Origin of the sequence: Enterobacter cloacae complex sp. IR5412 (assembly GCF_049237385.1) — a bacterium.
GTDB lineage: Bacteria > Pseudomonadota > Gammaproteobacteria > Enterobacterales > Enterobacteriaceae > Enterobacter > Enterobacter intestinihominis.
Window position 1 is genome coordinate 8,534 of sequence record NZ_JBMKHQ010000015.1, and the last position, 106,506, is coordinate 115,039.

General features: G+C 53.6%; 100 protein-coding genes, 2 tRNA genes and 2 pseudogenes. 70 read left to right on the plus strand and 34 right to left on the minus strand.

Going from position 1 to position 106,506, the window contains the following annotated elements; all coding sequences use genetic code 11:
• Positions 1 to 7: 7 nt before the first annotated feature.
• The 9 genes from dnaQ to ACOTX2_RS20610 all read left to right on the plus strand — a co-directional run bounded on the left by dnaQ (position 8) and on the right by ACOTX2_RS20610 (position 9,109).
• Positions 8 to 739, plus strand: coding sequence for a DNA polymerase III subunit epsilon (dnaQ, locus tag ACOTX2_RS20570; protein ID WP_072201000.1), 732 nt, complete (start codon positions 8 to 10; stop codon positions 737 to 739).
• A 132-nt stretch (positions 740 to 871) separates the two neighbouring features.
• Positions 872 to 948 (plus strand) — tRNA-Asp (locus ACOTX2_RS20575).
• Positions 949 to 1,334: 386 nt separating this feature from the next.
• A complete protein-coding gene (locus ACOTX2_RS20580; RefSeq protein ID WP_022647132.1) occupies positions 1,335 to 2,054 on the plus strand; it encodes a FadR/GntR family transcriptional regulator in 720 nt (239 codons plus the stop codon).
• Positions 2,051 to 3,064: an ABC transporter ATP-binding protein gene (locus ACOTX2_RS20585; protein WP_063148305.1), complete on the plus strand. Its 1,014-nt coding sequence runs from the start codon at positions 2,051 to 2,053 to the stop codon at positions 3,062 to 3,064. Before ACOTX2_RS20580 ends, ACOTX2_RS20585 begins: the two co-directional genes overlap by 4 nt.
• Positions 3,061 to 4,143: an ABC transporter ATP-binding protein gene (locus ACOTX2_RS20590; protein WP_048966292.1), complete on the plus strand. Its 1,083-nt coding sequence runs from the start codon at positions 3,061 to 3,063 to the stop codon at positions 4,141 to 4,143. The genes ACOTX2_RS20585 and ACOTX2_RS20590 overlap by 4 nt, the downstream gene beginning before the upstream one ends.
• Positions 4,144 to 4,145: 2 nt before the next feature.
• The gene (locus tag ACOTX2_RS20595) at positions 4,146 to 5,660 is read left to right on the plus strand and encodes an ABC transporter substrate-binding protein (protein WP_074136392.1); all 1,515 of its coding nucleotides are present in this window, start codon (positions 4,146 to 4,148) and stop codon (positions 5,658 to 5,660) included.
• Positions 5,661 to 5,678: 18 nt separating this feature from the next.
• Entirely contained in the window at positions 5,679 to 6,620 is a 942-nt protein-coding gene (locus ACOTX2_RS20600; protein ID WP_022647136.1) for an ABC transporter permease, read from the plus strand.
• Positions 6,621 to 6,622: 2 nt separating this feature from the next.
• Positions 6,623 to 7,498: an ABC transporter permease gene (locus ACOTX2_RS20605; RefSeq protein ID WP_048965741.1), complete on the plus strand. Its 876-nt coding sequence runs from the start codon at positions 6,623 to 6,625 to the stop codon at positions 7,496 to 7,498.
• A gap of 9 nt (positions 7,499 to 7,507) precedes the next feature.
• A complete protein-coding gene (locus ACOTX2_RS20610) occupies positions 7,508 to 9,109 on the plus strand; it encodes a gamma-glutamyltransferase family protein (RefSeq protein ID WP_063148306.1) in 1,602 nt (533 codons plus the stop codon).
• Between the two features lie 41 nt (positions 9,110 to 9,150).
• Here ACOTX2_RS20610 and ACOTX2_RS20615 read toward each other — a convergent pair whose 3' ends face one another.
• Both ACOTX2_RS20615 and fadE read right to left on the minus strand, forming a co-directional pair.
• Entirely contained in the window at positions 9,151 to 9,921 is a 771-nt protein-coding gene (locus ACOTX2_RS20615; RefSeq protein ID WP_023305484.1) for an amidohydrolase, read from the minus strand.
• A gap of 107 nt (positions 9,922 to 10,028) precedes the next feature.
• On the minus strand, positions 10,029 to 12,473 hold the full coding sequence (gene fadE / locus ACOTX2_RS20620) for an acyl-CoA dehydrogenase FadE (RefSeq protein WP_038415395.1): 2,445 nt from the start codon (positions 12,471 to 12,473) through the stop codon (positions 10,029 to 10,031).
• Positions 12,474 to 12,712: 239 nt separating this feature from the next.
• Between fadE and lpcA the strand changes: the two genes are divergently transcribed.
• Entirely contained in the window at positions 12,713 to 13,291 is a 579-nt protein-coding gene (lpcA, locus tag ACOTX2_RS20625; protein ID WP_003863232.1) for a D-sedoheptulose 7-phosphate isomerase, read from the plus strand.
• A 48-nt stretch (positions 13,292 to 13,339) separates the two neighbouring features.
• Entirely contained in the window at positions 13,340 to 14,107 is a 768-nt protein-coding gene (locus tag ACOTX2_RS20630; RefSeq protein ID WP_017383120.1) for a class II glutamine amidotransferase, read from the plus strand.
• Here the strand turns inward: ACOTX2_RS20630 and dpaA are convergent.
• Entirely contained in the window at positions 14,078 to 14,818 is a 741-nt protein-coding gene (gene dpaA / locus ACOTX2_RS20635) for a peptidoglycan meso-diaminopimelic acid protein amidase (protein ID WP_063148307.1), read from the minus strand. The genes ACOTX2_RS20630 and dpaA overlap by 30 nt on opposite strands.
• 300 nt (positions 14,819 to 15,118) lie before the next feature.
• On the opposite strand from dpaA, the gene ACOTX2_RS20640 reads away from it, so the two are divergent.
• From ACOTX2_RS20640 to dinB, 8 genes are all read left to right on the plus strand, one after another.
• Complete coding sequence (locus ACOTX2_RS20640; RefSeq protein WP_023295963.1) at positions 15,119 to 16,462, plus strand: Na(+)-translocating NADH-quinone reductase subunit A; 1,344 nt, start codon at positions 15,119 to 15,121, stop codon at positions 16,460 to 16,462.
• A 2-nt stretch (positions 16,463 to 16,464) separates the two neighbouring features.
• Entirely contained in the window at positions 16,465 to 17,700 is a 1,236-nt protein-coding gene (locus ACOTX2_RS20645; RefSeq protein ID WP_023299389.1) for an NADH:ubiquinone reductase (Na(+)-transporting) subunit B, read from the plus strand.
• Positions 17,693 to 18,487 (plus strand): Na(+)-translocating NADH-quinone reductase subunit C, encoded by a 795-nt coding sequence (locus ACOTX2_RS20650; protein ID WP_022647144.1) that lies wholly within the window; start codon positions 17,693 to 17,695, stop codon positions 18,485 to 18,487. The genes ACOTX2_RS20645 and ACOTX2_RS20650 overlap by 8 nt, the downstream gene beginning before the upstream one ends.
• Entirely contained in the window at positions 18,480 to 19,118 is a 639-nt protein-coding gene (locus ACOTX2_RS20655; protein ID WP_003863219.1) for an NADH:ubiquinone reductase (Na(+)-transporting) subunit D, read from the plus strand. The genes ACOTX2_RS20650 and ACOTX2_RS20655 overlap by 8 nt, the downstream gene beginning before the upstream one ends.
• A 6-nt stretch (positions 19,119 to 19,124) precedes the next feature.
• On the plus strand, positions 19,125 to 19,721 hold the full coding sequence (nqrE, locus tag ACOTX2_RS20660; RefSeq protein WP_003863217.1) for an NADH:ubiquinone reductase (Na(+)-transporting) subunit E: 597 nt from the start codon (positions 19,125 to 19,127) through the stop codon (positions 19,719 to 19,721).
• 10 nt (positions 19,722 to 19,731) lie between these two features.
• A complete protein-coding gene (gene nqrF / locus ACOTX2_RS20665; protein ID WP_015571374.1) occupies positions 19,732 to 20,955 on the plus strand; it encodes an NADH:ubiquinone reductase (Na(+)-transporting) subunit F in 1,224 nt (407 codons plus the stop codon).
• 2 nt (positions 20,956 to 20,957) lie between these two features.
• Positions 20,958 to 21,158 carry a (Na+)-NQR maturation NqrM gene (gene nqrM / locus ACOTX2_RS20670; RefSeq protein ID WP_003863212.1) on the plus strand — a complete coding sequence of 67 codons (201 nt, stop codon included), beginning with the start codon at positions 20,958 to 20,960 and terminating at the stop codon, positions 21,156 to 21,158.
• A 107-nt stretch (positions 21,159 to 21,265) separates the two neighbouring features.
• Positions 21,266 to 22,324, plus strand: coding sequence for a DNA polymerase IV (dinB, locus tag ACOTX2_RS20675; RefSeq protein ID WP_063148308.1), 1,059 nt, complete (start codon positions 21,266 to 21,268; stop codon positions 22,322 to 22,324).
• A gap of 55 nt (positions 22,325 to 22,379) precedes the next feature.
• Here the strand turns inward: dinB and pepD are convergent, their stop codons facing one another.
• Positions 22,380 to 23,837 (minus strand): cytosol nonspecific dipeptidase, encoded by a 1,458-nt coding sequence (gene pepD, locus ACOTX2_RS20680; protein WP_032624795.1) that lies wholly within the window; start codon positions 23,835 to 23,837, stop codon positions 22,380 to 22,382.
• A gap of 258 nt (positions 23,838 to 24,095) precedes the next feature.
• Here pepD and gpt point away from each other — a divergent pair, with 258 nt between their 5' ends.
• The 3 genes from gpt (at position 24,096) to crl (ending at position 26,361) form a co-directional block, all read left to right on the plus strand.
• Positions 24,096 to 24,554, plus strand: coding sequence for a xanthine phosphoribosyltransferase (gene gpt, locus ACOTX2_RS20685; protein ID WP_003863205.1), 459 nt, complete (start codon positions 24,096 to 24,098; stop codon positions 24,552 to 24,554).
• 104 nt (positions 24,555 to 24,658) lie between these two features.
• On the plus strand, positions 24,659 to 25,903 hold the full coding sequence (gene frsA, locus ACOTX2_RS20690; RefSeq protein ID WP_023305490.1) for an esterase FrsA: 1,245 nt from the start codon (positions 24,659 to 24,661) through the stop codon (positions 25,901 to 25,903).
• Positions 25,904 to 25,959: 56 nt separating this feature from the next.
• A complete protein-coding gene (gene crl, locus ACOTX2_RS20695) occupies positions 25,960 to 26,361 on the plus strand; it encodes a sigma factor-binding protein Crl (RefSeq protein ID WP_022647149.1) in 402 nt (133 codons plus the stop codon).
• A gap of 131 nt (positions 26,362 to 26,492) precedes the next feature.
• Here crl and phoE read toward each other — a convergent pair whose 3' ends face one another.
• Complete coding sequence (phoE, locus tag ACOTX2_RS20700) at positions 26,493 to 27,545, minus strand: phosphoporin PhoE (protein ID WP_022647150.1); 1,053 nt, start codon at positions 27,543 to 27,545, stop codon at positions 26,493 to 26,495.
• A gap of 305 nt (positions 27,546 to 27,850) precedes the next feature.
• On the opposite strand from phoE, the gene proB reads away from it, so the two are divergent.
• The 4 genes from proB (at position 27,851) to ACOTX2_RS20720 (ending at position 31,732) form a co-directional block, all read left to right on the plus strand.
• Positions 27,851 to 28,954: a glutamate 5-kinase gene (gene proB, locus ACOTX2_RS20705; RefSeq protein WP_015571369.1), complete on the plus strand. Its 1,104-nt coding sequence runs from the start codon at positions 27,851 to 27,853 to the stop codon at positions 28,952 to 28,954.
• 11 nt (positions 28,955 to 28,965) lie between these two features.
• Entirely contained in the window at positions 28,966 to 30,219 is a 1,254-nt protein-coding gene (proA, locus tag ACOTX2_RS20710) for a glutamate-5-semialdehyde dehydrogenase (protein ID WP_421625964.1), read from the plus strand.
• A gap of 111 nt (positions 30,220 to 30,330) precedes the next feature.
• A tRNA-Thr gene (locus tag ACOTX2_RS20715) sits at positions 30,331 to 30,406 on the plus strand.
• Positions 30,407 to 30,559: 153 nt separating this feature from the next.
• Positions 30,560 to 31,732, plus strand: coding sequence for a tyrosine-type recombinase/integrase (locus ACOTX2_RS20720; RefSeq protein ID WP_063148310.1), 1,173 nt, complete (start codon positions 30,560 to 30,562; stop codon positions 31,730 to 31,732).
• On the opposite strand, the gene ACOTX2_RS20725 is transcribed toward ACOTX2_RS20720, so the two are convergent.
• Both ACOTX2_RS20725 and ACOTX2_RS20730 read right to left on the minus strand, forming a co-directional pair.
• The gene (locus tag ACOTX2_RS20725) at positions 31,729 to 31,917 is read right to left on the minus strand and encodes a helix-turn-helix transcriptional regulator (protein ID WP_000189281.1); all 189 of its coding nucleotides are present in this window, start codon (positions 31,915 to 31,917) and stop codon (positions 31,729 to 31,731) included. The genes ACOTX2_RS20720 and ACOTX2_RS20725 overlap by 4 nt on opposite strands.
• On the minus strand, positions 31,914 to 33,314 hold the full coding sequence (locus ACOTX2_RS20730) for a DEAD/DEAH box helicase (protein WP_232944554.1): 1,401 nt from the start codon (positions 33,312 to 33,314) through the stop codon (positions 31,914 to 31,916). Before ACOTX2_RS20730 ends, ACOTX2_RS20725 begins: the two co-directional genes overlap by 4 nt.
• A 58-nt stretch (positions 33,315 to 33,372) precedes the next feature.
• Between ACOTX2_RS20730 and ACOTX2_RS20735 the strand changes: the two genes are divergently transcribed.
• Positions 33,373 to 34,086: a hypothetical protein gene (locus ACOTX2_RS20735; protein ID WP_063148312.1), complete on the plus strand. Its 714-nt coding sequence runs from the start codon at positions 33,373 to 33,375 to the stop codon at positions 34,084 to 34,086.
• Here ACOTX2_RS20735 and ACOTX2_RS20740 read toward each other — a convergent pair.
• The 4 genes from ACOTX2_RS20740 to ACOTX2_RS20755 are packed head-to-tail and all read right to left on the minus strand — an operon-like array spanning position 34,079 to position 36,821.
• A complete protein-coding gene (locus tag ACOTX2_RS20740; RefSeq protein ID WP_063148313.1) occupies positions 34,079 to 34,348 on the minus strand; it encodes a VRR-NUC domain-containing protein in 270 nt (89 codons plus the stop codon). The genes ACOTX2_RS20735 and ACOTX2_RS20740 overlap by 8 nt on opposite strands.
• Positions 34,348 to 34,542, minus strand: coding sequence for a hypothetical protein (locus ACOTX2_RS20745; protein WP_057781064.1), 195 nt, complete (start codon positions 34,540 to 34,542; stop codon positions 34,348 to 34,350). The genes ACOTX2_RS20740 and ACOTX2_RS20745 overlap by 1 nt, the downstream gene beginning before the upstream one ends.
• Positions 34,535 to 34,753, minus strand: a complete 219-nt coding sequence (locus ACOTX2_RS20750; protein WP_058685317.1) for an ANR family transcriptional regulator — start codon at positions 34,751 to 34,753, stop codon at positions 34,535 to 34,537. Before ACOTX2_RS20750 ends, ACOTX2_RS20745 begins: the two co-directional genes overlap by 8 nt.
• A 4-nt stretch (positions 34,754 to 34,757) precedes the next feature.
• On the minus strand, positions 34,758 to 36,821 hold the full coding sequence (locus tag ACOTX2_RS20755) for a DNA polymerase (RefSeq protein WP_063148314.1): 2,064 nt from the start codon (positions 36,819 to 36,821) through the stop codon (positions 34,758 to 34,760).
• A 22-nt stretch (positions 36,822 to 36,843) separates the two neighbouring features.
• Here ACOTX2_RS20755 and ACOTX2_RS20760 point away from each other — a divergent pair, with 22 nt between their 5' ends.
• Complete coding sequence (locus ACOTX2_RS20760; protein WP_063148315.1) at positions 36,844 to 37,368, plus strand: hypothetical protein; 525 nt, start codon at positions 36,844 to 36,846, stop codon at positions 37,366 to 37,368.
• A 44-nt stretch (positions 37,369 to 37,412) separates the two neighbouring features.
• On the opposite strand, the gene ACOTX2_RS20765 is transcribed toward ACOTX2_RS20760, so the two are convergent.
• Together ACOTX2_RS20765 and ACOTX2_RS20770 are read right to left on the minus strand one after the other, a co-directional pair.
• Positions 37,413 to 37,955 (minus strand): DUF2815 family protein, encoded by a 543-nt coding sequence (locus ACOTX2_RS20765; RefSeq protein ID WP_063148316.1) that lies wholly within the window; start codon positions 37,953 to 37,955, stop codon positions 37,413 to 37,415.
• A gap of 14 nt (positions 37,956 to 37,969) precedes the next feature.
• Positions 37,970 to 38,422, minus strand: a pseudogene (locus tag ACOTX2_RS20770) (DUF2800 domain-containing protein); the annotation flags it as partial.
• Between the two features lie 13 nt (positions 38,423 to 38,435).
• On the opposite strand from ACOTX2_RS20770, the pseudogene ACOTX2_RS20775 reads away from it, so the two are divergent.
• The 4 genes and pseudogenes from ACOTX2_RS20775 (at position 38,436) to ACOTX2_RS20790 (ending at position 45,621) form a co-directional block, all read left to right on the plus strand.
• Positions 38,436 to 41,299 (plus strand): annotated as a pseudogene (locus ACOTX2_RS20775) (hypothetical protein).
• A 64-nt stretch (positions 41,300 to 41,363) separates the two neighbouring features.
• Entirely contained in the window at positions 41,364 to 41,705 is a 342-nt protein-coding gene (locus tag ACOTX2_RS20780) for a hypothetical protein (RefSeq protein ID WP_063148317.1), read from the plus strand.
• The gene (terL, locus tag ACOTX2_RS20785; protein WP_063148318.1) at positions 41,702 to 43,312 is read left to right on the plus strand and encodes a phage terminase large subunit; all 1,611 of its coding nucleotides are present in this window, start codon (positions 41,702 to 41,704) and stop codon (positions 43,310 to 43,312) included. Before ACOTX2_RS20780 ends, terL begins: the two co-directional genes overlap by 4 nt.
• Before the next feature lie 20 nt (positions 43,313 to 43,332).
• Entirely contained in the window at positions 43,333 to 45,621 is a 2,289-nt protein-coding gene (locus ACOTX2_RS20790) for a phage tail fiber protein (RefSeq protein WP_421625965.1), read from the plus strand.
• Between the two features lie 29 nt (positions 45,622 to 45,650).
• Here the strand turns inward: ACOTX2_RS20790 and ACOTX2_RS20795 are convergent, their stop codons facing one another.
• From ACOTX2_RS20795 to ACOTX2_RS20805, 3 genes are read right to left on the minus strand one after another with little or no spacing between them, the layout of a single operon-like run.
• Positions 45,651 to 47,132 carry a hypothetical protein gene (locus tag ACOTX2_RS20795; RefSeq protein ID WP_063148320.1) on the minus strand — a complete coding sequence of 494 codons (1,482 nt, stop codon included), beginning with the start codon at positions 47,130 to 47,132 and terminating at the stop codon, positions 45,651 to 45,653.
• Entirely contained in the window at positions 47,129 to 48,070 is a 942-nt protein-coding gene (locus ACOTX2_RS20800) for a glycosyltransferase family 2 protein (RefSeq protein WP_023295989.1), read from the minus strand. The genes ACOTX2_RS20795 and ACOTX2_RS20800 overlap by 4 nt, the downstream gene beginning before the upstream one ends.
• On the minus strand, positions 48,067 to 48,429 hold the full coding sequence (locus ACOTX2_RS20805; protein WP_063148321.1) for a GtrA family protein: 363 nt from the start codon (positions 48,427 to 48,429) through the stop codon (positions 48,067 to 48,069). Before ACOTX2_RS20805 ends, ACOTX2_RS20800 begins: the two co-directional genes overlap by 4 nt.
• A gap of 149 nt (positions 48,430 to 48,578) precedes the next feature.
• On the opposite strand from ACOTX2_RS20805, the gene ACOTX2_RS20810 reads away from it, so the two are divergent.
• The 3 genes from ACOTX2_RS20810 to ACOTX2_RS20820 are packed head-to-tail and all read left to right on the plus strand — an operon-like array spanning position 48,579 to position 49,655.
• The gene (locus tag ACOTX2_RS20810) at positions 48,579 to 48,803 is read left to right on the plus strand and encodes a class II holin family protein (protein ID WP_038415426.1); all 225 of its coding nucleotides are present in this window, start codon (positions 48,579 to 48,581) and stop codon (positions 48,801 to 48,803) included.
• Positions 48,790 to 49,329 (plus strand): lysozyme, encoded by a 540-nt coding sequence (locus ACOTX2_RS20815; RefSeq protein WP_063148322.1) that lies wholly within the window; start codon positions 48,790 to 48,792, stop codon positions 49,327 to 49,329. The genes ACOTX2_RS20810 and ACOTX2_RS20815 overlap by 14 nt, the downstream gene beginning before the upstream one ends.
• On the plus strand, positions 49,326 to 49,655 hold the full coding sequence (locus ACOTX2_RS20820; RefSeq protein ID WP_063148323.1) for a hypothetical protein: 330 nt from the start codon (positions 49,326 to 49,328) through the stop codon (positions 49,653 to 49,655). Before ACOTX2_RS20815 ends, ACOTX2_RS20820 begins: the two co-directional genes overlap by 4 nt.
• Positions 49,656 to 50,252: 597 nt before the next feature.
• Here ACOTX2_RS20820 and ACOTX2_RS20825 read toward each other — a convergent pair.
• On the minus strand, positions 50,253 to 50,741 hold the full coding sequence (locus ACOTX2_RS20825; protein ID WP_038418009.1) for a hypothetical protein: 489 nt from the start codon (positions 50,739 to 50,741) through the stop codon (positions 50,253 to 50,255).
• Complete coding sequence (locus ACOTX2_RS20830) at positions 50,734 to 51,591, minus strand: winged helix-turn-helix domain-containing protein (RefSeq protein ID WP_022647175.1); 858 nt, start codon at positions 51,589 to 51,591, stop codon at positions 50,734 to 50,736. The genes ACOTX2_RS20825 and ACOTX2_RS20830 overlap by 8 nt, the downstream gene beginning before the upstream one ends.
• A gap of 421 nt (positions 51,592 to 52,012) precedes the next feature.
• Here ACOTX2_RS20830 and ACOTX2_RS20835 point away from each other — a divergent pair, with 421 nt between their 5' ends.
• The 7 genes from ACOTX2_RS20835 to hha all read left to right on the plus strand — a co-directional run bounded on the left by ACOTX2_RS20835 (position 52,013) and on the right by hha (position 58,919).
• A complete protein-coding gene (locus ACOTX2_RS20835; protein WP_022647176.1) occupies positions 52,013 to 52,792 on the plus strand; it encodes an EAL domain-containing protein in 780 nt (259 codons plus the stop codon).
• Between the two features lie 13 nt (positions 52,793 to 52,805).
• Entirely contained in the window at positions 52,806 to 53,393 is a 588-nt protein-coding gene (locus ACOTX2_RS20840) for a hypothetical protein (protein WP_022647177.1), read from the plus strand.
• A 216-nt stretch (positions 53,394 to 53,609) separates the two neighbouring features.
• Positions 53,610 to 54,158, plus strand: a complete 549-nt coding sequence (locus ACOTX2_RS20845; protein ID WP_022647178.1) for a fimbrial protein — start codon at positions 53,610 to 53,612, stop codon at positions 54,156 to 54,158.
• A gap of 63 nt (positions 54,159 to 54,221) precedes the next feature.
• Positions 54,222 to 54,935, plus strand: coding sequence for a fimbrial biogenesis chaperone (locus tag ACOTX2_RS20850; protein ID WP_063148324.1), 714 nt, complete (start codon positions 54,222 to 54,224; stop codon positions 54,933 to 54,935).
• A gap of 24 nt (positions 54,936 to 54,959) precedes the next feature.
• The gene (locus ACOTX2_RS20855; RefSeq protein WP_022647180.1) at positions 54,960 to 57,545 is read left to right on the plus strand and encodes a fimbria/pilus outer membrane usher protein; all 2,586 of its coding nucleotides are present in this window, start codon (positions 54,960 to 54,962) and stop codon (positions 57,543 to 57,545) included.
• Positions 57,546 to 57,580: 35 nt separating this feature from the next.
• Positions 57,581 to 58,666, plus strand: coding sequence for a fimbrial protein (locus ACOTX2_RS20860; RefSeq protein WP_157843486.1), 1,086 nt, complete (start codon positions 57,581 to 57,583; stop codon positions 58,664 to 58,666).
• 49 nt (positions 58,667 to 58,715) lie between these two features.
• Positions 58,716 to 58,919, plus strand: a complete 204-nt coding sequence (hha, locus tag ACOTX2_RS20865; RefSeq protein ID WP_022647182.1) for a hemolysin expression modulator Hha — start codon at positions 58,716 to 58,718, stop codon at positions 58,917 to 58,919.
• 366 nt (positions 58,920 to 59,285) lie between these two features.
• Here hha and ACOTX2_RS20870 read toward each other — a convergent pair whose 3' ends face one another.
• From ACOTX2_RS20870 to ACOTX2_RS20890, 5 genes are all read right to left on the minus strand, one after another.
• Positions 59,286 to 59,780: a DUF523 domain-containing protein gene (locus ACOTX2_RS20870; RefSeq protein WP_022647183.1), complete on the minus strand. Its 495-nt coding sequence runs from the start codon at positions 59,778 to 59,780 to the stop codon at positions 59,286 to 59,288.
• A 169-nt stretch (positions 59,781 to 59,949) separates the two neighbouring features.
• Positions 59,950 to 60,696, minus strand: coding sequence for an SAM-dependent methyltransferase (locus ACOTX2_RS20875; protein ID WP_063148325.1), 747 nt, complete (start codon positions 60,694 to 60,696; stop codon positions 59,950 to 59,952).
• Between the two features lie 10 nt (positions 60,697 to 60,706).
• Entirely contained in the window at positions 60,707 to 60,964 is a 258-nt protein-coding gene (locus tag ACOTX2_RS20880) for a YjhX family toxin (protein WP_048966038.1), read from the minus strand.
• A gap of 259 nt (positions 60,965 to 61,223) precedes the next feature.
• Positions 61,224 to 63,161 carry a putative bifunctional diguanylate cyclase/phosphodiesterase gene (locus ACOTX2_RS20885; RefSeq protein ID WP_022647186.1) on the minus strand — a complete coding sequence of 646 codons (1,938 nt, stop codon included), beginning with the start codon at positions 63,159 to 63,161 and terminating at the stop codon, positions 61,224 to 61,226.
• Between the two features lie 17 nt (positions 63,162 to 63,178).
• Positions 63,179 to 63,673: a molybdopterin-dependent oxidoreductase gene (locus ACOTX2_RS20890; protein ID WP_022647187.1), complete on the minus strand. Its 495-nt coding sequence runs from the start codon at positions 63,671 to 63,673 to the stop codon at positions 63,179 to 63,181.
• Positions 63,674 to 63,854: 181 nt separating this feature from the next.
• Between ACOTX2_RS20890 and ACOTX2_RS20895 the strand changes: the two genes are divergently transcribed.
• Complete coding sequence (locus tag ACOTX2_RS20895) at positions 63,855 to 64,364, plus strand: hypothetical protein (protein ID WP_063148326.1); 510 nt, start codon at positions 63,855 to 63,857, stop codon at positions 64,362 to 64,364.
• Between the two features lie 22 nt (positions 64,365 to 64,386).
• On the opposite strand, the gene ACOTX2_RS20900 is transcribed toward ACOTX2_RS20895, so the two are convergent.
• Together ACOTX2_RS20900 and ACOTX2_RS20905 are read right to left on the minus strand one after the other, a co-directional pair.
• The gene (locus tag ACOTX2_RS20900; RefSeq protein WP_048966040.1) at positions 64,387 to 66,171 is read right to left on the minus strand and encodes a diguanylate cyclase; all 1,785 of its coding nucleotides are present in this window, start codon (positions 66,169 to 66,171) and stop codon (positions 64,387 to 64,389) included.
• A gap of 114 nt (positions 66,172 to 66,285) precedes the next feature.
• Positions 66,286 to 67,395 carry an AI-2E family transporter gene (locus ACOTX2_RS20905; RefSeq protein WP_100148674.1) on the minus strand — a complete coding sequence of 370 codons (1,110 nt, stop codon included), beginning with the start codon at positions 67,393 to 67,395 and terminating at the stop codon, positions 66,286 to 66,288.
• A gap of 158 nt (positions 67,396 to 67,553) precedes the next feature.
• Between ACOTX2_RS20905 and mmuP the strand changes: the two genes are divergently transcribed.
• From mmuP to tauD, 6 genes are all read left to right on the plus strand, one after another.
• Positions 67,554 to 68,954, plus strand: coding sequence for an S-methylmethionine permease (mmuP, locus tag ACOTX2_RS20910; protein WP_023305550.1), 1,401 nt, complete (start codon positions 67,554 to 67,556; stop codon positions 68,952 to 68,954).
• A complete protein-coding gene (gene mmuM / locus ACOTX2_RS20915) occupies positions 68,941 to 69,873 on the plus strand; it encodes a homocysteine S-methyltransferase (protein ID WP_063148328.1) in 933 nt (310 codons plus the stop codon). Before mmuP ends, mmuM begins: the two co-directional genes overlap by 14 nt.
• Before the next feature lie 222 nt (positions 69,874 to 70,095).
• Entirely contained in the window at positions 70,096 to 71,058 is a 963-nt protein-coding gene (gene tauA, locus ACOTX2_RS20920) for a taurine ABC transporter substrate-binding protein (protein ID WP_032624781.1), read from the plus strand.
• A 10-nt stretch (positions 71,059 to 71,068) separates the two neighbouring features.
• Complete coding sequence (gene tauB, locus ACOTX2_RS20925) at positions 71,069 to 71,836, plus strand: taurine ABC transporter ATP-binding subunit (RefSeq protein WP_022647194.1); 768 nt, start codon at positions 71,069 to 71,071, stop codon at positions 71,834 to 71,836.
• Positions 71,833 to 72,660, plus strand: coding sequence for a taurine ABC transporter permease TauC (tauC, locus tag ACOTX2_RS20930; RefSeq protein ID WP_046620593.1), 828 nt, complete (start codon positions 71,833 to 71,835; stop codon positions 72,658 to 72,660). The genes tauB and tauC overlap by 4 nt, the downstream gene beginning before the upstream one ends.
• Positions 72,657 to 73,508, plus strand: a complete 852-nt coding sequence (gene tauD, locus ACOTX2_RS20935) for a taurine dioxygenase (protein ID WP_022647196.1) — start codon at positions 72,657 to 72,659, stop codon at positions 73,506 to 73,508. Before tauC ends, tauD begins: the two co-directional genes overlap by 4 nt.
• A gap of 70 nt (positions 73,509 to 73,578) precedes the next feature.
• Here the strand turns inward: tauD and ACOTX2_RS20940 are convergent, their stop codons facing one another.
• Together ACOTX2_RS20940 and hemB are read right to left on the minus strand one after the other, a co-directional pair.
• Positions 73,579 to 75,303 (minus strand): lysophospholipid acyltransferase family protein, encoded by a 1,725-nt coding sequence (locus tag ACOTX2_RS20940; protein ID WP_032624780.1) that lies wholly within the window; start codon positions 75,301 to 75,303, stop codon positions 73,579 to 73,581.
• 125 nt (positions 75,304 to 75,428) lie between these two features.
• The gene (hemB, locus tag ACOTX2_RS20945) at positions 75,429 to 76,403 is read right to left on the minus strand and encodes a porphobilinogen synthase (RefSeq protein ID WP_003859169.1); all 975 of its coding nucleotides are present in this window, start codon (positions 76,401 to 76,403) and stop codon (positions 75,429 to 75,431) included.
• A 452-nt stretch (positions 76,404 to 76,855) separates the two neighbouring features.
• Here hemB and ACOTX2_RS20950 point away from each other — a divergent pair, with 452 nt between their 5' ends.
• Both ACOTX2_RS20950 and ACOTX2_RS20955 read left to right on the plus strand, forming a co-directional pair.
• Positions 76,856 to 79,630 (plus strand): autotransporter outer membrane beta-barrel domain-containing protein, encoded by a 2,775-nt coding sequence (locus tag ACOTX2_RS20950; RefSeq protein ID WP_063148329.1) that lies wholly within the window; start codon positions 76,856 to 76,858, stop codon positions 79,628 to 79,630.
• A gap of 87 nt (positions 79,631 to 79,717) precedes the next feature.
• Positions 79,718 to 80,344: a helix-turn-helix domain-containing protein gene (locus tag ACOTX2_RS20955; RefSeq protein WP_022647199.1), complete on the plus strand. Its 627-nt coding sequence runs from the start codon at positions 79,718 to 79,720 to the stop codon at positions 80,342 to 80,344.
• A gap of 2 nt (positions 80,345 to 80,346) precedes the next feature.
• Here the strand turns inward: ACOTX2_RS20955 and ampH are convergent, their stop codons facing one another.
• Positions 80,347 to 81,507, minus strand: coding sequence for a D-alanyl-D-alanine-carboxypeptidase/endopeptidase AmpH (gene ampH / locus ACOTX2_RS20960; protein WP_063148330.1), 1,161 nt, complete (start codon positions 81,505 to 81,507; stop codon positions 80,347 to 80,349).
• Between the two features lie 204 nt (positions 81,508 to 81,711).
• Between ampH and ACOTX2_RS20965 the strand changes: the two genes are divergently transcribed.
• From ACOTX2_RS20965 to ACOTX2_RS20975, 3 genes are all read left to right on the plus strand, one after another.
• Complete coding sequence (locus ACOTX2_RS20965) at positions 81,712 to 82,245, plus strand: isochorismatase family protein (RefSeq protein ID WP_023299419.1); 534 nt, start codon at positions 81,712 to 81,714, stop codon at positions 82,243 to 82,245.
• A gap of 114 nt (positions 82,246 to 82,359) precedes the next feature.
• Positions 82,360 to 83,580 (plus strand): peptide antibiotic transporter SbmA, encoded by a 1,221-nt coding sequence (gene sbmA, locus ACOTX2_RS20970; RefSeq protein WP_063148331.1) that lies wholly within the window; start codon positions 82,360 to 82,362, stop codon positions 83,578 to 83,580.
• A 12-nt stretch (positions 83,581 to 83,592) separates the two neighbouring features.
• Positions 83,593 to 84,690 carry a DUF1615 domain-containing protein gene (locus ACOTX2_RS20975; protein ID WP_063148332.1) on the plus strand — a complete coding sequence of 366 codons (1,098 nt, stop codon included), beginning with the start codon at positions 83,593 to 83,595 and terminating at the stop codon, positions 84,688 to 84,690.
• Here ACOTX2_RS20975 and ACOTX2_RS20980 read toward each other — a convergent pair whose 3' ends face one another.
• Positions 84,691 to 84,993, minus strand: coding sequence for a DUF2755 family protein (locus tag ACOTX2_RS20980; RefSeq protein ID WP_063148333.1), 303 nt, complete (start codon positions 84,991 to 84,993; stop codon positions 84,691 to 84,693).
• A gap of 248 nt (positions 84,994 to 85,241) precedes the next feature.
• Here ACOTX2_RS20980 and ACOTX2_RS20985 point away from each other — a divergent pair, with 248 nt between their 5' ends.
• Positions 85,242 to 85,460, plus strand: a complete 219-nt coding sequence (locus ACOTX2_RS20985; RefSeq protein WP_022647204.1) for a DUF2754 domain-containing protein — start codon at positions 85,242 to 85,244, stop codon at positions 85,458 to 85,460.
• Positions 85,461 to 85,463: 3 nt separating this feature from the next.
• On the opposite strand, the gene ddlA is transcribed toward ACOTX2_RS20985, so the two are convergent.
• The gene (gene ddlA / locus ACOTX2_RS20990; RefSeq protein ID WP_063150959.1) at positions 85,464 to 86,561 is read right to left on the minus strand and encodes a D-alanine--D-alanine ligase; all 1,098 of its coding nucleotides are present in this window, start codon (positions 86,559 to 86,561) and stop codon (positions 85,464 to 85,466) included.
• Between the two features lie 104 nt (positions 86,562 to 86,665).
• Between ddlA and ACOTX2_RS20995 the strand changes: the two genes are divergently transcribed.
• The 5 genes from ACOTX2_RS20995 (at position 86,666) to adrA (ending at position 91,022) form a co-directional block, all read left to right on the plus strand.
• Positions 86,666 to 87,349 (plus strand): extensin family protein, encoded by a 684-nt coding sequence (locus tag ACOTX2_RS20995; RefSeq protein ID WP_063843898.1) that lies wholly within the window; start codon positions 86,666 to 86,668, stop codon positions 87,347 to 87,349.
• A 169-nt stretch (positions 87,350 to 87,518) separates the two neighbouring features.
• Positions 87,519 to 88,742 carry a multidrug efflux MFS transporter gene (locus ACOTX2_RS21000; protein WP_023299423.1) on the plus strand — a complete coding sequence of 408 codons (1,224 nt, stop codon included), beginning with the start codon at positions 87,519 to 87,521 and terminating at the stop codon, positions 88,740 to 88,742.
• Between the two features lie 199 nt (positions 88,743 to 88,941).
• Positions 88,942 to 89,202, plus strand: a complete 261-nt coding sequence (gene iraP / locus ACOTX2_RS21005; RefSeq protein WP_003859148.1) for an anti-adapter protein IraP — start codon at positions 88,942 to 88,944, stop codon at positions 89,200 to 89,202.
• A gap of 293 nt (positions 89,203 to 89,495) precedes the next feature.
• Complete coding sequence (psiF, locus tag ACOTX2_RS21010; RefSeq protein WP_022647208.1) at positions 89,496 to 89,816, plus strand: phosphate starvation-inducible protein PsiF; 321 nt, start codon at positions 89,496 to 89,498, stop codon at positions 89,814 to 89,816.
• A gap of 102 nt (positions 89,817 to 89,918) precedes the next feature.
• Positions 89,919 to 91,022 carry a diguanylate cyclase AdrA gene (gene adrA, locus ACOTX2_RS21015; protein WP_023305562.1) on the plus strand — a complete coding sequence of 368 codons (1,104 nt, stop codon included), beginning with the start codon at positions 89,919 to 89,921 and terminating at the stop codon, positions 91,020 to 91,022.
• Between the two features lie 16 nt (positions 91,023 to 91,038).
• Here the strand turns inward: adrA and proC are convergent, their stop codons facing one another.
• A complete protein-coding gene (gene proC, locus ACOTX2_RS21020) occupies positions 91,039 to 91,848 on the minus strand; it encodes a pyrroline-5-carboxylate reductase (RefSeq protein WP_038415461.1) in 810 nt (269 codons plus the stop codon).
• Positions 91,849 to 91,945: 97 nt separating this feature from the next.
• Here proC and ACOTX2_RS21025 point away from each other — a divergent pair, with 97 nt between their 5' ends.
• The 5 genes from ACOTX2_RS21025 (at position 91,946) to ppnP (ending at position 94,582) form a co-directional block, all read left to right on the plus strand.
• On the plus strand, positions 91,946 to 92,404 hold the full coding sequence (locus ACOTX2_RS21025; RefSeq protein ID WP_022647211.1) for a YaiI/YqxD family protein: 459 nt from the start codon (positions 91,946 to 91,948) through the stop codon (positions 92,402 to 92,404).
• 144 nt (positions 92,405 to 92,548) lie between these two features.
• Positions 92,549 to 93,073 carry a shikimate kinase AroL gene (gene aroL / locus ACOTX2_RS21030; RefSeq protein WP_022647212.1) on the plus strand — a complete coding sequence of 175 codons (525 nt, stop codon included), beginning with the start codon at positions 92,549 to 92,551 and terminating at the stop codon, positions 93,071 to 93,073.
• Between the two features lie 44 nt (positions 93,074 to 93,117).
• Positions 93,118 to 93,309 carry a protein YaiA gene (yaiA, locus tag ACOTX2_RS21035; protein WP_023305565.1) on the plus strand — a complete coding sequence of 64 codons (192 nt, stop codon included), beginning with the start codon at positions 93,118 to 93,120 and terminating at the stop codon, positions 93,307 to 93,309.
• A gap of 236 nt (positions 93,310 to 93,545) precedes the next feature.
• Positions 93,546 to 94,223, plus strand: a complete 678-nt coding sequence (locus ACOTX2_RS21040; protein WP_003859133.1) for an AroM family protein — start codon at positions 93,546 to 93,548, stop codon at positions 94,221 to 94,223.
• Positions 94,224 to 94,294: 71 nt separating this feature from the next.
• The gene (ppnP, locus tag ACOTX2_RS21045; RefSeq protein WP_003859131.1) at positions 94,295 to 94,582 is read left to right on the plus strand and encodes a pyrimidine/purine nucleoside phosphorylase; all 288 of its coding nucleotides are present in this window, start codon (positions 94,295 to 94,297) and stop codon (positions 94,580 to 94,582) included.
• Positions 94,583 to 94,629: 47 nt separating this feature from the next.
• On the opposite strand, the gene rdgC is transcribed toward ppnP, so the two are convergent.
• The gene (gene rdgC, locus ACOTX2_RS21050) at positions 94,630 to 95,544 is read right to left on the minus strand and encodes a recombination-associated protein RdgC (protein ID WP_006809928.1); all 915 of its coding nucleotides are present in this window, start codon (positions 95,542 to 95,544) and stop codon (positions 94,630 to 94,632) included.
• A 123-nt stretch (positions 95,545 to 95,667) separates the two neighbouring features.
• On the opposite strand from rdgC, the gene mak reads away from it, so the two are divergent.
• Positions 95,668 to 96,573 carry a fructokinase gene (mak, locus tag ACOTX2_RS21055; RefSeq protein WP_063148335.1) on the plus strand — a complete coding sequence of 302 codons (906 nt, stop codon included), beginning with the start codon at positions 95,668 to 95,670 and terminating at the stop codon, positions 96,571 to 96,573.
• A gap of 88 nt (positions 96,574 to 96,661) precedes the next feature.
• Here the strand turns inward: mak and sbcC are convergent, their stop codons facing one another.
• Both sbcC and sbcD read right to left on the minus strand, forming a co-directional pair.
• Positions 96,662 to 99,793, minus strand: a complete 3,132-nt coding sequence (gene sbcC / locus ACOTX2_RS21060; protein WP_063148336.1) for an exonuclease subunit SbcC — start codon at positions 99,791 to 99,793, stop codon at positions 96,662 to 96,664.
• Positions 99,790 to 100,995 carry an exonuclease subunit SbcD gene (sbcD, locus tag ACOTX2_RS21065; protein WP_032624766.1) on the minus strand — a complete coding sequence of 402 codons (1,206 nt, stop codon included), beginning with the start codon at positions 100,993 to 100,995 and terminating at the stop codon, positions 99,790 to 99,792. Before sbcD ends, sbcC begins: the two co-directional genes overlap by 4 nt.
• A gap of 187 nt (positions 100,996 to 101,182) precedes the next feature.
• Between sbcD and phoB the strand changes: the two genes are divergently transcribed.
• The 4 genes from phoB (at position 101,183) to proY (ending at position 106,373) form a co-directional block, all read left to right on the plus strand.
• Entirely contained in the window at positions 101,183 to 101,872 is a 690-nt protein-coding gene (gene phoB, locus ACOTX2_RS21070) for a phosphate response regulator transcription factor PhoB (RefSeq protein ID WP_003859122.1), read from the plus strand.
• A 21-nt stretch (positions 101,873 to 101,893) separates the two neighbouring features.
• Positions 101,894 to 103,189, plus strand: a complete 1,296-nt coding sequence (gene phoR / locus ACOTX2_RS21075) for a phosphate regulon sensor histidine kinase PhoR (protein WP_023299433.1) — start codon at positions 101,894 to 101,896, stop codon at positions 103,187 to 103,189.
• 409 nt (positions 103,190 to 103,598) lie between these two features.
• On the plus strand, positions 103,599 to 104,918 hold the full coding sequence (brnQ, locus tag ACOTX2_RS21080) for a branched-chain amino acid transporter carrier protein BrnQ (protein ID WP_003859118.1): 1,320 nt from the start codon (positions 103,599 to 103,601) through the stop codon (positions 104,916 to 104,918).
• An 81-nt stretch (positions 104,919 to 104,999) separates the two neighbouring features.
• Positions 105,000 to 106,373 carry a proline-specific permease ProY gene (proY, locus tag ACOTX2_RS21085; protein ID WP_017383160.1) on the plus strand — a complete coding sequence of 458 codons (1,374 nt, stop codon included), beginning with the start codon at positions 105,000 to 105,002 and terminating at the stop codon, positions 106,371 to 106,373.
• Positions 106,374 to 106,506: the final 133 nt, after the last annotated feature.

Here is a 106,506-nt window from a genome sequence, read left to right on the forward strand (position 1 = left end):
GACCGCTATGAGCACTGCAATTACTCGCCAGATTGTTCTTGATACCGAAACCACCGGTATGAACCAGATTGGCGCCCACTACGAAGGGCACAAAATCATTGAGATTGGTGCCGTTGAAGTGGTGAACCGTCGTCTTACGGGCAACAACTTCCACGTTTACCTCAAACCCGATCGGCTGGTGGATCCGGAAGCGTTCGGCGTTCACGGGATTGCCGATGAGTTTTTGCTGGATAAGCCCACCTTCGCCGATGTCGCGGATGAATTTCTCGACTACATCAGAGGTGCAGAACTTGTCATTCATAACGCGTCGTTCGATATCGGCTTCATGGACTATGAGTTCAGCAAGCTCAACCGCGATATTCCAAAGACCAATACGTTCTGTAAAGTCACGGATAGCCTGGCGCTGGCAAGGAAGATGTTCCCCGGCAAGCGTAACAGCCTTGATGCCCTGTGCTCTCGCTATGAGATAGACAACACCAAGCGAACCCTGCACGGCGCATTGCTCGATGCCCAGATCCTGGCCGATGTTTACCTGACCATGACCGGCGGGCAAACGTCGATAAAATTCAGTATGGAAAATGAATCCCAGCAGACGCGGGACGAAGGCGGTATTCAGCGGGTCGTGCGTCAGGCTAATCGCCTGCGGGTTGTTTTAGCCAGTGATGAAGAGCTGATGAACCACGAATCTCGCCTCGATTTAGTTCAGAAGAAGGGCGGAAGCTGTCTGTGGCGTGGGTGAAAAAAGGCGGAAACGTTTGTTAAATCACCGTTTGGGTGATTTTTGCAGCAAACGATTCAAAACCTGAGAAAAAGCGTTGACGAGATACGAGGCAGACCGTAATATTCGCCTCGTTCCCCAAGCGGGAACAGTGGAGCGGTAGTTCAGTCGGTTAGAATACCTGCCTGTCACGCAGGGGGTCGCGGGTTCGAGTCCCGTCCGTTCCGCCACTATTCAGAAAGCCTGAATCAGAAATGATTCAGGCTTTCGTCGTTTTATACTCCCTACACTCGCTTATCTCTCTTCTTATTTTCGTTAACAAAAAGTTAATATAATCAGTGCAATTAATTAACATTTGCACGGTTTTAGTGCGTTATTTGCACTGCTTTTGTGCATTGTTTGCCCATCCCCTCTCCGAACCTCACTTAGTTATGTAATAATTATGTAAAAATAATTCATAAGAAATCATTCGGTTACCGATCATTTTTCAGAAAAGATCTGAACCAATACGCTATTGGTTCGCTTATTGCTTAATCATTAGCACGATAAGTAGTCCGTCATATCAATAACTTATCGTTAATAAAAATAAAGTCATGATGAAAGCGAGCGAACCAATATGGAAAAACCTTCACGGGTTTTAGCAAATTCCAGCACCGCGCTTGACCAGTTGCGTGGGCTTATCAACCAGCACGAGTCAACACCAGGCACTCCGCTGCCCACTGAACGTGAGCTATCGGAAACACTCGGCGTAGGACGACGCGAAGTGCGTCGCGCGCTGGACGTGCTGGAAGAAGAAGGGCGGATCTGGCGCAAGCAGGGCAAAGGTACCTTCATTGGTCCGGCTGCCCCTGTTGAGCCGTTGGCGCTTCAGGGATTGGTTCAGCAAACCAACCTGCTGGAAGTCATGGAAGCTCGACTACAGCTCGAACCCGGCTTAGCCCGACTTGCGGCACTGCGTGCCACCAGGGAAAACCTCGCGCTCATGCAGCGCATGCTGGAACGCATTGACAAGGTCAGCCCGGATGACCGCGATCTTAACGAACTGTGGGATAGCGCCTTTCACCGCGCCATTGCGGAAGCAGCCGGCAACCGCCTGATGCTAGGGCTTTTCGATGCGATAGATGCCGTCCGCCGGGAGCCCGGCTGGCAGTATTTACGCGAGCTTGCCCGCACCCCCGAACGTGTCGACAACTATAACGACCACCATCACAAAATCATGTCAGCGATTATTCATCGCCAGCCTAATGAAGCTGCGGCCGCCATGCGCGAACACCTGCTCAGCCTGCAAACCGCCCTGATTCAGGCCATCCACCTTGAGGACGATTCCACGCTATGACGACGATACCCTTTAAGGACTCCATGCCCGTACTGCGGCTGCAAAACCTCAACGTTAAATTCGCGGGCTCGCCGGTAAGCGTGCTCGAAGACATCTCGCTGACGGTAAGGGCGGGCGAAACGCTGGCGCTGGTGGGCGAGTCCGGCTGCGGTAAAAGCATCACTTCCCTGGCGCTGATGGGGTTATTGCCTGCCAGCGCCAGGATCGTCAGCGGGGAGATGCACTTCCGCCGCCACGATCTGCGCAAGCTCTCGCCGCGCGAGTATGCCAATCTGCGCGGCAGCGAGCTGGCGATGATATTCCAGGAGCCCATGACCTCGCTCAACCCGGCTTTCACGCTTGGCGATCAGCTCAGTGAAGCGGTGATGCGCCATCAAACGATCTCCCGGGCTGAGGCGATGACGGTTGCGCTACAGATCCTGGAGAAGGTGCAGATCCCGGCCGCAGAGATGCGCCTCAAGGCTTACCCGCATCAGCTTTCCGGCGGTATGCGCCAGCGCGTGATGATTGCGATGGCGCTGATAAACCATCCCAAATTACTGATCGCTGACGAACCCACTACCGCTCTGGACGTGACCATTCAGGCGCAAATTCTCGCTCTGCTCAATACCTTAAAAGAAGAAACGGGCACGGCGGTGCTGATGATCACCCACGATTTAGGCGTGGTGGCCGAAGTGGCACAGCAGGTGGCGGTGATGTATGCCGGCCAGGTAGTAGAGCAGGGAAGCGTCGAGGCGATATTTGCCGACCCGCAGCACCCGTACACAATTGGCCTGATGGGCTCGATCCCCTCCCTTGGCGTACGCAAGGGCCAGCTTTCCACCATTCCCGGATCGGTCCCGCTGCCGGAATCTATGCCTCAGGGCTGCCGCTTCGCCACCCGGTGTCCCTTCGCGCAGACGCGCTGTCATGCTGAAAAACCACCGCTCACTATGCTCGGCATGGGTCATCAGGTTGCCTGCTTCCGCGTGCCGCTGGAACACCACATTGCCCTGGGAGAAATTGCATGACCACGCCCATTCTTGAAGCCCGGGATCTGAGCAAGCTTTTCCCCGGCCCGAAAAAACTGTTTACGCCGGCCCGCTTTGTCACGGCTGTTGACCGCGTTTCACTGTCGGTGCTGCCAGGCGAAACGCTGGCTATTGTCGGCGAATCAGGTTCCGGGAAATCCACCCTCGGCCGTCTGCTGCTGCGCCTGCTGGGCGCCAGCGAAGGGCGCGTATTTTATCAGGGTGAGGAGATCACCCACGCCTCAGGCGCACGTCTGAACCAGCTCCGGCGTGAGCTACAGATCATCTTTCAGGATCCCTTCGCCTCGCTGAACCCGCGCATGACGGTAGAACAGATTGTCGGTGAGCCGCTGTGGCTGCACCAGAACATGAAAAAAGCGGATCGCCAGTACCACGTCGCCGAGCTGCTCAGGACGGTCGGCTTGCCCGCGGCCTGGGCCGGACGTTATCCGCACGAATTTTCCGGCGGGCAGCGTCAGCGTATCGGCATTGCGCGCGCGCTGGCGTCAGGCCCAAAGCTGCTGCTGGGCGATGAACCGGTTTCCGCACTGGATGTTTCCGTCCAGGCACAGGTGGTCAATTTACTGGAAAGCCTGAAGCACCAGTTGGGGCTAACGATGGTGATCGTCGCTCACGGTCTGGCGGTTATCCGTCATATGAGCGACCGCGTGGCGGTGATGTATCTTGGGCAAATCGTCGAGCTGGCCACCGTCGACGATATCTTCGACGCGCCGCTGCATCCTTATACCCAGGCATTAATTGCCTCTGCGCCGCAAATGCAGCCAGGCGTAGCGCGGGATGCGCCGCTGTTGCAGGGTGATTTACCGAACCCGGCTAATCCGCCCTCCGGCTGCCGTTTCCACACCCGTTGCCCCTATGTTAGCGATGAATGTCGTCTGGTTGAGCCGATTCATCAGGTAATCGACGGCGGACGTCAGGTCGCCTGCCACCGCTGGCAGGAGATTAATCGCGATCGCAGCGTTATACAGATCGCACCGCCATCCGCCGCATTTTTGCGCCGCCGCGCACTGTTTGAACACGCGGCTACTCACTCCTCCCTTCCTTCAAGGAACTCATGATAATGACAATGCGTAATTCTCTTTTGACCGTACTGGGAAGTGTTATGTTGCTTGGTGCGGCGCTGCCCGCCCATTCTGAAAGCGTGCTGCGAATCGGCCTGGGTGCAGATCCGGACATGCTGGACCCGCATCTGGCGCGTACCTATTATGGCCGCTTCGTCTTTGCCTCCCTGTGTGACCGGCTGGTGGACGTGGACGAGCACCTCAAGGTGGTGCCGGGACTGGCGAAATCCTGGGCGTGGAGCGATGACGGCAAAACGCTGACCCTGGATCTCCGTGAAGGCGTGGCCTTCCACGACGGTGAAAAATTTGATGCCGCCGCCGCGAAATACAACCTCGACCGGGCCCTGACGCTAAAAGGCTCTCTGCGTAAAAGTGAACTCTCTTCTGTTGAGTCGGTGGAGGTCACCGGCCCGATGCAGATAGCCCTGCACCTGAAAACGCCGGATGCCGCACTTCTGATGCAGCTCACCGATCGCGCAGGCGCAATGATGGCGCCGGAAGCCGCGAAAAAAGCCGATTTTGCCGCCCATCCGGTCTGCTCCGGCCCGTATAAATTCGACAGCCGCGTGTCGCAGGACCGCATTGTGCTGACCCGCTTCGACAACTACTGGAACAAAGACGCCTACCACTTCGATAAAGTTATCTATCTGCCGATCCCGGATGCCTCCGTGCGCCTGGCGAACCTGCGCGCGGGCGATCTCGACCTGACCGAAGGCATTGCCGCCAGCGACGTCAAAACCGTCGAAGCCGACAGCAAGCTGGCGCTGGCGAAGGTGACGGGCCTCGGATACCAGGGCATCACCTTCAATATTAACAATGGCAAAGTCCCGGCGAACGATCCCTTCAAAGATGCCCGCGTGCGTGAAGCATTTTCCCAGGCCATCGATCGCGATGCTTTAAACCAGGTAGTGTTCGAAGGGCTTTACACTCCGGCAAACCAGGCGTTTTCGCCGGTAAGCCCGTATCACGTCAATCTTCCGGTTCCCCCGCGTGACGTCGACAAAGCCAAAGCGCTGCTGAAAGCCGCAGGCGTCACCGCGCCGCTGACCGTCAATCTGCTGGTGCCGAACAACCCAACCTCGCAGCAGGTGGGCCAGGTATTGCAGGCGATGGTGGCAGAGGCGGGCTTTAACCTGAACCTGCAAATGACCGAGTTCGCCACGCTGCTGGATCGCCAGCAGAGCGGTGACTACCAGTTGAGCTTCTCCGGCTGGTCGGGTCGCCCGGATCCAGATGGCAGCATCTACGGCTTTATCAACAGCAAAGGCACCCTCAACGACGGCCGCTACAGCAATGCTCAGGTGGATGAATGGCTAACGCAGGCGCGTCAGAGCACCGATCAGGCCGCCCGCCAGCCGCTGTATGACAAGGTTGTGAAGCAGCTTCAGACCGATATGCCGATTGCATACCTTTACTTCGAACCGCGCATTTTTGGCCTGAACAAGCGCGTGCAGGGCTTTAAAGCGTACCCGGACGGCATTGTGCGTCTGGCTGGCTTAACGCTGGCGAAATAAACCTCCTGAGGAGAACCCATGCTGGAACTGATTTGCAAACGTCTGCTGCTGGCTATACCCACTCTGCTGCTGGTGAGCATGATGGTGTTCGGCCTGCAAAAGCTGCTGCCTGGCGATCCGCTGATTGCCATGGCCGGGGAGGAGCGCGATCCGGCGGTGATCGCCCAGCTGCGTGCTGAGCTGAATCTGGACGCGCCGATCCCCGTGCAGTATTTCAACTGGCTGACGCGGGCGCTGCAAGGCGATCTGGGTGTCTCCTTACGCACTCATGAGCCGGTCACGCAACTGATTGCCAGCAAGCTGCCGGTCACGCTGGAACTGTCGCTGCTGGCGATGATTATCGCGCTGGTGTTTGGTATCAGCATGGGGATCCTCGCGGCGGTGAACAAAAACAGCTGGGTCGATCACGGGGCGAACTTTGTGGCGATCTCGGGGATCTCAATACCGCACTTCTGGCTGGGGATCCTGCTGATTCTGGTCTTTTCAGTAAACCTGCAATGGTTGCCTGCGTCCGGTTATGTGCCGTTCAGTGAAGATCCGATCCAGAACCTGCGGACATTGCTGCTGCCCGCGTCCGTGCTCGGAACCGGCCTGGCGGCGACGCTGATGCGCCATACCCGCGCGTCGATGATTGCGGTGCTGAAAGCGGATTACATCCGCACCGCGCGCGCTAAGGGGCTGCTGCCGAAAGCGGTGATCCTGAAGCACGCCTTTCGCAATGCGCTGGTGCCGGTGATCACCCTCACCACGTTGCTGTTCGGCGAGCTGCTGGGCGGGGCGGTGCTGACCGAGCAGGTGTTCACCATTCCGGGCTTCGGCAAAATGATCGTCGACTCGGTGTTCAACCGCGACTACGCGGTGGTGCAGGGCGTAGTGCTGATCGTGGCGATCGGTTTCCTGATGCTCAACCTGCTGGCTGACGTGCTCTACGTCCTTATCAACCCGAAAATGCGAGGTTAATCATGGCGGAACTGACGACGCAAACCGTGGCGCCCGCGCTGCCGCGCGCGCAAAACCGGGTGCTGAAAAAATTCCTCGCTAATAAAAGTGCGGTGATTGGCGCGCTTGTGGTGGGCTTTTTTGTGCTGGTGGCGCTGCTGGCGCCGTGGATCGCGCCATTTGACCCGGTCAAAGCTAACTTCCTCGCGGTGCGCAAAGCGCCATCGGCGATGTACTGGTTCGGCACCGACGAGCTGGGGCGCGATATCTTGTCCCGCATTATCTGGGGGGCGAGAACCTCGCTGATGGCGGGCTGTATGTCGGTGGCGATCGCGGTTGTCATCGGCGTGCCGCTGGGGCTGGTGGCGGGTTATTTCCAGAAGATGTGGGACGGGGTGATCTCCCGCTTTATTGAGGCACTGCTGGCCTGTCCATTCCTGATCATGGCGATCGCGCTGGGGGCATTCTTAGGCCCAAGCCTGACGAATGCCATGATCGCTATTGGACTCTCGGCAATGCCGATCTTCGCCCGCCTGACGCGCGGCCAGGTGATCGCCATTCGCAACGAAGAGTACATCGACGGCGCGCGGGCGATTGGCCTGCCGGACCGCTGGATCATCATTAAATACGTTCTGCCCAACGTGATGTCACCTATCCTGGTGCAGGCCACGCTGGCCATTGCCTCGGCGATTATCGCCGAAGCCAGCCTTTCGTTTTTAGGGTTAGGCCAACAGCCGCCGAACCCATCCTGGGGCTCCATGCTCAACACCGCAAAAGGGTTTCTCGAACAGGCGCCGTGGATGTCGGTTTTCCCCGGCGTGGCGATTTTCCTTGCCGTTCAGGGCTTTAATTTACTCGGCGACGGGCTGCGCGATGCGCTCGATCCGCGCCACGACTAAGGAGTCATGATGACCAAAGCGCTCGATTTTACAACCGGTTACGATTCACGACGCCCGCCGATGATGGGCCATAACGCCGTTGCCACCTCGCAGCCGCTGGCGGCACAGGCGGGAATGAAGATGCTACAGCTGGGCGGAAATGCCGTTGATGCGGCGGTTGCGACCGCCATGGCGCTGACCGTTGTCGAGCCGACCGGCAACGGCATCGGCAGCGATGCTTTTGCCATTGTCTGGGACGGTGAAAAACTTCACGGTCTGAATGCGTCCGGTCGTTCGCCAGCCAGCTGGCATGCGGATCTGTTTGCCGGAAAAACCGCCGTACCGGAAATCGGCTGGGACGCGGTGACCGTGCCGGGTGCGGTGTCAGGCTGGGTGGCGCTGGCTGAACGTTTTGGCACGCTGCCGCTGACCACGCTCGCGCAGCCAGCCATTGATTACGCGCGCAACGGTTTCCCGGTCTCGCCGCTGATCGGCCATCTCTGGCTGCGCGGCTACAACAAGCTGAAAGATCAGCCCGGGTTTAGTGCCTGCTTTGCGCCGGAAGGCTGCGCGCCGCGCGTGGGGGAGATCTTCCGTAACCCGGCGCAGGCGAACTCACTGGAGCTGATCGCCAAAACCAACGGCGACGCGTTTTACCGTGGCGAACTGGCGCAGAAAATTGCCGCCTTCGCCAAAGCACATGGTGCACACCTGACCGAAGCAGACCTGGCGAATCACCGTGTGGACTGGGTGGAACTGCTATCGCGCGACTTCGCGGGCGGTTCGGTGCAGGAATTGCCGCCAAACGGTCAGGGGATCGCCACCCTGATTGCGCTCGGCATTCTGGAGCAGTGCGGCATCGAGAAACATCACCCGGATTCCGTGCAGGGGCTGCACCTCTCTATAGAGGCAATGAAGCTGGCGCTGGCGGATCTCGATCGCTACGTTGCGGATGAAGAGCATATGGAGTTTGCCGCCAAAGCGCTGCTGAGCGACCATTATCTGAAGTCGCGCGCCGCGCTTATCAACCACGATAAAGCCTCTGATTTTGTGTACGGATCGCCGACGCAAAGTGGGACGGTTTACCTCAGCGCAGCGGATTCCAGCGGGATGATGATCTCCTTTATCCAGTCCAATTTTATGGGCTTCGGTTCAGGGATCGTGGTGCCGGATACGGGGATCAGCCTGCAAAACCGCGGCTGCGGCTTTGTGCTCGATCCCAAACACCCGAACGCGCTGGCGGGCAGCAAGCGTCCTTTCCACACCATCATTCCGGGCTTTGCGATGGACGGTAACGGCAAACCGCTGATGTCCTTCGGCGTGATGGGCGGCCCGATGCAGGCGCAGGGGCACATGCAGATGGCGCTTCGCATTATGCTGCACGGGCAAAACCCGCAAGCGGCGATTGACGCCCCGCGCTGGCGCGTGGTGCAGGGCAGGGAAGTGGTTGTTGAATCGACCTTCGATCGCAATACCATCGCGGCGCTGCGCGAGCGCGGACACCAGATAGTGGTGGAAGATCCGCTTCAGGATTACAATTTTGGCGGCGCGCAGGTGATTTACCGTATGCCGGAAGGGCACTACGTGGCTGCGACGGAGAGCCGCAAAGACGGGCAGGCGTTGGTGAGCTGATTTATAGGCCGGGTAAGGCGCAGCCGCCACCCGGCTTTTTCTTATCCAATGCTAAATGGATCTGCATCCTGCCAGGCCGGAAACTTCTCCCGATACTCCTTTAACGCCGTTAACGAGATCTCAGCGTCAATTCGTGTCGCCTGATGCGGCTCGGCGGTGGCAATAATCTCACCCTGCGGACTGATCACCCGGCTGTCACCGCGATAGTGATGCCCGTTGCCGTCCGTTCCTACACGGTTACAGCCAACGACATAAGCCTGATTTTCAATCGCGCGCGCGGTCAGTAAAGCCTGCCAGTGCAGGGAGCGTGGGGCGGGCCAGTTGGCGACGTACAACGCCAGGTCATAATCGTTGCGGTTGCGCGACCACACCGGGAAGCGCAGGTCATAGCAGACCAGCGGCAGAATACGCCAGCCGCGCCATTCAAATACCACGCGTTCGTTTCCGGCTTCATAATGTTGATGTTCATCCGCCATGCGGAACAGGTGGCGCTTATCGTAGAAATGGACGTTTCCTTCCGGCTCGACCAGCAGGAAGCGATTGACCGGTCCGCGCCCGGTCTGGAGTGCGACGCTGCCGGCAATCAGCGCGTTTGTTTCCTGCGCCCTGGCGTGCATCCAGGCCACCACCTCGTCCTGCGGCATGGACTGTTTTGCTGCCTCCATCGCGAAACCTGTGGTGAACATCTCCGGCAGGACAATCACATCGCGTCCGGTAATCTCTTCCAGCTGGCGATCAAAATGGCGAAGGTTGGCGGGGCCGTCCATCCACACTAAAGGTTGCTGCAAAACAGAAATCTTTAAACCAGGCACGATACAGGCTCCTTAATAAACACTTTTTGACACTGTAGCACGTCATTACCAGAAAATGTGGCAATAAAAAACCCCGCGGGGGGCGGGGTTTGTGAGAGCAAAATACCTTATGCCGCTTCAGGTTTACGGTGCTTCTCTGGCAGCTTTACCGGCTGAGTCGCCAGCTCTTCTGGTTCGAAATCATCCACGTTAATACTGCGCAGACGGCTCTCTTCGGCTTTCACCAGAATCGCAGCTTCGCTGTTGTCGATGATGCCACCCGCCAGCGCCTGTTTTGCCAGCTCATCCAGTCGTGTAAACGGCAGGTTTTTGCCCAGCTGTTTGCAGATCTTCTGGTGAATCGGGTCGGCGGCCATCACGTCAAGCAGCGCTTCTTCCAGCAAACCTACCGGGTTATGCGGGGTAGGTTCCAGGTATTGACCACGGCCAATACGGGAACGGGTTGCGCTTGGTACCTGGAGGATCTTCGCCACTTTATGATCCAGCTTGTCAGACGGTGCCAGATGGTGACGACCGGTCGGGAAGATCACCGCGCGCAGGGCGCCCGCCACGAAGCGGTTCGGGAAGTTTGCCAGCAGGTCGTCAATCGCCTGTTCCGCCTGATACATCGCATCCTGCACGCCCCAGTGCACCAGCGGCAGATCCGCTTCCTGACGGCCTTCATCGTCGTAGCGTTTCAGCACCGCAGAGGCCAGGAAGATCTGGCTCAGCACATCACCCAGACGGGCGGAGATGCGTTCGCGACGCTTCAGGCTTCCGCCCAGAACGGCCATGGAGACGTCAGACAGCAGCGCCAGGTTAGCGCTCAGACGGTTCAGGTGTTGGTAGTAACGTTTGGTTGCATCGCGGGTCGGCGTCGCGCTGGTCAGCCCCCGCGTCAGGCCGAGCCAGAAGCTGCGAACTTCATTGCTGCCAACGTGACCGATATGTTTGAACAGCAGCTTGTCGAAGGCATCCACGTCGTTATTCTGCGCGGCGGCCATCTCTTCCAGCACGTACGGATGGCAACGAATCGCACCCTGGCCGAAGATCATCATGCTGCGGGTCAGGATGTTTGCCCCTTCCACGGTGATGGCAATCGGTGCGCCCTGATAGCCGCGCGCCAGGAAGTTGCCTTCGCCAAGCATAATGCCTTTACCGCCTGCGATATCCATTGCATCAATAATTGACTGCTGTGCGCGGTGGGTACAGTGGTACTTCACAATCGCCGACAGCACGGCAGGTTTTTCGCCCAGCATAATACCGTAGGTAATCAGCGAGGCTGCGGCGTCCATCACGTAGGCATTGCCCGCAATACGCGCCAGCGGCTCTTCGATACCTTCCATCTTGCCGATGGAGATTTTGAACTGACGGCGGATATGCGCGTAAGCCCCAATCCCCATCGCCACCGATTTCAGACCGCCGGTAGAGTTCGATGGCAGTGTAATGCCGCGGCCCACCGACAGACATTCCACCAGCATACGCCAGCCCTGACCGGCCATTTTCGGACCACCGATGATGTAGTCAATCGGCACAAAGATATCCTGACCGCGAGTCGGGCCGTTCTGGAACGGTACGTTCAGCGGGAAATGACGACGACCAATTTCAACCCCCGGGGTCGAGGTTGGGATCAGCGCACAGGTAATGCCCAGATCTTCTTCACCGCCCAGCAGTTTTTCCGGGTCAGAAAGTTTGAACGCCAGACCGAGTACGGTGGCGATAGGCGCCAGGGTGATATAACGTTTGTTCCAGGTCAGGCGCATGCCCAGCACCTGTTCGCCCTGCCATTCGCCCATGCAGACCACGCCAGTATCCGGGATCGCACCGGCATCAGAACCGGCTTCCGGGCTGGTCAGCGCGAAGCACGGAATTTCCTGACCACGCGCCAGACGCGGCAGATAGTGATCTTTCTGCTCTTCCGTACCGTAATGCTGTAACAGCTCGCCCGGGCCTAAGGAGTTTGGCACGCCAACGGTGATCGCCAGGATCCCGGAAACACCCGCCAGTTTTTGCAGGACGCGAGCCTGAGCGTAAGCGGAGAATTCCAGACCGCCGTACTCTTTCTTAATGATCATAGCGAAGAAGCGATGCTCTTTCAGATATGCCCACAGCTCAGGCGGCAGGTCGGCCATTTCGTGAGTGATGGCAAAATCGTTCGCCATGCGGCAGGCTTCTTCCACCGGGCCGTCAATAAAGGCTTGTTCTTCGGCGGTCAGACGCGGCTGCGGGTAGTTGTGCAGCTTTTTCCAGTCCGGGTTGCCCTGGAACAGATCGCCTTCCCACCAGGTCGTGCCCGCATCAATCGCTTCTTTCTCCGTGCGCGACATCGGCGGCATCACTTTACGGAATCCCTTGAACACCGGCGCGGAGATCATCGACTTACGCATCGGCGTCAGGTTAAACGGCAGCAAAATGATTGCCAGGGGAACAAGTACCCAGATATTCCACAGGCCAACAACGCCAAGTGCAGCCGTCCAGGCCAGAAGAATCAGGCTACTCAGGAATAAACTGACACGGTGATAGAACAACACCCCGAGCAGCACAACGGTTGCGAAAATGCTCAAAATCATCATAAAGAAAAGCTCCCTTGCTTGTAGGAGGTCTGACCACTTGTGATGATATGGTTGTAGTTGATGTCATTTCCTTTAGCAATGTGTTTACAAAATAATTACAACCTGGTTCACATTGTTCGCGTTTTAGCCGGCACAAAAAATCAAAACGCCGGACGATTCGCATGGCTTTAGCTTCTCGCTTTTACTGCTATCCGGTACACTCCACTGTGTTATTTCATCAATACTGAAGGATTATCCTCATGTACCAGGATCTTATTCGTAACGAACTGAACGAAGCGGCGGAAACGCTGGCGAATTTTCTGAAAGATGATGCCAATATTCACGCTATTCAGCGCGCGGCGGTCCTGCTTGCCGACAGTTTCAAAGCCGGCGGTAAAGTGCTCTCCTGCGGTAACGGCGGTTCCCACTGTGACGCCATGCACTTCGCCGAAGAGCTGACCGGACGCTATCGCGAAAACCGTCCGGGCTACCCGGCGATTGCGATTTCCGACGTGAGCCACATCTCCTGTGTAGGCAACGACTTTGGTTACGACCATATCTTTTCCCGCTACGTTGAAGCCGTAGGCCGTGAAGGCGACGTGCTGCTGGGGATCTCCACGTCCGGTAACTCCGCTAACGTGATCAAAGCGATCGCCGCCGCGCGTGAGAAGGGCATGAAAGTGATCACCCTGACCGGGAAAGATGGCGGTAAGATGGACGGTACAGCGGACATTGAAATCCGTGTACCACACTTCGGTTATGCGGATCGCGTTCAGGAAATTCACATCAAAGTGATCCACATCCTGATCCAACTGATCGAAAAAGAGATGGTTAAGTAAGACTTCGCTGGGGGGCGCCGGTGCCCCCCGCTGTTGTGGAGGTGTTCTATGTGCGAACTGCTCGGGATGAGCGCCAATGTGCCAACCGATATCTGCTTTAGTTTCACCGGGCTGGTTCAGCGCGGTGGAGGAACCGGGCCGCATAAAGACGGCTGGGGCATTACCTTCTACGAAGGCAAAGGATGCCGCACGTTTAAAGATCCACAGCCCAGCTTTAACTCACCCATTGCCAGACTGGTGCAGGACTATCCTATTAAATCCTGTTCGGTGATCGCCCATATCCGCCAGGCCAATCGCGGCGAAGTGGCGCTGGAAAATACCCATCCGTTTACCCGTGAACTGTGGGGACGTAACTGGACCTATGCGCACAACGGGCAGCTCTCGGGCTATAAATCACTGGAAACCGGCAATTTTCGTCCTGTCGGTGAAACGGACAGCGAAAAAGCATTTTGCTGGCTGCTGCACAAGCTGACCGAGCGCTACCCCCGTACGCCCGGCAACATGACCGCAGTATTTAAGTACATAGCGTCACTGGCGTCTGAGTTACGCGAGAAGGGCGTGTTTAATATGCTGCTGTCTGACGGACGCTACGTGATGGCATTCTGCTCGACGAATCTGTTCTGGATCACCCGACGTGCGCCGTTTGGCGTCGCCACGCTGCTCGATCAGGATGTGGAAATTGATTTTCAGAAGGAGACCACACCGAACGATGTGGTCACTGTCATTGCAACGCAGCCGCTGACGGGCAACGAAACCTGGCAAAAGATCATGCCAGGCGAGTGGGCGCTATTTTGTCTCGGGGACCGCGTAATTTGACGCCAGCTGAGGGTGAACCACTTCATGGCTGAGCGGTTTACTCACCACGTAACGGCCATTGACGATGGACACCACCGGCGGCTTATGGGTCTGCTCGAAGTAGTCATAACCCGGTTTTAGCTGTTTCCAGAAATCTGTGTAAACAGAGTACTTATGGCGCGCCATGTTGGCATCCGTCATACGGAACGGATAGATGCTGACCTGAACATTCGGCTGGCCGAAGACCAGTGCGCCCGTGACAAACTGGAAGATTTCATCAATGCCGGAATCCGTCATCGCATAACAGCCGACAGACACGCAGGCGCCGTGGATCATCAGGTATTTCCCTTCGTAACCGTGCGCACGGTCAAAGGCGTTAGGGAAACCGATGTTAATCGCTTTATAGAAGCGGCTGTCCGGTTTTAGCTGGTTACGCTGAACGTTGTAAAACCCTTCCGGACTTTTGAAGTCACCCTGGCGCTGTTTCGGCCCCAGTCCGCCAGAATAGTTACAGATTTTGTAGCTATCGAGCAGTTGATACGTCTCGCCCATTTTGACAAACAGATCGAGTGTGCGCTCTTCCTTGAAGATTTGAATATAAACCGGGGAACCCATCAACTGCTGTTTATACTCTTTGCTGACCGGCGTCGTTGAACTATTACTGCCAAGCAGCCCGGCAAACGACATGCACGGTATCAGAAGCATCGCAATGAACAATGCGATTTTACGCATACTACTGGTTCCTTGATAAAACAATGACCAACTTGCCAGAACGGCAAAAGACACCCGAAATCAGACTAATCTGGACAGGAGCGCTCACATTAGCACCGATGGAGATTTTCGCAAGAGCCAACCTTTGCGTTTACAAATTAGTTTTACTTTATAACCCATTCATATTGTCCTGACTCCAGGAACTTTGCGCAATAGCTCGCATTTCGGCGCGCCAGACGGCGGATTTACTGCCCTTGGCAGGGCCGAAAATGGTACACTCCGGCCTCTCTGGATTGTTGTTCATGGATACCTGCTAACCACATGTTTAGAATCAGAAAAGGACTCGATCTGCCAATCTCTGGCGTGCCTGAACAGCACGTAACGACCGGCGCCAGTATTCATCATGTCGCTATTGTGGGTGATGATTACGTGGGCATGCGCCCCGCGATGCTGGTACAGGAAGGCGATCGTGTAATAAAAGGCCAGGCACTCTTCGAGGATAAAAAAAATCCTGGCGTTATGTTTACAGCCCCTGCCAGCGGTACCGTCGTCGCCATCCATCGTGGTGAGCGTCGCGTTCTGCAATCGGTAGTTATTCAAATTGAAGGTGACGAAAAACGCGAGTTTGCGCGTTTTGACGCCGCCGATCTCGCTACCCTCAGCCACGACGCGGTGCAGACGCAACTGCTGGAGTCAGGACTGTGGACGGCGCTTCGCACGCGTCCCTATAGCAAAACGCCCGTACCTGGCACTGTGCCAGCCGCTATCTTCGTTACGGCCATCGACACCAACCCGCTCAGCGCGGATCCGCAGCCTCTTATCCTGGCGGAACGCAAAGCTTTCGATGCCGGCCTCACCGTGTTAACGCGCCTGACGCCGGGCAAAGTGCATGTCTGCCAGGCCAGCGGCGGTAAGCTGGGCGGGCATCCGCAAGGGCAGGTCGCCTTTAATGAATTTGCCGGCCCGCATCCGGCCGGGCTGGTGGGAACGCATATTCATTTCCTGGAGCCGGTAAGCCTGACGAAACAGGTCTGGCATCTTAATTATCAGGACGTGATCGCTATCGGTAAGCTCTTCACCACGGGTGAGCTGTGCGCAGAACGCATTATTGCCATCGGCGGCCCTCAGGCAACCCAACCGCGTCTGGTTCGCACGCTGCTTGGGGCAGACCTGACGGCGCTGTTGGCTGGCGAAACGAAAGAAGGTGAAAACCGCATTATTTCCGGTTCGGTGCTGAGCGGCAGACACGCGACAGGCCCGATGGCCTGGCTGGGTCGTTTCCATCTTCAGGTGAGCGTGGTGCTTGAAGGGCGCGAGAAAGAGCTGTTCGGCTGGGTGCTGCCTGGCGCAGAAAAATACTCGGTAACCCGTACCACGCTCGGCCACTTTTTGCGTCGTAAGCTGTTTAACTTCTCCACCAGCACCAACGGCGGTGAGCGCGCCATGGTCCCGATTGGCAACTACGAACGCGTGATGCCGCTGGATATTCTGCCCACTGTGCTGCTGCGCGATCTGCTGGCCGGCGATACCGACGGTGCCCAGGCGCTGGGCTGTCTGGAGCTGGACGAGGAAGATCTGGCGCTGTGTACCTATGTGTGTCCAGGTAAATACGAATATGGACCCGTATTGCGCGAGGTGTTAACCCGCATTGAGCAGGAAGGATAACCATGGGCTTAAAACACCTCTTTGAAAAAATTGAGCCGCACTTTACCGAAGGGAAGCTCAAAAAGTACTACCCGCTGTATGAAGCGACAACGACCATTTTCTACACGCCGGGTCTGGTGACGAAAGGCGCGGCGCACGTTCGCGACGCCATCGACCTCAAGCGAATGATGATTCTGGTCTGGTTTGCGGTCTTCCCGGCCATGTTCTGGGGGATGTATAACGTTGGGTTGCAGACTATTCCGGCGCTGCACCATATGTACGATGCAGAGCAGCTGGCGCAGGTGATTCAGTCTGACTGGCACTATCGTCTGGCGCAGTCGCTGGGGGTGAGCTTTGCGGCAGATGCAGGCTGGATCAGCATGATGACGCTGGGCGCTGTCTTCTTCCTCCCCATCTATATGACTGTCTTTATTGTGGGCGGTTTCTGGGAGGTTCTGTTCGCTATTATTCGCAAACATGAGATAAACGAAGGCTTCTTTGTTACCTCTATTCTGTTTGCGCTGATTGTTCCGCCAACGCTGCCGCTCTGGCAGGCGGCGATGGGGATCAGCTTTGGCGTGGTGATTGCCAAGGAGATCTTCGGCGGGACCGGACGCAACTTCCTCAACCCGGCACTGGCAGGGCGCGCGTTCCTGTTCTTTGCTTATCCGGCGCAAATCTCGGGCGACCTGGTGTGGACGGCAGCAGACGGATTCTCCGGCGCGACGCCACTTTCACAGTGGGCGGCTGGCGGCGGCGAAACGCTGGTTAACAATGCAACCGGACAGCCTGTCACCTGGTTTGATGCGTTTGTTGGCAATATTCCAGGCTCCATCGGTGAAGTGTCTACCCTGATGATTTTGATCGGCGGAGCCATCATCCTCTTTGGCCGCGTGGCGTCCTGGCGCATTGTCGCTGGCGTCATGCTTGGGATGGTCCTCACCGCCACGCTTTTCAATTTCATTGGTTCAGACACTAACCCGATGTTCTCCATGCCGTGGTACTGGCACCTCGTGCTGGGAGGCTTTGCGTTTGGCATGATGTTCATGGCCACCGATCCCGTCTCGGCTTCGTTTACCGACAGAGGTAAATGGTGCTACGGCGCGCTCATTGGGGTGATGTGTGTACTGATTCGCGTGGTCAACCCGGCCTATCCGGAAGGGATGATGTTGGCCATTCTGTTTGCCAATCTGTTTGCGCCGCTGTTCGACTACCTGGTCGTGCGCGCCAACATTAAGCGGAGGAAGGCGCGTGGCTGAGATCAAAAATAACGACAGTATCAGCAAAACGCTGCTGGTGGTGCTGGTACTGTGTCTGGTCTGTTCCATTGTCGTGGCCGGTTCTGCCGTTGGGTTGAAACCGCTACAGCAGGAGCAACGTGCGCTGGATAAACAGCGTAACATCCTGGCCGTTGCCGGGCTGATGCAGGAAGGCATGACGAAGGATGACGTCGCAGCGGTGTTTGCCGAACGCATTACCGCACGGCTGGTGGATTTAAAAACCGGGGAGTTAATGGATAAAGACCCGGCGAAATATAACCAGGCGCTGGCGCTAAAAGATCCGCAGATGAGCACCATGCTTGACGCCTCGCAGGATCCGGCAGGCATTAAGCGCCGCAGCAATGTCGCGGAGATTTACCTCGTCCGCGACGAGCAAAAGCGCATCCAGGAAATCGTGTTGCCCATCTATGGCAACGGTTTATGGTCAATGATGTACGCCTTTGTGGCGCTGGATACCGATGGCCGTACGGTCAAAGGCATTACATATTACGATCAGGGCGAAACACCAGGGCTGGGGGGCGAAGTTGAGAACCCTAACTGGCGGGCACAGTTTGTCGGTAAAAAAGTGCTCGATGACAACGGCCAGCCTGCGCTGAAGGTGGTGAAAGGAGGAGCGCGTCCCGGTGATGAATTTGCCGTTGATGGCCTTTCCGGCGCTACGCTCACCTCTAATGGGGTGCAGCACAGCTTTGATTTCTGGATGGGTGAACTGGGCTTTGGTCCCTTCCTGAAGAATGTACGTGAAGGAGCGCTGAACAATGGCTGATACGGGTGAACTGAAAGAAGTTAAAAAGGTGCTGATTGGCCCACTTTTAGCCAATAACCCGATAACGCTTCAGGTGCTGGGCGTATGCTCGGCTCTGGCGGTAACCACCAAGCTGGAAACGGCGGTGGTCATGACGCTGGCGGTAACGCTGGTGACAGCGTTTTCCAGCATGTTTATCTCAATGATCCGCCACCACATACCCAACAGCGTGAGGATCATTGTCCAGATGGCGATCATCGCCTCGCTGGTGATCGTGGTTGATCAGCTTCTGCGCGCCTTCGCTTATGAAACCTCGAAGCAGCTTTCGGTGTTTGTCGGCCTGATTATCACCAACTGTATCGTGATGGGGCGCGCTGAAGCCTATGCGATGAAAATGCCGCCACTGGCGAGCTTTATGGACGGTATCGGCAACGGGCTGGGTTATGGCGTGATCCTGTTGACGGTTGGTTTCCTGCGCGAACTTATTGGCAGCGGCAAACTGTTTGGCATTCCGGTGCTGGATACGGTACAGAACGGCGGCTGGTATCTGCCGAACGGTTTGTTCCTGCTGGCACCAAGCGCATTTTTCATTATCGGTTTGCTGATCTGGCTGATTCGTACGCTGAAGCCTGAACAGCAGGAAAAGGAGTAACCGACGATGGCTCATTACCTGAGTTTATTTGTGCGCGCGGTGTTTGTTGAAAACATGGCGCTCGCTTTCTTCCTGGGCATGTGTACGTTCCTTGCTGTTTCTAAGAAGGTATCGACGGCATTCGGTCTGGGTGTGGCGGTCACTGTTGTGCTGGGGCTTTCCGTTCCGATTAACAACCTGGTGTTCAACTTCGTGCTTCGCGATGGCGCGCTGGTGGAGGGCGTTGATCTTAGCTTCCTGAACTTCATCACCTTTATCGGGGTGATTGCGGCGCTTGTTCAGATCCTGGAGATGATCCTCGATAAATACTTCCCGTCGCTGTACAACGCACTGGGGATCTTCCTGCCGCTAATCGCGGTGAACTGCGCCATTTTCGGCGGCGTCTCATTTATGGTTCAGCGCGATTACAACTTCAGTGAATCGGTTGTGTATGGTTTCGGTTCCGGTATCGGCTGGATGCTGGCGATTGTCACCATGGCGGGGATCCGTGAAAAAATGAAATATGCCAACGTACCTGCGGGGCTTCGTGGCTTAGGGATCACCTTTATCACCACCGGCCTGATGGCGTTGGGCTTTATGTCCTTCTCCGGTGTGCAGCTATAAGGGCTAAAAGATGGAAATTATTCTTGGCGTGGTGATGTTCACGCTGATAGTACTGGTGCTGTCAGGGCTGATCCTGGCAGCGCGTGCGAAGCTGGTGAATTCCGGGGATGTGATCATTGATATCAATGACGATCCGCAGAATCAGATCCGTACCCCGGCAGGGGATAAGCTGCTTAACACGCTCTCCGGCAACGGGATTTTTGTCTCGTCTGCCTGTGGCGGCGGTGGCTCCTGTGGACAATGCCGTGTGACGGTGAAAGAGGGTGGCGGGGATATTCTGCCAACAGAACTGTCGCATATCACGAAGCGTGAAGCTAAAGAGGGCTGCCGTCTGGCGTGTCAGGTCGCTGTGCGCCAGAACATGAAGATTGAGCTGCCGGAGGAGATCTTCGGCGTGAAAAAATGGGAGTGCGAAGTTATCTCTAACGATAATAAAGCCACGTTCATTAAAGAGCTCAAGCTGCGCGTTCCTGAAGGGGAGAGCGTCCCGTTCCGTGCGGGTGGGTATATCCAGATTGATTGTCCGGCACATACCGTGGCGTATGCTGACTTCGACGTGCCCGAGGAGTACCGGGCCGACTGGGATAAATTTAACCTCTTCCGCTTTGTTTCCGAAGTAAAAGAGCCCGCGCTTCGCGCTTATTCCATGGCTAACTATCCGGAAGAGAAGGGCATTATTATGCTCAACGTGCGTATCGCCACGCCGCCGCCGAATGTGCCTGATGCCCCCCCTGGCGTCATGTCGTCCTATATCTGGTCCCTCAAGCCTGGTGACAAAGTGACGATTTCCGGCCCGTTCGGCGAATTCTTTGCCAAAGACACCGACGCGGAAATGGTCTTTATCGGCGGCGGTGCGGGTATGGCGCCGATGCGTTCACATATCTTTGACCAGCTCAAACGCCTTGGCAGCAAGCGCAAGATCAGCTTCTGGTACGGGGCGCGTTCACTGCGCGAAATGTTCTATGACGATGAGTTTGAACAACTGGCACGTGATAACCCTAACTTTACCTTCCATGTGGCGTTATCCGATCCGCAGCCGGAAGATAACTGGACAGGTTATACGGGCTTCATCCACAACGTGCTGTATGAAAATTACCTCAAACAGCACCCGGCACCGGAAGATTGCGAGTTTTATATGTGTGGCCCGCCAATGATGAACGCTGCCGTGATTAAGATGCTAAAAGATCTTGGCGTGGAAGATGAGAACATCATGCTCGATGATTTCGGAGGTTGATTATGCTGACCTTTCTGGCGACCTTTGCGGTGTTTGTACTGGTGATATTCGGGATGTCCTTAGGCTGGATCATCAAGCGTAAAAGCATCCAGGGCAGCTGTGGAGGTATATCTTCCATCGGAATGGAAAAAGTGTGCGATTGTCCGGAACCGTGCGATGCGCGAAAAAAACGGATGGCTCGCGAGCAGCAACGCATTATTTAGTCTTGTATGTCGGGTAAGGCAACGCCGCCACCCGACAATTCCCACGCATACTTCTCAACCCTCATTTGTTTACTGTATACTTATCCAGTAATGAGTGAGGGCTTACTATGCGCAAAATAATCCATGTCGATATGGACTGCTTTTTTGCCGCAGTGGAGATGCGTGACAACCCGGCGCTGCGGGATATTCCCATCGCCATTGGCGGCAGCCGGGTTCAGCGCGGTGTCATCAGCACCGCCAACTATCCTGCTCGCAAATACGGTGTGCGCAGCGCCATGCCGACAGCGATGGCGCTAAAACTGTGCCCGCATCTCACTCTTTTGCCCGGACGTTTTGATGCCTATAAAGAAGCATCGAGCCACATTCGGGAGATCTTCTCCCGCTACACCTCTCTGATTGAACCGTTATCGCTGGATGAAGCCTATCTGGATGTCACCCACAGCGTGCACTGCCACGGCTCTGCCACCCTGATGGCGCAGGAGATCCGCCAGACTATTTTTAACGAGCTGAACCTGACGGCATCGGCAGGCGTCGCGCCGATAAAATTTCTCGCCAAAATCGCCTCCGATTTAAATAAGCCCAACGGCCAGTACGTCATCACCCCGGAAGAGGTTCCGGCGTTTTTAAAGACGCTGCCGCTCAGCAAAATCCCCGGTGTGGGTAAAGTCTCCGCCGCAAAGCTGGAAAGTATGGGGCTACGCACCTGTGAAGACATTCAGCGCAGCGATCTGGCGCTGCTGCTTAAGCGTTTTGGTAAGTTTGGCCGCGTACTGTGGGAACGCAGTCAGGGCATTGATGACCGGGATGTGAACAACGAACGGCTGCGTAAATCGGTCGGCGTTGAACGCACGCTGAGCGAAGATATCCATGACTGGACAGAGTGTGAAACCATTATTACGGAACAACTCTATCCTGAGCTTGAACGACGCTTACTGAAGGTCAAACCAGATCTGCTTATTGCCCGGCAGGGCATCAAACTGAAATTTAACGATTTTCAGCAGACGACGCAGGAACACGTCTGGCCACGCCTCAACAAAGAGGATCTTATTGCGACGGCAAAAAAGGCATGGGAAGAGCGGCGGGGCGGACGAGGGGTAAGGCTGGTGGGGCTGCACGTCACATTGCTGGATCCTCAGCTGGAGCGTCAGCTGGTGCTGGGACTGTAGATTAGGCTAATCGTAGGCCCGGTAAGCGAAGCGCCACCGGGCATCAAACGGCTTATTACTTAACAGGGATTGCTTTCAGCAGCTCAGTCAGCAGCGTCCAGTAGTGACCGACGCTTTCAATGTGAACCTGCTCATCCGGGGAGTGTGGCCCCGTGATGGTCGGCCCGATGGAGACCATGTCCATATCCGGATACGGTTTCTTGAACAGACCACATTCCAGACCCGCGTGAATAACCTGAATGTTCGGGGTGCTGTTGAACAGTCTCTGATAAGTTTCACGCACCAGTGCCATGACCGGAGAACTTGCATCCGGCTGCCAGCCAGGGTAGCTGCCTTTTGCAGACGTTTTCGCGCCCGCCAGGGTACCCAGAGATTCCAGCATGCTCACAACGTACTCTTTACCGCTGTCGATCAGGGAACGGATCAGGCAAATGATCTCTGCGCTGTCGTCGCCCATGGTCACTACGCCCACGTTCAGGGAGGTTTCAACCACGCCTTTTGCGACGTCAGAATTGCGGATCACGCCGTTTGGCGTTGCGTTCAGCAACTGGACGAACGTGTCACGAGACTGAGTGGTCAGCGCGGCTTTATCCGTTGTAACGGACTCCAGTACCACCGTCAGGTTTTTCTCTTTCTCAGACAGCTCGTTTTTCAGGATATCCAGATACAGGCTGGAGAGGTTTTTCAGCTCATCCGCTTTCGCCGCAGGCACCGCCACGGTCGCGAAGGCTTCGCGAGGGATCGCGTTACGCAGAGTGCCGCCGTTGAAGTCCACCAGACGCAGATCCAGTTCAGCGGCATGGCCCGCCAGGAAACGCGCCAGCAGTTTGTTGGCGTTGCCCAGGCCCAGGTGAATATCACCGCCGGAGTGACCGCCTTTCAGCCCTTTCAGCGTCAGCTTAAAGGTCTCGAAACCGGCAGGAATCGCTTCGCGGGACAGCGGCAGGGTAGAGATGAAATCGATCCCGCCCGCGCAGCCCATGTAGATCTCACCTTCTTCTTCGGAATCGGTGTTGATCAGAATGTCCGCTTGCAGCCAGTTTGCCTGGAGACCGAACGCGCCATCCATGCCCGCTTCTTCAGTCATGGTCAGCAGCACTTCCAGCGGACCGTGTTCAACGCTGTCGTCAGCCAGCACGGCCAGCGCGGAAGCCATACCAATACCGTTATCTGCGCCCAGGGTCGTGCCGCGCGCCTTCACCCACTCACCGTCGATGTACGGCTGAATCGGGTCTTTTGTGAAGTCGTGAACGGTGTCGTTGTTTTTCTGCGGAACCATGTCCAGGTGCGCCTGCAATACCACTGGCTTACGGTTTTCCATACCTGCGGTGGCAGGTTTGCGGATGAGAATATTGCCAACCTGGTCGCGCTCAGCGTGCAGACCTTTTTCCTTTGCCCAGCCCATAATATGTTCGGCAAGCTGTTCTTCGTGATAGGAAGGGTGCGGAATGGAGCAGATTTTGGCAAAAATATCCCACAGCGGCTGTGGAGATAATTGAGACAGTTCAGACACGATAGGTCTCCTTGTCGTTGCGCTGCAAAACAATGTTGCAGGTCACTGGGTTAGCAGGTTAATCGTTACCACAAGACGGGCTTGCGAGATGCATCTGAGAATACCACTTTCTCCCGTGGCTGGTAGCATTAAGCATGTAAAAACTCAGGCTCATGGCGCGTAACACTGGTTTTTAGTGCGTCAGATCTCTATAATCTCGCGCAACCTGGTTCACCCTCATTTTTTTAAGCCGTATATAAACAGGCTGGGACACTTCACATGAGCGAAAAATACGTCGTCACCTGGGACATGTTGCAGATTCACGCACGCAAACTGGCTGCGCGTCTGATGCCTTCCGAACAGTGGAAAGGCATTATTGCCGTCAGCCGTGGCGGTCTGGTACCGGGGGCGCTGCTGGCACGTGAGCTGGGTATTCGTCATGTCGATACCGTATGTATCTCCAGCTATGACCACGATAACCAGCGTGAGCTGAAAGTGCTGAAGCGCGCGGAAGGCGACGGTGAAGGCTTTATCGTTATCGACGATCTGGTGGACACCGGCGGTACCGCTGTGGCTATCCGCGAAATGTATCCAAAAGCGCACTTCGTCACTATCTTCGCGAAACCAGCGGGTCGTCCCCTGGTTGATGATTACGTCATTGATATCCCTCAGGATACCTGGATTGAACAGCCATGGGATATGGGCGTGGTCTTCGTACCGCCTATCTCTGGCCGTTAATTTCAGTACGTAACTTTACACGCCCGGTTATGCCGGGCGTTGTTCTTTTTGGCCTGCCACGCGTTACAATGGTCTCCAAGTGATGTATCCATGGAGGCAACGCAATGGCGCAGGCGAATCTCACCGAAACTCTTTTCAAACCCCGTTTCAAGCACCCTGAAACCTCGACGCTGGTGCGTCGGTTTAATCCGGGGACCATGCCTGCTGTACAGTCAGCGTTAGATGGTAAAAACGTGCCCCACTGGTACCGCATGATTAATCGCCTGATGTGGATCTGGCGCGGTATCGACCCGCGCGAAATCCTCGACGTGCAGGCGCGTATCGTGATGAGCGAGTCTGAGCGCACCGACAGCGATCTCTACGACACGGTGGTGGGCTACCGTGGCGGGAACTGGATCTACGAATGGTCAAAGCAGGCCATGCTCTGGCAGCAAAAAGCGAGCCAGGAAGAAGATGCCACTCTCAGCGGCAAACACTGGCTGCATGCGGCAAACCTTTACAGCATCGCTGCATACCCGCATCTGAAAGGAGACGAACTGGCGGAGCAGGCCCAGGCGCTGGCAAACCGGGCTTATGAAGAGGCCGCCCAGCGGCTGCCTGGCCGGATGCGTGAAATTGAGTTCGCCATTCCCGGCGGTAGCCCGGTGACTGGATTCCTGCATATGCCGGAGGGGGAAGGCCCGTTCCCGACGGTTCTGATGTGCGGCGGCCTGGATTCGTTACAAATTGATTATTACAGCCTGTATGAGCGCTACTTTGCCCCAAACGGGATCGCCATGCTGACGCTCGATATGCCATCAATTGGTTTTTCATCCAAATGGAAACTTACGCAAGACTCCAGCCTGCTGCACCAGCATGCATTAAAAGCGCTGGAGAATATCCCCTGGGTTGACCATACCCGGGTAGGTGCGTTTGGCTTCCGCTTTGGCGCTAACGTCGCGGTACGGCTGGCCTACCTTGAATCTTCCCGCCTGAAGGCCGTCGCCTGTCTTGGTCCGGTAGTGCATGCACTGCTAAGCGAGCCTGCGCGTCAGGGTAGCGTTCCTGAAATGTATCTGGACGTGCTGGCGAGCCGACTTGGCATGCATGATGCTTCAGATGAAGCGTTGCGCATTGAACTTAATCGGTATTCATTAAAAACGCAGGGCTTGCTGGGCCGCCGTTGCCCAACCCCGATGATGTCCGGTTTCTGGAAGAACGATCCATTTAGCCCGGAAGAGGAGTCACGCTTAATCACCTCGTCATCTTCGGATGGCAAATTGCTGGAGGTACCCTTCAGCCCGGTGTACCAAAATTTTGACAAAGCGCTTAAAGAGATCACACGCTGGATCACGCAGAGATTGTGTTAATAGTTTGCTAAATTTCGTTGGTTTGGTAAAACAGTGCTTCACAAAAGGAGATCGCAATGACGTTACCGAGTGGACACCCGAAAAGTAGACTGATTAAGAAGTTCATGGCTCTTGGCCCGTATATTCGAGAAGAGCAGTGTGAAGAGAATCGCTTTTTTTTCGACTGCCTGGCTGTTTGCGTCAACGTGAAGCCTGCACCCGAAAAACGTGAGTTCTGGGGCTGGTGGATGGAAATGGAAGCACAGGAAAACCGTTTTACCTATAGCTATCAGTTTGGCCTGTTTAATAAAGACGGGCACTGGCAGGCGACGAGCATCAAAGATCAGGAAGTGATCGATCGCCTGGAGCATACGCTAAAAGAATTTCACGGCAGAGCTCGCGACCTGCTGGCAACGCTGGATCTGAAGCTGGAGCCTGCGGACGATTTTTCCAGCGAAGCGGTGAAACTGAGAGCCTGATGATGTCACAGCGCCGGGTGGCGGCTACGCCTTACCCGGCCTAAAAACGTATTACTCCCCAGGTCCGGTAAGCACAGCGTCACCGGGCACAAAAAAACCGGCTCAGCGCCGGTTTTTTTATTACCACAACATCAGAACTGGTAGGTCATGCCCAGCGCAACGATATCATCGCTGCTTACGCCCAGTTTATTATCGTCATCGATCTGGTTGATTTTATAATCAACAAACGCAGACATGTTTTTGTTGAAATAATAGGTCGCACCTACATCGATGTATTTCACGATATCTTCATCGCCGATGCCTTCGATATCTTTGCCTTTAGACTGCACGTAACCCAGAGATGGGCGCAGACCAAAGTCAAACTGATATTGCGCAACCACTTCGAAGTTTTGCGCTTTATTTGCAAAGCCACCGGAAATAGGGGCCATATTGCGGGTTTCAGAATAGAGAGTGGCCAGATATATATCGTTGGCATCATATTTCAGACCGGTCGCCCAGCCTTCTGCTTTTTTACCTTCGCCGCGTGCCTGAAGGTTTTGCTCATTGGTGCGATCGGAGCTGGCATACGCACCAATCACAGAGAAATCGCTGCCGCCGAAGTCATAGCTCAGGGAGGTACCGAAGCCGTCACCGTTTTGCTTCTTCACGTCGCGGTTTTCATTTTTACCCTGGTATTGCAGGGTCATATTAAGACCGTCAACCATGCCAAAGAAATCGGTATTACGGTATGTAGCCAGACCGGAAGCGCGTTTCGTCATGAAATTATCGGTCTGCGCCAGGCCGTCACCGCCGAACTCCGGGAACATATCGGTGTATGCGGCGACGTCATACAGCGCACCCAGGTTACGACCGTAATCAAAAGAACCAAAATCTTTCAGTTTAATACCCGCAAATGCCAGGCGCGTTTTTTGAGAAGAGTCGCTTTCTGCTTTGTTACCCGCGAACTCTGCTTCCCAACGTCCGTAGCCCGTCAGCTGATCGTTAATCTGCGTTTCACCCTTAAAGCCAAAACGAACGTAAGTCTGGTCACCATCCTTCGCGTCATCATCACTGAGGTAGTGCATTGCTTTTACTTTGCCGTACACGTCCAGTTTATTACCGTTTTTATTATAAACTTCTGCTGCGTGAACAGATGTGGATGCAACTACGCCCATTACCACTAATGCCAGAGTGCTCTTTTTCATTTTCAATCCTGATTTTATAAAAACGCGCTAATATTCGCTGAGCAATAAGATTCAACTTATTACCCCGTGAAAAACAGGAAGGGTTTTATCGTTAGTGGGTGAACGTTTTATGACAAAGTAAGAATATGTCTAAAAAAGTATGTTTTAATTTTTCGGTAATAAAATTGTCAAAATCTGCCGCTACGCTTCCTGATCCCGCGCAACAAAGTGACGGGTGATGTGCTAAGGCAGTTGGCAACGGGGCTGACACCTGTTAAAACGTCTGACTGACATCATTTTCCCTTATTGTTGAACGGCAGAGAATCATGAGTGACAGCCAGACGCTGGTGGTAAAACTCGGTACCAGTGTGTTAACAGGCGGATCGCGCCGCCTTAATCGTGCCCATATCGTTGAGCTTGTACGTCAGTGCGCTCAGTTGCATGCCGCAGGGCATCGTATTGTGATTGTGACCTCCGGGGCGATTGCCGCCGGGCGTGAACACCTGGGCTACCCCGAACTCCCCGCGACGATCGCCTCCAAACAGCTGCTGGCCGCCGTAGGACAAAGCCGACTCATACAGCTCTGGGAACAACTGTTCTCCATTTATGGCATTCACGTCGGGCAGATGCTGCTGACGCGTGCGGATATGGAAGACAGAGAACGTTTCCTGAACGCCCGCGATACGCTGCGCGCGCTGCTGGATAACCATATCGTTCCGGTCATCAACGAAAACGACGCTGTTGCCACCGCTGAAATCAAAGTAGGCGACAACGATAACCTCTCTGCGCTGGCGGCGATCCTGGCAGGGGCCGATAAGCTGCTGCTTCTGACCGATCAGCAGGGGCTATTTACCGCTGACCCGCGTTCCAATCCACAGGCAGAACTGATCAAAGACGTTCACGGCATTGACGATGCGCTGCGTGCCATTGCGGGAGACAGCGTTTCTGGTCTTGGGACAGGCGGTATGGGCACCAAGCTCCAGGCCGCGGACGTGGCGTGCCGGGCCGGTATCGACACCATCATTGCCGCGGGCAGCCGTCCGGGCGTGATAGGTGATGTGATGGAAGGCATCTCTGTGGGCACACGCTTCCACGCCCAGGCGTCCCCGCTGGAAAACCGCAAACGCTGGATCTTTGGCGCGCCCCCGGCTGGTGAATTGACCGTGGATGAAGGCGCGACCGCCGCTATTCTGGAAAGAGGAAGCTCATTGCTTCCAAAAGGAATTAAAAGCGTGACAGGCAACTTCTCGCGTGGTGAAGTGATCCGAATCCGTAACCTTGAAGGTCGCGACATCGCTCATGGCGTAAGCCGTTATAACAGCGACGCGCTGCGTCGGATTGCTGGCCACCATTCCCAGCAGATCGACGCCATCCTGGGCTATGAATATGGCCCGGTTGCCGTGCATCGCGACGACATGATTATTCGTTAAGGAGCCAGAACATGCTGGAACAAATGGGCGCAGCCGCGAAAGCCGCCTCGTATAAACTGGCGCTCCTTTCCAGCCGCGAGAAAAACCGCGTGCTGGAAAAAATCGCTGATTATCTGGAATCCCAGTCGCAGGAAATTTTGCTCGCCAACGAGCAGGATCTGCTGGAAGCGCGTCGCAACGGCTTGAGCGAAGCGATGCTCGACCGTCTGGCATTGACCCCGGCGCGTCTGAAAGGTATCGCCGATGACGTCCGTCAGGTGTGCAACCTCGCCGACCCGGTAGGGCAGGTGATTGACGGTGGGGTGCTCGACAGCGGTTTACGCCTTGAGCGTCGTCGTGTGCCACTCGGCGTCATCGGTGTGATTTACGAAGCGCGTCCAAACGTGACGGTGGATGTCGCCTCCCTGTGCCTGAAAACCGGTAACGCCGCTATCCTGCGTGGCGGGAAAGAGACCTGGCGCACCAACGCCGCGACGGTAAACGTCATTCAGCAGGCGCTGGAAGAGTGCGGCTTACCGGCGGCTGCCGTGCAGGCGATTGAAAGCCCTGACCGCGCGCTGGTCAACGAGATGCTGCGCATGGACAAATACATCGACATGCTGATCCCACGCGGCGGCGCGGGCCTGCACAAGCTGTGCCGTGAGCATTCCACCATTCCGGTCATTACCGGCGGTATCGGCGTATGCCATATCGTGGTGGATGACACCGCGGAGATCGAACCTGCACTGAAGATTATCGTCAACGCTAAAACTCAGCGTCCAAGCACCTGTAATACGGTGGAAACGCTGCTGGTGCATCAGGGCATCGCCAGTACCTTCCTGCCAGCGCTGAGCATGCAGATGGCGGAAAGTGGCGTTACGCTGCATGCGGACGAGAAGGCTCTCGCCCTGCTGAAAGACGGTCCGGCAAAGGTCGTTCCGGTTAACGCGGAGCAGTACGACGATGAGTATTTGTCGCTGGATCTGAACGTGAAGGTAGTTGCGGATCTCGATGACGCTATTGCGCACATTCGTGAACACGGAACCCAGCATTCTGATGCGATCCTGACGCGCACCCTGCGCAATGCCGATCGTTTTGTGAATGAAGTGGTTTCGTCTGCGGTTTACGTGAATGCCTCGACGCGCTTCACCGATGGCGGCCAGTTTGGTCTGGGCGCGGAGGTGGCTGTGAGCACTCAGAAGCTGCATGCCCGCGGTCCGATGGGGCTGGAAGCACTGACCACCTACAAGTGGATCGGCTTCGGTGATGATACCATTCGTGCGTAAATAATCGCGGGTGATGCAAAAATAGCCGTTTGATTCAAAAGGGCATTGACGCATCACCCGGTTAGATCTACTCTTTTGCCCCGTGGTTACGCTCGTAACCGGCCTCTCAGGGCCGATATAGCTCAGTTGGTAGAGCAGCGCATTCGTAATGCGAAGGTCGTAGGTTCGACTCCTATTATCGGCACCATCATTTCATCCAGCATCATCCTCAAATGTCCATTTTTCCTTGTTTTTCGCGGTGTTGGATGTTCTATCTGTCCGCCGTTATCCACCTTTTACCGTTGCAATCCAAATTTAAAACGGGTACATAAACGGGTATCTGAGTTTGAGGCGGGTACCTATGAAACTAAACGCGCGACAGGTCGAGACGGCAAAGCCTGCCGAGAAAGACTATAAGCTGCCGGACGGTAACGGGCTTATCCTGCTGGTGAAAACCAGCGGGGCGAAATACTGGCGCTATCGTTATACCTTCGCCGGTAAAGAAAAGATGCTGGCGCTCGGTGTGTATCCGGTTGTTTCGCTAGCGGCCGCTCGCGAAAAACGAGACGAGGCCAGGCGGAACGTTGCAGCAGGTGTTGACCCGGTGAAGGTCAAAAGCCATGCCGCAGCTGCGGCAGCAAAGACGATCACGTTTAAAGAGATTGCCACAGAATGGCACGAATTCAAGAAGCCGCGCTGGTCGCCTGGCTATGCCTCTGACATTCTCGAAGCGTTCAATAAAGATATCTTTCCAGCAGTTGGACGATTGCCTGTTGCTGAGATCGAACCGGTCCAGATGTTGACGGCGCTGCGTAAAATTGAGAATCGCGGCGCAACCGAGAAAGCAGCCAAAACACGTCGGTGGTGTGGTGAGGTGTTCAGCTATGCAGTTGCGACCGGGCGCGCGAAGTATAACCCCGTCAGCGAACTGAACAGCGCAATGACCGGGCATAAAGGAGAGTCCTTCCCGTTCCTGACGGCTGAAGAACTGCCCGATTTTCTCGCGGCGCTTGAGAGTTACAAGGGGAGCCCGCTCCCCCGGCTGGGGTTGCAGATCATGATGCTGGCAGGGCTGCGTACTTACGAACTGCGGCATTCAAAATGGGAATGGATAGATTTCGATAATCGGCTGTGGGAGATACCCGCCGAATTTATGAAGATGGATCGCCCGCACCTGGTACCGCTCTCCGATCAGCTTGTTGTCTTGCTGAAAGAGCTGCACGGTCTGACAGGTCGATACGTGAATATGTTTCCGGGCAGGAATGATCCGTCAAAGGTCATGAGCGAGAACACAATAAACAGGATGATCCACACGCTGGGTTATAAGGGGAGGGTAGTAGGGCATGGCTTCCGGCATACATTCAGCACTATCCTTAACGATAAAGGATTCAACTCTGACTGGGTTGAACTCCAGATCGCTCACGTGGATAAGAACATTATACGCGGGGTTTATAACCATGCCCTGTATATGGAAGGGCGTCGGGAGATGATGCAGTGGTATGCGGATTATATTGACCAGCTGCGTTTGATTTAAAGAAACTGTTTTTTCCACTCTTCGACCTCGCCGCGTACCCAGCGGGAGGTTCGGCTCCCGAGCTTCTTAGGCTTCGGAAACTCGTTATTACTGATGCGCTCATAAATACTGGATTTTTTCAGGCCAACAGAGCGCTCAACCTCTTTGATGTTAATCAGGTCAGTGTCAGAGATAACCGGTGTCATGCTATACCTCTCTTTTTCATGGCATCGAGCAGGATGTCCTGCACTGTTCGTTTTGAGTTGCGCCGCTCCATCACCATTTCGTCCATAGTGTCGGCAGCGATAATGTGGTGAATAAACACCAGGCGGTTGTGTCCGGCTTGAATCTGCCGGGTGGGCCCGATGCGTTCGATAATTTGCTGGTACTGCTCCAGATCCCACCAGTGCGAGAAAAACACCAGTATGTTCCCGCCGTCCTGCATATTCAGGCCGTGGCCTGCGCTGGCCGGGTGTGCGAACAGGACAGGGATTTTCCCGGCATTCCAGTCGCGTAGCGTCTGTGGATCTTGGTCGAGGTGGCGACCGCGAGGAAATGCTTTAAGCAAACGCTCGAGGTCGTGTTTCCAGTGGTAGGCCACCAACACCGGTGCGCCAGCCGCTTCGGTGAGAATGCTGTCCAGCGCCTGGAGCTTCGCGTCGTGCAGTTCTGACCAGCTTCCGGCGTCGTCGGTGTACACCGCACCGCTGGCAATTTGCAGACACTTCATCGTCTTTGCCGCGGCGTTCGGTGCTTCGATGCCTTCGCCGTTCAGCTCGAGGAACATTTCCTTTTCCATTTCGCGATACTGCTGGCGGGCTTTCGGCGGCATATCTACGCGGATCACGTTATGGATGGGCTCTTTGATGTCGAACCAGTCGGCGGCATCGAGGGAGATAGTCACGTCGGCCAGCGCCCGCTGTATTTCGCTCTGCGAATGGGCGAACGGCTCCAGTTTCGTACAGCTCTGCCCCGGAAACTGTATTGAGTTGAACCAGCGGGAAGTAAACGCGCCGTAGGTGCGCCCGAGACGCTGCCCCTGATCCACAAACCACGCTTGCCCCCACAAATCTACCAGACCGTTCGGCGCTGGCGTACCGGTGAGATTCATCCACCGCCGGACGTGCTTATGTGCCACCTTGCCTAGCGCCGCCGCGCGCTTACCTCCACCTCGTAGCCGGAAAGATTTCAGCCGGGTGCTTTCGTCGGGGATGACGGTACCGAACGGCCAGCGGCCGCCCAGCTCTTCCACCAGCCATATCAGATTGTCGTAGTTGATGGTAAACACGCTCGCGTTGCTGTTCGCCAGCGCCGCGGCGCGCGCCTTAGCGTTACCAACAATCGGCTGCACCTCGATATTGCGCAGGTGCCCCCATTTCACCGCTTCATCCGGCCATGTGCTGGCTGCCACTCGCAGCGGTGCGAGGACTAGCGCGGGCTGCGTCTCCGCTCCTGCCATGAAGAGATCTTCCAGCGTGGTGAGCGTCGCCACGGTTTTACCCATGCCCATGCCCGCCCAGATGTTGCAGCGCAGAGTATCGATTTCGTGGTTGATGATGAGGTTTTGATAAAGGCGGGGGGTGAAAGTCTTGCTTGATAAGATCACATAGCCTCCTTGTGTTATTATGCAAATTACCATTCCCCATTAGATTGTATTTGCCATGGAAGAATTAAAGAAAGCATTAAAAGGTAATTTCCCATTAGTAGCTATTTTGACATCGGTAGGGTATTTGGTATCTTATTTTTATCAGTTGTCGATAGCTAACTACTATGGATACCCAGAGGAGTATATAGCGTTCGATCTCGATGTTTTATTGCGAACTTTTGCTTATTTCTTTGCTCTTGCGCTTATTATCTTTGCACCTATGCTGCTATACCCTTCATCTATGAGTAAAGGGTGGTTGGTATTAATATTTGGGATTATTTTAATATCATTGTATCTAAGGGTTTTTTCTGCCGTTAACCCCTTTTCTTTCTTCAATGATAAAAAAGCAATCGGCATGAGTACCATATTTGGTTACGCAACAGTACCCATATTGTCTTTTTATATTATTCTTTCCTACTTCGATGATATTAAGCATCCCAAGTCTGGTGTTTTTGTATTGGTTGTTTCTGCTTTTCTTCTTAATACAGGACCTAACCTTATAGGTTCCTTTTCGTCGTACGCTAAATCACAGTACTTTCAATTAAAACAAGATGAAAAATACGTGTTATTAAGCTCAAATGGCGGGCGTATGATCTTTGGTTCTTGCGATTCCTCTGGCGTTAGTTTTTTACTTAAAGACGTTTCGTCAGTAGGTGAGTTGACTTCTATTAAATCAAAAGAACAGTTAAATAAAATTCGTGATTGTTTTTTCAATCGCGATTTCAAATAATTCCCTCCAGATTTTTGCTATCCAGTACTACCACGGTAAAGCCCAGCGCGCGCAGCCTTTCGTGTTCGCGCAGCTGGTCGGAGCGCGGTGGTTTGCCTGGTGCTTTGCATTCGACAAAGACGAGACGGCCGCCGGGGAGCAGGACAATACGATCTGGTACCGAGCGGCGACCGGGTGACACGAACTTAAAGGCTACCCCGCCAGCCTTTCTCACTTCGGCGACGAGGTGCTTTTCGATAAGGCTTTCACGTTCATAGGCCATTATTTTTCACCTTCCTGCTTTTTGCGTTTCTTCATGCAGGTAGCGCAGTTCTCAGGGTGTTCATGCCATTCATCAATCCTGATGCCAGTGAACATCCATTTACCACATAGTGATATGGCTTCCCCCGAATTAAAGAAATGCGCTTTTTTCGACAGAGCGGGAAAACCCCACCCCTTATTGTCAATGTTAGGCATCGTCCACCGCCTTACGCTTTTCGCGCATGTTCTGCATCAGGCAAAAATCAGACCGGCGTTCGCTCCAGTCCTGATTAAGTTCGTTACGTGATTCGCGGTTGGCTTTGGACCAGACCTTTGCCGCCCGGTCATATTCGCCGGACTGCTCAAGGCGCAAAGCCTCCCGCGCAGTCCGGTAATAAAGCGGACTGTCCCGATATTTAAATGACATAGGGTTAATCCTTACGGTAGTGATACGCCTCGAAGCCGCCAGCGTTCAGCGGGATGTCGGGCGCCCATTCGGGGTTAGTGGAGAGCAGCGCGGAGAGCGCTTTATCGTTGAAATCGTCAGTGTCCGGCGCTTCGGTGATCACCTCATCGTGTACCGTCAGCACAATGCTGTAACCGGCATCCTCGATCAGCGGCATGTTTCCGGCCAAAACGTCGCGGGCGGCCGCCTGAGTGACGTTTTCCACCAGCTTTCCGCCGTAGGTTTTGAGCCGCTGCCATTTGCGCGAGTAGGAGTTAACGCCCTGGTAGGTGATATTCCCTTTCTCGATGGACGGAGACGGGTAGCACAGTGCGCGCCCGGATGGCAGCTGTATGCGCAGCCATGCACCATCACGGCGGACTTTCAGATAGCCGCAGTACAGCGTCTTTTTCGGTGTAGCGATGGCGGTGCGGACGGTGCGCTCAAGCTCGTACCAGAAATCGCAGGTCGCGGGATGCGCCCGGCGCCAGAGACGTTTGAGCGAGTCACATGCGATGAATACACGCTCTGACAGGCCAAAGGTCGATTTACGTTTAACCGATTCGTCGTACCAGCTTTTCGCCTCGCGGATGACATCACGGGGGATATTCGGCAGCGCGGCGTTCGCAAGCTCGTCGAGGTCGAGACCGTAGACCAGGGCGAAGGTAAGAAATGCCGCAACACCCCCGCCGAAGCCGAGGCCCAGCTCCATCACCTTGCCGATTTGGCGCTGGTATTTATCAACATCGTCCGGCGAGATATTGAAGGCGCGGGCGTAGGCCAGTTTATACAGGTCCGGTCCGGTCCCCTCGTCATACTCCCGGAATGCGTCCAGCTTCCACTGCTCGCCGGCAAGCCAGGCCAGTTTTCGCCCCTCGATATTCGACAGGTCGCTAACCACCAGCTTTTTGCCCGCGGGGGCCATGATGCAGCCGCGCAGCGCCGAGCTGGTCAGCTCCATGATGTTATCGAAAAGCAGATCGGCGCATCCGGCTTTCAGCGCCTCGATACCCTCGTCTATCTGGTCCTGCTCAAGTGAAGGGCGGGGCAGATTCTGGGGCTGGAACAACCGCCCGGCCCAGCGTCCTGTTCGCGATGCGCCGCAGAACTGCAGCGTGCCGCGCAGACGCCCGTCGCTGCTTACACCCTTCATCAGCGATTTGTACTTGCTGGTGCTGGTGGTGCTGGCCTGCAGGCGAATAGCCAGCAGCTCTTTCACCGCCGACGGCAAATCAGGATCCGCCATACGGCGCCCCAGCGTGCTGCGCTGCATGTCGGGCAGCTCTACGCCGTAGGATTCAACAATGTGCTTAATCAGCGCATCGCGCTGCGTGGCCGCCTGCACTTCGCCGTCGGTCATCACCTGCGTGCGTTTCGCCAGGCGTTTTTGCTCGAGGTCTACCGCCTCGATCGCCGCCTGCGCCAGCTGCACATCCATGCAGACGCCGCGGTCGTTGATTTGCTGGTCACGATGCCAGAGCGCCAGCTCTGCGCCCCGATAATTCCACTTCGGCAGGCGCTTATGTACTTCACGCATGGCCTCAATATCCAGCCCGGCGTAAGCAACAAAGCGCCGCCATTCTTCCGGGTGGGTTTTGCTGGTGGCCCGGCGCAGTTTGCTGTTCTTCGGGCGTGGCTTACAGAACAGCTGGATAAGCGCTTTACCTTCTTTGTCCTTCGCCTTGTCCTGCGGGACGCCCAGAACCTCGCAGAGCGCACCCAGCGCGCCGGGGAGGCCGTGCGCCAGTGCCTGCACCATCGTGTCGCGCCAGCGTGTTACATCAGGGACCAGCCGCGGTATTGCATGGCGCACCACCGTGCGGTCAAAGTGCGAATTATGGAAATAAAGCAGGGTGTCGGGGTCGGCGATAGCCTTCTGAAGCCTGCCGGGGACAGGTTCGCCAGCAGTCAGATCCCAGACGCTAACCGGCTCGTCGCCGATGGCCCAGGCAAACAGCATCACCTCGACACCTTCCGCATAAGCGTGCGTGCCGTTCGTGATTGGTTTTTCGCAATAGGTTTCCAGGTCACCCCATAGTATATTATGCATAAGTATCCTTCGGAGTTACACAATGGAATTAACAATCCCAATTTCAACGATATTAACCGCAGCATTAGGTTTTTTAGGTGTGTACATAATTATGCCTATAGCTTTGATTGTTAGAGATCAATTAATAATAATTTATATAGAAAAATGTATTCTTACGCCTAAATTTTGGGCTTTCATACATGAGCTAACTATAGAAAAGGCGTATTATAATGTGATATATACTAAAAAATATGAAGTTAGGGCGCCTGAAGGTTTTGAGCATATTGAGGAGAAAAGAACTTATTTTATTGACGATGTAGAAGTTAGTTTGAAAACTTTCAGCGATTTTTTAAGTAACCAAAAGAATTATGTTGATAAAATTGCCAAAAAAGAACCTAAGGCATTAGCTAAAACTAATTTAATGAAATGGATAAGTAAGCATTTCAAAATGGAAGCTAAATTTGTAGATGTTGTAGATGACTATGTCAAACATGTTTATGATTTGACCGTTTCCGATATTAAAAACAAAAAGAAAGATGTTATTTATTCAGACGTAAATCCAAACTAAACACAGCCCCGAAACTAGATTTTAGGGCTGTGTTAGTATTCAAATCAGCTCGCCGCGTCTGCGCCTTCGCTGATATCGTCGAAGTCATCCGGCGCGGCCACACCGCCGCCAGCGAACGCGTCACCGTCTCGCAGGAACTGGACGCCACCCAGCGATGCGTTAACGCGTTTGCCGAAGTTGTTGTCCTGCGCCCAGATGTCGATCACCGCGTTGACATAGCAACCGGCGTAAGGACGGCCATCAGCCTGGATGAGTGGAGAACGGTCGCGATCAATGACCGCCGGACGTGCTTTGTTGGGAGCGTTCAGGAAGAAGTTGCCCGGGAAGCCTTCGTATTCGGCTTTTTCGTCACCGTCGTGCAGACAGAGGTTGAGCTTTTTCTCCAGCTGGCCGTAAATGGTTTCCCACTTCTCGCCCCATTTTTCCTTCGCTACCTGTTTCAGCGCTTTGCGGATTTCTTCCAGTTGTGGATGTTTCGGAACCATCAGGAAAACAGCAGAGAAGCGCGGGTCGCCTTCGCCGTTCACGGTTTTTGCTTCGAACAGAGCAGGGAAGGCCAGGCGGACGTTGTTCAGTTTAATTTTCATGGGTATTTCCTTAATCAGATGAGGTCAGCGGCGAGCGCATCGTCGGACACGTCGTCGAAATCGTTAACAGGGTTGAGATTGAGCGCCGGGCGCGGGTCGGATTCGGGGGCGACGGTGGGCTTACCGTCAGCGCGGGTGATCAGCGCTTCGACTTTCGTCCAGCGGCGAGGGCTGGCCTTTTTGATGAGCTTCTCGGCTTTGGTCGGGCTAATCAGCTTAAGGTCGAAAACCTCCTCAGTTTTATAACGGAACTGGTCTTTCAGCAGCGCGCGGGCGGCTTCTTCATCACACCAGGCACGATTACCCTGTTTGCCAGTAACCAGCTTAAAGCCCGGTACCGGATGCCCGGCGTTCAGCTCACTGTTCACCCGGTCGCGCACAGCCTTTAGCCACGATTCAATAAAATCGGCCTGGCTGTATACCTCTGCCAGCTGTTCGGCGGTCAGCAGTGGCACACGCTTATACGCCACTCCTGAAGAACTGAATAACGGATTCACTCCGGCGGGTAACGTCCTGGCGGCACCCTTCGGGTTTGATGTCCCTCTGCCTGAAGGTACCAACCCAGCACCTCAGCAGGATGAGCCGTCTGTGTGGGGCGCAGCATTTCGCCAGAATAACCTGCTGGGTCAGATGTTCCGCCCTGCGAAGCAGTTTGAGCCGGTAGACGGGTACAATCCGTATGTTGATAAAAACGAGCTGCACGGTTATGAACAATGGGGATCCACTTTTGCCGACTCCCGCTCGCCGGAAGAAACTGCCTGGCTGAAACAGCAGATCGACGACGAAAACGAGGACCGTCGGGTACTTTCCGAGGCTGGCGGGGAGGGGGTTCTCGCCAGCATTGCCGCCGGGGTTGTAGACCCGGTTACAGTGGCTTCGATGTTTATCCCCGGCGCTCAGGGGGGCGCTGTGGCCCGTATTGCGTCACAGGCTGCAATCGGTGCAGCTGCAACAGCAGCGAGCGAGGTTGCGCTGAATAACCAGCAGATTACCCGTACGTGGGGGGAAAGCGCTTCCCACGTCGCCGCCGGTGCGTTGATGAGCGGTGTATTTGCGGCTGCCGGTGCTGCGCTTTCGCCCTCTGTTCGCACAGCGGCCACGCGTGAAGTGGCTGACGCGCTCGATAATATGAGTATCACGTCAGCGACGGACACGGCTGCCGCCTCACTCCCGGAAGGGGGCAGCGTCGGCGCGGCGCGAATCAGTGAAGCCACGCTCGAGGATCTCACCCCGGCAGCTGGCGGACCGGTCGGTAAACTGGCACGTAAGGCAGGGAGCTATCTGACACCGTTTACCCGGCTGATGGAGTCTCCGTCGAAAACCTCCCGCCGTACGGCGCTGGAGCTGGCAGAGAATAACTACACACTGCAGGGCAATGCCCGCGGAATTGAGACACCTATTGCGGCGGAAACCCGTGTTCGCGGGTGGCGTCGTGAAGAAGCCGCTGTCGTGGTGACCAACAAGCAGGCCTACAGCCAGTATAAAGCCGCCGGGGCGACCTGAGCTTTTCCCAGTTCCGCGAGGAAGTTGGTAACGCTATGCGCAGCGGCGATGTGCATGCTAACCCGGTGGTGCAGGAAGCGGCGCAGGCAATGCGCACCGTTGTTAACCGGGTTAAAGTGGCGCAGCAAAAGCTTGGCCTGCTGCCACCTGACGAGAAGCTAAAAGCCATCGGGCAGGAGAGTTATTTCCCGCGCGTCTACAAAGTCGGCAAGATCGTTAACGAGCGCGATAAATTTCGCGACATGCTGGTCGACTGGTGGTCGCGCGGTGAGAAAACCATGTCCCGCGAAGAGGCTGAAATTACTGCTGACGCCACGATCAATAAAATCGTCGGCGCAAAAATCCCGCAGGATTTCGCAAACGTCTTTATGGTGAAAGCGGCAGGCAGCACCCGGTCGCGTACGCTCAGCGTTCCCGATCGCCTGATGAAAGATTATCTGGAGAGCGACGCCAATTATGTGCTGCAGCGTCACATCCGCGAGGCGTCGGCAGAGGTGGAGCTGACGCGCGCATTTGGTAACAAATCGCTGGAAAAACAGCTCAAGGATATTCAGGACGAATACGACGCGCTGATGCGTCAGAATCCCAAAGACCAGGCGAAGCTAGCGAAAGCCCGCGATAACGATATCCGCGATATTACCGCGCTACGCGACAGCCTGGCGGGCACCTACGGCATGCCGGACGATCCCTCATCATTTTTCGTACGTGCCGGTGCGTTCCTGCGCAGCGCTAACTTTGTTACCAAACTGGGCGGAATGACCGTTTCCGCTATTCCTGATCTCGCGCGCGGTGTGATGGTTAACGGCTTTGGCAACACAATGCGCGGTTACTCAGCGCTGATCACCCGCTCTCCTGCATTTAAGGCCAGTCGCGCAGAGCAGTTAAAAATGGCCGTCGGGCTGGAAACAATCCTGCATACCCGTGCGCGTACGATGGGTGACCTTGTGGACAGTTCCGCCCGTACAACGGCAGTGGAAGCGGGTAGGGAGCGTGTTACCGATGCGTTCGGCAAGCTCACACTGATGGGCCACTTCGACGACATGAACAAATCGGTGAACGGTATGATCACGTCCGACGGCATTCTCTCAGGCTCGTTCGCCGGCCGCCGCCTGGCTAAGCTCGGCATTAACGACAATATGGCCGCGCGTATCCGCAGCGAGTTCGAAAAACACGGTGAGGTAATCAACGGCTGGCACATCGGTAATTTTGAAAAATGGGACGATCAGCACGTTGCTGGTGTCTTCCAGTCGGCGGTGCTGAAAGATGTGAACAATACCGTTATAACCCCTGGGATCGGCGATACACCACTGTGGGCCAGTACGCCGCTGGGAAAAACCATCTTCCAGTTTAAATCGTTCGCTACCGCATCCTATAACCGCGCCACCCTGGGCGGTCTGCAGGAGGGGACGGGGCAGTTTTATTACGGTACCGCTTTTCAGATTGGGCTCGGCGCGCTGACGTACGCGCTTAAACAGTCTGCAAACGGTAAGGAGGTAGACTGGTCTCCGAATAAGCTGGTGCTGGAAGGTGTTGACCGATCCGGTATTCTCGGCCCGCTGATGGAGTATAACAATATGGCGGAAAAAGCATCCGGCGGTATGGTGGGGCTGGGTGCTTTGCTCGGTACCGGCACACAGTCACGTTATGCAAGTCGCGGTTTTATCGGCTCTGCGCTGGGCCCAACGTTTGGCCTGCTCGATACCATCACAGATGTTACGGCTGGCGTGCTCAATGGCGATGCAGGCGACCGGGTACTGCACAATGTGCGTACGCTTCTGCCGGGTAACAATCTGTTCTGGATAGCGCCGCTGATAAATCAGGTTGATCCCGGCATGCGATAATCGGTCGGGATTCCGACCTTAAACCCGCGTCATCATAGCCCTGTATTCACTACGGGGCTTTTTTATGCATCAGGATTACAAAACACGCCTTACCGCGCTAACCGATAAACTCACCGATGTGGTGCTTGAAGAAGCCGATCCGGATAACTGGCCGGGGGCAGGTAAAAAACCGAGTGAACTGACCAAAGACGAACGCGGCGACCGCGACTGGGATAAGAAGAATGCAGCTGCATCGCTGACGCTCTTGATTAAGGTGCATTCACTTATCGGCATGCAGACGCGAGGCGGTACACCGTCGGATAATCCCGGAAAGGATGACGAAGCCTTTGAACTGGGCCAGCAGGTTTCAAAAGCAGAGCGAGAGGCGGCCGCAATTATTGAGCGCCTGCAGAAAGGGAAAAAATGATTTCGTTCCTCGCCTTCTTTTTAATGTGGGCGGAGCGAATGAACTGGGACGTTCCGGACTGCCACTATCAGGCCTGCCACTGGCTGGAGCATCGCGGAAACCTCGCGGTGCTTCGCTGTTTCCGTGGTTTCGGTAAATCAACGATCCTTGCGGTCTACAACGCCTGGCGATACTACTGCGAGCGTCAGTACCGCATTCTTCACCAGTCGGAATCAGACGGCACCGCGTATAAAACCAGCCGCGATACGCAGAACGTTCTGCGCAACCATCCGTTGACCAAAGGCATGCTGCCGGACGGGCAGGGGACAGTTGAGCAGTGGTGGGTCAACGGCGCGCTGGATTTACGTAACGGCAGCATGTACGCCAAAGGCATCTTGTCTAACGTAACCTCGGCCCGAGCTAACGAATGTCAGAACGATGACGTTGAGGTCCCCCGTAATATCCAGACGCCTGAGGCACGCGAAAAACTGCGCTATCGCCTAGGCGAGCAGACACACATTCTTATCCCAGGCGGCCGAAAGCTCTACATCGGTACACCGCACACGCATGACAGCCTTTATGATGAGGTCGAGTCTATGGGCGCAGACTGTCTTACCATCCGGCTGTTTGAGAAAGAAAAACGCGTTGAAGCGAAAGACGCCACGCAGCTGCGCTACGAATTATCTTTCAGGCCAGAGTACGTTTTCGCGGGCATCCATAAAGCGGCGCGGCTCTTGGTCGAGGATGTCGATTATAAAATTACGGCCGGCGGTGTTGAGTTTGCCACCGCGCCCGATACCGTTATCGACTTCTACGCGGATTGCGCTTGGCCTGAGCGATTCACTCGCGAGGAAATGGAGAATCGACGTAAAGAAACTCGCACGGTTAACGAGTGGGATAGCCAGTATCAGCTGCACAGTAAACCCGTTGGCGACGTTCGTCTCGATCCTGACCGTATCCGTGAGTACAACATCCATCCGCAGATCCGCTATGCGAACCGTACGGCCTCGCTCTGGCTGGGTAACGTGCAAATCGTTGGCGCTGTCGCCTGGTGGGATGTGGCCACAGGTAAAGTTAAAGCCGATGCTTCGGCGTTCTCGCTGATGCTGACTGATGCCAGAGGGCACCTGTACTGGCACATCTGCAAGGAACTTACGGGGGAACTCGCGGAATTTGACGATAACGACAAAATCACTGGCGGGCAGGTCGCACAGATCAAAGAGCTTGTACTCAAATATCAGATCCCGGTTGTGTGCGTTGAGGTGAACGGCCCCGGCAGTTTCGCGGGTAAATTGCTGCGTCAGGCGCTCAAGGGTACCGGGTGCGGCGTGCGCGAAGAATTCAGCATTACCAACAAGCAGAAACGCATCCTCGATGCATTCGAAGCGCCTCTGTCGTCGCGGTTCTTATGGGCGCATACCGATGTACTGGACGGCCCTGTCTATGACCAGATGCGTGATTTTAATCCGGCTCTGACCAACCAGCCGGATGACTTTATCGATTCTGGTGCCGGCGCAATCAGTCAGACACCAGTACGTATCGGGAAAGTGGTCGGGATTCCGACCGGGCATGCGCGCGAAGATTGGCAGTTAAGTGACGGAGATCATCTGGTCGACGTCGATTACTAACCTGCCAGAGGTTTCGCATCATGTCGGTACCCAACCAGACTCCCTATATTATTTATAACGCCAACGGTCTGACGACTGTTTTCCCCTTCGAGTTCTATATCATCAATGCCGGTGATATTCAGGTATCAATCAACGGTACTGTCGTTACCAGCGGATATTCCGTATCAGGAGTCGGTAACGTCGGCGGGGGTGACGTGGTTTTCGTTACTCCACCTGCAAGCGGTGCAGTGGTCATGCTGGAACGTGTTGTTCCTACCTACCGGTTAACGGATTACCAGGACAACGGCGATCTGTTGGCCGACACAGTGAATAAGGATTTCGACCGCCTCTGGATGGCAATACAGCGTGCCTTTATTTATCTCGGGCTAGCGCTGCGACGTCCGCTATTTGGTGGTCCGTTCAACGCAGAAGGTTATAGGATCGCGAATCTCGGTGACCCGATAAATGCGCAGGATGCAGCGACCAGGAACTATGTCGATAATGTCAGCCTGGTGCGTACGCTGCGTGTTCCTGAGTCTTCAGTCTCCATTCTGCCGCCTGCTGATCAGCGCGCAAACAAGCTTCTGGCGTTTAACGCTGCAGGGCAACCAATCGTCGTTCTGCCAGCTTCTGGTTCGGCGTCCGATGTAATGATAGAACTGGCTAAACCCGATGGCGAAAAGTACATCGGGGAGTGTCCAGACATTGCTACGCTACGGACAATCGAGCCATCTTTCGACAAGCAGCGTATTACGGTTAAAGGGCATACTGCCGGTACGGGATACGGTGGTGGACAGTTCAGAGCGGTACTTGCTGGTTCAGGCTACACCGACAATAACGGTACGGTTATCAAAACATCAGGTGGGGCTGCCTGGCTCCGGATGAATGTTGGGTACATTTCTCCGTATATGTTCGGTGCGCTCCCAAGAGTTGATGCTACTACTCCTACGGCGCATACAGCAATTAACGCAGCAATAGCAGCTGCCATTTCACAAAATACAATTATTGATGGATTAGGCGCAACATTTAACATTAATGCTGGATGCTTCGTAAATAACACCTCATCAGTGATCTTACAAAACTTTGGAATTGTTGTTACTAATCCAGAAAGTTTCAATGATGCAGTTTTGAGGGTGAGAAATGCGGACCATATTGTTCGGCGTATACGTATTGAAGGAAGCAACGGCGCAACAGTTCTTGGAATTAATGTGGAATCTACAGCACTCGGCACAGTTGTTGAGAGTTGTAGAATTGTGAATACCGGACGCACAGCTATCTACAGCACCGCTTCTCGTGTTGTTGCACGAAACAATGTCATAGATAGTTGCGGGCTGCTCGGCATAGGTAATTACCGCTGTAGCATCTGGTTCAACGAGAACGAACATGCCGTTATGGAGGGTAATATTTGCACCCATTGCGCATGGGGTATTTTGATGAGGAACCAGATTGGAACATCTCAAGGTTACTTTAATACCATGCGTAACAACATTGTTGTTTCCGCCTCTGGCACAGATTCTTCCTGTCAAGGGATATCTGCATCTGCGCAGCTCCATTTAAGCACCACCGATAACGTTGTGCGTGGATTTCCAAATAATGCGATAGATCATCAAAACTGTTTTGGTATGATTATCACTGGGAATCAAATCCACCAGTGTAATGATGGCGTGTTTATAGGTGACCGTTCTTGTGGGCGCATTATTATCTCTAATAATAATATTGAGGCATGTGTTACTGGTGTGAGATATTACAACCCAGTAAACTCAGCTCCCGATTATCAGAACCAAACATTTGCAGATGTACAAATCACAAATAATGTTATCTACACCTCTACGCTTCGTGCAATTCATGTAACGATGGCAGGAACCACTAGCGCCAACTTTATGACTAATGTCAACGGTAATATAGTTGATGGGAACGGCTCAGCAGGTCTTGGTATTGTTATGGATACCGTGACATTTGGCAGTGTTAGCCAGAACCAGGTACGAAGAGTTAGAGGTCATGGTATTGACTTAATATCTTGTGAGGGGCTGCGAGTTCTGGGTAATAGCATCTTAGATGCCGGGTATGCCACGACTGCTACATATAACGGAATCAATCTAAGTAATTGTTACCGTTGCAATGCATCAGATAACTATGTAGTCGGGGCGACAATGATTTATGCTGTGGTACTTGGTACTTGGTACTTGGTACTTGGTACTTGGTACTTGGTACTTGGTGCTGGTGGATATAATATGGCTTATACAAACCATGCAAGGTCAACAACTGGTACAGCGGCCGTTAGTATATCCGGTGGTACTGGGAACGTAGAATCATTGAATATTAAGTCATAATTAATGCGCCCCTAATGGGGCGCAACTATTCAGATTGGCATACCATACTTCGCATTCATTTCTCTGTCCGGCTGGATTTTTATCTCAATGTTACGAGGTATTAATCCATTTGATTTGAGAGTTTCTGATATGGCCTTTCCTCTTGTTACCGGGAATGGCCAGTTGTCATTGTTGTCCCCCTTAGGGACATGCAGTGTCATCGTCCTCTGATTGCTTTCAACAGCTCTCTGAACCTGAACAATCATATCTTGTCCGATAGCATTCGCAACGGAGAAAGGAACGTTTCCGTTGTGAGACTCACGCAAAGAATTTGATTGGTCTGTAGCTTTGTTAATCAAGCAAAGTAAAACTATTGGGGCAATATATTGAACGGTCTTAAAGCGCTCAATGAAGTAACCAAGTCCTATGCTAGCTGCTACTATCAGGTACATGAACGAACCCCACATTGCTACAGGTCGAGTCGCATAGTTAGCGCTAGCCTTTGCGCATACCAGAATAAGGGCTAATGTGGTAATGGCTCCAGAAATCACTGATACCCAGAAAGCGTATCTTTTCCCTTCAGTTGTCTCATCTGATTTTCTTCTTAGCAAGAACACCACGCCGCAAACCAATCCAACAGCCAGCACAACGAAGAAGGTGCGATCTGTTAATTTAAGCAGTGAGTAAAATGCATTGACTGTACCTGAAATATCCAGATGATCTTTTGCCATTCGGTCCGCTCTTCCTCCGTTCATTTCAAAGAGAGCAGAAATAACCCACATCGCCAGAGTAATGCAGTGGAAAGGGTAAGCCTTAATCGTTTCAACAATTTTAAATCTGTTGCTAATGAGGTTCAGAAGAAGTACCACACCACACATTACTGCAAGCACAACACTGGCAAAAATGTTCGAAAATACACATAGGTAAATGGCGAATATCAGCACGCCAGAAAAGATCGCTCTTTCGTAAAAGAAGGGTTTTAATGTTGCCGACATTCTTAAAACGTAAAGTGCCAGCGTGCCGTTTATGAGGGCTGGAACAATATAGTGATAATAACAAGTAAGATTTTGCTCCCATAACAGGTATGGACTGTTGTCATTATTGAGAGTTCTGAACAGGCCAAACATGCACAGTAGGTATAAGATAACCATGACTGAGCTAGTGTATGTTGACAACCCTGCGGTTTCTCTCATCAAAACATAGAATTGATAAAGAAACACCACAACAAGAATCGCAACTAAAACCGCTGTCAAATAGGCGATAGCTTCAAGGAAAGTAAATCCAAGTGGCATTACGACCGATGAGGCAATGTTACCAAAGAGTGGGAAAGCAACCTCAGGCACAACCTTAATTGGATTAAAACCTCCCCACTGTGGATATGCCTGCCTTCCGGAAGAAAGATTGATCCATTCATCACCAGAGATAATTGTCACCGGATGGATAGCAGTAAAAAACACAGCCACTACAGCAAAAACAAAAGTGAATAACACCCACTTTAAATGAGTTTCTTTTTCCAAAGCCTGACTAATCATTTCTCTTCCTTCCGATTATCCTTGAGATCGTTTTTGATGATATAACGAGGTCTTCCCTTAACTTCAACATAAATCCTGCCGATATACTCCCCAAGCACACCTATACCTATCAACTGAACTCCGCCAAGGAAAAGTATTGAGACAAGCATTGATGGATAGCCGCGAACCGGGTTGCCGAATGCTAACGTGTCGACGATCATCCATGCGCCATAGATAAAGGCCATGCCTGCAACGAACAAACCGATATACGTCCACATGCGCAGTGGAAAAGTTGAGAAACTGGTAATGCCCTCTAATGCAAGATTCCACAGCTTCCATCCATTAAACTTAGAATCCCCGGCAACACGTTCTGCGCGGGCATATTCAACAACATCAGTGCGGCCGCCAACCCAGCTCAAAACGCCTTTCATGAAAAGGTTGCGTTCTGGCATAAGTTTGATGTTTTCAACAACCTCGCGAGACATCAGGCGGAAGTCGCCGACGTTTTCCTCAATCTTCGGATTGCTGATTTTGTTGTGTAGCTTATAGAACCACTCTGCAGTTTTTCGTTTTAGTCGTCCATCAGTAGAGCGATCGGAACGTTTAGCGAGGACCATGTCGGCGCCAGCCTGCCATTTCCCGATGAGATGAGGAATGACTTCGATCGGGTCCTGCAGATCAACGTCAATCGGGATAACTGCTTCACCTGTAGCGTGGTCAAGACCGGCGAACAGCGCAGGCTCTTTACCGAAATTGCGGGTGAAGGAAAGAGGAACGACAAGCGGATCGGCCACAGCAAGCGCGTTTATGATTGATTCTGTTGCATCTTTACTGCCGTCATTAATAAAGACAATCTCGACTTCATGCTGTCTTAGCTCTTCAAATTCCCGCACAGTTTTATAGAAGATTGGAATCGCTTCCTCTTCATTAAACACCGGAACGACCAGAGAAATTTTCATTTCGCATCCCTAAAGACAATGAATTTTGAGTAGATGAACCCGGCAACCAGGCTAAAGCCGGAAAATGCTAACAGGGTAACAACGGGAGGAGCGCCAACAGTATCAGCGAGGTAACCCGTCAGGCCTGCCATGGTCCCCATGAATAATACGAACGCGAGATAGCGCCCGGAAGTGGCCTGCGATTTGAACGTCCATTTCGCGTTCGCGAAAAAACTAAACGTTACTGCAATGCAGAATGCCAGAACATTTGCAATCGCCTGGCTGATCCCAAAGAAATAAAGCAGAGCGCCAAAACACAGCCAGTGTAAGGCTGTGTTGAGCACGCCAACGGAAACGTATCTACTAAATAGCTTTAACATTATAAAAATCAGTCAATTCTGAAAGCCAAGAAGTTTAGCACTTGTTGTTAACCTTATCGACCTCCTCTATATGGTCGGGATTCCGACCGACCTGCGCGCTTACCCTCATGCCACGATACGATTTTCCCCACCGGGGGTGAGGCATGAGGATGAATAACGTTTCAGACGTGGCGGCGGGGCTTTCCTACGGCACATCTATTGGCAGTTTTGGCTACTGGCTTTTGCAACTGCTCGATAAAGTCAGTCCCAGCCAGTGGGCTGCAATTGGCGTTCTCGCCAGTATTCTCTTTGGTCTGCTGACTTATCTGACAAACCTTTATTTCAAAATTAAAGACGATCGTCGCAAAGAGGCTCGGGACAATGGCTACCAGTAAGGCTAAGCTCAGCGCCGCTGTTCTGGGGTTGATATTTGCTGGCGCTTCTGCCCCGCAAATTCTCGACCAGTTCCTGAATGAGAAAGAGGGCAACAGCCTCACAGCGTACAAAGACGGCGGCGGGATCTGGACAATTTGCCGTGGCGCCACAATGGTGGATGGTAAACCGGTAGTGCAGGGCATGAAGCTGACGCAGGCGAAATGCGATCAGGTGAACGCCATCGAACGGGATAAGGTTCTTGCGTGGGTGGAGCGCAATATCAAGGTACCACTGACCGAGCCGCAGAAAGCAGGTATTGCTTCGTTCTGCCCTTATAACATCGGGCCCGGTAATTGTTTCCCCTCAACGTTCTATAAGCGCATCAATTCCGGTGACCGCAAAGGTGCATGCGAAGCGATCCGCTGGTGGATTAAAGACGGCGGCCGCGATTGCAGATTGACCAAAGGCCAGAAGAACGGTTGCTATGGTCAGGTCGATCGCCGGGATCAGGAAAGCGCACTGACGTGCTGGGGGATAGACCAGTGACCATTAAAGCAAAGCTGTTAGCGCTGGGCGTTCTGCTGGCGCTTTTCGCTGTTACCTTTTACGCGGGTTATCTGAAAGGCTGGTATGCGCACAGCGACAAGGTAAACAGCGAGCATGCAGCGAAAAACAAAAAAGCGGAGAAAGCCGTCGCCACTAGTGAGCAGAAAGCGGCAGCGGCCAGCGCAGAAGGAAAAGTGATTTACCGGACCATTTACCGAGACGTGGTGAAATATGTTAACGACCCGAATCATACTAAGTGCGATTTTGACGATCACGCTGTGCAGCTGCGCCAGCGAGCCCTCGATGCGGCCAACTCCATCAGCTGATTTGATGCAGGAACCGTGCAGGGGAGCGAGTAAAGCTGGAACAGACAGCGACGAAGACCTGCAGGCGGACATCGAAATAGCGGAATGCCTGCGCCAGTTACGGCTGGATAAATATCGTTGGCAAGCTTGGTACAGGGCTACGGAATAGCCCGTTTTGTTCCTCAATCGGGAGCGAAATCAAAACGGGTATCAATTCGGGTATCTAGGGATTTATTAAAAACTAAACACATTAAATACATGTGGTTATTTGCTGTGTTTTACTCCTATTATCGACACCATTTCAAATTCTCCCGCCATCTCTTTTAGGATTCGTTTGGCTGCAATCTGAAGTTCTATTTAAACGCCTAATCACTTTGGTTTGTCTCCCCGCCTGGTTTGCCATCCGTTCTGTTGTGAACAGGTCGAGAATAACGGTAAGATATGCACAGTGTATTCATCTCAGACATACGTTACGTCGTACCGCAAAGTTATGGAGCAGGACCAGTTGACCGGATTCTGGTTTGAACTCTGCCGTGAGATGTGCATATCACCAACGTTAAGATGGTCGTCCGAAAATCACCTTATTACATTTTGAACCGATTAAAGGGATATAAAATTTTATCTTTTTTTCACACAAATAAATAAAGGAAGAGGAACATCGCCAAAAACAAAGGTATTGAGATATCTTCGAACGGTAAGCCTGTTGTTTTCCAGATCAAACATATCGAAAAGCAGCCCAGAGGCCTCTGTCTCGGTCATGCTGTCCCCGGGGTGAGCTGTTGTCTTCATATCACTCAGGTAAAAATCGCTTTTGTTTCTGCTCAGGACCGTGAATGTTATATCCCGATTAACGAGATGCGTATTGATGGGGGAAGGCTGTCTTGCTGATACCGAAGTACCAAAGATACTGATAATACTTTCAGTACCCGGTCGTATCACCACACTGATGGTTCCATTAAAGAGATACTCTTGATCGCCCGGTGAGTTCATTTGTAAGGTTCCAGAACAGTTAATGTTGCCACTTTTAGTCATGTTACTGATAGTGACAAGGATGCCTGAGAAAAACACAAATAAAGTAATTGTTAATAATTTATATTTTTTATTCATGGCTATATACGCTCTTGCAACTGGATAACTTTTTCTTGTTGCCAGCCTGATAACTGCATCTGCTGATGAATAAACGTCCTGCTTCATCAAAAATCAGGCTGTCTTCCTGCTGAGAGATATAAAAGCTTCCTGGGAGGCAAGGTATTGATTCTCTGGCTATCTTTTCAGTTAAGGTGAGTCTCACGGGGAGCAGTTCATGCGCACTTCTGAAAAACATATATACAGGGCAGCTGTCAATCGTACCGACCTGGTATACCCTGGATACTTTCATCTCATTAGTTTTAAGCTGAATATGATAACAAATAAGTAAGAACATGATTAATGACAATGCATTAAGGCCATGAAACCATACTAATCTTTTACTGTTTTTTGTAATGGAAGTCGTACTGTCCTCTTCAGTGCCTGTATCTGTATTAGTCTCTGTAAGAGACATCCCCTGTTCGACCGTGTCAGCTAGAAAATCATCACTGAATGAACGGGTATCCGGAAGCAACAGGTCTTGTTTTTCTGCTCCGGGTTCGATCATTTTCACTTCTACATCTTTGTTCATCACAAAACCGGTACGTGGAATAGTGATGATGATATCGGCTGTTTCACCAAGTAACTGAAAATTTTTTCTAATCAACGATACATATTGTGTAAGTGTATTGTTGGACGCTTTATAACCGTACTCATCCCATACGCAATTGAGGATTTCTTCACGGGTTAAAGTTGACCCCTGATATCTGATAAACAAAGACAGCAACCTTGAGGCCGTTGCTGGAAGAAGGATCGAGTCATAACTCTTACAGTTAGTTAAAGAACACTGAGCGTCATCATAAACAATATTCTCATTGAAAATATAGAGCATAACCCGTCCTTATCCTTCAGGTCTTACCTGCGGCACTTTTACCTGTATGAAATAGTGAAACTGATTTTGGCGCTGAGTTTAGCATATTAAACATATCTGTCACGCGAATATGATAGTGTTTTGTTATTTACAATAACTATCATATCAAAATTTAGAATTGTCCTTCCGACATGAATGTTTTATATACATTCTGATAGTTCGTAAAACTCTCTCAATGATGAGCCTTATTTCTATATAAAAGAATAAAAAAATTAATATTGCACATATACTCAGATGAATCATCTGATATTTATATATTTTGCAATATATTATATAAAAAATTAGAAGTCAGAGTTATGATTGTTTCATTGCAGACGGACACGCTGAAGCAAACGAAAGTAAGGATAAACACTGCGATACAGATAAAAGAAGGGTATGAAACATGCTGATAATGAATGATACACTTGAAAAGAAATGTTCTTACAATTGTGAAATGGATGTTACGCCTTTCCTTCAGCCTGTTATTAATACTTATGATAACTGTATCGTGGGAGCAGAAATCCTCTGTAGAGTAAAAACAAAAAAAGGATACATACTGAATCAGCTGCATATCGAAGAGCTTGAGGTTCCTGAGCGTGCAGATTTTTATGCAAGAGAGCTTTTATTGAAAACGGCAGAACTGTTAAGGAAAAATGACGGCGCAGGTGAAATTCCATCGGGCTTTGTTTTTTCTCTGAATATCACCTGTGGTCAGATAAGTTCTCAAACTATCAGAAATGCGGTGGTGAGGTTTAAGAGTTATTTCAAAACAGACGTGGTGATCCTGCTTGAGATAGTGGAAAGAAATATTAATGATGCGACCAGTGATATTCTGAATGCAATCACATTCTATAATTCTATCGGAGTGAAGTTCGCTATTGATGATGCTGGGATAAACACTGCTGCAATGAAATTTTTTGGCGTAAGTAATGTTTCAATTCTAAAACTGGATCGCTCGGTTACGCAGATAAAAGAGAACTTTGAACTAATTTACCGGAAGTTAATTGATGGCATCGTAAAGGTATCTTCGCTGTGCGGGGTGCATATTGTTGCGGAAGGAGTGGAAAATCAACATCAAAAAGAAGCTCTGGAAAAGGCTGGCATCATACATATGCAAGGGTATTTTTTTTCACGACCTTTATCCGTAGCTGCTTTTTGTGATTTTATAAAACACTACCGCTGACAGGACGGATACCATGACAGTAAAAAAAACAGTTTTTATCATCTCCGATGATTATTTTTACCTTAATGGGTTGGGGTTTTTATTAAAGAATGAAAATAATCTAAATGTTTTTTGTCATTATGTAGATCAAAACCAGCAGGAATGTTTTTCTGATGGTATTCCTTTTGAAAACTATAATGAAAAAAGCATCATTATACTGGCAGTGGATGACTTGAACCTCATCAGGAATTTCGCTGCGCGTTTTAGAACTAATATTGTCTTTTCTCTGAGAACCCTCGGCAAAAGAGAAATGGCGCTTTGTTATAAAGGTTTTCTGGTAATTAACAGATGCCTTTCATCATGGCGGATGTTAGATGTAATTAAGAAGTACGGGAGGGTAAGTTTTATGCCTGGCATATCTCTTACCCAAAAAGAGGAACAGGTGATTTTCAACTATTTTAACTTAACCGGTGCCCAGTTTAGTTCCTTTAAGTATAAAACTGGGGTTAAGAAAATTAGTCATTATAAACGTTCTGCTTATCAGAAAATGTTGGTTAATGGTGATGGGGAAGCTCATTTTGTAGTGAAAGCATTAAGTGAAATTAGAACAGGGATGCTATAACCGCTGTCCCATGGTTTACCTCTGTTTGTTTATTGCCAAAATTCATTTGTTTGAACAGATGAAGTGCTTAATACTGAAAGTTAATAACTCAACGCTTTATGTTTTTTTGTAGTGCCTGGTGATTTTCACCATTCTAAGTAAGTGGTTTGATAAGGATATTTTCACATCTCCTTATTACAACTCTATCGTGTATAAATATGATCTAAGGATATAGACATGAAAAAAAGTGCTATTGCATTAACGCTGTTTGCTGTTCTGGGTGCAACTGTAAGCTCTGCGAACGCTGCATCGACAGGAACCATTACTTTTAATGGTGAACTGACTGCCACTACCTGTGATGCCGTTGTTGATAACCAGGCTGCGAATGCAACGGTTGTCCTGCCAACAGTAGGAACCAACCAGTTGGTAAATCTGGGTGAGACTGCGGGGCGTACGGGCTTTAATATCGCGCTGACTAACTGCCAGGGTACTCTTAAAACCGCGTCTGCGTTCTTTGAAGCGGGTCCGACCGTGGATTTAGCCAGCGGACATCTTCTGAATAAGGGCGGGTCGGCAACGAATGTCAGCCTGCAGCTGCGTGATGAGTCCTCTGCTACTGGAGATGTCATTGTGGCGGGTAACGGCAATCAGGCTGCCAACACAACTTATGTTGATGTTTCATCCGGCAGTGCAAATCTGCCTTATTCAGTTGAGTATTTTGCTGATGCTGCAACCACTGCCGGGACAGTTATCAGCCAGGTGGTTTACTCCATTCAGTACATGTAATTCAACGTACTTTATTAATCAGGGGGGCTTCGGCCCCCTTTCAGAGAGAGTGGAATTATGCCTATGCAGCGGAAGCATACCTTTTTTTTTATTCAGACACTGAGTTCACTATGCATACTTTTTCTGGTGCTGCTTAGCGCGCCCGTGAAAGCCAGTATTGTTATTACCGGTACCCGGGTGATTTACTCTCAGGGCGAGCGCTCTGTCAGTGTGAAACTTAATAATAATGGTAAATCCCCCGTACTTATCCAGAGCTGGGTTGATGATGGCGTTATGGGCAAATCACCAGATACCAGCACTGCCCCCTTTATTGTGACGCCACCGATAAACCGTGTTGATCCCGGCAAAGGTCAGACACTACAGATCAGTTTTACCGGAAAACAGCTTCCTTCTGATAAAGAGTCAGTATTCTGGCTTAACGTGCTTGAAGTGCCAGCACGTAACAGTGCAAAGAAAGATGATAATTTTTTACAAATCGCTTTTCGTACCCGGATAAAACTTTTTTATCGGCCGCAGGCGCTTCAGGGGAAATCCATTGAAGCTCCGGATAAGCTCGAATGGAAAACCGTAGACGGGAAATTACAGGCCATCAATAAAACGCCCTGGAATGTATCTATTTCTGGCGTAAAAGCGAATGGAAAAAAGACCGAAGGGAAAATGATAGCACCTTTTGATGCTGAGTCGTTTCCGTTGCAGGTAAGGCATGGACAAACGATTCACTTTGACGCCGTCAATGATTATGGCGCAGTCACTGCGAAATCTGCTGCTGTTCAATAACGTCTGTTTGACAGGGAATATAACGTGAAAAACCATAATAAATATTTCCGCAAGAGCTTTCTTGCAGCAGCTGTTGCGGGTTTTTGCAGTATATCGCATTCAACTGAAGCAATGGAATACACAGGAGCGCAGCCTGAGAATCCTCTGTCAGAAGTGATACCTGACCCCGGGACCGGGGACGTTGAATTTATCAGTGATGTACTGATGTTACAAAACAATCAACCCGTCGATATCAGCCGCTTTTCAAAGCGCGGTTTTCTTTTACCCGGGAAATATTATGCCTCTATTCGGGTAAATGGGAGTGAAGTAGGGAATGAAAATATCGAGATTAAAACCCGGGCGGATAACTCTGGTTATGTCTGTATAACGCCGGAATTACTGAAAGCGATCCCTCTGGCCTGGGAAAGAATCAATGAGACCGACACAGTGCGACAGCCAAATTCTGATGGCTGCACCGAGATCTTATCTGGCATCCCGAATGCCAGGGTCGAATTCGATGCCGGTGAGCAGGTACTGGATATTACGTTGCCGCAAAAATATGTCCATCGCTCTGCGCGTGGTTTCGTGAACCCGGAACTCTGGGATAGCGGTATACCAGCAGCATTTCTCAGCTATGGCCTCAACGCCTGGACAAGTCAGTCCAGTCATTACGATTATAAATCGTTGTTTGCCTCGCTAAATACCGGATTTAATCTTGGTGCATGGTATTTCCGTCATAATGGCTCTTATTCCTGGTCAGATGACGGGAAAAAGGATTATCAGTCTCTGAACTCGTATGCGCAGCGGGATATTCCGTTCATTAAAGGCCGCTTACTTGTCGGCCAGTCTAATACTACAGGCAGGGTTTTTGACTCACTGCCCTTTTCCGGTATGCAAATTGCCAGTGATGAGCGCATGTATCCGGCTTCGCTGCGGGGTTATGCACCTGAAATCAGGGGGATGGCCAGAACGAATGCGAAAGTCACTGTACGCCAGAACAGCGCCATTATTTACGAAACTACCGTGTCCCCGGGTGAATTCGTCATTAACGATCTTTATCCGACAGGATTTGGTGGTGACCTGACAGTGACCGTCCGGGAGGCAGATGGCAATGAAAACTTTTTTCTGGTCCCATATACCGCGATGCCCCAGCTCATTAGACCGGGGTCGTACCGCTATTCCTTTACGGCGGGTAAATTACGCCAGCTCAACCTTAGAGATAAACCAGAGTTTTATGAGGCAACCTGGCAGCACGGCCTGACAAATTACCTGACGGGCTATACTGGCTGGCAACAAAGCGACGGTTATTATGCTGCTCAGGCAGGTATGGCATTAGGAACGCAGGCCGGGGCGATTTCTCTGGATATCACCCAGTCGCACGCTTCTTTCGCGGGCAACCCGAACGGTCAGGAGTATAGCCATAAAACGTCATCCGGACAGAGCTACAGACTCAGCTATTCAAAATTAATCCCCCGGACGGGTACCAATCTGACGCTGGCAACCTATCGTTTTTCAACTCAGGGCTATTACGATCTGGCAACAGCCATGATGACAAAAGATCTGCTGGCGCGTGGTTACGCTGAACAGCGTCTGAAACGTTCCAAAAGCCGCTATACCCTGACTGCCAGTCAGTCTCTTCCAGCAGGTCTGGGACAGTTCTATTCAAGTGCGTCATTACAGAATTACTGGAACAGTAAGGATACCGATAAACAATTCCAGGTCGGTTACAGTAATAGCTGGAATTCAGTCACTTACGGATTGAATGTCAACCGGACATACACCTGGTACGGCAAAAGCGATACCAGCTGGCTTCTGTCCCTCAGCTTCCCTCTCGGTACTGCCGGAGATACACACGTTCCATCCGCGCGTCTGGAAACAGGGCGCAACAATGATGGTTCATGGTCTGAGGCGGCCTCCCTGTCCGGAACTGCCGGCGAAGACAACCAGTACAACTATGGGGTAACAGCCCGCAATACCAGCGGCGCAACCGGCAGCAGCTTGTATGTTAACGGGCAGTGGCGGACACCATATACGTACCTTAATGGCAGCAGCAGCGTTGGTAATCATTACCAGAGCCAGTCATTTGGTGCGAATGGGTCCGTGATCCTGCATTCCGGTGGCGCAACGCTCAGCCCTTACACCTCAGATACCTGGGCGTTGATTGAAGCCAGAGGAGCCGAAGGTGCCCGGGTTTCCTCTTACCCTGGTATCCGCATTGATAATGCCGGTTATGCCGCAGTGCCTTATCTGAATGCGTATGAACTGAATGAAGTGGCCATCGATCCAAAGGATGCGACAAACAATGTCGGTTTTGAGAGCACGTCACGTAAGGTAGCCCCCTACGCCGGTGCCATTGTAAAGGTTCAATATCATACGCAGACAGGGGTCCCCGTACTGATTTCTGCCCGATGGAAAGGAGAACCAGCCCCCTTCGGCGCGGATATCAACAATGAGAAAGGTAATTATATTGCGACCGTCGGCCAGGCCGGGCAGATATTTGTTCGCCTTGAGCCAGGCACTCATATTCTCAAACTGAAGGCCGGTCATCAGGGTGAATGTAAAATGAAAGTCATCGTTTCCGAAGAAGATTCAGCAATTAATATGAAGAAAGAGGTCCTGGAATGTTACTGAATGCGGTAGGGTTTCTGTCACGCAGTAGCATGAGAATGCTACTTGCTATTTTATTTTTCATCATGGTGAATTTCCCATTGGCAGCATTGGCAGCCCCTGTTTGCGATAATGCCAATATTGGGCACAAGGAGCTAGTATTGCGTGGAAGTAGTATTTCGCCTGGTGTGGACTTGTCATCTATCACCATAGTATCAGGTGGTGGTTTTGGCCCGGATGATATTGCAGGTCCACCTCCTACCAATTATCAATGTCACACAACCAGTGGAGACAATGAAGATTATCTTTTAGAGATTTTTCTTGAGCCATTGAGTTCATATGGTAGTTCTTATTATTTAAATTTTGGGGTGTCAGGGATTTACAGTAGTGTCGTTGCAATAAATGCTCCAGCATTTGGGATCGGATTCACTCCAGGTCCATTTTCCCGACCTGGTATGGGGATGACTACGGTTCGTACAGTATTTTTTAACAAAAGCGGTAGTATTGATACTGGCTTATTTGGTGGTATTTATTATATATCATTAGTTAATGGCTCTCTGTTACAGCCAGGAGTTTTATCGGGGAGTGACCTGCCCACCTTCGGCATATACGGCATGATTTTTAAGAATGATGGAACAGTCTATGACGGAAAGAAAATATTGATGGGGTCTTTATCTTTTAGCGGTTCAGTAAATATTATTCCGTTTACATGCCAGACACCTGATGTTGTCGTGCCAATGGGAAAATACAAGACGACAGATTTTACCGGCGTGGGAAGTACCAGTCAGTGGGTGGATTTCAATATTGAATTAGATAACTGCCCGGGGAATTATCCAGGATATTATCAGGCTAAAAACCAAATGAGTTTATTGATTAATCCCGTTTATGGCAATCCGACCCCTGATTCATTCAGTCTCAAATCAGGTACTGGCAGCGCAACGGGGATAGATATGCAGGTCAGAAAGCAAAATGATACCAGCATGATAACAATGGGAACAGGTTTTGACCCCCTGGGCCCCGTCACCGGAAATACAGGCGTTAAGCAATTACGCATCCCTCTGCAGGCCAGATATATACAGTCAGGCGGGCAGGTGACTCCTGGTTTGGCGGAGTCAGCGCTAACGTTCACAATAAATTATTATTAGTATGATAAATAATAATTTTTCTCTCATCCATTGAAATTAAAGAGTCGATATGACCAGGCAGGAATGGCTTTTGCAACTAAGACGATGTACTTCAAAAGATACGTTAGAAAAAGTGATAGATAAAAACACATATTCTCTTTCCAGTGATGAGCTGGAAACATTTAATTCAGCGGTTGATCATCGACTGGCCGAACTGACAATGGGGAAACTTTACGACAAGGTACCTCCGGAAGTGTGGAAATTTGTGAAATAAAATGCGGGCGTGGCAGGTAGCACAGCGCCTGCGTGACGTTATGTTATGTCAAACCTGACGGCTGGAAGAAGAGTAACCTTTTCGTCGTCAGGTGGGCTGAATGCTCCATGCACGTTAAATTTTATGACGTTATTGGCCATCCGCAGATAATCACTAGAAAGGTAACAGGATGGCTGAGATGATCATATTTTTAGCAATTTTCATGTGTCTATCCCTGATCTCATCGACATTTCCGCGCTAACGTTTCACCAAATCGATTGCTGCTTAAAATTAATGAGATTCAGAAAGGTTTTGTGAAGCGTGTTTTTCTCAAAAAATGACATAAACGGATTAAGTGAGTTTTGTCCGTAGCTATTTAAAAAGAACTCACTTTTCTTTTTCATCAATCCAGGCAATCAGATCGGCGAGCCTCTTCTCAGAAAATACGGCTATACCATGTTTGGAGAGTAGCGATGCAGCGACACCCATTCCTGACTTACGCTGGCCGCTGAATGAACCGTCATAGATAAATTGACTACCGCATGTTGGGCTGTCGTCGGTTAATAGCGCCGCGGTACAATCTGACTCCTGAGCGGTACGAAGCGCTAATCTGGCGGCGAGCTGATATTGTTCAGTGACATCCTGCCCATTAATTTCAATTATTCTGACCTGCGCCAGCAATGTATCTTTAATTTCAGCAGAAATAATTTCAGCCGGAGGACGGGGCACTGATAAACCGGCGGCCAGTTCTGGACAGAAGATCACAAGGCGTCCTTCTTTCTGCCAGCGCTGCAACTGATCTGACATCTGTGCTTTCTCGCTTCCGTCATAACGTACTTTTAGTCCCGTCAGGCATGCACTTACCAGTATTTTATTGATCATCGTTATCTAATATGACGTAACCCGTATAGCTGTATGTTAACACATTACTTGTATATATCTGTCTCTTATCGGGGGAATGCTGCGCTGTATCTTTAGACTGATTGAGAAAAAGCATGATCGTAAACGCCGAATGGCGGTATACCCCCAAGGCTATACCGCCAGCGCCATATTATCGCGCCATTAACGCAAACACCCCCCAGCCAAAGTACTCCCGCGAGTACGTCACATGACGTTCAGGCGCTATCGTCAGCTCCGCCCGAACCTCCTGCGCGAAGTCATCTTCTGGGTTTTCCTCCAGCCAGCGACGCATGGTCATCCATTTTGCGGCTTCGTACCTGTCCCAGCCTTCCTGGTCTGCCAGCACCATTTCAACCAGGTCATAGCCCTGTTGATCGAAAGACGCAACCAGACCGGGCAGAGTGAGAAAGTCTGCAATCGACGAGACGCCGCACGCCTGGGCTGTCTCCTCCGTCGCGGGTACCTGACGCCAGTACGGTTCGCCAATGAGCATTATTCCCCCGGGCTTGAGGCTTTTTGCCAGCAGATCCATCGTCCCGGCTACGCCACCCGCAATCCAGGTTGCGCCAACGCAGGCCGCCACGTCACATTTTTCATTCGCGACATAGCCAGCCGCGTCGTTATGAATGAAATGGACGCGTTCGCTGACGCCGAGTTCCTCTGCGCGCCGCGTGGCCTGCGCGGTGAAGAGCGGGCTCATGTCGATGCCGGTACCGGTGATACCGTAATCACGTGCCCAGGTGCAAAGCATCTCTCCCGAGCCGCTGCCAAGATCGAGAATGCGTGTGCCTCGCTTCATGCGTAACACGCGGCCCAGCGTCGCGTACTTCTCTGGTGTAAAGGGGTTGTGAATGCGGTGTTCGCTTTCGCTAACAGTAAAAATACGTGGGATATCCATCATCCTCTCCTTAACGATTATCAGGCTGCGCGCGAACGTTGTTCAGCCCGGTAGTGTTAATGCGGTAGGGCTGACCGTTAACGGATTTGATCAGCTTTTTGGTTTTGAGCTTTTTGAAAACGGCGAGCGTGCAGTCAGCCAGCAGTAGCCCTTCGCGGCTATAGCATTCAACGGCGGTGACGCGGCCAGACGCATCGCGGACGTGCACAATACGGCCACCTTTGGCGAGAACGTGTAAGGTACGTTGTTCCTGACGGGATAAATTCATACTGAAGAACCTGTTTAATCATCATGTGCAAAACGTGCAAACACACAGCGGTGTCCGCATTCGATTTCGGCGCATTGATAATCAGTCCGGCCTGGAAAGGTCGGTAAGCTGATTATCGGATGATTACATTCTCCAGCATCAAAGCCTCGGGTTGAGTTGAAAGGTATTTACGGGGTGAATGATAACACCTGATTTTTATAAGTGAATACCCAGGGGTGAAAAACGTGATCCCGATTGGCATCGGGTTGAGGAGAGGGAATCATTCCAGGCCGCTCTTAATTTTGCTGTCGACCTGAGGCTGTGGTTTGCTGAAAAGATATCCCTGCACAAGCTCACAACCCAGAGCCTGAAGCCGCTCAAGCTGCTCTTCGGTCTCAACGCCCTCGGCTATAACGCCCATATTAAGGCTCTTAGCCATACCGGTAATAAGCTTCACAATATTAAGCGCATCTTCTTGTGTAGATATCGGATTGACAAAAGATTTATCGATCTTGATTTTATCAAAATTCAGTTCGCTGAGTCTGGAGAGCGACGAATAACCCGTGCCAAAATCATCAATGGAAATTCTTACGCCCAGTGCGCGGAGTTTTTTCAGAATCGCAATGGGGTTATTTCTGTCACTAAAGAGGGATGACTCTGTGACCTCTAACTCAAGACGGTTAGCCGGGAGCCCGGTCTCAGCCAGAACGGTCTGCACCGTATTAATAAATGATTTGCTGCCTAATTGAACAGGCGAGACGTTTACGGAGATCCTGGCCGGAACAGCCCAGGAGACCGCTTCCCTACAGGCCAGTTTAAGTACGGTTTTACCTATCTCGTTGATCATGCCTGTTTTTTCAGCGGCGAAAATAAAGCTATCCGGGGAAAGCATTCCCTTTACAGGATGCATCCAGCGAATAAGCGCTTCATAGCCGTAAATTTCCTTGCTGACGGAATTCACAATAGGCTGGTAATAAACAATAAACTCATTGTTTTCAATCGCCCTTGCCATATCATTTTCAAGCGTTCTGCTCTCCTGTAACTTCTGAAGCATTCGCTGACGGAAAACTTTAATCTGCTGTGAGCCTGCCTTTTTGGCTTCATAGAGCGCCAGATCGGCGAACTTATAAAGATAATCAGCACGTCGTTCATTATCTGATAAAACAATACCCACGCAGGTGGCAATTTTTATGAGCTGGTTATTAATCGTATAGGGTTTACTGATATTCTCGCTGATCTCTCTAGCGCGCAAAACGGCTTCGCTTTCGTTTAACCCGCTGGCTAAAAAAGCAAACTCGTCTCCGCCTAAACGGTAAAATCTGTCTGAAATATTGCTCATGGCGGTCAATCGCCTGGATACCTGACGTAACAGTAAATCGCCAGCATCATGACCATAGGTATCGTTGACCTCTTTGAATCGGTCTAAATCAAATAACATTACCGTAACGGGAACATGATTTTCTTCGGCCTCAAGATTGAGTTTGCTGAGCTCATCCCAGAAGTACAGACGGTTTTTCATGCCAGTGAGGGAATCATGGTAAACGTCATACTCTAGTTTTGAATTCTGAATCTGTAGGGTCTCCTTGGATAACTGGAGTTCTTCTGCAAGACTTTCAACCTGCCTGTGCGCTTTAAGGATGTTTTTATTTTGATAGATCGTTAAAAAACCCAGGATAATACTCAGAATGATCAGCAGTAAAGAGAGGGCTGAGTAAATATAATACAGGATCTGTATTTTATGGTTGCTACTGTTAATCGTGCTAATGTCTTTCGTTAACGCGCTTGATGAAAGCTGACTGAGTGGAGCATCCAGCAAATGCATGGTATGAAGGTATGTTTTTACATCCGAATGGCTCATTTTTTCGAGGTTAGCATCCAGATACGTAAGGATTTTATCAAGGCTTAACGCGAGGTCATGATGTGCCTGAACGTTTTTAATGTAATGTCCTAAATCCCCCTCCTTAAACAGATCATTCTGGCTTAGCATAATTTCCAGCCGCATCCGGACCTGGTCTATCGTAACGTCATCGGAATCGGTTGCGTACAGACCAAGCCATGATTCAAAGCGGTAATATTCGGATACCAGTTGGGCGACAGACCATGACTCCGTGTAATGAGTCAGTTTTTGGAGCTCCTGCTGTCGATCGTAAACAAGAAAAGCAATATATCCAGTCGTGATAAAAAGAGAAAAAATGATACCAACCAGTATCCTGTTCATTATGTTCTCCTGAACTGCTATTCAATCTTCATTTTGCTGACCTGCCATGCCGATCGCGAATAATATATCTGATTATTTAATTCAGGAAGACTGTCGTAGGGATATACAATGAATGCCGGACCTTTATCTCGGATGCGCATATATTCACCATTAACCTTCAAAGCGAGTATGGCATTATATTTTTTAAAGTCGCTGAGCGGAATGGCTGTCGCGTAATCATTAAGCGCTATAACATTGACCACGTTACCCTTTGCGCCAATATAATCCATGAGTTTGCTCATTGGAACACCCTCAAACTTTGTGCGGCCATTATACCAGGGGGATGATGTCTGGAAGCTCACCATACCGAGTTTTTCAAGGCTGGCGATATCAAACACGGCTTTTCCACTTTCATTCGTGTTCTCGATATTACCGTAAATCGTTAAAATGGGTTTACCAGCAGGTTTTGGCAACTCACCAGCCAGGGTGACGCTTTGCACTAAAAAGCAGCACAGCATTAGGATTAATCGCATTTCAGCCTCCACGTTTTAACATAAGTATAAGAATTATAATTTAGTTATCCTACTAGTTTATATATTTTATCTCTCCCCACGTTATCCATCATAATCAGGATGTAAAAACGCCGTCAGTCGGCAGCCACCCGAGCGATGCTTAACCTTCTTACCGCAGACGCATGACAAGGAACCGTCCATCATGAAAAAAGATAGCTATGCCTTTTTAATTCCACTCATCGTTGGCGGGTTAGCGTTGATATTTGGCTTTGTTGTCTGGTCAATCGAGATTTATCGCGTGACATTTCTTACGGCCCTGGGGGAACAGTATCTTGCGGCTGTCACATTGCTGCTGCCGCTGGTGGCGATAGTGATGTTCGCCGCGAAGAGGGCGTTTAAAGACAAAACCCTTGTTGACGTTGTCAAACTTTACCTCGGCCTCATCATCTTCAGCCTGCCGGTTGCCATTTTCGTCATCTTTACCGCGGCCTGGCTACTGAACGGAGAATACTCTGCCTGGAGCCAACATTACCGGTATGAATCCGGCAGCAGAAATAGCTGTTCGGGGGCGGAAGTCTATGAGCCGGAACTCAAGAGAGAGATCCGCATCTGTTATCCTCAGGGATATTATTTAATCGATGGCACCCTGTACGTGGAAAAGCGGAGTAATTCGCTGGGTATGGTGGTGCTTTGGGCGATCGCGCGATCCTGAACCTCAGGCTCGAATAACCCCTTTAGCCCGCCTCCAGCATCCCAAAGCTGACAATCCGCGAGCGGCCCAGCTCTTTCGCCCGGTACAACGCGACGTCCGCCGCGCGCAGCAGATTATCGCTCTGGGCGTGCTGCGGATAGCTGGCGATCCCGATCGACACATCCACCGGGCCAATCTCCGAAAGCCCGTAGCGCAGCGAAAGCGCATGCACGCCGTTGTAGATCTCCGTTGCAGCGGCGTGCGCTGCTTCCTCATCTGCACCGGTAAGAAGCACCAAAAACTCTTCCCCCCCATAGCGGAAGGCCAGCCCGCTATCGTGTACCGCCCGTTGAATAATGGCTGCCACGCTTTTGATCACCAGATCGCCGGCCTCATGACCAAAGCGGTCATTAATGCTCTTGAAGTGATCGATATCGATCATCAGGCAGCTTACCGGCTCCTCGTTACGCACGGCCTGCTTCATTTGAGTACGTAACGTATCTTCCAGATGGTGGCGGTTACGCAGCCCCGTCAAGGGATCGAACAGGGCTTTTTCCAGCAGCGCATCGCGCAGCCGCTGGTTGGCCAGCGCCAGTCCCAGCGCCTCGGCCATCAGTTCCAGATAGGCGCGGGACGGCGCGGTTTCAGGCGTGATGTTCTGGAATGAGAGCAATCCAATCGCCTCGCCCTGAGCAATCAGGGGAACGCACAGCGATTGCTGCGCCTGTGATTCGGGCAGATGATAACAGCCGATATCCGGCTCGCCGTTCACTGGCGGATGGCTTTGACCACGCCGGACGGCCCAGCATTCGTCAGGATGGAACGGCTTTTTATCCCCTTCTGGCGATAGCCATTCGGCCGTACAGCGCATCTGCCACGGCTCGCGTTCCAGAATATACAGGCGCCCTGAAACCCCCGGCGCAATATTGGGTGCAAACAGCTCCGCCACATTCATCACGTCGGCAAAGTTTTCACAGCCCTGCAACCGCTGGGTCATTCGCGCCAGCAGTTCGCGGATGGCCCAGTCAGCATCGCGCTCTTTTTCCAGCCGCTGCCTTGCCAGCCCGTTCTCACGGAAGATGCGGATGGCCTGCGCCATATCACCGATTTCATCAACCTGGGTAAAGTTCGGCGTTTCGACGGCGTAATCCTGCGATGCAAGACGATGAACAACATCACTCAGACGCACCACCGGGCGGAGTACGCGGCGCTTGAGGATGAAAACCATCACAAACAGGAAGAGCAGGGCGGTCAGGCCGACCATCACCTCAGAGGCCGTTCGAAGCGTTTTGGACGTTTTGGTTGCGGCCTGCACGTCGGCAATAATGCGCTTGTCCAGCAGCATGCGAAAGCGTTCGATAGTGTTGTGTGCCCGTTCGAGTTCCAGCTCATAGCTCTTACCAAACAGCAGCGAAACGGCCTGCTGTTCCTCGCCACGGGCGATGCCGTCAATGGCTGCCTGCTGTTCATCCTGGAGATCGTCTACAATTTTCAGTCCGTCGTACAGCAGCGCCAGCTCTTCGCCCGATGCCCCCGTATTTTTGAGCTGTCGCAGCGTGTGTTCGATATTCTTCAGCTCGGCTTCTTTCGCCTGATATTTCTCAAGCACCTCGGGCTCTTTTTGGATGACGTAAAGCCGCGCCAGATCGGAGAGCATCCAGGTGTCTGTCTCGATCTCCTCCGTCAGCTGATCGAAGACCTGGCGTTGTTTAACGGCTTCACGTTCGATGTTATCGGCGTGGGAAGCCATCAGCATGACGATGCCGGAGGCAATGGTCAGGCACACCGTGACACCATAAGCCCAGTTCGTGATCGTGGCGATTCGCACCTGTTGGATCCTTCTACGACAAATGTGGAAGAGCGTTCATTTCAGATTATAGAAAACCTCTGATTTATCGTGAAAAAAAAGGCGGCACAGGGCCGCCTCACAGAACGCCTTTCTTTATAGATCCGGAGAATTTCTCCCCTCTTCGATAAAGTCTGCGTCCAGCTCCTCGGCGTTGCCTGCGTGATCGCGGCCGGAGAAGAGGTTCCAGCAGGCGATGAACAGAGCGGCAATCAGCGGCCCAATCACAAAGCCGTTAATGCCATACAGCTCCATACTGCCGAGCGTGGTGATCAGTATCAGGTAGTCCGGCATTTTGGTGTCTTTGCCCACCAGCAGCGGACGCAACAGGTTGTCCACCAGCCCGACGATAATGACGAAGAAGCCCACAATGAACAGACCCTGCCACAGCTGGTGAGTGGCAAACAGGAAGATGGCGGCGGGAACCCAGACGATGGCCGACCCAACGGCAGGCACCAGGGAGAGAAATGCCATCAGTGCGCCCCACAATACGCTGCCGTCAATACCGACAATAGCAAAGGCGATACCACCGAGCGTGCCCTGAACCACCGCCACGACCGCCGTGCCTTTTACCGTGGCGCGCGACACGCCGACAAACTTAGCGAACAGGTGCTGTTTGACGAAGTCAGACAGCGGTAGCGAGTCGAGGATCTGGCGCACCAGATACGGCCCGTCTTTCAGCAAGAAAAACAGCAGATACAGCATAATGCCAAAGCTGATGGCAAAGCCGAACGTCCCTTTCCCAATCAGGAACGCGCTGCCCGCCAGATACTGCCCGCCCTGTAACGCGACATCGGAGAGTTTTTTCTGGATCTGCGCGGCGTTGGTCAGGTTGTGATCCGCCAGGAAGCCGCTGGCCCAGTCCGGCAGGCGGTTGAAGATACCGGCGATCACTTTCGGGAACTGCGTGTTGTTCTGTTGCAGCCTGGTATAAACCATGTTCAGTTCCACCGCGAGCGAGGAAAGGATCACCATCAACGGAATAAACACGATCAGGCAGATAATGCCGAGTGTGAGGAGTGAAGCCAGCCCGTTGCGATCGCCCAGCGCGGTACGCAGTTTGTTTTTCACCGGGTTGAAAATGATGGTCAGGATCGCGGCCCACAGAATCGCCGAGAAATAGGGAGACAGCACGTCAAAGAAGGCCCAGGTTACAAGGGCCAGGATGAGAATAAAGAAACCTTTGGTCAGTCCGTTAAATCGCATAGTGAGTCCTGGTGAAGAAGAAACTGTGTCGACTATAGAACTGATTTAAGGATTTACCAATAATTGCGCTGAAGTCGCGCCGGGTGGCTTTTTGTTAACAATCGCGGTATAACACTCCTTCTTTGGATGTTTAGATGTCCATACGTTTAGAAGGTAACATGCAAACACAACAAGAAAACGGGCAACTTAAGCGCACCATGAAAACCCGCCACCTGATTATGCTCTCGCTGGGTGGCGTTATCGGCACAGGGTTATTCTTCAATACCGGATATATCATCTCGACAACCGGCGCGGCGGGCACGCTGCTGGCATATCTTATCGGTGCGCTGGTGGTCTGGCTGGTCATGCAATGTCTGGGCGAACTTTCCGTGGCGATGCCGGAAACCGGCGCGTTTCACGTCTATGCCGCCCGCTATCTCGGCCCGGCGACGGGGTATACCGTGGCGTGGCTCTACTGGCTTACGTGGACAGTGGCGCTGGGATCGAGCTTTACCGCGGCCGGGTTCTGCATGCAGTACTGGTTCCCACAGGTTCCCGTCTGGACGTGGTGCGTTGTCTTTTGCGCTGTGATTTTTGGTCTTAACGTGATTTCCACGCGCTTTTTCGCGGAAGGGGAATTCTGGTTCTCGCTGGTCAAGGTTATCACCATCGTCGCCTTTATTATTCTCGGCGGCGCGGCCATCTTTGGCTTTATCCCGATGGCGGACGGCTCTGCCGCGCCGGGACTAAGCAACATTACCGCCGAAGGCTGGTTCCCGCACGGTGGCCTGCCGATCCTGATGACCATGGTGGCGGTCAACTTTGCCTTCTCAGGAACGGAGCTTATCGGCATCGCGGCAGGGGAAACGGAAAACCCACACAAGGTTATTCCGGTTGCTATTCGCACCACCATCGCCCGGCTCATCATCTTCTTTATTGGCACCGTGTTTGTGCTGGCGGCGCTGATCCCCATGCAGCAGGCTGGCGTGGAGAAAAGTCCGTTTGTGCTGGTGTTTGAAAAGGTCGGCATTCCGTATGCGGCGGATATCTTTAACTTCGTGATCCTGACGGCGATCCTCTCGGCGGCGAACTCGGGCCTGTACGCCTCTGGCCGTATGCTGTGGTCTCTGTCTAACGAGAAAACGCTGCCGCGCTGCTTTGCCCGCGTCAACAAAAACGGTGTGCCGCTGACGGCGCTCTCCGTTTCCATGCTGGGTGGCGTGCTGGCGCTGTTCTCCAGCGTGGTCGCGCCGGATACGGTGTTTGTGGCCCTGTCAGCCATTTCCGGTTTTGCGGTGGTGGCGGTGTGGATCAGCATCTGCGCGTCACACTTCGTGTTTCGTCGCCGTCACGTGCAGTCCGGGCAGCCACTTTCGGCGTTGCAGTATCGCGCGCCATGGTATCCGCTGGTGCCCGTGCTTGGCTTTATCCTCTGTCTGGTGGCCTGCGTCGGCCTGTGGTTTGACCCCAGCCAGCGTATTGCCCTTTATTGCGGGCTTCCGTTTGTCGCCCTGTGTTATGGTGCGTACTACCTGACCCGAAACCTGACCACGCAGGAGCCTGAACATGTCGCAGAATAATCCGCTTACCGCCCTCCTTGAAAACCAGCCGTTTGTCGTGCTGGATGGGGCGATGGCAACGGAGCTGGAAGCGCGCGGTTGTAACCTTGCCGACAGTCTCTGGTCGGCCAAAGTGCTGATGGAAAATCCGGAGCTGATCCGCGACGTACACCTCGACTACTACCGCGCGGGTGCACAGGTGGCGATCACCGCCAGCTATCAGGCGACACCCGCAGGCTTTGCCGCTCGCGGGCTGGACGAGTCGCAATCCCGGACGCTGATCGGCAAAAGCGTAGAGCTGGCACGCAAAGCGCGCGAAGCGTACCTGGCAGAGAATGCGCAGGCGGGCACGCTGCTGGTGGCGGGATCTGTGGGCCCTTACGGCGCGTATCTGGCCGATGGTTCCGAGTATCGCGGCGATTATGTGCGTAGCGCTGAAGAATTTACCGCCTTCCACAGCCCGCGTGTAGAGGCGCTGTTGGATGCGGGCGCGGACCTCCTGGCCTGTGAAACGCTGCCTTCGTTCACTGAGATTAAGGCGCTGGCGGCGTTGCTGACGGCATATCCGCGCGCCCGGGCATGGTTCTCATTTACCCTGCGTGACAGTGAGCACCTGAGCGACGGAACGCCGCTGCGGGATGTTGTTTCTGCGCTGGAAAGCTACCCGCAGGTTGTCGCGCTGGGGATTAACTGTATCGCGCTGGAAAACACCACGGCGGCGCTGACGCATCTGCACAGCCTGACGTCGCTGCCCCTGGTGGTCTATCCGAACTCCGGCGAGCATTACGATGCGGTGAGTAAAACCTGGCATCACCACGGTGAAACGTGCGTGACGCTGGCGGGGTATTTACCGCAGTGGCTGGAAGCAGGCGCGAAGCTGATTGGCGGCTGCTGTCGGACCACGCCGCAGGATATTGCTGCGCTGACGGTTCAGCGCTGAGGCCTTTGCCGGGCGGCGGTTGCGCCTTAACCGGCCTACAAATTGCACGAACCGTAGGCCGGGTAAGCGCAGCGCCACCCTGCGAAACAACCGCACAAAATTCACTATCCTTTCCCGCTTTTTTTCTAAAAACGAATCGTCATTAGCGATTCTTTTTTATTCCTTTATCAAAAATCCCACGCCGGAAATACTGCCCTTATAACAACAAGGGGAGCAGACGGTATGGCAATTTCATCGCGAATCACGTTACTTGGTGCACTGGCGCTGTGGGCATTTCAGGCGCAGGCGGTGGACGTCACCGTGGCGTATCAGACTTCCGCGGAACCGGCGAAAGTCGCGCAGGCGGATAACACCTTCGCCAAAGCGAGCGGGGCGAACGTCGACTGGCGCAAGTTCGACAGCGGCGCGGCAATTGTGCGGGCGTTAGCCTCGGGCGACGTGCAGATTGGCAACCTGGGTTCCAGCCCGCTGGCCGTTGCCGCCAGCCAGCAGGTGCCGATTGAAGTCTTCCTGCTGGCATCGCAGCTCGGAAATTCCGAAGCGCTGGTGGTGAAGAAAAGCATCACGAAACCCGAAGATTTGATTGGCAAACGCATCGCGGTGCCGTTTATCTCCACCACGCATTACAGCCTGCTGGCAGCGCTGAAACACTGGGGCATTAAGCCGGGCCAGGTGCAGATCATCAACCTGCAACCTCCAGCGATTATTGCCGCCTGGCAGCGTGGCGACATTGACGGAGCATACGTCTGGGCGCCCGCCGTCAACGAGCTGGAAAAAGACGGCACCGTGCTGACCGACTCCGAAAAAGTGGGGCAATGGGGGGCGCCAACACTTGATGTCTGGGTCGTTCGTAAGGACTTTGCCGAAAAACACCCTGAAGTGGTGAAAGCCTTCGCCAAAAGCGCCATCGACGCCCAGCAGCCTTACATCAGCAACCCGGATGAATGGCTGAAACAGCCCGCCAACCTGGAGAAGCTCTCACGTCTGAGCGGTGTGCCGGAAGCTGACGTGCCGGGGCTGGTGAAAGGCAACACCTATCTGACACCTGCGCAGCAGGTCCAGCAGCTGAACGGGCCGGTGAGCAAAGCGATTGTCGACACTGCGACGTTCCTGAAAGAGCAGGGCAAAGTGCCTGCGGTGGCAGCGGATTACAGCCGGTTCGTGACCGACCGCTTTGTGAAATAAGGGGGCTGCGATGCTGAACATTACAAACCTGTCTGCCGATTACGGCGGCAAACCCGCCCTGAAAGAGATCAACCTGACGCTGGACAGCGGTGAACTGCTGGTCGTACTGGGGCCGTCCGGCTGCGGGAAAACGACGCTGCTGAACCTGATCGCCGGGTTTGTACCGTATCAGCACGGCACGATCCAACTCGAAGGAAAACGGGTAACGGGGCCGGGCGCAGAGCGCGGCGTGGTCTTCCAGAACGAAGGGCTACTTCCGTGGCGAAACGTGCAGGAAAACGTTGCGTTTGGTCTGCAACTGGCCGGCGTAGCGCGTGAACAGCGTCTGAATACGGCGCGCGACATGTTGAAAAAGGTCGGGCTGGAGGGGGCTGAAAAACGCTTTATCTGGCAGCTTTCAGGCGGGCAGCGTCAGCGCGTCGGGATTGCCCGTGCGCTGGCGGCTAACCCTCAGCTGCTGTTGCTGGACGAACCTTTCGGGGCGCTGGATGCCTTTACCCGTGAGCAGATGCAAACCCTGCTGCTGCGCCTGTGGCACGAAACCGGCAAGCAGGTGCTGTTAATCACCCACGATATCGAAGAGGCCGTGTTTATGGCGACGGAGCTGGTGCTGCTCTCACCGGGACCGGGACGCGTGCTGGAGCGTCTGCCGCTTGAGTTTGCCCGGCGCTATGTGGCGGGAGAGCCAGTACGCAGCATCAAATCAGACCCGCTATTTATCGAAAAACGGGAATACATCCTGAGCCGTGTGTTTGAACAGCGGGAGGCGTTCTCATGAGCATTGTCTTCAGTGAAAAAACGCGGCGGACGCGCCGTGCCTTACGCTGGCCGTTCTCTCGCCAGCTCACCTTAAGCGTCAGCACGCTGGTGGTGTTGCTGGCGGTATGGTGGGCGGTTGCCGCGCAGCAGTGGATCAGCCCGCTGTTTCTGCCCCCGCCAGGCCAGGTTCTGGAAAAACTGATCGCCATCGCCGGACCGCAGGGCTTTATGGATGCCACCCTCTGGCAGCATTTAGGCGCCAGTCTGACGCGTATTCTGGTGGCGCTGCTGGCGGCGGTCATTATTGGCGTTCCGGTGGGGATTGCGATGGGACTGAGCCCGACGGTGCGCGGCATTCTCGACCCGCTGATAGAGCTTTACCGTCCCGTACCGCCGCTGGCTTATCTGCCCCTGATGGTGATCTGGTTTGGCATCGGCGAGACGTCAAAGATCTTACTGATATATCTGGCTATTTTTGCGCCGGTAGCAATGTCGGCCCTGGCTGGCGTAAAGAGTGCGCAGCAGGTACGCATACGTGCGGCGCAGTCGCTCGGCGCCAGCCGCGCGCAGGTACTGCTGTTCGTCATTTTACCAGGTGCGCTGCCGGAGATATTGACCGGGTTGCGCATCGGCCTTGGGGTGGGCTGGTCAACGCTGGTGGCGGCAGAGCTGATTGCCGCCACGCGCGGCCTTGGGTTTATGGTGCAGTCGGCGGGAGAGTTCCTGGCGACTGACGTGGTACTGGCAGGGATCGGGGTCATCGCCGCGATCGCCTTTGGATTAGAACTGGGACTGCGCACGCTACAGCGTCGCCTGACGCCCTGGCATGGAGAAATACAATGAGTGAACGTCTGACGATTATCCCGCTGGGGCCGTACATTGGCGCGCAGGTGTCGGGCCTGGACGTAACCCGTCCGCTGAGCGATAACCAGTTTGAGCAGCTGTACCACGCGGTGCTGCGCCATCAGGTGGTGTTCCTGCGCGATCAGGCCATCACCCCGCAACAGCAGCGCGCGCTGGCCCTGCGTTTTGGCGACCTGCATATCCACCCGGTCTACCCGCATGCGGAAGGGGTGGAGGAAATTATCGTGCTGGACACTCATAACGATAACCCGCCCGATAATGACAACTGGCATACGGATGTTACCTTTATCGACACACCGCCAGCCGGGGCGATTCTGGCAGCAAAACTACTGCCAGAGACCGGCGGCGATACGCTGTGGGCGAGCGGCATTGCGGCGTTTGAGGCGCTCTCCGCGCCGTTCCAGACCTTGCTAAGTGGCCTGCGGGCGGAGCATGATTTTAAAAAATCGTTCCAGGAGTATAAGTACCGTAAAACGGAAGAGGAGCACCAGCGCTGGCTGGATGCGGTCGCAAAACATCCGCCGCTGTTGCACCCGGTGGTGCGTACCCATCCGGTGACCGGCAAGCAGGCGCTGTTTGTGAACGAAGGGTTTACCTCGCGCATTGTGGACGTAACGGAAAAAGAGAGCGAGGCGCTGCTCAGCTTCCTGTTTGCGCATATCACGAAACCGGAGTTTCAGGTGCGCTGGCGCTGGCAGGAGAACGATCTGGCGATCTGGGATAACCGCGTCACGCAGCATTACGCCAATGCGGATTACCTGCCGCAGCGAAGGATTATGCAGCGGGCGACGATTTTGGGGGATAAGCCGTTCTACCGTGCGGTTTGAGCCCCCTCACCCTAACCCTCTCCCCAAAGGGGCGAGGGGACTGACCGGTGGGGTTTTCACCCTCTCCCTTTTAGGGAGAGGGCAGGGGTGAGGGTATTAAGTGCGCCTCTATATACCGCTGATAGCGGTTCGCCTTCAGATAACACAGATCCACCAGCACCAGCCCGTCGATACAGTTATTGAACGCCGGATCGCTGCCGAAATCGATAAACTGCACGCCGCCTGGCTCGCATAGCTCGGAATATTGTTTATAAAGCGGCGGAATACCGCAGCCCAGATTGCCGAGCAGGGATTTGAGCTTTGTCAGGTCATCCACGTAATCCACCCCGCTAAATTGCGCCAGCACGTCCGGGAGTGACGCCGGGTAGGGTTGACGCGAGGCGGCTAACGGGTGGCTGGCCGGAAACCAGAGACGATAAAACGCGACCAGCAGATCCCGGGCGGCAGGCGGTAAGCCGCCGGAGATGGACACCGGACCAAACAGGTAACGGTAATGTGGATAGCGCGCCAGATAGGCGCCAATGCCTGACCACAGGTAGTCCAGACCGCGACGTCCCCAGTAGCGCGGCTGTATAAAGCTGCGCCCCAGCTCAATGCCGTGCTCCAGTATGTCCTGCATTTTTTCGTCGTAGTGGAACAGGCTGTAACTGTACAATCCCTCGACGCCGCACTTTTCCACCTGCATGGCCGTTGGCATAAAGCGGTACGCGCCGACAATCTCGAGGTCATCATCATCCCACAGAATAAGGTGCAGATAGTCATCATCGTAGCTGTCGGTATCCCGGCGTTTTCCGCTGCCTTCCTCCACGGCGCGAAAGGCAATCTCGCGCAGTCGCCCCAGCTCGCGCAGCAGAGGCGCCTCTTCCTGCCCGTTGCGCTGCCACAAATAGATGGTTTTACCATCGCTGGTTTTGCCCAGACATTCGGCCTGCGCCAGCTCCCGCTTCAGCGTGGCCCTGTCTTCCGGGCGGGCAATGGCGCACTGGGTTTTAAAGACGCCAGGCAATCCCTTGCCAAGTCGTATCACGTGCTGACGGCACTGCTCGGCCATCTCACGCGATGAAAGGGTAGAGCTAAACCGATCATTCCAGGCAATCTGCTGGCCGATTTTAATCGGCAGCTGGCTGTGACGGCGGCGAAACATCTGTTGCATCAGCAGCAGCAGGGATACCGTCGGCGATACCAGGGTGCTGGCATAAAACAGCAGGCTGTTGTGGGCCTGAATATGTACCGGTAGCAGCGGTACCCGTAGTTTGCTGGCCAGCTTGATAAAGCCCGGATGCCACTTTTTATCGCGGATGCCTTTACGCGTTGGGCGGGAGACTTCGCCCGCCGGGAAGAAGATCAGCACGCCGGCGTTTTGCAGGTGCTGCTCCATCTGCACCAGAGATGCTTTTGCGGTTCTGCCGCCCATATTGTCCACGGGGATAAACAACGAGCTGAGGGGCTCAAGGTGAGACAGCATCCGGTTGGTGACAACCTTGACGTCCCGGCGCACGCGCGAAACGGCGTACAGTAGCGCCAGCCCATCCAGGGTGCCCGTCGGGTGGTTCGCTATCACAATGAGTGGGCCGTGTTCGGGGATTTGTTCGAGGTCTCGGGCGGAAATGGTGCAGAGAATATCAAGGTGTTCCAGAACCTGCTCTACCATATCCAGCCCTTTCAGGTGACGGTGGCTGGCGGCAAACTGCTGAAATTCGTCTTCGTGGAGCAGTCTTTTTAACAGACTTTTTTGCCAGGGTGCGGGCCTCGCCTGAGGCCAAAGGTCATCAAGAACGCTGTCGAGACTAAACATTGATCACTCCTCCTGCCGTCTTGCCCAGACAGTAGAAGGAGGAGATGTCGGTTGTATTGCAGTTTGGTGAAGATTCGCGCAGAAAGTAGGCCGGGTATGGCGAAGCCACCCGGCGCTAAAGCGGATTAACGCAGAATTTTCTTCTCAGCCAGATCCAGCGCGAAGTAGCTGAAGATCAGATCCGCGCCCGCGCGTTTGATCGCCCCCAGGCTTTCGAGGATCACTTTCTCTTCGTCGATGGCACCCGCCTGCGCGGCGAATTTGATCATCGCGTACTCGCCGCTCACCTGGTATGCGCCCAGAGGCAGTTCGGTGCGTTCGCGAATGTCGCGCAGGATATCCAGATACGCGCCGGCCGGTTTCACCATCAGACAGTCTGCGCCCTGTGCTTCATCGAGCAGAGATTCACGAATCGCTTCGCGGCGGTTCAGCGGGTTCATCTGATAGGTTTTACGATCGCCTTTCAGCGCCGTGCCCGCTGCTTCACGGAACGGGCCGTAGAAGGAGGAGGCGAATTTGGTGGAGTAGGACATGATGGCGGTGTCGGTAAAGCCTGCCGCATCCAGCGCATGACGAATAGCCTGAACCTGACCATCCATTGCCGCAGAAGGTGCAATAAAATCCGCACCCGCGGCGGCGGCAACCACCGCCTGTTTGCCCAGATTCAGCAGGGTCGCATCGTTGTCCACGCCGTGATCGCACAGCACACCGCAGTGGCCATGAGAGGTGTATTCGCAGAAGCAGGTATCGGACATGACGATCATCTCCGGCACACTCTCTTTGCAGATGCGCGACATGCGTGCCACGAGGCCGTCTTCTTTCCATGCATCACTGCCGGTTGCGTCAGTGTGGTGGGAGATACCGAACGTCATCACCGAGCGGATGCCCGCATTCGCAATGCGTTCGATCTCGCGGGCCAGATGCTTTTCAGGAATGCGCATCACGCCCGGCATCGCGTCGATGGCTTTGTAGTCATCGATCTCTTCTTCAACAAAAATCGGCAACACCAGATCGTTTAAGGTCAGTGTTGTCTCTTCAAACATGGCGCGCAGTGCGGGTGACTTGCGCAGGCGACGGGGACGAGCAATTAAATCGGTCATGGTATGCCTGATGTTTGTGGAACAAAGAGGCTTAGTGTACCTGAAAGCGGAGAGTGGTGTTTTACTAAAGTTGTCTTTTAGATTTTCGAAATCGATTAATATACGCTACATGTATTTTGTATATATTATAAATCTTATTATGGTGTCCAGAGTGGTATGTGATATTGGTGAGGCTTCTATATTGGTTTGGGATTATAAATATAAATGATTTATTGCTTTTCATTATATGTGTCGAAGCAACTAAAGTAGTTTGCAATCAGTTGAATTTATAATATTTATTCATAATGATTGATATTGCCCTGGGTTTATAAGCTTATTTGTCTGAATACGGACTTAATGGAATCATTCATTGAACCTTTTCGAAGTGAAACTGCATAATTCCTTCCGCAATTAAACGTTGCCAAATGATTTGATGGACAAACTTGCTTACGTCCCTGAGGAGGGATGACCCAATGCAAACATGGAAAAAGAAACTGGTTGTATCACAACTTGCATTAGCCTGCACACTGGCTATCGCTTCTCAGGCCAATGCGAAAGATATATCCGGCACGACATATAATACTTTTGGATATGACAATACTGCGTCCACGCCCTGGTATTATGGTTATGCTGACTGGGATTATTCAGATGCCACACATGATGGTGACATTTATCCAGTCATCAATAAATCAACCGTAAACGGAGTTATTTCGACATACTATCTGGATGATGGTGTCAATGGCCGTGCGAACGCGTTGAGTATTTCTAACAGCACCATTAACGGCATGATCACGTCAGAGTGTATGACCACGACGTGTGCAGAAGGCGTGGATACTGACGGCACTACGCATACCCAGTACGATCGTTTTAGCCTGACTGTTGATAACTCCACCATCAACGATACCTACGAGCATTATGCGTATGATGTCGTTAATGGCGATACCACTGAAACGCATTATCTGGACACCTATGGTCTGGGTAACGCCATCACCCTGGATGTTGAGTCTGATATCGTTATTCAGAACAATTCCCACATCGCGGGCATCACGCTGACGCAGGGTTATCAGGAGCTTGATAACACGCCATACGACGGTGTTGAAGGCGTTGCTAACAGCAGCAATATCTTTACCGATACGCTGGTGGTGAAAGACTCTGTGCTGACCTCTGGCGCATACAGCGATCTGGGCACCAGCGGCTTCTACGGTCAAACGGCGAAGCCGAGCGACTACGGTGAAACCAACGCCACGGCTGCGGATGATGCGGCGCTGATCGTTGCTGCCAGTGCGTCTGATAACGCCATGCAGACCACCGCTACCTTCGATCACTCTACCGTTACGGGTGACATTCTTTTCTCCAGCACCTTTGATAACAACTTCTACGAGAATGGCGATCCGGCAACGGATACCACAGAAGATGGCGTCTATAACCCAACCACCAACGGCTGGGATGGTACCGATAAACTGGATGTCACGCTGACCAACGGCAGTAAGTGGGTGGGTGCAGCGCAGTCCAGCGTTGAAGCTATCGGCACTGCGCAGATGTATGGCCAGGGCTACAGCAACGTAGACTGGCACGCATTGTCCCCGAATAGCATCTGGCCTGATTCTACCTTTGACAGCAACGGTCACGTTGCCGGTGAAGAGGTGTATCAGAGCGGCCTGTTCAACGTGGCGCTGGATAACGGTTCCGAGTGGGATACCCGCAAGATCTCCAACATCGATGCACTGACGGTGAACAACCAGTCTCAGGTCAATGTTGAAAACTCCGGCCTGCTGGCAGATTCCATCACCCTGACCAATGCTTCAACCTTGAATATTGGCGACAGCGGTGCCGTGGCAACCGACAGTCTGTATCTGGATAGCTACAGCCGTGCGGCACTGACTGAAGAGACGGCAGAACTGTATGCCAACAACATTACTGTAGACAACGGTGCAGAGCTGGCGCTGGGTCTGGGTCAGGTTGATACGCACAATATGGTGCTGACCGATGGCGGTGTGCTCAACGTTGCCAGCCGCGATTATGTGCTGAACAGCGACCTGAACAACGCACGCTATATCACCAACGATAGCCATAAAGCGGACTACGACTATGGTGTTGTCGCGCTGAACTCTGACGGCCATCTGGCGGTGAACGGTGACGTTGCCGGTAACTATAAAGTGCGCATCGACGATGCGACCGGTGCAGGCTCCGTAGCTGACTACAAAAACAAAGAGATCATTCGCGTCTATGACAATAACGCGGATACCGCTGCCAGCTTTACTGCGGCAAACAAAGCTGATTTAGGTGCATACACCTATCAAGCGCAGCAGAAGGGTGACACCGTTGTTCTCCAGCAGGAAGAGCTGACTGACTACGCCAACATGGCGCTGAGCATTCCTTCTGCTAATACCAACATCTGGAATCTGCAACAGGATACCGTGGGTACCCGTCTGACCAACAGCCGTCATGGCCTGGCAGATAACGGCGGCGCATGGGTGAGCTATTTTGGCGGCAACTTTGACGCGGATAATGGCACCGTTAGCTACGATCAGGACGTAAGCGGCATTATGGTGGGTCTGGATACTCAGATCGACGGTAATAACGCGAAGTGGATTGTCGGTGGTGCGGCTGGTTTCGCGAAGGGTGATATCAGCGATCGTACTGGTCAGGTCGATCAGGACAGCCAGACTGCGATGATCTACGCGTCGGCGAAGTTCATGAACGACATCTTCCTCGACAGCTCCATGAGCTACACCCGCTTCAACAACGACCTCTCTGCTACCATGAGCAACGGTCAGTATGTTGACGGTAATACCACGACTGACGCCGTTGGTTTCGGGATGAAACTGGGCTATGACTGGAAACCAAACCTGTCTGGCTACGTCACGCCTTACGCGGCGATCTCTGGCCTGTTCCAGTCCGGTGATGACTATCAGTTAAGCAACGACATGCGTATCGATGGCCAGTCTTACGACAGTATGCGTTATGAGCTCGGCGTGGATGCAGGTTATACCTTCAACTACGGTGGCGAGCAGGCATTAACCCCTTACTTCAAGCTGGCTTACGTGTATGACGATGCCGACAACAATGCTGATATCAACAATGACAGCATTGACAACGGCGTGGAAGGCTCTGCGGTTCGCGTGGGACTGGGCACTCAGTTCAGCTTCACGAAAAACTTCAGTGCTTACACTGATGCGACTTATCTGGGCGGCGGCGACGTTGACCAGAACTGGGGAGCAAACCTGGGTGTGAAATATACCTGGTAAGAAAAAACGCGGGGGATTTTGCCCCCGCTTTTTTATGTGCTTTAAAAATAATAAAGAACCGACATATACAGATGACTTGAGGTATGCATGAACGTTAATGCGAAACCACTTTCTGAATTAAGCCGGCTCATAAAGTGTCTGGAAGTCGCCGGTACCCCATTTAAAACGGAACCACAACAATTTATAACTACCGGCAATAATGATGATGAACCATTGACATTTGTAATACAATCCGGCCTGACAGTCGTTCACCGTAAATCAGATGAATTACTCGTGGGTATTGCACGGGCACCCTATATTCATGGATTAAGTGCATGGATTAATGACAGCTATCTTGAATATTCCCTGATGGCACAAACACCTTGTACCGGATTTTATTTGCCAGCCTCTACTGCATGCGAAATTATTCAAGAAGCACAACTCTGGCAAGAAGCGTTCTGCTGGCTTTCATGGCTAAATCATTTACTGGGAAAACGTGATATCCAGCTGGTCGGAAATAATTCGTATAGCCAAATTCGGGCGATGCTAATCAATATGGCCGAGTGGGATGACACGCTACGCTCAAAAATTGGTGTGATGAATCATATTCAGCGTAGCACGCGTATATCACGTTCGGTGGTTGCGGAGGTTCTGGCGGCGCTACGTCAGGGGAACTACATCAATATGAGCCGGGGCAAACTGATCAGTATCAACCGTTTGCCCACGGACTATTAAGCTCAGTTAGCGGCCGTAAGTACCTGCGCTTTATTGGCGCTCAGCTCGGCTACAAGGTTATTTACGCCATCACTCATATTCACGAAGCGGGTGTTCGGTGACCGGGTGACCACCACAAAAGCGCCCACGTTTGATTGCGGAATCATCGCCATGTAGGTGATGAATCCGCCACCCCCACCGGTTTTTTGAATAATACCCGGGCGACCATCTTTTGGCGCCATATATACCCAGCCCATGCCGAGGGCATCGGCTTTACCGGGAACATCCATACCAATGACGCGACGTAACTGAGCACGCTGGTAGATGAGCGTCTGCATTCGGTCGGCCTGATTACTGCGCGCGTAAAAATCCGATGAGAGGAACTGTTGCATCCAGCGCATCATGTCGCCAGGCGTAGAGTAAACCCCACCGCTGCCAATGGCTGCCAGCGTGTTATTACACGGGCTGGCCCCTTTTTCCGCCACCATCAGACGCTTGCACTGGTCCGGGGAGGGGGTGTAAGTAGTATCTTTCATCCCGAGCGGACGCGTGATTTGCTCTTCAAACAGCTGAGGGTAAGGCTTACCTGATGCCGTTGCTAACGCGTCGGCCAGCAGATCAAACGCCAGGTTAGAATAGCCAGCCTGAGAACCCGGAGCCGATTTCAGCGTTGCGGTGCTCAGGTAATTCCAGCGTTGTTCGCGAGTTGGCCAGACAAAGACAGGGCGATGCGCAGCGCCACCGGGCTGTTCTCGCGGCAGGGCGCTGGTATGGGTCGCCAGGTTCACCAGCCTGATCGGCGTTCCCTGATATGTCGGAACGCGAGCGCCGGGTGGCGCATATTTGCTGAGCGGATCGTCGAGTTTTACCACGCCCTGATCGAGCGATTTCACCAGCATTTCGCTGGTCATCAGCTTAGTTATCGACGCGACACGGATAACGGAATCCAGCTGCGGGCGAACGTTATTTCCCGGTCGTGTTTCACCGAAGCTGCGAAACACCCGCTGGTTACCGTCGATCACGACCAGCGCCATTCCCGTCGCACCACTGCCGTAATAAATAAGGTTCGCATAGCGATCGGCAATGTCAGAGGCCAGAACCGGTGCCGTCAGAGGCTGTGCTGCCTGGGCGGTGGACAGGCTCACCGCACACAGCGCGGCGAAAGAGAGCAGACAACGTTTCAACGAAAAGCATCCATCCAGTGAATAAGGAGAGTTACGGGTAGTTATACTACTAATCGGCGTCGGGCAATCGTCCGATTTGCATAACGATAGCGAGAAAAACGTAACCGTGGGTAAATTTGCACAATTTACTTACGGCCAGACTCCCATTTTGTGACATCGGGCTTATGATAGTCACCAGTTACATTCATTATTGCGGAGAACGGTATGTCTGAAAAGCGTGTGGTTTTGGTGGTTGATATGCAGAATGGGGTGTTTAAGACGCCGCGCCATCAGAGTGAGAAATGTGTCTCACTGATCAATCAGCTTACCCAGGCTGCTGAGGCCGTTATTTTCATACAGCATACTGAAGCTGGCGGGCTAGAGGAGGGGAGCGAAGGGTTTGCATTGCTGCCCGATCTCAACCAGCCGGCAGGGGCGTTTTACGTCACGAAGACCGCTTGCGATGCCTTCTATAACACTTCGCTCGAGGCACTGTTGCGCGAACAGGGGATCGATGAATTTGTTATCTGCGGCTGCGCGACGGATTATTGTGTCGATGCCACCTTTAAAAACGGTGTCAGCCGGGGCTACCACATCACGGTTGCGGAGGATGCCCACACCACGGCCAATCGTCCAGCGGCCGATGCCCAGGTTCTGATCGCGCACTATAACGATGTCTGGCGTAACTTCATCGCTCCTGCCAACCCGCCTTCGGTGAAACGCACCGAAACAATTCTTGAAAACTGGAAAGCGAACTAATAATTCACCCGCAGGTCTGACTTTTTTGCCTGAGCCGAGAGGCTGGCCCAGGCAAGGTTTCGTGTGGCGATATGTTAAACACAGCAACAGCCATAACAACAAGAAGGAAGCACAATGTTTAAGTCTTTTTTCCCAAAGCCGGGGCCCTTTTTCCTGTCGGCATTTATTTGGGCACTGCTGGCTGTCATTTTCTGGCAGGCCGGTGGCGGCGCGTGGCTGACCCGTCTTACGGGGGCAACGGGCGACATTCCCATTAGCGCTGCGCGCTTCTGGTCCATGAGCTATCTGCTTTTCTACGCCTATTACATGCTCTGCGTGGGGCTTTTTGGCATGTTCTGGTTTATCTATTCGCCTCACCGCTGGCAATACTGGTCGATTCTCGGCACGTCGTTAATCATCTTTGTCACCTGGTTCCTGGTGGAAGTGGGCGTGGCGGTCAACGCCTGGTATGCGCCGTTTTACGATCTGATCCAGACGGCGCTGAGTTCGCCGCATAAAGTGACCATTAACCAGTTCTACCATGAGGTGGGGATCTTCCTCGGCATCGCCCTCATCGCCGTGGTGATCGGCGTGATGAATAACTTTTTCGTCAGTCACTATGTGTTCCGCTGGCGTACCGCGATGAACGAACACTATATGGCGCACTGGCAGCACCTGCGTCATATCGAAGGTGCCGCACAGCGTGTGCAGGAAGACACCATGCGTTTTGCCTCTACACTCGAAGATATGGGCGTGAGCTTTATTAATGCCATCATGACGCTGATCGCCTTCCTGCCGGTGCTGGTGACGCTCTCATCCCACGTTCCGGAACTGCCGATTGTCGGCCATCTGCCGTACGGCCTGGTCATTGCCGCGATTGTCTGGTCGCTGATGGGAACGGGACTGCTGGCAGTGGTGGGGATCAAGCTGCCGGGGCTGGAATTTAAAAACCAGCGCGTGGAAGCGGCCTACCGTAAAGAGCTGGTGTATGGTGAAGACGATCCCAACCGTGCGTCACCGCCTACCGTGCGTGAGCTGTTTGGCGCCGTACGTCGTAATTACTTCCGCCTCTATTTCCATTACATGTATTTCAATATCGCGCGCATCCTTTATCTTCAGGTTGATAACGTTTTCGGGTTGTTCCTGCTGTTCCCGTCCATCGTTGCGGGTACGATTACGCTCGGTCTGATGACCCAGATCACCAACGTTTTTGGTCAGGTTCGCGGTTCGTTCCAGTACCTGATTAGCTCCTGGACTACGCTGGTGGAGCTGATGTCCATCTACAAACGTTTACGCAGTTTCGAGCGTGAGCTGGACGATAAGGATTTGCAGGAAGTCACCCATACATTAGGTTAAAAAGGAATTGCTATGCCATTTGCCGTACCACGTGCATTACCGCTGACGTTACTCGCCGCCGTCGTGCTGGCGGGCTGTGCCGAGAAAGGGGCCGCCCCGCTCAAAGAAGGGGAGAAGCCCGTTGATGTGGCGAGCGTGGTGCGGCAAAAAATGCCCGTCAGCGTGAAGGATCGCAGTGAGTGGGCTGATGCGCTGGCAACGACCTTCAAAAGTCAGAAGATCGCGCCTACCGAGGAGAACATCTGCTCGGTGCTGGCGGTGGCGCAGCAGGAATCGATGTATCAGTCAGATCCTGTTGTGCCTGGCCTGAACAAAATCGCCTGGAAGGAGATCGACCGCCGGGCCGAATCGATGCATATCCCGGTTTTCCTGGTACATACCGCCCTTAAAATCACCTCGCCAAACGGGAAAAGCTACAGCGAACGGCTGGATACGGTGAAAACCGAGAGGCAGCTCAGCGCCATTTTCGATGATTTCATCAATATGGTTCCGATGGGGCAGAAGCTGTTTGGCTCGCTGAATCCGGTACATACCGGCGGTCCGATGCAGGTAAGCATCGCATTTGCGGAAAAGCATACCGACGGCTATCCGTGGGATATCGACGGTACGGTGCGTCAGGAAGTCTTCTCCCTGCGCGGTGGGCTATGGTTTGGGACGTATCACCTGCTGAATTATCCGGCCAGCTACGATAAACCGCTGTATCGTTTTGCCGACTTTAACGCGGGCTGGTATGCCAGCCGAAATGCAGCCTTCCAGAATGCGGTAAGCCGCGCCAGCGGTGTGAAGCTCGCTTTGGATGGCGATCTCATTGCATACGGCAGCAGCGAGGCAGGGTCCACCGAACGGGCAGTGCGAAAACTTTCGACGAAACTGGAGATGAGCAACAGTGACATTCGCCGACAGCTGGAGAAGGGTGACAGCCTGGCGTTTGAGAAAACGGATCTGTATAAGCAGGTTTTCGCGCTTGCAGAGAAGAAAAGTGGAAAGGCGCTACCCAGAGCCATTCTGCCAGGCATTCAGCTTGAAAGCCCGAAGATCACGCGTAACCTGACGACCGCATGGTTCGCAAAACGCGTGGACGATCGTCGGGCTCGCTGTATGGGACTGTAATCAGTGGCGGTTGCGCCAGCGCAGCACGAGCGCAATCACGCCCAGAACCATGCTGCCCGCGAGGAAGGGAATGAGCCCGAATACGGTGCTCACGCCTAAACCGATTTCAACGCGCGGGCGGCCGGTATCCTGCACCTGCATCAGATGCTCATACACGCCAGGGGCATGCACCAGCATATTCAGCAGTTGGGTTCCTGCCCAGAAACAAAACAGAACAAACAGGGCATAGGCAATATTCCCCGTCGTGGAGGTTTTTGGTTGTTTTCCGCCAAAAATCGGTTTCGACAATGTAAAGTCTGCCATAAGACCTCCCGAAAATATCACTCTGTTTTAATACGCGTCGTACAGGGTGAGTGTGACAGGTCATAGCATTTGTCAATATCAGAATCGTGGGAAATTCGGCTCAGGATTTCTCCTGGATTGTCGATTTCTGCATCACGTCACAAATTGATAACATAAGTGAAACTACGCTGCTTTTCAGAATTTACGTATCCGCCACAGACGGCTTTATCAAACTGTGAGAGGATAGTTTTTTTTCTGCCGGAGTTGTCATGAAGCTCACTTCCAAACTACGCCGTGACTGGCATTACTACGCCTTTGCGATCGGGCTGATCTTTATACTCAACGGTGTTGTCGGGCTGCTGGGATTTGAAGCGAAGGGCTGGCAAACCTATGCGGTTGGGCTGGTGACCTGGGTAATCAGTTTCTGGCTGGCGGGATTCATTATCCGCCGTCGTCCCGATGAGACGACGGCAGAGAAAGCCGACTAACCGTCAGTTAACAGAGCTTTTCAGGGCGCTGTCAGCGGCGTGACGCTCCAGCGCCAGTTCAATCAGGCGGGTGATCAGTTCCGGATAGCTTATTCCGCTGGCCTGCCACAATTTCGGGTACATGCTGATATTGGTAAAGCCCGGCAGGGTGTTGATTTCGTTAATCACTACCTCGTTATCCGCCGTCAGAAACACATCGACGCGCGCCATCCCACTGCATCCCAGCGCCTGATAGGCTTCAACGGCGATCGCCCGGATCTTGTCGTTAACGTCAGGATCGAGCGCGGCGGGAACCACAACCTGGGCACCTTTGTCGTCAATATATTTGGTGTCGTAGGAGTAGAAGCCGCTATTCAGCACCACTTCACCACAGGTACTCGCCTGCGGGAAGTCGTTACCCAGTACGGCGCACTCAATTTCGCGCCCGTTAATTCCCTGCTCAACCACCACCTTGTGGTCAAACTCAAAGGCCAGACGAACGGCATCGTTAAACTGTGCTTCGCTGGTGACTTTGCTGACGCCGACGGACGAGCCCTGATTCGCCGGTTTCACGAACAGCGGCAGGCCGAGTTGCGCCTGGATCTGCGCGAAGCTGTGTTTATCGCGGTTGGCGCGAGTGAGCGTGACGAACGGTGCAATATTCAGACCGGCGTCGCGCAGCAGACGTTTAGTGACGTCTTTATCCATGCAGGCGGCAGAACCCAGCACATCGGAGCCGACAAACGGCAGGTTCGCCATCCGCAACATGCCTTGCAGGGAGCCGTCTTCGCCCAGCGTGCCGTGAACGATAGGGAACACCACGTCAATCTGTGCCAGCGCCTGCGCGTTACCGGCATCGATAAGCTGTCCCTGTGCCACGCCTGGAACCGTTGCGACGCTGATATCAGAAGGATTAAGGGCGATGTGCGCCGGATCGTCAGCGTGCAACAGATACTGGCTGGCATCGTTAACATGCCACTGGCCCTGTTTATCAATGCCCAGCAGCACCACGTCAAAACGGCTTTTATCAATCGCATCAACGATATTTTTAGCCGATTGCAATGACACCTCGTGCTCTGATGATTTTCCCCCAAAGACAATACCTACGCGCTGCTTTGCCATCTCACTCTCTTCCAGTCTGACGAAAAGCCAATAACATACCACGATGCCCGGCGGGTTTCGCGGCCTTCTGCCATAATGTTATGAGGGATGTTGAAGGGGGGCGCGTGAAAGGAAAAGGTCTGCTTATTCTTATTGTTATTGCCGGGATCGCCACGGTGGGCTACCGCTGGTTGCCGCCGCATTACAACCCTTTCGTGCCGCTTACGCTTGACGATCCGCCTGGAAAAATAACCCAGTTTAAACTCCGGCACTTAACGCCGCAGGCGTGCGAAAACCTGTTAGCGCAGGCGAATCAACGCCAGCTTATCCGTACCCAGGCGGTCGCTGACAGCGCCGGGGAGTGTCCGCTGAGTAACGTGGTGCGCGTGCGCGATTTTGGCCCGGTCAGCCTGAACGGCAGCTTTATTGCCAGTTGCCCGCTGGCGTTAAGCTCGGCGCTGTTTGTCAGCCAGCAGGCCCGGCCGCTCACCAAAACCTGGACCGGAAGCGAGCTTACGCGTATTGAACATCTGGGCAGCTTCGCCTGCCGCAATATCTACAGCCGCCCGGATGCGCGGCGCAGCGAACATGCCACGGCGGATGCGCTGGATATCAGCGCTTTCAGGCTGGCAAACGGACAGCGTGTTACCGTCCTCAAAGGCTGGAAAGCGGAAAAGACGCAGCCCTGGCTACAGGCGCTGCTGTCGGCAAGCTGCGGCTATTACGGTAACGGTCTGGGGCCGGACTACAATGCCGCCCATGCCAACCATTTCCATCTGGGAATGCGCGGCTATGGCTTATGTCGATGAAGCATAATCTTCCGCCGAAAATTGGATAGATTGTGACTTATCTCACAAATATGATGACTGGGAAGATAAAACACCAAAGTCTGCAAGGCCGCATCTCTGGCGCTATGTCATTGCGCGTAACTTGCTAATCTGTCGGCGAATTCGCCTAAAAATGAAGACTATTTCTGTTATGGAATCCTGGAAAGTTAACCTCATTTCAGTCTGGTTCGGCTGCTTCTTCACCGGACTGGCTATCAGCCAGATATTGCCCTTCCTGCCGCTTTACGTGTCGCAGCTGGGGGTCACTTCCCATGAAGCGCTCTCTATGTGGTCCGGCCTGACGTTCAGCGTGACGTTTCTGGTGTCCGCCATTGTGTCACCGATGTGGGGCAGCCTTGCGGATCGCAAGGGGCGCAAGTTGATGCTGCTCCGCGCCTCGCTGGGGATGGCGATAGCCATTTTGCTCCAGGCCTTCGCCACCAACGTCTGGCAGCTGTTTATTCTGCGGGCGATAATGGGGCTGACCTCCGGGTACATTCCGAATGCCATGGCGCTGGTGGCCTCACAGGTACCGCGCGAGCGGAGCGGCTGGGCACTCAGCACGCTTTCCACGGCCCAGATTAGCGGTGTAATTGGCGGCCCCCTGCTCGGCGGCTTCCTGGCTGACCATGTTGGGCTGCGCGCGGTCTTTATCATTACCGCCATCCTGCTAACGGTCAGCTTTCTGGTCACCCTTTTTCTGATTAAAGAGGGCGGTCGGCCTGTCGTCAGCAAATCAGAACGCCTGAGCGGAAAGGCGGTTTTCGCCTCGCTACCTTATCCTGGCCTGATGATTAGCCTTTTTGTGACAACGATGGTGATCCAGCTCTGTAACGGCTCGGTGGGACCGATTCTGGCGCTGTTTATCAAGTCGATGGCACCGGACAGCAGCAACATTGCTTTTCTGAGCGGGATGATTGCCGCCGTGCCGGGCGTGTCGGCGCTGATGTCCGCTCCGCGTCTGGGGAAACTGGGCGACAGGATCGGTACGGCACGCATTCTGATGGCAACGCTCATCATTGCGGTGATCCTTTTCTTTGCCATGTCGTTCGTCACGACACCGCTTCAGCTCGGGGTGTTGCGCTTCCTGCTTGGCTTCGCGGATGGTGCTATGCTGCCCGCTGTACAGACGCTGCTGGTGAAATATTCCAGTGACCAGGTAACCGGCCGCATTTTTGGCTACAACCAGTCGTTCATGTATTTAGGCAACGTAGCGGGCCCGCTTATTGGCGCCTCGGTCTCGGCGATGGCGGGTTTCCGCTGGGTATTTGCCGCGACGGCGGTGGTGGTGCTTCTTAATATTATTCAACTGGCCTTTGCCTTGCGCCGTCGCCGGCGAATCGCTGAGGCAAAGTCAGCCCGGCAAACACGATAATATATTATTAATTCTTATGATGGCCGCATTTTTATATAACGAAATGCGGCTCCTGTCTTTTAGAAAAACGTTTCGCTTGCGCTCCGAAATATCTTTTTTGGCAGCAATGTCACTTTTGCATAAGATAAAACCAATCCATGCTTTTCATTATTCAGTGAGGGTGTTAATTTCAGGGGAAATCACATAAGGACATAGCACCATGAAAAATCTCATTGCTGAGTTGTTGGTTAAGCTTGCCCAAAAGGAAGAAGAGTCGAAAGAGCTGGTTGCCCAGGTCGAGGCGCTGGAGATCGTTGTGACGGCGCTGCTGCGACAGATGGCAAAACCAGAGCAGGAGGCGTTGATCGACAACGTTGAAGGCGCGCTGGAAAAAGCTCGCCCTGATTCACAGGTGCCTGCAGAGGACGCGGAGCTGCTTCAGCAATACGTAAAGAAGCTTTTAAGGCATCCTCGCAGTTAACCGGCCAGAGGTGAAATGACGTGTCACAGAATTGTCATGCAGGATGCCTGGCGTCGCTCTGTTTTTATTTTTACCCTGTTACCATAGGGAAATTAAAATGAAGCAGAGCACACTTTTCACCGCATTAAACTCGCTCGTAATTACCTCCTCCGTTCCTGCGAAACCGGTTAATAATAATCGCGCTGCGACGGGACTGAAATAACCCTGAATCACGGTGAAAATCATGGCACAGGGTGGTTTTTTTCCCGTAACGAACCAGACTTAACGTGGAACTTCACATAAAGGATGGTGCAATGAAAACAACAATACTGGTTACCCTGCTCTCTGGCCTGTGTCTGATCGCCTCAGCACATGCGGAAGAGAAAACGTTAACGCCCCAGCAGCAGCGCATGACGACCTGTAACCAACAGGCGACCTCGCAAAGTCTGAAAGGGGATGCCCGTAAAACGTATATGAGCGACTGCCTTAAAAATGGTACGACCAAACCGGGTGAAAAAAGCCTGACCCCGCAGCAGCAAAAAATGCGCGAGTGCAATGCCCAGGCGACACAGCAGATGCTGAAAGGCGACGATCGCAGCAAGTTTATGAGCGCGTGCCTGAAAAAACAGGCGTAGTGCTAACGGGTGAGCCACGGCTGTGGCTCACCCAAAATTTCATACTTTCCCCGCTATCCCCCTCTCTATAATTTGGGAAAATGTTTCAGAATATTCCCAAAAATGATGAATGATGAGTTTTACGACAATCACGAGAACATTCGGGAAGCGTGGTATCAGCAGCTTTCTCAGGATGACTCATACCGTTCCGGTCTGCGATTTGCCCGGCGAATACGGCTGGCACGCATCGTTGGTCTGGCGGCGCTGTTTGTTCCGCTTGCCAGCGTTCTGGTGAGTCAGCTTCTTTCTGGCGTCTGGTGGTTGTTATTGGTGGGCTGGGTCTTTGTCTGGCCCCATCTCGCCTGGCAGCTGGCTTTTCGTTCGACCTGCCCCCACAGCGGTGAAATCGTTAATCTGAAAATCGATGCCATCATTGCTGGCGTCTGGATGGGCTTAATAGGGTTCAATGCGCTGCCAACGGCGGCGCTGATCGTGATGATCGGCATGAACATGATGGGATCGGGGGGATGCCGCTTATTTCTGACAGGACTTGCGCTGCTTGCTCTGTCTGCCCTGCTCACCGTGCAATCCACGGGTACTCCTGTGCTATTGACCTCTGAACCGCTGGCGTTGTGGCTGACGCTCCCCGTGCTGGTGGTCTACCCCATGCTGTTTGCCTGGCTCAGCCACCGCACGGCGATCCGGCTGGCAGAGCATAAGCGTCGGCTTGAGCTGATGAGTACCCGCGACGGAATGACCGGCGTGTTCAATCGCCGCCACTGGGAAACGCTGCTGCGGAACGAATTTGAGGCCTGCCGTCGCAGCCATCGACAGGCGACGATACTGCTCATCGATATCGATCACTTCAAGACGATCAACGACACCTGGGGGCATGACGTGGGGGATGAAGCGATTGTTGCCATCACGCGCCAGCTTCAGCTGACCCTGCGCGCAGGCGATTATATTGGCCGCTTCGGGGGAGATGAGTTCGCGGTGATCATGTCCGGCACGCCTGCCGACAATGCGATTGCGGCGATGGCGCGCGTCCATGAAAGGCTGGTCAACATGCCGCTGCACGGAGCACCTATGGCGAGGTTGTGTATCAGCGTTGGGGTTGCCCCCTGGGGGGCGCAGTTCACGCACTATCGTGAATGGCTAAAGGCCGCGGACGTGGCCCTCTATAAAGCCAAAAATGCCGGACGGGGTCGCACCGAAGTGGCCGCCTGACGCCCGGCGTAACGCATCAGGACTTACTCAGCTTCTCTGATTTTTCCATGCATTTTTCCATCGCCTCGATCACGGCGGAGCGGAACCCGCGCTCTTCCAGCACGCGCACGGCTTCAATGGTTGTGCCACCCGGCGAGCACACCATATCTTTCAGTTCGCCCGGATGTTTACCCGTTTCCAGCACCATTTTGGCCGAGCCCATCACCGCCTGCGCTGCAAATTTGTAGGCCTGCGCGCGCGGCATACCGCCAAGTACGGCGGCATCGGCCATGGCTTCGATAAACATAAAGACATACGCCGGGGCAGAACCACTCACGCCGACAACCGGGTGGATCATCGGTTCGGCAATCACTTCCGCTTCGCCGAAGCAGCGGAAAATGTTCAATACATCCGCCACCTCTTCAGAAGTAACCAGCGCGTTCGGGGTAACGGAGGTCATACCGGCATTTACCAGCGACGGGGTGTTTGGCATGGCGCGAACAATCTTACGGTCGTGCCCCAGCGCGCGGGCGAGCTGGTCGAGGGTCACGCCTGCGGCAATCGACACCACCAGGCTCTCTTTGTTCAGGCTGGAGGTGATCTCGCTCAGGACTTTAATCATGATATTCGGCTTAACGGCGCCAAAGACAATGTCCGCCACCTGAGCCACTTCCTGCGCGCTTTCGGCGGCGTTGATACCATACTCATCACGCAGCGCCGCGACTTTATCCGGGGATGGGGTATAGACCCAAATCTGCCCCGGCAGCACCTGGCCGCTGGCTATCAGTCCACCGAGGATAGCTTTACCCATGTTTCCGCAGCCGATAAACCCGATTTTCTTATCCATCACGTCTCTCCGTTATTATGCGTTGTTATCTCTCATTGATAGCTTAACAACGAAATGCAGGCGACAATAGTCGCCAGAATCATAATGGGGAGACACTATGGCGATTTGGGTTGATGCGGACGCGTGTCCGAATGTGATTAAAGAGATTCTATTCCGCGCCGCCGAGCGGGTGCAGATGCCGATGACGCTGGTGGCGAACCAGAATATCCGCGTGCCGCCCTCCAGGTTCATTCGTTCTCTGCGCGTGCCGGCCGGGTTCGACGTGGCAGATAATGAGATAGTACGCCTGTGTGACGCAGGAGATCTGGTGATCACCGCGGATATCCCGCTGGCTGCCGACGTGCTGGCGAAGGGGGCCGCGGCGCTTAACCCGCGCGGCGAGCGCTACTCTCCGGCAACGATCCGGGAGAAGCTCACCATGCGTGATTTTATGGATACCCTGCGTTCCAGCGGCGTGCAAACCGGTGGGCCGGACAGCCTGTCGCAGCGCGATCGCCAGCAGTTTGCCGCCGAGCTGGATAAATGGCTGCTGGAAGTGAAGCGCCGCCCGGCGTAGCCCACCTCCGGGCTGTTTTGTGGTACAGTGTGACTTCCACAGGCTTGTCATTCCGTACCGCTTTGCAGTAAAGTTAGCGCAACATCTTCTGCAATCATTTCTTTACAGCCTTCAGTTATCCGGCAGCAAGGGGAACACCTGGTTATGAACCCACCCATCTTTTTAGTTGGCCCTCGCGGCTGTGGGAAAACCACCGTTGGTCTGGAGCTGGCGCGTCTGTGCCAGAGTCAGTTTGTCGATACTGACCACTGGCTCCAGGAGAATGCCGGTAAGACCATCGCCGATATCGTGGAGAATGAGGGGTGGGAGAGCTTTCGTGCGCGCGAAACGGCCACGCTGGAAGCGGTGACCGCACCGTCGACCGTGATTGCGACCGGTGGAGGCATTATTCTGGCGCCGTATAACCGCCAGTTTATGCGCGAAAAGGGTGTCGTAATCTACCTTTGTGCCCCGGTTTCTACGCTGGTGGGGCGGCTGGAGGCGTTTCCGGAAGAGGGACAGCGCCCGGCGCTGACCGCGAAACCGCTGAGTGAAGAGGTCAGCGACGTCCTCGCCGAACGCGATGCACTGTACCGCGAGGCGGCACACCACGTTGTGGATGCGTCAGCGTCACCCGAGAAAGTTGCGATTCAGATTATTACCGCCCTGCGTTTGGCTTGCGCCAGCTAACAGCCGTCTATACTCATAGCTCAGACATAAAAAAAGGATGAGCTATGCCAACCAGACCTCCCTATCCACGTGAAGCCCGCATCGTTACCGTTGAAAAAGGTAATAGCGATCAGACCGTAACCTGGTACCAGCTGCGTGCCGATCACCCTAAACCTGATTCGCTGATCAGCGAACATGAAACCGAACAGGAAGCGCTGGATGCGAAACGGCGCTATGAGGATCCTGAGAAGTCCTGACAGGAATCCGAATTCGTTACAACCGTGCCTGAATCACACTTTTAACATATCGCTGATGTTAAGCAGCAGTTAATATTTAGTTATTACAGGTGGATTCGGAAAGGCCAGTCGATCTTTACATTACGGTGTAGAGATCCCCTGCTACCCTTGGTGCTGTTTTGTTGAAAAAATGAACAGTGCAGCGTAGTGAGCCTGTACTTGTGTGGCAGTTGTGGTAGTAACGGAAGGCGATCAAAATGAAGGCGACGTTGGCGATCCTCACGATTGGTGTGGTGCCTGTAAGCGAAGTATTACCGCTCTTAACCGAGCATGTCTCTGAACAACAAATTACGCATCTCAGTCTGTTAGGGAAGCTCAGTCGGGAAGAGGTCATGGAAGACTACGCGGTCGGAGAGGGGGAAGATCCCCTGGCAACGTTACTCAGTGACGGTAAACTGGCGCATGTGTCGCGCCAGAAAATCGAGCGCGCGCTACAGGGTGTGATCGAAGTGCTCGACAATCAGGACTATGACGTCATTTTGCTGATGAGCACAGCACCCGTTAAAGGACTCAGCGCGCGTAATGCCATTCTGCTCGAACCGATGCGGATTATCCCCCCGCTGGTGGCGTCAATTGTTGATGGTCATCAGGTGGGCGTGATCGTTCCCGTAGAAGAACTGCTGGATAACCAGACGGTGAAGTGGGCCGCGCTGGAGCACACCCCGTTGTACGCCCTGGCAAACCCGTTCTGGGACAGCGAAGCGAAGCTGATTGCGGCCGGGCAGGAGTTGATCGACAGAGGGGCGGATGTCCTGATGCTGGACTGCCTGGGCTTCCATCAACGGCATCGTGATTTACTGCAAAAGGCGCTGGATGTTCCGGTGCTGCTCTCTAACGTCCTGATGGCGCGCCTGGCGTCAGAATTACTGGTGTAATGATTTTGCGTGACAGGTCATGAGCATGGCCCCTATAGTGGATTTTTCTCTATAAATATAAGGGCCAGTTCATGCTTCAAAGTAACGAATACTTTTCCGGTAAAGTGAAATCCATTGGTTTTACCAGCAGCAGCACTGGCCGCGCCAGTGTCGGCGTCATGGCGGAAGGGGAATACACCTTTGGCACCGCAGAAGCGGAAGAGATGACGGTGGTCAGTGGTGCGCTGAACGTCCTGCTGCCGGGTGAAACGGAGTGGAAAGTCTATAGTGCCGGGCAGGTGTTCAACGTGCCGGGCCACAGCGAGTTCCATTTGCAGGTTGCAGAGCCAACCTCTTATCTGTGCCGCTATCTGAAATAAAAGCATGCCGGGTGGCGCATTCGCTTACCCGGCCTACGTTTTGCCTGTCAACGCTGCGCTTCGCCGCCGAGACCTTCCACCAGGTTCTGGATCAGCGCCGCCAGCTCGCCGGTCATCAGGATAAAGTCTGCGTCAAAGCGCTGAGCATAATCTTCGCGGTCGATATCTTCGTTCTGATCGCGCAGTTCATCGCAGAATTTAAGGCGCTTCACGGAGCCGTCATCACACATCACAAACTGAATGCGCTGCTGCCAGTCGAGTGCCAGTTTAGTCACCACTTTGCCCGCTTCAATGTGCACGGCGATCTCGTCGCTCACCAGATCCTGTTTCTTCGCGCGGATCACGCCGCCATCTTCCAGCAGCGCTTTCAGCTCTGCTTCATCAAGGATCTGGAAGCCCTGCGCGGCAGTCCCGCTGCGCACCCACTCAGTCAGGGTCAGCTCAATCGGCGTCTCCAGTGCCAGCGGTACCACCGGTAATGAGCCAAGGCTCTTACGCAGCAGCGCCAGCGTATCTTCCGCTTTTTTGGCGCTGGCGCAGTCGACCATGATCAGCCCGTTCACGGTGTCGATCCACATCATGGTCTGGCTAAAGCGGCTAAAGGCGCGCGGCAGCAGCGAGTGCAGCACTTCATCCTTCAGTGAATCTTTTTCGGTTTTTTTAAGCTTACGGCCCTGTTCAGCTTCCAGCTTGAAGATCTTCGCTTCGAGCGCCTGCTTCACCACAGGCGTCGGCAGGATCTTCTCTTCTTTGCGGGCGCAAACGATGATTTGCCCCGTGCTGCTGGCGTGGGTCAGCGCATCGCTTTGAGAACCCATTGGCGGAACCCAGCCGGTTTTTGCCATATCCTGGCTACCGCAAGGGGTAAAGGAGTAAGCGGCTAACTGTTTTTCCATCTCTTCTGCACGCAGCGAAACGTCGCGGCTGAGACGGTAAACCATCAAATTTTTGAACCACAGCATGATAATTTCCACGGCCTTGTCGTTAAATCAGCGGGCATGATAACGAATTGTCGCATCGCTTGCATTGCTAATCGGGAAGTGGGCTTCTACTCTGTTGATAATCAAAATAATGAGGAGTGTCTTGTGCGTATTGGGATTGATTTGGGCGGCACCAAAACAGAAGTTATTGCGTTGAGCGAGCAGGGGGAGCAACTGTTTCGCCACCGTCTGCCTACGCCGCGCGATGATTATCACCAGACCATAGAGACGATTGCCCGCCTGGTCGATATGGCAGAGCAGGCAACGGGCGAGATGGGCACGGTCGGGATGGGGATCCCCGGCTCCATTTCGCCGTATACCGGCGTGGTGAAAAATGCCAACTCCACCTGGCTCAACGGTCAGCCGTTTGATAAAGACTTAAGCCAGCGTCTGAACCGGGAAGTGCGTCTGGCAAATGACGCTAACTGCCTGGCGGTCTCTGAGGCCGTAGATGGCGCAGCGGCTGGCGCGCAGACCGTATTTGCGGTCATTATCGGTACCGGCTGCGGGGCGGGCGTGGCCTTCGGTGGGCGCTCGCATATTGGCGGCAACGGCACCGCAGGTGAGTGGGGGCACAACCCGTTACCGTGGATGGACGAAGATGAACTCAAATACCGTGCCGAGGTGCCGTGCTACTGTGGCAAGCAGGGCTGTATTGAGACTTTTATTTCCGGCACGGGGTTTGCCACCGATTATCATCGTCTGAGCGGCCAGCCGCTGAAAGGCAACGAGATTATGCGTCTGGTTGAGGAACAGGATCCGGTGGCTGAACTGGCGCTCAGCCGCTACGAAATGCGGTTGGCTAAATCACTGGCGCATGTGATCAATATCCTCGATCCGGACGTGATTGTGCTGGGCGGCGGCATGAGCAACGTTGACCGGCTGTACGCGACGGTGCCAACGCTGGTGAAACAGTGGGTATTTGGCGGCGAGTGCGAAACGCCGATCCGCAAAGCCGTCCATGGAGATTCCAGCGGCGTGCGCGGCGCGGCGTGGCTCTGGCCGGAATAAACGCAAAACGGCAACTTGCGTTGCCGTTTTTGATGTTTGTACCCTCTCCCACAGAGAGAGGGCCAGGGTGAGGGTACCATCCCCCCATTTACTGCACCGCAAACTCCCTGTCCAGCCTGCTATACCCTAGCCCGTTTATCTTCTTCACTTTGATCTGCACCGGAATACGTTCTTTCATTGCCTCTACGTGGCTGATCACGCCAATGGTTTTCCCGGTGGCGTTCAGCGCGTCGAGCGCATCCAGCGCGGTGTCCAGCGTTTCGCTGTCGAGCGTGCCGAACCCTTCATCCAGGAAAAGCGAGTCAATGCGCGTTTTGTGACTGACCAGATCGGAAAGCGCTAAAGCCAGCGCCAGACTGACGAGGAAACTTTCCCCGCCGGACAGGGTACGGGTATCGCGTACCGCATCGGCCTGCCAGGTATCAACCACCTCCAGCTCCAGCGCGTCGCTGGCTTTACGCTGAAGCAGATAGCGGCCATGCAGACGGTTGAGCTGCTGGTTGGCAAGCCACACCAGATTATCCAGCGTCAGCCCCTGGGCGAATTTACGGAATTTATCGCCGGTGCTGGAGCCTATCAGCGCATTGAGATAGCCCCAGTCGTCAGCCTGACGCGCCGCCTCCTCAATCTGCTGCATAAGCGCCTGCTGGTGCAGACGGTTATCACCGTCCTGCTTGAGCTGCTGGCGGATCTCCCCCTGATGCGTGGTGTTTTCACGAAGCAGTTGCGCCAGCTGGTGTAACTGCGCCTGAAGGGTTGCGGCGTCGGTTTCCAGCCCCTCGGGGCGCTGTGCCTGATGCGCCTGAAGCTGCTGGTTTGCCTGTACGGAGAGCGCCGTGGCCTGCTGGAGCTGGTTCTCCAGCGTCTGCTTTTGTTGTTCAAGCTGGCGGATCGACGCTTCATCCAGCAGGGCGGAGAGAAAAGCCTCCTGACTGGCAAAGCAGCTTGCGGTCAGCGCGGCGCTGAACTGAGCCTGCGACTGCTGAAGCCGTTCACGCTCAAGCGTCTCCTGCTGTTGTAGGGTGGTGAACTGGCTTTGTAGCGACACGCATTCGTCATGGATGCCGCGCCAGTTCTCAGGGATAACCGCGTCGGCTTCTGCGTCATCAGAATCCGGCAGCGTCTCCAGGATGGGCATCAGGGCGTTAATACGTTCCTGAATCGTACCGTGCTGGGCCTGTTTTTCCTGCCAGCGGGTATATTCAGCTTCGCGTGCGCTCAGCCAGGCGCTTTCGGCCCCTTCATCGGGCACGCTAAGCGACAGCGACTCTAGCGAGGCCGCCAGCGCCTGACGCGTCGCCGTCAGCTGCTGCTGGTACTGGCGCGCCTGATCTTCCTGTTCATTGAGCTGGTTTTGCAGCGTCAGACGCTGGCTAAGCTGATACAGCTGGCGTTCATACTGCTCCTGTTCGCTCATCCAGGGTGCAATATCATCCTGAATATTCAGCGCTATGTTCAGGGAGGTGCAGACCTCCAGCCACTCTTTAGTGAGTGCTTGCTCTTCCTGAGAGAGGGCCTGTACTTCCTCTGTCTCGCGCTGGATCTGTTGGGTGAGCGCATTCACCTGCCCGAGCACCAGCAATCCTTCCTCTTTTAGCGCGGCAACCTCTTTCTCCAGCGCGTCGCGGCGGCGCTGATTGTCGGTCAGTTCAAGCGCCTGATACTGCACAACTGCCGGATGTTCGCTTGAACCGCAGAGCGGGCAAGGTTTACCCGCTTCGAGCTGTGCACGATAGTTCTCAAGATCCTTGATTGTTGCCTCACGCTCACAGAGCGCTTTCAGGTCGGCATAGTGCTGATTTTTCTCTTTGAACTGCTGACGCCGCAGGATCAGCGTTTCATTGAGCTTAGCCTGCTCAGCCTGCGCTTTCTGCACGCTTTCCGCATTATGGCGCAGCCGTTTTTGCAGCGGCTGATAGCGAGCGTGAAGCGCAGTCAGACGCTGGCGGAGCGCCCGCGATTGTGCCTGTTGCTCCATTGCCGTCGCGAGATCCTCAGCCGTCAGCGTCAGCGTACTCTCCGGCATCTCAGCCAGTTTCTGACGAAGCTCAGCCATACGCGCTGACTGGGCCACAAGCTGATTTTTATCGCGACTCAGTTGTGTAAAATGCGCCCGCCAGCCGGCAATTTCCTGCCCCCACTGACGGAAACGATCGTGTTCGGTTAGCCACTGCGTCAGTACCGTGTGCTCTTTCTGCAACTGTTCACGGTTGCGCAGCGCACCGTTGCGAATACGCGAGCGCTGCGCCGCTCTGTCGAGTAAGCGAGTATTTACTTCAACAATTCGCGCTGTTGTCTGCGCCAGGCGGGTGTTCTGCTCCTGCTGATACTCCCACAGCGGACGTAGCTGGGCGGCGGGCTGTGCCAGCTGGAGCTTCGCCAGTTGGGGGGCGGCGTCCGTCAGAGCCTGTTGCGCCTGCTGCTGCGAAGCGGCTGCGCGTTGCTGCTCACGTATCAGCTCGTCGTTACGCGTAAGCCACTGAAAATCTTTCTGTTGGCTCTGCTGCTGTGCCAGCAGGATTTTTTCTTCGTCAGTAAGTGCCTGCAAACTTTGCTGCAAGTGCTGCTGCTGTTCCTCGCTCAGCAGCACAACGCCTGCGGCCTGCGCTTCGCACATCTCCAGCGCGTTGCGTGCCGCTTTGTGTTTTTCAAAAACCATGGCGGAAATGTGGCCGTAAATTTCCGTGCCGGTCAGTTCCTCCAGCAGCTCTGCCCGATCGCTCGGTTTAGCGTTCAGGAAGGCGGCAAACTGCCCCTGAGAGAGCAACATCGAGCGGGTAAAGCGACCATAGTCCAGCCCGGTGAGTGCGGCGGTTTGTTCCAGCTTATCCGTGACTTTATCGGCCAGAATTTTCCCGTCTTCGCAGCGGGCCAGCTCAACGCGCGGTGCCTGTAAGTTCCCGTCTGGCTGGTTGCGGGCGCGGTTCTGGCTCCAGAAAGCGCGATAAGCAACGCCTTTGACCTCAAATTCCACTTCAGCCAGGCATTCGGCGGTATCGCGCGTCATCAGGTCGTTTTGTGCCTGAGAGACCTTATTAAGACGCGGTGTTTCGTGGTAAAGCGCCAGGCAGATGGCATCCAGCAGCGTGGTTTTACCCGCGCCGGTTGCGCCGGTGATGGCAAATAGCCCATTGCTGGCGAAAGGCTCCGCGGTGAAATCGATTTTCCACTCACCCTTTAGCGAATTCAGATTTTTCAGACGCAGGCTCAGAATTTTCATGCGTTTTCGTCCTCGTCATTGAGGGAATGCAGGGTATGGGCAAACAGCTCGTTAAGCCTGGTGCGCCTGGCCTCGTCCACTTCTTCATGCGCAAGCCGCCGCGCGAACACCTCTTCAACCCGAAGTTCGCTAAGCGTTTCACGCTGGGCGTTCAGCAGAATTTTCTCGCGCTGCTCGCGGCTGCGACGTACCAGCAGCACCTCCACAGGAAGGTCTTCCGTCAGCGTCTGAATTTTACGCTGCATATCGTACAGGTAGTCATCGGTGGCGATTTCGATATCGAGCCAGACGGGGGGATTAAGCACTGCGCCGCGCCACTGCTCAAGCTGAGCGGTAATGGCGGCCAGATCGCCTTTCAGCACTGCCAGCGGCTGGGTGACCGGCACCTCAAGCGTCTCAACGGCGCTAAGTTTGCCTTCGGTGAAGCTCACCAGATGCACGGATTTGGCTTTGCCCGTTTCGTCAAAACTGAGGGAAATGGGCGAGCCGCAGTAGCGAATATGCTCGCATCCCCCGACGATCTGGGCCCGGTGAATATGCCCGAGGGCAATATAGTCGGCGGGAGGAAAGTTTTGCGCTGGAAACGCGTCCAGCGTACCGATATAAATCTCGCGCACCGCGTCACTCTTACTGGCCCCGACTGTGGTGAGGTGCCCGGTGGCAACGATAGGAATGGCCTGTTCGCCGCGCAGGGCGCAGGCTTCCGTATGCTGCTGGTGATAATAGCGGGTGATGGCCTGCAACAGATGCTGCTGTTTTTCGCTCCCGGACAGGCCTGCCTGGCTTTGCACGATATCGCGCGGGCGTAAAAACGGAATTGGGCATAGCACCGCGCCCGGTGTGCCGTCACGTTTTTTCAGGATCTGCGGCGCGTGTCCGGCGCTGGCCACCACGGTGGTATTGAGGAACGCCAGAATATCGCGGGATTCATTCAGCGTCGCCACCGAGTCATGGTTTCCGGCGACAATCACCAGGTGACAACCGGTTTGCTGGAGGTTGACCACAAAACGGTTGTACAGCTCACGCGCATAGCTCGGCGGCGATCCGGTATCAAAAATGTCGCCCGCCACAATAATTGCGTCCACCTCGTGAGCCTGAGCCGTCTCCAGCAGCCAGTTCAGGAACGCTTCATGTTCCGCGGCGCGGCTTTTGCTGTAAAAATTTTGACCCAGGTGCCAGTCTGAGGTGTGAAGTATGCGCATAAGAGATCCGTGGCAATAATAAGAAAGCAGGATTATAAACGTTCGGGGAACGGAAAATAACCGCTGTAATAAAACAACAGTTTGCTATTTATCGTGGTAATGTTTTTCATAAATCTGTCATAAATCTGACGCATAATGACGCCGCATTACAGACTTGTAACTTAAATACGATAAGACAGGGCAAAGTATGGCGAGACGTATTCTGGTCGTAGAAGATGAAGCTCCGATCCGTGAAATGGTGTGCTTCGTGCTTGAACAAAATGGCTTCCAGCCGGTTGAAGCGGAAGATTATGACAGCGCGGTGAACCAGCTGAATGAACCCTGGCCCGATCTGATCCTGCTGGACTGGATGCTGCCTGGCGGTTCCGGATTGCAGTTTATCAAGCATATCAAACGCGAGGCGATGACCCGCGATATCCCGGTGGTGATGCTGACGGCGCGCGGTGAGGAAGAGGATCGCGTGCGCGGTCTGGAAACCGGCGCGGACGATTACATCACCAAACCGTTCTCCCCGAAAGAGCTGGTGGCGCGTATCAAAGCCGTGATGCGCCGTATTTCACCGATGGCGGTGGAAGAGGTGATTGAGATGCAGGGCCTGAGCCTGGATCCTACCTCACACCGGGTCATGACCGGTGAAAATCCCCTCGATATGGGCCCCACCGAATTTAAACTCCTGCACTTCTTTATGACACACCCGGAGCGCGTTTACAGCCGCGAACAGTTGCTGAATAACGTCTGGGGAACTAACGTCTATGTCGAAGACCGAACGGTTGACGTCCATATTCGCCGCCTGCGTAAAGCACTGGAACTGAGCGGCCACGATCGCATGGTACAGACGGTCCGCGGCACGGGTTATCGCTTCTCGACCCGTTTCTGAACAATGACAGGAGTGTGACGCGTGCTGGAACGTCTGTCATGGAAAAGGCTCGTCTTTGAACTGATCTTATGCTGTATTCCGGCCCTCATTCTGGGGGCTATTTTTGGCTATCTGCCGTGGTTTTTACTGGTGGCCGTGACGGGGTTGCTCGTCTGGCATTTCTGGAATTTACTGCGTCTTTCCTGGTGGCTGTGGGTCGACAGAAGTATGACACCCCCGCCGGGAAGCGGGAGCTGGGAACCGCTACTCTACGGCCTGCACCAGATGCAGATGCGTAATAAAAAGCGCCGTCGTGAGCTGGGAAGCCTGATAAAACGCTTTCGCAGCGGCGCGGAGTCGCTGCCGGACGCAGTGATCCTGACGACGGAAGAAGGGACCATCTTCTGGTGTAATGGCCTCGCACAGCAGCTGTTGGGCCTGCGCTGGCCGGATGATAACGGTCAGAACATCCTCAACCTTCTGCGCTATCCCGAGTTCACGCTGTATCTGAAAACGCGTGATTTTAGTCGTCCGCACAATCTGAAGCTCAATAACGGTCGCCATCTTGAAATTCGCGTGATGCCCTACAGCGATCGGCAGTGGCTGATGGTGGCGCGGGATGTCACCCAGATGCATCAGCTTGAGGGCGCGAGACGTAACTTCTTTGCCAACGTCAGCCACGAGCTGCGTACGCCGTTGACGGTGCTTCAGGGCTATCTGGAGATGATGCAGGAGCAAACGCTTGAGGGGGCGCCGCGTGAGAAAGCGCTGCATACCATGCGGGAACAGACGTTCCGCATGGAAGGGCTGGTCAAACAGCTACTAACGCTTTCAAAAATTGAGGCTGCCCCGTCGCTGGCGCTAAACGACATCATTGATGTGCCGATGATGCTGCGAGTGGTGGAGCGCGAAGCCCAAACGCTGAGCCATAATCAACACACCCTGAGTTTTGATGTTGATAACACGCTGAAAGTGCTCGGCAGTGAAGATGAGCTGCGAAGCGCTATCTCAAACCTGGTCTATAACGCCGTGAATCATACCCCGACAGGGACGCATATCGCGGTGCGGTGGCAGCATACTCCGGCAGGGGCTGAATTTAGCGTCGAGGACAACGGGCCGGGGATTGGGCCTGAACACCTCCCGCGTCTCACCGAACGGTTCTACCGGGTGGATAAGGCGCGCTCGCGGCAGACCGGCGGGAGCGGACTGGGGCTGGCAATTGTGAAGCATGCCGTCAGCCACCACGAAAGCCGGCTCAATATCGAAAGCACCCTGGGTAAGGGCACGCGCTTTAGCTTCGTGATCCCGGAACGATTAATTGCCAAAAAAAGTGCCTGACAGCGTGTGTGTCAGGCTACCTTTCCACGGGCCAGCGATTGCTGGCCCGTTTGCTTTGCAGTCAAGCGAAACGCGAGTGAATATTATACGGCTGGTGCTTTTTTGTTCGCATGATTAGCCATGAGTTTTTCTTATACATGGCATATTATTTTGGTCTGAATTTTCATGCTGGCATATTGTTCTGGTTTTACGATCCCTTCTTGCCTTTAAACGTTATAAGCGTTTAAATTGCCCCCCATATACTGTCAGACCGACTGTATTTGCGTGGTAAATCGAAAAACTATTCTTCGCCACGCCTGGACGGGAGCATATCCCGCTGAAATTGAGCAAATTTTCCGCTGTATCGTCCCGTCAGGGATGGCGAAAATCTCAACGTATTCAACACCACATCCACAGGCAGTAAGGTTTTATGACCCATCACTTGAAATCGCGTGACATTATCGCGCTGGGCTTTATGACATTTGCGCTGTTCGTTGGCGCAGGTAACATCATTTTTCCTCCAATGGTTGGCTTACAGGCGGGTGAACACGTCTGGACGGCTGCGTTTGGCTTCCTGCTTACTGCCGTGGGCCTGCCGGTACTGACCGTTATCGCGCTGGCGAAAGTCGGTGGCGGTGTGGACAGCCTCAGCACCCCGATTGGCAAAGTGGCTGGCGTTCTGCTGGCAACCGTCTGCTATCTGGCCGTTGGCCCGCTGTTCGCAACCCCGCGTACGGCGACCGTCTCCTTTGAAGTGGGTATTGCCCCGCTGACCGGTGACGGCGCGATGCCGCTGTTTATTTACAGCCTCATTTACTTCGCCATCGTGATTCTGGTTTCTCTCTATCCGGGCAAACTGCTGGATACTGTGGGTAACTTCCTGGCACCGCTGAAAATTGTGGCGCTGATTGTGCTGGCGGTTGCGGCCATCGTCTGGCCTGCGGGGCCCATCAGCTCCGCAATGGACGCCTACCAGAACGCGGCGTTCTCAAACGGTTTCGTGAACGGCTATCTGACGATGGATACGCTTGGCGCGATGGTGTTTGGTATCGTTATCGTTAACGCCGCGCGTTCCCGCGGGGTGACCGAAGCGCGTCTGCTGACTCGCTACACCATCTGGGCTGGCCTGATGGCCGGTGTCGGCCTGACGCTGCTGTATCTGGCGCTGTTCCGCCTGGGTTCAGATAGCGCAACGCTGGTCGATCAGAGCGCAAACGGCGCGGCGATCCTGCATGCTTACGTGCAGCACACCTTTGGTGGTGCAGGCAGCATGCTGCTGGCGGCGCTGATTTTCCTGGCCTGTCTGGTGACGGCGGTGGGTCTGACCTGCGCCTGCGCGGAGTTCTTCGCTCAGTATCTGCCGCTTTCTTACCGCACGCTGGTGTTTATCCTCGGCATCTTCTCCATGGCGGTGTCAAACCTCGGTCTGAGCCACCTGATTCAGGTCTCAATTCCGGTGCTGACGGCGATCTATCCGCCATGTATCGTGCTGGTAGTGCTGAGCTTCACCCGTCCGTGGTGGCATAACTCCACGCGAATTATTGCGCCAGCCATGTTTATCAGCCTGATTTTTGGTATCCTTGACGGGATCAAAGCATCAGCATTTGCAGAAATCCTGCCAGCCTGGACACAGCGTCTGCCGCTGTCCGAGCAGGGCCTGGCCTGGCTGATGCCTTCCGTTGTAGCGCTGGTTCTGGCGATTATCTGGGACCGTGCGGCAGGGCGTCAGGTGACATCCAACGCCCATTAATCAACGGCAACAAATTGTTTAACCACGGGGCTTAAGGCCCCGTGGTTTTTTGTTTTTTTCGTGTTGAATGGCAAGATTTTAATGGAAAGCACTAACAAACTTAAACGTGGATTGAGCACCCGCCACATCCGCTTTATGGCGCTGGGCTCGGCTATCGGTACCGGTCTTTTTTATGGCTCGGCAGATGCCATCAAAATGGCCGGTCCAAGCGTTCTGCTGGCCTACATCATCGGCGGCGTGGCGGCGTATATCATCATGCGCGCCCTTGGCGAAATGTCGGTTCACAACCCTTCTGCCAGTTCCTTCTCCCGCTACGCGCAGGAAAATTTAGGCCCGCTGGCCGGGTTTATCACCGGCTGGACCTACTGCTTCGAAATCCTGATTGTTGCCATTGCCGATGTGACGGCGTTTGGTATCTATATGGGGGTCTGGTTCCCCGCCGTGCCGCACTGGATCTGGGTGCTGAGCGTGGTGCTGATTATCTGCGCCGTTAACCTGATGAGCGTGAAGGTGTTTGGCGAGCTGGAGTTCTGGTTCTCCTTCTTCAAGGTCGCGACCATTATCATCATGATCCTCGCCGGTTTCGGCATTATCATCTGGGGTATCGGCAACGGTGGACAGCCAACCGGCATTCACAACCTGTGGAGCAACGGCGGCTTCTTTAGCAACGGCTGGCTCGGGATGGTCATGTCGCTCCAGATGGTCATGTTCGCCTATGGCGGAATCGAGATTATCGGCATCACCGCCGGGGAAGCGAAAGATCCGGAGAAGTCTATTCCGCGCGCCATCAACTCGGTGCCGATGCGCATCCTGGTGTTCTACGTGGGCACGCTGTTTGTGATTATGTCCATCTACCCGTGGAACCAGGTGGGCACCAACGGCAGCCCGTTTGTCCTGACTTTCCAGCATATGGGCATTGCGTTTGCCGCCAGCATTCTCAACTTTGTGGTGCTGACCGCCTCGCTGTCGGCCATCAACAGTGACGTGTTCGGCGTGGGCCGTATGCTGCACGGCATGGCGGAGCAGGGCAGTGCGCCGAAGGTGTTTGCCAAAACGTCGCGTCGCGGTACCCCGTGGGTAACGGTGCTGGTCATGACCGTGGCGCTGCTGTTCTCGGTCTACCTGAACTACATTATGCCGGAGAACGTCTTCCTGGTGATTGCGTCGCTGGCGACCTTTGCGACGGTGTGGGTGTGGATCATGATCCTGCTGTCGCAGATTGCGTTCCGTCGCCGCCTGTCGCCAGAAGAGGCCAAAGCGCTGAAGTTTAAAGTGCCGGGCGGCGTGCCAACGACCATTGTCGGTCTCATCTTCCTGGTCTTCATCATTGGCCTGATTGGTTATCACCCGGATACCCGTATTTCCCTGTACGTGGGCTTCGCGTGGATCGTCCTGCTGCTGGTGGGCTGGATGTTTAAATGTCGCCGCGATCGTCAGCTGGCGGAAGCACAATAACATTCTTTTCCCCTCTCCCCGTGGGAGAGGGTTCCCCACAAATTAATGCGAGCACTGAGCAATCCCCTCGCCCCTCCGGGGAGAGGGTTAGGGTGAGGGGAACATACGGCGGTGGTGGTCATTCCGTTCACTT

What these genes read in the sequence shown, in the direction of transcription:
- aroL (WP_022647212.1), top strand. Translation starts at nt 92,549, where the DNA reads ATGAACCCACCCATCTTTTTAGTTGGCCCTCGCGGCTGTGGGAAAACC.
- ACOTX2_RS20965 (WP_023299419.1), top strand. Translation starts at nt 81,712, where the DNA reads ATGTCTGAAAAGCGTGTGGTTTTGGTGGTTGATATGCAGAATGGGGTG.
- ACOTX2_RS20590 (WP_048966292.1), top strand. Translation starts at nt 3,061, where the DNA reads ATGACCACGCCCATTCTTGAAGCCCGGGATCTGAGCAAGCTTTTCCCC.
- ACOTX2_RS20985 (WP_022647204.1), top strand. Translation starts at nt 85,242, where the DNA reads ATGAAGCTCACTTCCAAACTACGCCGTGACTGGCATTACTACGCCTTT.
- ACOTX2_RS20750 (WP_058685317.1), bottom strand. Translation starts at nt 34,753, where the DNA reads ATGTCATTTAAATATCGGGACAGTCCGCTTTATTACCGGACTGCGCGG.
- ACOTX2_RS20745 (WP_057781064.1), bottom strand. Translation starts at nt 34,542, where the DNA reads ATGCCTAACATTGACAATAAGGGGTGGGGTTTTCCCGCTCTGTCGAAA.
- iraP (WP_003859148.1), top strand. Translation starts at nt 88,942, where the DNA reads ATGAAAAATCTCATTGCTGAGTTGTTGGTTAAGCTTGCCCAAAAGGAA.
- ACOTX2_RS20580 (WP_022647132.1), top strand. Translation starts at nt 1,335, where the DNA reads ATGGAAAAACCTTCACGGGTTTTAGCAAATTCCAGCACCGCGCTTGAC.
- yaiA (WP_023305565.1), top strand. Translation starts at nt 93,118, where the DNA reads ATGCCAACCAGACCTCCCTATCCACGTGAAGCCCGCATCGTTACCGTT.
- ACOTX2_RS20875 (WP_063148325.1), bottom strand. Translation starts at nt 60,696, where the DNA reads ATGGATATCCCACGTATTTTTACTGTTAGCGAAAGCGAACACCGCATT.
- ddlA (WP_063150959.1), bottom strand. Translation starts at nt 86,561, where the DNA reads ATGGCAAAGCAGCGCGTAGGTATTGTCTTTGGGGGAAAATCATCAGAG.
- ACOTX2_RS20640 (WP_023295963.1), top strand. Translation starts at nt 15,119, where the DNA reads ATGTTTAGAATCAGAAAAGGACTCGATCTGCCAATCTCTGGCGTGCCT.
- ACOTX2_RS20975 (WP_063148332.1), top strand. Translation starts at nt 83,593, where the DNA reads ATGCCATTTGCCGTACCACGTGCATTACCGCTGACGTTACTCGCCGCC.
- proB (WP_015571369.1), top strand. Translation starts at nt 27,851, where the DNA reads ATGAGTGACAGCCAGACGCTGGTGGTAAAACTCGGTACCAGTGTGTTA.
- dinB (WP_063148308.1), top strand. Translation starts at nt 21,266, where the DNA reads ATGCGCAAAATAATCCATGTCGATATGGACTGCTTTTTTGCCGCAGTG.
- tauC (WP_046620593.1), top strand. Translation starts at nt 71,833, where the DNA reads ATGAGCATTGTCTTCAGTGAAAAAACGCGGCGGACGCGCCGTGCCTTA.
- ACOTX2_RS20790 (WP_421625965.1), top strand. Translation starts at nt 43,333, where the DNA reads ATGTCGGTACCCAACCAGACTCCCTATATTATTTATAACGCCAACGGT.
- ACOTX2_RS20815 (WP_063148322.1), top strand. Translation starts at nt 48,790, where the DNA reads ATGGCTACCAGTAAGGCTAAGCTCAGCGCCGCTGTTCTGGGGTTGATA.
- adrA (WP_023305562.1), top strand. Translation starts at nt 89,919, where the DNA reads ATGATGAATGATGAGTTTTACGACAATCACGAGAACATTCGGGAAGCG.
- sbcC (WP_063148336.1), bottom strand. Translation starts at nt 99,793, where the DNA reads ATGAAAATTCTGAGCCTGCGTCTGAAAAATCTGAATTCGCTAAAGGGT.
- ppnP (WP_003859131.1), top strand. Translation starts at nt 94,295, where the DNA reads ATGCTTCAAAGTAACGAATACTTTTCCGGTAAAGTGAAATCCATTGGT.
- ACOTX2_RS20825 (WP_038418009.1), bottom strand. Translation starts at nt 50,741, where the DNA reads ATGAATAAAAAATATAAATTATTAACAATTACTTTATTTGTGTTTTTC.
- mmuM (WP_063148328.1), top strand. Translation starts at nt 68,941, where the DNA reads ATGTCGCAGAATAATCCGCTTACCGCCCTCCTTGAAAACCAGCCGTTT.
- ACOTX2_RS20645 (WP_023299389.1), top strand. Translation starts at nt 16,465, where the DNA reads ATGGGCTTAAAACACCTCTTTGAAAAAATTGAGCCGCACTTTACCGAA.
- proY (WP_017383160.1), top strand. Translation starts at nt 105,000, where the DNA reads ATGGAAAGCACTAACAAACTTAAACGTGGATTGAGCACCCGCCACATC.
- gpt (WP_003863205.1), top strand. Translation starts at nt 24,096, where the DNA reads ATGAGCGAAAAATACGTCGTCACCTGGGACATGTTGCAGATTCACGCA.
- hemB (WP_003859169.1), bottom strand. Translation starts at nt 76,403, where the DNA reads ATGACCGATTTAATTGCTCGTCCCCGTCGCCTGCGCAAGTCACCCGCA.
- ACOTX2_RS21040 (WP_003859133.1), top strand. Translation starts at nt 93,546, where the DNA reads ATGAAGGCGACGTTGGCGATCCTCACGATTGGTGTGGTGCCTGTAAGC.
- nqrM (WP_003863212.1), top strand. Translation starts at nt 20,958, where the DNA reads ATGCTGACCTTTCTGGCGACCTTTGCGGTGTTTGTACTGGTGATATTC.
- sbmA (WP_063148331.1), top strand. Translation starts at nt 82,360, where the DNA reads ATGTTTAAGTCTTTTTTCCCAAAGCCGGGGCCCTTTTTCCTGTCGGCA.
- crl (WP_022647149.1), top strand. Translation starts at nt 25,960, where the DNA reads ATGACGTTACCGAGTGGACACCCGAAAAGTAGACTGATTAAGAAGTTC.
- ACOTX2_RS20720 (WP_063148310.1), top strand. Translation starts at nt 30,560, where the DNA reads ATGAAACTAAACGCGCGACAGGTCGAGACGGCAAAGCCTGCCGAGAAA.
- ACOTX2_RS20610 (WP_063148306.1), top strand. Translation starts at nt 7,508, where the DNA reads ATGACCAAAGCGCTCGATTTTACAACCGGTTACGATTCACGACGCCCG.
- ACOTX2_RS20955 (WP_022647199.1), top strand. Translation starts at nt 79,718, where the DNA reads ATGAACGTTAATGCGAAACCACTTTCTGAATTAAGCCGGCTCATAAAG.
- ACOTX2_RS20600 (WP_022647136.1), top strand. Translation starts at nt 5,679, where the DNA reads ATGCTGGAACTGATTTGCAAACGTCTGCTGCTGGCTATACCCACTCTG.
- sbcD (WP_032624766.1), bottom strand. Translation starts at nt 100,995, where the DNA reads ATGCGCATACTTCACACCTCAGACTGGCACCTGGGTCAAAATTTTTAC.
- phoB (WP_003859122.1), top strand. Translation starts at nt 101,183, where the DNA reads ATGGCGAGACGTATTCTGGTCGTAGAAGATGAAGCTCCGATCCGTGAA.
- ACOTX2_RS20835 (WP_022647176.1), top strand. Translation starts at nt 52,013, where the DNA reads ATGCTGATAATGAATGATACACTTGAAAAGAAATGTTCTTACAATTGT.
- ACOTX2_RS20890 (WP_022647187.1), bottom strand. Translation starts at nt 63,673, where the DNA reads ATGCGATTAATCCTAATGCTGTGCTGCTTTTTAGTGCAAAGCGTCACC.
- ACOTX2_RS20605 (WP_048965741.1), top strand. Translation starts at nt 6,623, where the DNA reads ATGGCGGAACTGACGACGCAAACCGTGGCGCCCGCGCTGCCGCGCGCG.
- ACOTX2_RS20845 (WP_022647178.1), top strand. Translation starts at nt 53,610, where the DNA reads ATGAAAAAAAGTGCTATTGCATTAACGCTGTTTGCTGTTCTGGGTGCA.
- hha (WP_022647182.1), top strand. Translation starts at nt 58,716, where the DNA reads ATGACCAGGCAGGAATGGCTTTTGCAACTAAGACGATGTACTTCAAAA.
- dpaA (WP_063148307.1), bottom strand. Translation starts at nt 14,818, where the DNA reads ATGCGTAAAATCGCATTGTTCATTGCGATGCTTCTGATACCGTGCATG.
- frsA (WP_023305490.1), top strand. Translation starts at nt 24,659, where the DNA reads ATGGCGCAGGCGAATCTCACCGAAACTCTTTTCAAACCCCGTTTCAAG.
- terL (WP_063148318.1), top strand. Translation starts at nt 41,702, where the DNA reads ATGATTTCGTTCCTCGCCTTCTTTTTAATGTGGGCGGAGCGAATGAAC.
- ACOTX2_RS21025 (WP_022647211.1), top strand. Translation starts at nt 91,946, where the DNA reads ATGGCGATTTGGGTTGATGCGGACGCGTGTCCGAATGTGATTAAAGAG.
- ACOTX2_RS20725 (WP_000189281.1), bottom strand. Translation starts at nt 31,917, where the DNA reads ATGACACCGGTTATCTCTGACACTGACCTGATTAACATCAAAGAGGTT.
- tauD (WP_022647196.1), top strand. Translation starts at nt 72,657, where the DNA reads ATGAGTGAACGTCTGACGATTATCCCGCTGGGGCCGTACATTGGCGCG.
- ACOTX2_RS20735 (WP_063148312.1), top strand. Translation starts at nt 33,373, where the DNA reads ATGGAAGAATTAAAGAAAGCATTAAAAGGTAATTTCCCATTAGTAGCT.
- fadE (WP_038415395.1), bottom strand. Translation starts at nt 12,473, where the DNA reads ATGATGATTTTGAGCATTTTCGCAACCGTTGTGCTGCTCGGGGTGTTG.
- dnaQ (WP_072201000.1), top strand. Translation starts at nt 8, where the DNA reads ATGAGCACTGCAATTACTCGCCAGATTGTTCTTGATACCGAAACCACC.
- ACOTX2_RS20800 (WP_023295989.1), bottom strand. Translation starts at nt 48,070, where the DNA reads ATGAAAATTTCTCTGGTCGTTCCGGTGTTTAATGAAGAGGAAGCGATT.
- ACOTX2_RS20830 (WP_022647175.1), bottom strand. Translation starts at nt 51,591, where the DNA reads ATGCTCTATATTTTCAATGAGAATATTGTTTATGATGACGCTCAGTGT.
- ACOTX2_RS20765 (WP_063148316.1), bottom strand. Translation starts at nt 37,955, where the DNA reads ATGAAAATTAAACTGAACAACGTCCGCCTGGCCTTCCCTGCTCTGTTC.
- ACOTX2_RS20940 (WP_032624780.1), bottom strand. Translation starts at nt 75,303, where the DNA reads ATGTTTAGTCTCGACAGCGTTCTTGATGACCTTTGGCCTCAGGCGAGG.
- proA (WP_421625964.1), top strand. Translation starts at nt 28,966, where the DNA reads ATGCTGGAACAAATGGGCGCAGCCGCGAAAGCCGCCTCGTATAAACTG.
- tauB (WP_022647194.1), top strand. Translation starts at nt 71,069, where the DNA reads ATGCTGAACATTACAAACCTGTCTGCCGATTACGGCGGCAAACCCGCC.
- brnQ (WP_003859118.1), top strand. Translation starts at nt 103,599, where the DNA reads ATGACCCATCACTTGAAATCGCGTGACATTATCGCGCTGGGCTTTATG.
- ACOTX2_RS20860 (WP_157843486.1), top strand. Translation starts at nt 57,581, where the DNA reads ATGCTACTTGCTATTTTATTTTTCATCATGGTGAATTTCCCATTGGCA.
- ACOTX2_RS20850 (WP_063148324.1), top strand. Translation starts at nt 54,222, where the DNA reads ATGCAGCGGAAGCATACCTTTTTTTTTATTCAGACACTGAGTTCACTA.
- nqrE (WP_003863217.1), top strand. Translation starts at nt 19,125, where the DNA reads ATGGCTCATTACCTGAGTTTATTTGTGCGCGCGGTGTTTGTTGAAAAC.
- rdgC (WP_006809928.1), bottom strand. Translation starts at nt 95,544, where the DNA reads ATGCTGTGGTTCAAAAATTTGATGGTTTACCGTCTCAGCCGCGACGTT.
- ACOTX2_RS20630 (WP_017383120.1), top strand. Translation starts at nt 13,340, where the DNA reads ATGTGCGAACTGCTCGGGATGAGCGCCAATGTGCCAACCGATATCTGC.
- nqrF (WP_015571374.1), top strand. Translation starts at nt 19,732, where the DNA reads ATGGAAATTATTCTTGGCGTGGTGATGTTCACGCTGATAGTACTGGTG.
- ACOTX2_RS20895 (WP_063148326.1), top strand. Translation starts at nt 63,855, where the DNA reads ATGAAAAAAGATAGCTATGCCTTTTTAATTCCACTCATCGTTGGCGGG.
- ACOTX2_RS20885 (WP_022647186.1), bottom strand. Translation starts at nt 63,161, where the DNA reads ATGAACAGGATACTGGTTGGTATCATTTTTTCTCTTTTTATCACGACT.
- ACOTX2_RS20595 (WP_074136392.1), top strand. Translation starts at nt 4,146, where the DNA reads ATGACAATGCGTAATTCTCTTTTGACCGTACTGGGAAGTGTTATGTTG.
- ACOTX2_RS20585 (WP_063148305.1), top strand. Translation starts at nt 2,051, where the DNA reads ATGACGACGATACCCTTTAAGGACTCCATGCCCGTACTGCGGCTGCAA.
- ACOTX2_RS20980 (WP_063148333.1), bottom strand. Translation starts at nt 84,993, where the DNA reads ATGGCAGACTTTACATTGTCGAAACCGATTTTTGGCGGAAAACAACCA.
- ACOTX2_RS21000 (WP_023299423.1), top strand. Translation starts at nt 87,519, where the DNA reads ATGGAATCCTGGAAAGTTAACCTCATTTCAGTCTGGTTCGGCTGCTTC.
- ACOTX2_RS20740 (WP_063148313.1), bottom strand. Translation starts at nt 34,348, where the DNA reads ATGGCCTATGAACGTGAAAGCCTTATCGAAAAGCACCTCGTCGCCGAA.
- psiF (WP_022647208.1), top strand. Translation starts at nt 89,496, where the DNA reads ATGAAAACAACAATACTGGTTACCCTGCTCTCTGGCCTGTGTCTGATC.
- ACOTX2_RS20805 (WP_063148321.1), bottom strand. Translation starts at nt 48,429, where the DNA reads ATGTTAAAGCTATTTAGTAGATACGTTTCCGTTGGCGTGCTCAACACA.
- ACOTX2_RS20905 (WP_100148674.1), bottom strand. Translation starts at nt 67,395, where the DNA reads ATGCGATTTAACGGACTGACCAAAGGTTTCTTTATTCTCATCCTGGCC.
- ACOTX2_RS20780 (WP_063148317.1), top strand. Translation starts at nt 41,364, where the DNA reads ATGCATCAGGATTACAAAACACGCCTTACCGCGCTAACCGATAAACTC.
- ACOTX2_RS20810 (WP_038415426.1), top strand. Translation starts at nt 48,579, where the DNA reads ATGAATAACGTTTCAGACGTGGCGGCGGGGCTTTCCTACGGCACATCT.
- ACOTX2_RS20655 (WP_003863219.1), top strand. Translation starts at nt 18,480, where the DNA reads ATGGCTGATACGGGTGAACTGAAAGAAGTTAAAAAGGTGCTGATTGGC.
- ACOTX2_RS20840 (WP_022647177.1), top strand. Translation starts at nt 52,806, where the DNA reads ATGACAGTAAAAAAAACAGTTTTTATCATCTCCGATGATTATTTTTAC.
- ACOTX2_RS20795 (WP_063148320.1), bottom strand. Translation starts at nt 47,132, where the DNA reads ATGATTAGTCAGGCTTTGGAAAAAGAAACTCATTTAAAGTGGGTGTTA.
- lpcA (WP_003863232.1), top strand. Translation starts at nt 12,713, where the DNA reads ATGTACCAGGATCTTATTCGTAACGAACTGAACGAAGCGGCGGAAACG.
- ACOTX2_RS20880 (WP_048966038.1), bottom strand. Translation starts at nt 60,964, where the DNA reads ATGAATTTATCCCGTCAGGAACAACGTACCTTACACGTTCTCGCCAAA.
- proC (WP_038415461.1), bottom strand. Translation starts at nt 91,848, where the DNA reads ATGGATAAGAAAATCGGGTTTATCGGCTGCGGAAACATGGGTAAAGCT.
- ACOTX2_RS20755 (WP_063148314.1), bottom strand. Translation starts at nt 36,821, where the DNA reads ATGCATAATATACTATGGGGTGACCTGGAAACCTATTGCGAAAAACCA.
- ACOTX2_RS20950 (WP_063148329.1), top strand. Translation starts at nt 76,856, where the DNA reads ATGCAAACATGGAAAAAGAAACTGGTTGTATCACAACTTGCATTAGCC.
- phoE (WP_022647150.1), bottom strand. Translation starts at nt 27,545, where the DNA reads ATGAAAAAGAGCACTCTGGCATTAGTGGTAATGGGCGTAGTTGCATCC.
- mmuP (WP_023305550.1), top strand. Translation starts at nt 67,554, where the DNA reads ATGCAAACACAACAAGAAAACGGGCAACTTAAGCGCACCATGAAAACC.
- ACOTX2_RS20760 (WP_063148315.1), top strand. Translation starts at nt 36,844, where the DNA reads ATGGAATTAACAATCCCAATTTCAACGATATTAACCGCAGCATTAGGT.
- ACOTX2_RS20870 (WP_022647183.1), bottom strand. Translation starts at nt 59,780, where the DNA reads ATGATCAATAAAATACTGGTAAGTGCATGCCTGACGGGACTAAAAGTA.
- tauA (WP_032624781.1), top strand. Translation starts at nt 70,096, where the DNA reads ATGGCAATTTCATCGCGAATCACGTTACTTGGTGCACTGGCGCTGTGG.